This is a genomic window from Bowmanella denitrificans, assembly GCF_002887595.1.
Classification (GTDB): domain Bacteria; phylum Pseudomonadota; class Gammaproteobacteria; order Enterobacterales; family Alteromonadaceae; genus Bowmanella; species Bowmanella denitrificans.
On sequence record NZ_PEBU01000016.1, the window covers coordinates 1 to 81,014 of the forward strand.

The window sequence follows — 81,014 nt, forward strand, 5'->3', positions numbered from 1 at the left end:
TAGCCCTTTTTTATTGCCTCTCGTTTACCCCAACCATCAGACCGCTTTAATCCCTGTCGGAATCAATTCCGACCCACGCCGGCTCAAACCTTAGGCATGGCCCGGGCGATAATTGCTCTGGCATCAATACATTCAGGCAGGGTACTGTACTGGTGGTAGTGTTTATCGCTGAGTCTGGCTTGAATAAATGCTTTGGCAATAAAATCTTAATGAAAATCTCTGGACTTGAGTCTGAGCTTATCCAGTAAGTGGCTTAGATCTTCCAGCTTGCCGGCAATAACATGAATAACGCCACCATCGCCTCTTTCCAATAGCCCTGAAACCTTAAGGATACTGGCCTTCAGGTAGGCTTGCTTTTGTGCTCTGGCCGTCGCCAGCCAGACAATCACATTAATATTGCCGGTGTGGTCCTCCAGGGTAATAAAGGTCACCCCCTTAGATGTGCCTGGGCGCTGCCGCCCAGTGACCATGCCTATCACCGTAACCGGCTTTCTGTGTTCCTTATTGGCAAGCTGCGCAGCTGCTGTATATTTTCCTAACAGCGCGGCTTCATCCAGCAGTTGAATAGGATGCTTGGCAAGGCTGAAACCTGTCGCCGCGTAATCCTCTGAGAGGGTTGCCAGCTCATCAGGCTGAAATAGCCAGCCCTGGTTGGAAGGCTCTGAGTGGTTAAATACTGGCAGACTATGGCTGTTGTCCATAAGAGCCCATCTGGCCTGATAGCGATTGCCCTGAATACAGGCGAGGGCGTCGGCACTGGCTAGCTGTTCCAATGCCTCTTGAGGGACATTACTCCCGCGCAGTTGCTGGATATGCCTAAATCCCTGTTCGGGGCGAGCCGCAACGAGCTTCAACGCTGCTTGCTGGGCCAGTCCTTTAATCTGGCGAAAGCCCACCCGAATCGCCAGTTCATCATCCTGTTTTTCCAATCTATAGTCATAGTCTGAGTGGTTTACACAGACCGGAAGCACCTTAATATGATGACGCCTGGCATCCTGAATGAGTTGGGAGGGGGTGTAGAAGCCCATCGGCCAGCTATTCAGTAACGCAGTATAGAAGGCGGCTGGGTAGTAATGCTTTAACCACGACGAAGCATACGCCAGCACCGCAAAAGAGGCGGAGTGGGCTTCGGGAAAACCGTACTCACCAAAGCCACAAATCTGCTGAAAGATACGTTCGGCGAATTCCCGCTCGTAGCCTCTGACCAGCATACCGTTAACCAGCTTCTCGCCGAATCGTTGTAGCTCGCCGGTTTTCTTCCAACTGCCCATAGCGCGACGCAGTTGATCGGCCTCTCCCCCGCTAAAGCCCGCTGCGACCATAGCCAACTGGATAACCTGCTCCTGAAAAATAGGCACGCCCAGTGTGCGCTCTAATACTTTTTCTACCTCTGATGAGGGGTACTCAACCGGCTCCTGACCATGGCGTCGGCGCAGATAGGGATGCACCATATCGCCTTGAATAGGGCCGGGGCGTACGATGGCAATTTCAATCACAAGATCGTAGTAATCCTTGGGTTTTAGCCTGGGTAACATGCTCATCTGTGCGCGGGATTCAATCTGAAAGACCCCTACGGTATCTGCATTTTGGATCATGGCATAGACAGCTGGGTCATCGCCGCGGTTACTGATTTCAGCAATCGACAGGGCCTGGCCATAATGTTGTTGAATAAGGCTAAAGCACTTGTGAATAGCCGTAAGCATGCCCAGGGCCAGTACATCGACTTTGATCAGGCCCATGGCTTCCAGGTCTTCTTTATCCCATTGAATCACAGTACGCTCTGCCATGGCGGCATTCTCTACTGGCACTACGTGATACAAGGGGCCGGAGGCAATCACAAAACCGCCAACATGCTGGGATAAATGGCGCGGAAAGCCAATCAGTTCGTTGACCAGTTCAATAAAATGCTGACCAAGGTGGGACGATGGGTCCAGGCCTAACTCGCTGAGCTGGGCCTGCCAGTTCAGGCCACTGTCGCGGTGATTGATGTTCTTAATAAAGAAGTCCAGTTGGGTCTCATTAATACCCAGGGCCTTGCCCACCTCACGTATGGCGCTTTTGCGCCTGTAAGTAATTACTGCAGCGGCCAGGGCTGTGCGCTCACGGCCGTACTTCTGATAGATGTATTGAATGACTTCTTCGCGGCGTTCATGTTCAAAGTCCACATCAATATCCGGTGGCTCATCCCGTTCTCTGGAGATAAAACGCTCGAACAGTACCTCGCTTTTTTGCGGGTTTACCGCAGTAATACCCAGGCAATAGCATACCGCCGAGTTGGCAGCCGAACCTCGCCCCTGATAGAGAATGTTTTGCCGACGGGCAAATTCAACAATGTCGTGAATAGTCAGAAAAAAATACTCGTAGCCAAGCTCTGCGATCAGACAGAGTTCTTTATCGAGCAGTGCTTGTACCTTGGCCGATACGCCCTGTGGGTAGCGCCATGCTGTGCCTGCTTTAACTAATGCCCGTAGATGCTCACTGGCGGTCTTACCTTGAGGTACGACTTCCTGGGGATACTGATATTTGACTTCATCCAGTGTAAAGGTGCAGCGCTCAGCGATACTCAGGGCAGTCTGTATCCACTGTTGAGGGTAAAGCTTCATCAGCTTTTCCAGTGGCCGCAGGCAGGCTTCCGCGTTGGCCTGGAGTTGATGACCTAGCTTTTCCACGGGCTTACCCTGGCGAATGGCCGACAAGGTGTGTAGCAGCTTGTGGCGGGCTTCATGGTGCATTAACACCCCGGTGCAACAACAAACCGGCAACTGATACTGTTTACTTAACTGCTGACAATGTGCCAGATACTCCTGTTCATCCGCCTTGAGTAGGCGTCGACAACCAAGCCAGAGACGTTCTCTCTGATGTTTAGCTAACCAGTCAGCCCAATAGTTATCTTGTTGCTGATCCCCTGTGGGCAGCCATAGCAGTAAACAGTGGCGAAGGCTTTTTAGATCCCATTCATGTATCTGGTAGCTACCTTTTTCTGAACGGCGTCTGGCATTAGTAATCAGTCGGCAAAGCTCGGAATAGGCGGATTTGTCCGGGCAAAGCAATACCAGTTCAAGACCCGGTGCAAGCTTAATCAGACTACCGACAATTAACTTGATATCCAGTTGTCGGTCTCTGACTTCTATATAAGCTTTGACAATACCGGCCAGGGAGCACTCGTCAGTGATGGCCAGTGCCTGATAGCCAAGATAGTCGGCTTGCCTGATCAGTTCTTGTGGATGGGATGCCCCGGTCAGGAAGGAAAAGTTGCTCTGGCAGAATAACTCAGCGTAACACATCAACTGAATAACCCTTGGATGTACCACTGGTTATTGCGGGTTCGATAGACCCACAGCCACTGGCCCTGAATATTGCGGGCAATAAAATAGTCCCGGTCAATGGGCTGATGGTCCCACCAACCAGTTTGGATACGCTCCGGTCCCTGCAACAGGCTGACTTTTTCATTTAAGGGACGATGAGGGGCCAATAGCAGGCTGGGTCTGAGGGCGGGAATCGGCCAGTCCTGTTTATCAAGGCGCTCAAAAGGGCGGCAATAGCCACTGCTGTATTCAGGGCGAAAGTCATCGCGCAGTTGTAGTCCCGAGACCGCGTTTGTGCCTAAGCGAGCTTGCAGTAGCGACAGCAACTGGCGGTGATTCATTTGCCCTTGCTTACCGGCGAACAGATCATTTGCCTGCGCTTGTTTGGCTTGCATATGAGTCACGGCCAGCTGAATGCCATACACGGGCTGTGCAAGCACCAGATTTTCCAGTTTAAGGCTGACCAGGGATTGCCATTGCTGGGCCTGATATTCCCCTTGCGCAGAACATACGGTCAATGAAATGGCGTCGCTATCTCGCTGTGAGAAGCGAAATTCGAGCACGGTGGCCAGCTTGTCGCGCAAGCGTAAAAAACGCTCCAAATCGTTCAGCAAGCGCTTGATGGGGTGCAATAGTATTGGGCTGCTGTCTATTTCATACATCAGCTCAAGATACTGACTGAAAGTGGTAGGAGGGTGATAAAAGTCCACTGGGTGATGGAATGTGCCTTGCAGCTTGCCTATATAGGTCACCAGTTGGCTGTCAAAGCGCTTCGCCAGCTCGCCGGGGGGCACATTCATCAGTTCCTTCAGACGGCGGATGCCCACTCTGGTCAGCTTCTGGCACATACTATGGGGAAGGTCGGTTTGTTCCAGTGTACATAAGCTAACCTTCTCTCGCAGTAGCTCAGGGTCCTGACTGATGAGGTTATGTCCGCTTCTGGCCAGCAGTCTTGCACCCAAGGGGCTGGCACCGCAAGCATAACGCATGGTTAGTTTTAGGGGGCTGAGTCTGTCTTTGAGCGCCTGCCAGTAAGACGGCAAGCCACCATACATGGATAGCATGTGCTGGACGCGCAGTAGCAGGCCGTTAGGTGACCAGAAGGCAATATCTGAGGTGACAAAGTACAGCCATTGTGCGATCTCGGCTAGCTTAGCGGTTTCAAGTTCCTGTCGGTATTCAATCACTTGTAGGTCTTTATGCAAAGCGGCCGCACTGCCAAGCCCCATGCCTACTCTGACCCCATGGTGATATGCCTGAGTATTTAGCTGGATGACCTGGTTGCACTCTTTACTCAGGATAATGACAGGGCAGGATGCTTGTTCCTGGTATAAGCTGTCGAGTTGCAGACTGGGAAAGTCCAGATACAGCCAAAGGGGCGTCATATGGAAGCTCAGCTTGCACGATGCAGAGGGATCACATTGGCTGAGGGCTGTGTTGGCTGGGGCAGACACAGTTTCGGCCAGCGCTGGCGCATATTTAAAATAAAGGGCGCAGGCGGCCAACTCCCGCGGCATTTAGTGACTTTGATCTGAAGACCCTCTGCATGGGCTTCAAGCTGCAAGCTTAACGATACCGGCAAGGGTTGGGAGATGCTCTGTCTGGTTCGCAACAGAAACAGTTGCGCCCGGCCTTGCTGACAGGCCTGCTGCAGGCGTTTCGCCTGAGCGACTTCTATATCACCATGCCAGAGTAAAACCGAGTGGCAGGTTCCGCTTTTCAGGCACTGCTCGGCGGCCCACAGGGCCTCTTTGCCATCTCGAGGGTGTAGGATAAGTACGCGGGACAGATCTACCCCTGCCTGGTGCAGGCATTCACCATTGATTTTATGGGGTGGCGCAACCCACACCAACAGTCTGTGGTCTTGCCCATTGGCTGCCAGGCGCGGAAGGAGCAGACGAATTTCACCTATACCAATCTGGCTGTGAATTTCTACCAGGGCATGCTCTTTCAGCCCGCCACGAACATACTTATCCAGATCGTCCGGTACAGGCTGCGTGGTGATGGGCAAAGGTTGGGTAAAATCCGCTTGCCAGATCCAACCTTTGTTTTTTAAATGATCAAGAAGATTGTTCATAGGATAAAATTAACTGTATATAAATACAGTATATTGATGATTAGCCATTGTGCAAGTCTCTGTCCGTGCAGGGGCTGAAAAAGGAGCAAGACAAATGCGTTACTGGTTGTTTAAAACAGAACCCGATGCTTTTGGGATCAATGACTTAATTAAAAGGCCCAAACAGACTGAGCATTGGGATGGGGTGAGAAATTATCAGGCCAGAAACTTCCTGCGGGATCAAATCAAGCTGGGTGATCAGGTGTTTATTTATCACTCCAGTTGTGATCAGGTGGGGATTGCCGGTATTGCCGAGGTGGTAAAAGAGGGCTATGTGGACCACACCCAATTTGATCCTGAATCCAAATACTATGACCCCAAAAGTAGCCCGGATAAACCGCGCTGGTATATGGTGGATGTCAGGTTTGTGCGTAAGTTTGACCGGGTGCTGAGTTTGCAGGCCATTAAGGCCAATGCTGAGCTGGCTGATATGCAACTGGTACAAAAAGGCAATCGCCTTTCTGTGATGCCAGTGGCGGCCCGGGAATGGGCGGTGCTGGTGAAGATGGCAAACGAATAGAAGCCATGGCCCGGTTAATCCGGGCCATCAATATCCTGTCTCTATCAGCTTTGTTGCCTGATATAGTCCTGTACCAGTTCTTCCAGCACGCTAAGGGGCACAGAGCCGTTTTCCAGCAGCATATCGTGAAAAGCGCGTAAGTCGAATTTTGCGCCCAGCGCTTGCTCTGCCTGTTTACGTAAACGCTTGATGGTGATTTCGCCCAACTTATACGACAGCGCCTGTCCTGGCCAGGAGATATAGCGATCGATCTCGGTGGTGACGTTATGTTCCGACAATGCGGTGTTTTCCAGCATATAGTCAATGGCCTGCTGGCGTGTCCAGCCTTTCATATGCATACCAGTGTCGACCACCAGACGACAGGCCCGCCACATTTCGTAGCTCAGGGCGCCAAACTCGTCATAAGGGGTCTGATAAAAGCCGATTTCCTTGCCCAGGTATTCAGAGTACAAGCCCCAGCCCTCACCAAAGGCCGAGATATAGGTGTAACGCCTGACCGGTGGTAGATCGGTCATTTCTCTGGCCAATGAATTTTGCAAGTGATGACCAGGTACGGCCTCATGTAAGGTTAATGCTGGCAACTCATATAAAGGACGCTTGTCCAGTGCATAGGTATTGACCCAGTAATAGCCAGGCTGATCGTCACGGGTAGGGCCAACATAACGACCTGTGGTGTATTTGGGCGCGATGCTGTCTGGTACTGGCGCCACCCCATAAGGGGTGCGAGGCAATTTATAGAAAAGCTGAGGCAGTTTGGCATCAATCTGTTTGGACAAATAGGCAGCCTGTTTTAACAGTTCTTCAGCGCTCTTTGCATAAAACTGCGGATCGGTACGCAGAAAGTGAACAAACTCGTCATGACTGCCTTTAAAACCGGATGCCTGCATCACTGTCTGCATTTCAGCACGGATACGTTTAACTTCGGCCAGACCAAGCTGGTGGATCTGTTCGGCACTGATATCCAGGGTGGTGTAGTAACGGGCACGATTTTCGTAATAGGCCGCGCCATTAGGCCAGTTCTTGGCGGCAATATCCTGCTTGGCACCGGGAATATATTCATTAACCAGGAAGTCATAAACCATCTGGTAAGCCGGAAACACCTGCTGGCTTAAAACCTTGGCAGCTTCGCTTTTGAGCTGCGCCTGCTGGGTGGCATCGATATGGGCGGGCATATTCTCAAAGGGCGCGTAAAACACGCTGTCTTGCGGTTTATCCTGAATAAAGGCCAGGGCTGTCTGCTCGAAGTCCTTCAGTACCACCTGTGGCTGGGTAAAGCCGGTTTTCAGCCCTTCCCGCATCCAATCAATATTTTGTTTAAAGTAAGCTTCAATGGCTGACAGTCTGGCCAGATAATTCTGATAATCTTTGAATGTATCGAACTTGCTGCTGCGTGGCAGAAAGGCCAAGGCACTGTGAAAGCCATACTCGGAGGTGATGGGCATATAGTGGGCGTGAAACGCATAACTATCGACTATTTCCTGCAAACGACGGCGTTGCATCAATAAATTGATGCGGTCGTCCTTATCCAGTTTGGCGTCGGCCAGTACATCCAGTTGTCTGATATAAGCCTGTGCCTGATCGCTGTCGCGTTTCAGACCCTCAGCAGACAAGTCAGCAAGCAGATGATCATAATTATGCACCCCTTGAGAGGTGGCCATGGTAGGGGAACTTTGCAGCTCAAATTGCCAGATCTCGTCCAGCAGTTTGTCCAGTTTTTCGTTAGCCATAACGGCGCTGCTGGTTAGCAGAGCGGTAGCGGTTATCCAATATTTCAACACGGCAATGACCTTATCCCTTGTTATTATGCTCCGAGCTTAAGGTATCTATGCCTGAATGTGTATCGGTCTGAGACCAGTCCGCGTTGTCAGCAGATAAAATTGCGTCAGGAGTCAGCTTTTAGGGGTATAAATGGGTTTGGGGAAGGGGGTGACCTTATCAGACAATTCGGTCACTTTGGCATTGCCCTGTTTCTTGACTTCATCGATACGTAATACATTGTGCATGGGAATATAGGTACGCACGACAGTGTCAAACTCTGTCTTGAGTCGTTCCTGGCTGGGATCCACCAACAATGTGCTGTGGTTATCCCAGACAAAGTCACCAATTTCCACAAAGCCAAACAGGGCACCCTGACTGACTTCGCGCACATACACCTCATAGCGCTCTGCGTTGCTGATAAACTGAACCTTATACAAGGGCTTACTTTTGTTCATAACACCATTTGCCGTTGGATAACCGGGCGGCGATTTTAGCCGCTGTGAAGGTAACTGCCAACCACTTAAGCTTTGGCTGACAGCGGGCCCAGTAAAGCCCGGGTTGCCAGTTTAAGCTCATCGGTTTGGGCGGCCAGAATGCCGTTAACCGCAAAGCCCTGTACATAGCAGGTGAGCTGCAAAGCCGTAGCTTCAAGCTGGATATCTTTGCGTACTTCGCCATGCATCAGAGCGCGCTCCAGGCAACCGATAAAGCCGAGTTGCAGATTATCCAGATAATGGCGGCCCATTTCCCGAATCCGGTCGTCGTCAAACCCCAGCTCGGTGATGCAATTAACCAGCAGACAGCCTCTGCCCTTGATCAGCAGAATGTAATCATCGAAGAAACGCTGAATCGACAGCAGCCCCTGATTTTCAGTGAGATGCGCCGTTATGGGGGTCAGTCTGTGTTGCTGATATCGCTCCAACACCAGATAAAGGAAATTCTGCTTACTACCAAACTCCAGATAAAAGCCACGGCGGTTGAAGTCTGTTCTGGCAATAATCTCATCCATGATCGAGCCGTGAAAACCGTGTTCCAGCAGAACATCCATGGCCTGATCCAGGACCTGATTGACATCATATTGTGCTTTTCTCGGCATGAGGATAAACCAAAGAACAATTGTTCTTTGCAGGTTAGTGCAATGGCCGTACAAGTCAACCTAAATAGCCGACAGTCTTGGAAAAATATGCGAGACTAAGGCCATCAATAGTCAAGAGAGGTAATATGAAATCTTCAATATCCGCGCTACTTTTGCTGCTAAGTTTTGGGGCTCATGCCGCAACTGAGCAAGCGTTGCCCAAGGCCGATGCCAATCGTATTCAGGCACATCTGCGTTTCTTGTCCCATGACTTATTGGAAGGGCGGGATACCGGTTCCAAAGGCCATGAGATTGCGGCCCAGTATATGGCTAGTCAGTTTGCTCAACTGGGCTTACAACCTGCGGGTGACAAGAACGATTATCTGCAGCAAATTGCTTTTCGTCAGGCGCATCTGGTACAGGATTCGGCCAAACTGGAACTCAACGGGCCGGATGGCAAGACCGCTCTGGAGTATCCCCGTCAGTATTTGACCTCGGCCAGTTTAAGCAGCGAAGTATCAGAGTTGCAGGGTAAACTGGTCTTCGCGGGTTACGGCATCGTGGCACCAGAACTTCAGCATAATGACTATGCCAATCTGGATGTAAAAGGCAAAGTGGTCGTGATACTGTCAGGTAAGCCAACTTCCTTCCCCAGTGAAGAGGGGGCGCATTTTGGCTCTGGCAGCGAGAAAAACCGTCATGCCGTGGCCAATGGTGCGATTGGCATGATTACCATCAGTACGCCGTTGGCCGAAAAGGTCAGGCCTTACCAAAATCTGCTTAATTACCTGCATATGCCCAGTGTTAGTTGGTTACAGGCAGATGGGCAGCCAGCTAACCAGTATCCGCAACTGCAAAACTCAGCATATTTTTCCCAGGAAGCGGCCGCGTTACTCTTTGCCGGAGCCGAGCGCAGTCTGGCTGATATCTACGCGGACCTGGAGCAGAATACATCCCCGGCCGGTTTTGCCTTGCCAACCAGCATTCACTTCAGTAAACGTAGTGAGCATAAAACCATCAGCAGTCCTAATGTGGCTGCTATTTTGCCTGGCTCTGATGCACAACTGAAAGATCAGTATGTGGTCTATACGGCGCACCTTGACCATATTGGCCTGGCCAAAACCGTCAAGCAGGACAAGATTAACAACGGTGCCATGGATAATGCCAGTGGCAGTGCCGTGTTGCTCGAAACGGCCAGGTTGTTGAGTAACCTGCCACAGGCACCGGCACGCTCCGTGTTGTTTCTGTCGGTAACCGGAGAAGAAAAGGGCCTGCTGGGGGCCGATTATTTTGCCCATCACCCCACTGTGCCACTGCAGTCTATGGTGGCAAATGTGAATCTGGATATGCCGATTCTTACCTATGAAGCTGCCGATGTGATTGCCTTTGGTGCCAACCACAGCTCGTTACAGGGTGCGGTTGCTGATGCGGTGGCTAAACTGGGGATGAGTTTGAGTCCGGACCCTTGGCCTGAACAGGCGCTGTTTACCCGCTCAGATCATTATATGTTCGTGAAAAAAGGTATTCCGGCCGTGTTTTTGGTACCGGGCCTGACTTCCATGGACCCGAATGTCGACGGTGCTAAGAAATTTGGCGAGTTTCTGCATAGCGACTACCACAAGCCTTCCGATGAGCTGAACGACAAATTCAACTGGCGCGCCGCCCAGCGCTTTACCGAAGCGAATTTGCAGATAGGTCTGACGATCGCCAATGACCCGGTCAGACCAACATGGAATAAAGGCGACTTTTTTGGTACGACCTTCGGGCAATAAAAAAGGGGCACATGCCCCTTTTCAACATCTATACCCAGAAGATCTACAGGCTCTGGTGCTAGACGAAAAAACGCCCTTTCAGCAATTGCCACTGCTCAGCAAAACCCTCGGTGGGGCGACGGGTAAATTCGCTGCGAATAAACTGATTAATACGGCCATCGGCAAAGCAAATCAGAATGTTGGCAATAAGCCCTTCGTCGGCAATCATCGGTTTACCTTCACGCAGCTTGCGTTCCCGCAACACCTGACGTAACTGGGTTTCCAGACGTTCAAACAACTGCGCTATACGGGTGCGCAATCTGTCCTGCTCCCCCATCAGGGCATCACCATTGAGAATCCGGGTAATACCGGGATTACGCTCAGCGAAACCCAGAATCAGATGCAGAATATGCTGACAGCGAAGCGCCGTATCTTTTTCATCTTCGAGTATTTTGTTGATGCGCGAAAATAAGGTTTCTTCGATAAACTCGATCAAGCCCTCGAACATTCGTGCCTTACTGGGAAAGTGCCGGTACAGGGCGGCTTCCGACACCCCCACTTCGGCAGCCAGCTTGGCCGTGGTAATACGCTGGCCGGGGCTGGTTTCCAGCATACTGGCCAGACACTGGAGGATCTGCGCGCGACGATTAGTGCGTTTGCTTGCTGGCATGCTGCTTCCTGTTAGTTGCGGCCGGAGGAACCAAAACCACCCTGGCCCCGGTTGCTGCTGTCGAATTCATCCACAATGCTGAATTTGGCCTGGATAACCGGCAGGATCACCATTTGCGCGACCCGATCACCTGGCTGGATAATAAATTCCTCATCACTGCGGTTCCACACTGACACCATCAGTTGACCCTGATAATCGGAGTCAATTAACCCCACCAGGTTGCCCAGCACAATGCCATGCTTATGGCCAAGGCCAGAACGCGGCAATATGGTGGCGCAAATGCCAGGGTCAGCAATATGAATGGCGATGCCGGTGGGCAGTAGTTCAGTTTGCCCCGGTGCCAGCAGCAGGGGTTCATCCAGGCAAGCACGTAAATCCATACCTGCAGAACCTGGTGTGGCATACTCGGGAAGTGGGAACTCGTTACCGATCCGCGGATCCAGTATCTTTACGTCTATCTTGTGCATCTTGTTTTTCTTTATATTGTTCTGCAATTACCTGAAGTAACTGCAGTGCCAGACTGTGCTTATCGCATAGCGGCAGTTGGGTTTCACCTGAAGGCCAGAAAACAGACAAGGCATTCTGCTCACTGTTGAAGCCGATATTCTGCTTGGATACATCGTTGGCTGCAATCATATCCAGCCTTTTTCTGCTCAGTTTATCGCGCGCATAATGTTCCATATCTTGCGTTTCGGCAGCAAAGCCCACCACAAAAGGGCGATCAGGGCGTGCGGCGACATCACTGAGGATATCCGGATTTTTTACCAGGCTCAGGGTCATCTCATCGCGATTTTTTTTGATTTTTTGCTCTACCTGCTGAGCAGGCCGATAGTCAGCCACCGCCGCACAGCCGATAAAGATATCCATATTGGCCACTTCAGCCATAACCGCCTGATGCATCTGCTGAGCGCTTTGTACATCGATGCGCCGACACCCAAAAGGCGTACTTAATGCTACCGGACCACTGACCAATGTGACCTGCGCACCCAACAGCTGCGCTGCCTTAGCCAGGGCATAGCCCATCTTTCCGGAGCTGTGGTTGGACAGATAACGTACCGGGTCTATTGCTTCCCGGGTGGGACCTGCGGTAATCAGCAGATTAACACCTGCCAGCAGTGGCGTTGTTACCGCACTGGCCATAAGATCGGTCAATTCCTGAGGTTCCAGCATGCGCCCAGGTCCGGTATCTCCACAGGCCTGTTCACCTTCGGCGGGTCCCAGCAACGTTACCCCCCGTGTTTGTAAGGTGTGCAGATTCTGCTGTGTGGCAGCAGCCCGATACATTTGTTGGTTCATGGCCGGGGCTAAATATAAAGGGGCGCTGGTGGCCAGACAAAGCGTGCTGAGCAGGTCATCTGCCATGCCGGCGGCCAGTCTGGCAATAAAATTGGCGCTGGCGGGGGCGACAAGCACTCGGTCTGCCCATTTAGCCAGTTCAATATGCCCCATGGCAGCTTCTGCCGCAGGATCTAACAACTCAAGTGAAACCGGTGTTCCGGAAACCGCCTGTAAGGCCAAAGGGCTGACAAACTCTTTAGCCGACGGCGTTATTACCACTCTGACATTGGCACCTTGGGCTTTTAGTTTGCGCACCAAATCGGGAGTTTTATAGGCCGCGATCCCCCCGGTAATGCCAAGCAAAATATTGGTTCCATTTAACCTTTGCATAAAAACAAATCCGCTGCGGATAAGTGGCTTAGCCTATCATTAATGGGGTAGGTATAGGTAGAGCACTGATGGCATGAAGTGAATCGCGCTGCTTGTAGATAGGCTGAATAAAAAGCAAAGCTGGGGAATTGAATATGAAGCTACAGGATTGGCCGGACCAGGATAGACCCAGGGAAAGGCTACTGGCGCGTGGTGCGCAAAGTTTGTCTGATGCGGAACTGTTGGCGATTTTTCTGCGTACCGGGGTTCAGGGCATTAATGCCGTGGATTTATCCCGGCAGGTACTGCAAAACTTTGGCAGTCTGCGTGGGTTGTTTGCGGCCAGTCGCGAAGACTTTTGTGCAGCCAAAGGCTTGGGCAATGCCAAATATGTGCAATTACAGGCGGTACTGGAGATGGCCCGGCGTTATTTCCAGGAAACCTTGTTGCGCAAGGATGTGTTTACCAGTGCTCAGGATACCCGTCGATTTCTGGTCAGCCAGCTCAGGGATGAACCCAATGAAGTGTTTGCAATGCTGTTACTCGACTCTCAGCATCGTCTAATTGCCTTTAAGCCCATGTTTTTTGGCACCTTGGATGCAGCCTCTGTGTATCCCAGGGTGTTGGTTAAAACGGCGCTGGACGCCAAAGCAGCCGCAGTGATTCTGGCGCACAATCACCCTTCCGGGGTGGCTGAACCCAGTCAGGCTGACCGATTGATTACCCGCCGCATTGTTGATGCGATGGCGCTGTTGGATATTCGTGTACTGGATCACTTTGTGATCGGCGATGGCGAAGCCGTTTCTTTTGCCGAAAGGGGCTTGCTATAAGCGCTGGCGCCGCGTGATTAAATGGAAAAGAGTTGATCTTGGTGGGGCTTTGCTGTATAAAATGCGCCCTCTTGTCACTAGCGTGAACTGGTATAGGTTGTATATTGGCCAGCCAGGATTGATTTAAAGTAATTTGGAGACAAACATGTCCAGAGTATGTCAAGTAACTGGCAAGCGTCCAGCGGTAGGTAACAACCGTTCACACGCAAAGAACGCGACTCGTCGTCGTTTTCTGCCAAACCTGCAAACCCACCGTTTTTGGGTTGAGAGCGAGAACCGTTTCGTTAAATTGCGCCTGACTCCAAAGGGTATGCGCATTATCGATAAGAAAGGCATCGATTCAGTTCTGTCTGATATCCGTGCCCGTGGCGAAAAAATCTAAGGAATAAACCATGCGCGATAAGATCAAGTTGGTTTCTACTGCTAATACTGGGTATTTCTATACCACTGACAAGAACAAGCGCAACATGCCTGGCAAAATGGAGATCAAAAAGTTTGATCCCGTTGTGCGTAAGCACGTGCTGTTCAAGGAAGCCAAAATCAAGTAATTTTGCTTGCTTTTGTCTCCAAAAAAACCCGGCCAGCCCGGGTTTTTTTACGCCTTGATTAAAGTGTAAGTCACCCGTTCCTGAGGATTTCGGGCCATATATTTGATATAAAAGCGGCTCATATCTTTATCGAGCAAAAGCCAATGATTCGTCTGTCGCGCCAGGGCTGGAACAATGTCCTGATTTTTGCCACGTTATTGCTGATCATCCTGTTTAACCAAAGTGGCAAGTTTCTCTCTGACGCACCTGACAGTGAAAGTAACCTGCTCCTACCCGCGGATATTCCAGTGATGAAGATGGAGTTTGGTCATCACCAACTGGAGCGTATTGGCCAGGGCTGGCGCCTGCGACCTGCAACAGACGCAACAGAAGCACAATTGCAACAGTTGGTAAATCAGTGGCAAAGTGCCAGTATGCAGGCCTTGGGGCCAGGGCGACTCGAATCGCCCATCGTGGTAGTGGTCTGGCTGGCGGGTGAAAGTCAGGGCAGGGTATATAGCATTCAGCAAAGCGCCGATGGGCTGCTGGTGGCACAGCAGGGCCAGCTTTATCAGCTACCCGGGGCGGACTTATCCGATTTTATTCCCGCAGGAGTGTATTAATGCCTGAACTACCAGAAGTGGAAGTCAGTCGCCTGGGTATCAGTCCGCATCTGATTGGTCAGCGTATCCAGGCCATAGTCGTACGCCAGACACAATTGCGCTGGCCGGTACCCGGCGAGGTACAGTTTGCAGTGGGTAGAGAGATCCAGGATGTCCGTCGCCGTGCCAAATACCTGCTGGTGGATACTGCCAGCGGCAGCCTGATTCTGCATTTGGGCATGTCCGGCAGTTTAAGGGTTTTGGATACCAACAGCCCGGTGCAAAAGCATGATCATCTGGATATTCAACTGCACAATGGTAAGTGCCTGCGGTTTAATGATCCGCGCCGATTTGGTGCCTGTTTGTGGCAGGGAACGGATACCGAACCACTGGCGCTGCTAAGTCGCTTAGGGCCGGAACCCTTAACCGACGCATTTGACGGGCAAAGATTGTTTGCTCTATCCCGAGGCAAGCAGGTGGCGGTGAAGAATTTTATTATGGACAACCATATTGTGGTAGGCGTCGGCAATATATACGCCAGTGAATCTTTGTTTATGGCGGGTATTGATCCACGCAAGGCGGCAGGCAAGGTTAGCCAGGCTGCTTATCTTAAGCTGGCGGCGGCCATTAAACAGGTATTAGCACTGGCTATTCAACAGGGTGGGACCACCCTGAAAGATTTTACTCAGGCAGACGGCAATCCCGGCTATTTTGCCCAGGAATTGCAAGTATATGGCCGTAGCGGTAAACCTTGCCGGGTGTGCCAGTCACCGCTGCAAGCTGTCACTATCGGACAGCGCAACAGTTTTTTTTGCCACAAATGTCAACGATAGTTAAGTTGGTTTATCTGTCTTTAAATTTGATACGTAATGCTTCTTGTACCACTGGGTGACAAAAACCGCTGACATCACCACGATGCAGTGCCACTTCTTTAACCAGAGTGGAGGATATAAAGGAATTTTCTTCTGAAGGAGTAAGAAACACACTTTCCAGATTAGGGTTCAGGCGTCGGTTCATATTGGCCAGTTGGAATTCGTATTCGAAATCGGATACCGCACGAAGGCCCCGAATAAGAATAGTGGCGTTATGCTTTGAGGCGAAATCCACCAGTAAACCAGTGAAGCCCAGCACTTCCACATTGTTCAGATGAGAAGTCACCTTCTTGGCCAGTTCCACTCGCTCTTCCAGGCTGAATAATGGCTTTTTACTTGGATTGGAAGCAATGCCTACCGTCACATGCGCGAACATATTGGCTGCCCGCTCAATTAAATCGGCATGACCGTTGGTGATAGGATCAAAAGTGCCCGGATAAATGGCCTTGGTATGCATAAAGGTGCCGCTAGCTATAAACCAGCGCCAAGCTTAGCTTAGCTCTTTACAGAATTTAACCCTTTAGTTGGTATTTTTAATGCTAGAATGCGGCCTCTTCCGAGGATGTATAGGGTTAAGTTAATGTCTGAAAAAGGAATGATTTTGCATAAGACGCTGCTTTATTCATCTGTCCTGGCTGCTTTGGCTACCCCAGTGACCACATATTCCTCTCCTTGGATAGGAACTATAGAGCCAGCTTTACACTCCGATCTGACATTGCTGGCCGAAAAAGGCCATATCAGGGTGGCTGTGACCAGTTTTCCTGTGCCATGGAAGGGGGTTGACCGTGAACTTGAGCAACTGGACCCAACCAGTCTGGATGCGGAGGCCTGGATTGCCTATTCACGCTTACGTCATTACCTGCAGCAACAAAAAAACGCCAAAACCCTGAAGGTACTTACGCTGCAGGCCAGCACGGAAGAAAAGCGCTTTAAAAGTTTCGATGATACGTCTGCGGAAAAAGCCTTTGCCCGTATTTCGGCCAGCGGCGATTGGGGTCCAGTAGCCTATCAGATTTCAACCAATTTTGTGTCAGGTGGCGAGCGATATTGGGATCAAAGCTTCATCGCCTACCAATTTGGTAACTGGAATATTAGGGTCGGAGCCTTAGATCAATGGTGGGGCCCTGGCCAGGCCAGTAGTTTAATCTTGAGTAACAACGCAAGACCTGTCCCCGGAATCGCTTTTTCCCGTTCAATGGCAACAGCGTCTGATGGGGTCTTGAGTTTTCTTGGCCCTTGGTATTTCACTGCGCAGATGGGCAAGTTAGAAAGCGACCGAACAGTACCCGATACCCGCTTATGGAAAAGTCGTTTTAACTTCCAGCCGTTAGATGGCTTGGAAGTTGGTCTGTCGTGGGCGGCCATGTGGGGAGGGCAAGGGCGGGGTAACGGCCTGTCAGATTTTTTTAAGATCCTAACTTTCAAAACTGAATGCGCAAATGGTGAGAACGAATGCGATGCCGCTCTTAATACTCAGGCGGGGAATCAGATTGCCGGTTACGACATTCGATACAGCTTCAGGGTTTTTGATCTGGACGTCAGTGTCTATGGGCAACAAGTTGGTGAGGATGCGGTTGACTATTATAAAGTCACAGATAAAGGACACCTTTACGGTGCATCCGCCTACTTGCTTGGTGCTAAATGGTATTTTGAATCAAGCAATACCGAGGTCGCCTGTGGCGGCAAAGGCTCTACCACTTACAATTGCTATTACGAGCATAGTGTCTATAAGAGTGGGTATCGCCATTTTGGGCGAGCAATTGGCAGCACCTTTGATTCAGACGCCAAGTCATTGGTGTTTGGCATGCGTAAGCATTTCGAGGACGGTGAAGCTGTGTCTATCGAGCTTGGACATCTTCGCCTGAATGAGGATAAGTCAAAGCCATCTCCTGTCTTAAAAGGACAGAGCGAGGAGGTATATCATATTAAAGGACAATACCAACACCCTGTTTATAACTGGTTGTTAAAACTCGGATTTAATCTGGAGAAAAGTTATGTTGATGAAGAAAGAAAAAACTGGAATGCATACATCAGTTTTTCTGCTAGTTATAAATTTTGATTTTTGATGAGTCTGACATCATATTCGCTTCTTCATCAAAATAATTTTCATGTATTGAGTAGTTGAAATAAATCCTGACATTTGAAAGATAAACGCTGACAAATAAGAACTCTTCCTTACAGTTTCTTTCTTAAAAGTACAAAAAAATCTCTGTAAGTTATTTTTAATAAGAGGTTGAGTTTTTTTAATATCACTCTATAGTAAAGCGGGAGTTAGCCTCCCTTTATTTTTTAGGCTGTTATAAACAAGTTTTTAAGGGATTAACTCTTTTCTGCTATATCAAATTTTTAAGGAATGAAAATGAAACTTCTAAAAACTTCTCTAGTATCTATTGCTCTCTTAACTTCCTCATACGCTTCCGCCGAATATGCAACCCTATATGTGGACTCTCACTACAAGGGAGGTCTTGTAGCGACTCCACTTGTTGCCGGCTATGGTAGGACTGTTGATCAAAATGATTCAGCGAGCTCTGTTGAAATAGTTGGGAATTTGTGTGTCCTCCTCGCTAGAGACCATACTTACAAAGGCGCATGGACATTTCTATCGAATTCTGCACCGGATCTTCGCCCATTGGGATGGAATGATGTTGTTAGCTCATGGGCGGTATTTGATGATACATGGGGGTGTAATGATGCATCCATTGCGAAGTTGTATTATGACGCAAATGGGGGAGGCGGAAAAGTTCCTGTAATTCCCAACGTGCCTAATAATGATTTAAACTATTTTAATGATAAAGCTTCAAGTGTTTATATCCCTGTTGGCATGTCTGTGACCCTATTCGAACATGGTGGGTTTAGTGGCTCAAGTATAACCTTGCAAGGTACTGGAAGTATAATAAACTTAGGTCCATTGGGATGGAACGACAAAGTGACTTCATTTACTTCTAATAGATAGATTGTGTATGAGCCCATCTTAGTGCTTTTTATATAAGATGGGCTCATGTAATATTGAATTATAGTAGATGTAAAAATGTAGCTTCATAAAAACTCATTAATTATAGTTCTATTAGTTTCAAATAAGATTTTGCTACAGTTGAAGCGTCAACTTGTTTTAATATTTCAACTGATTGTAAGTCTGGATAGGAACAAAGAGCTTTGTCTATCGCTTTTGCTAAACTTTTATGATCTCTGCAAGGCACCAAAAATTCAGAAAGAAAACCTGTCATAATTTCCCTAGGTCCATGTGGACAATCGGTGCTGACAACAGGGGTACCGCATATCAGTGACTCGATCAACACATTCCCCAGACCTTCATGATCTGAGCTAAGTACCATCAGTTTGGCTTGCTTAATCCAAGGATAAGGGTTGCTTTGAAATCCCGGTAATATAACTTTGTCTTCAACACCATATACCTTAGCCATTTTACGGGCCTTTTTAATATTGTTGCAAAGCAGCACAACGGGAAGCGAGGTTTGGCAGTGGCGTAATGCCCGAAACAGAACATCATGGCGTTTTTGCTTGGCAAAACGTCCAACATGAATGATGTAATCCGTTTGCGGTAACCCCGCAACCTGCTGTTCAGATTGTAACTTGATATCGGCGATATCGAAGGGGTTATAAATGGTCTTGACTGAGTTTGGTGAGGCTAGTTTGCAAGATTCCAGTTCCTTGGCGATACCTGCCGACACCGTAATCAGATCTTTTTTATCCAACGCACGTTTGGCCCGATACATCTTGTAATATTTTATCGGCCCCATGCGTTTTTGCTTATTCAATTCTTCCTGAATGGCATTATGCACCACATAAAAACTTGGCGTGACTTGCGCGCGACTCATGAGCAGATTGCTTTTATCGAGATTGGAATAATAAGCATCAAACTGTCCCACCTCTGTCTGAATCCGCTCAATCCAATTGCGGAAGTCCTGGGCCAGTTTTTCCATGCCCAAGATTGGGTCGCAGCTACGGTGCTTGCCTTTTTGCCAATAGTACACGGGCAAAGACGCCGGAACGTGATACAAGCCAAACTCCTGCAAAACCAACAGGTAGGGCTGATGTCCCAGGTTTTGCATAGCCACCGCCAAAGTCAGCATACTACGTTCTGCCCCCCCACCCGCTAGACTATCAATGACTATGGCTATGCGTTTACTCATTTTGTAAATCCTTCAGTAATTGGCGAATATCCTGCATGGCTGTGTCCACGCCATTAAGTCCTTGAAATTTTGATAGATTTCTCTTGATTTTTTCCATACTGCGTGGCTGTTCCATTTGCAGGGCAACCTGAGTAATGCTATCAGTCTGGCATGGACTAATCATAATCAGTCCCTGCTTCAGGCACGCTGAAATTCGTTTGGGTTGATCTTTTGAAACGGCTACGGCTACGGTCGGCACTCCCAGCGCTATCGCCTGCAATAATGTGTCTCCGCCACTTAGCACTGCATAGCGACTTGCTGCCAGTAAGTTAATAAAATCATCATTATCAACAGCATTCAGACATATGATGTTAGCAATATCTGGTATCGGCTTGGGGTAATTGGGACCAAATACCATCACGACTTGGTTTCCGTGGTCTGCGAGGGCTTTAGCGCTCTGGGCAAAGCTGTCTGCAGCCAAGCCATCCGGGCCCTTATGCCCGCCAGAACCAGCGTTTAACAGCAGGAATTGTCTTTTTTGCAGGCCATATTCTGCCAGTAATCTTTGTTGGCGTTCTTCCGCTGGTGGTGTGAAGACCGGGCCGATACAGTATGGTTGCGTAAAACCCAAAAGCCTGAGCTTCTGCCGGTCAAACCAATTGGGGGCGCCAATTACAAATTCCGGTTGTACCACCCAATGACGATCTGTGTATTTGGCCCGACTGATACGCATCCCTCGCCGACGCTTGCTGCGATGCTGGCTGATAAACACCACCTTTGCACCCATATTCTTCGCCTGCGCCAGCTGGGACTGTCGCCCTGAGGCGTCAAATATCACCAGATCCGGCTTAAAGGTGGCAATTTCCTGGCAGACTTCTGCTTCGCATTTGGTCGGGGAAGCGTCCAATAGCAGTGCAGGATAAGGGCAGGACGCAGCGTAAGGAGCATGTTTACTCAGGATAAATCGAATTGTGGCATTGGGCATTTCTGCCATTATCGCCTTGGCCAGGATCAGGCAACGCATATATTCACCGATGCCTTCTGGTGACGATACCGGAACAAGCAAGACTTTAGGGGAGGGAATAGTCATTATATTTCTCAGCCCAATTTGAGAGGGTGTAGATAAAGGTTACAGATAATGCCTCTTGGACATAAACATCTAACAGAAGCAATAACGCTATTTCTGAGACTAGCTTCAATGTGATCTCTCATCGTTGGCGCGCGAGTCCGAACTTGATGCTGCGACGCAATTCGATACGATTTTTAACTGCGAAGCTTAATAAGTTTTTAAATTTAATTAATGACTTGCTTTTGCTTTTTTTTCTTTTATTAAAAATATCAATCTCACTTTCAGCATCATGCGGCTTGATAATATAAGGTGTTAAACCATATATATTAAGCTTATGCTCCCACCAATATTGCAATTCCACATCAACTGGACGGCCAAATTTTTCTGTGCCGACTAAAAGCTTTTTGGCCCCGGATAAACTGACGAGCTGGGCGCATGTCCGGGAAGGGACTTTATCATAACTAGATAACGTGAACTGCTCCACTTTTGTACTGAAGCGTGCTCGTCGTTTAATCGGATACTCGGCTAACTTAATATAATCCCACTCCATATCCATGGCAGAAATGGCTTGGGTTATCTTGTGAAGATCATCTTCAAGGATAAAATCATCTTCGAGTATTAAAGCAAAATCCAAACCTTCAGAAATAACGCGTTGCCAGGCTTGCCGGTGACTAAGAAAACAAGCAATTTCACCCCGGTTCATCCGCTTATGGTATTTTTTGCTGTTCAGTGACACATCATAATGTTGCTGCAACTCCTGTTCAGACAAGTACTGTCCGTCAATGGCCGGAATTCGGTCAAACTGAATGTTGAATTTGGCGAACTGCTGCAGGCAGTGCTGCAATCTGATTGTCGACCTATCCAAATTAATTAGGAAAATCTGATATCGCTTCATAACATTTTGCACCAAGCAGAAATGCCTATCACGCAAGACTGATTAAATTGAGTAAGTTTGGCAATCTGGCATCACTTGATGTGCTCACTATGTTGGTAACCTCGTTGCAATGCATGCCACTCCTGCTCCTGCCAAAAATACCCAGGGCTAGTTTGCCGCTCCTTGCTTAACGAGCGTTTTAGTCTGGCTAAGTTTTGAGCTTTCCAGGCACTTCCTGAGCGACGTTGACAGCGATCAAAGTCGATTAGCCAAATCCTATTTTGGCTATCCATCATTAAATTATGAATATTTAGATCATGGTGATATATCTGCAGATTATGCAGGCTGGCAATGGCACAGCCTACATCAAACCATTGCTGTTCAGACAGACTTTGCTGGCATAACAACTGGTGCAGATCTTGTGCATTCTCAATTTGCTGCTGTATCAAGTCCGCGCGATAGATTAAACCGCAGCGTTGCACGTGAGCGGCTACCGGCCTCGGCACTGGCAAGCCTTGGTTGTGCATCCAGTTCAGCAAGCGAAATTCTTGAAATGGCCGACTATTTTTGAGACCGGTAAAAAAATACTGATCATCCAGCAATTTACCCACCAAGCCGCCGCGGCGGTAATGACGCAGTACCAAGCGATGTTCTTGGTGAGAGACAAAGTAAGTGGTGCCGCGTCCATGCGACTGGCCGGTTATGTTGCCGTGCCAGAAGCCAATGTCAAAATGTGCCGGACCACAATCTGGCAGTATCTCTGTATCCATCAGCCAGTGGTGAGAACCAGCCCGACATTGCTTAACAGACGACATCTTGTTCCTGCTTTGTGGTAAATTCGCCATTTTACACTATCCACCCTGGAAGATTGAGTGAAAAACCTCTGTATTCTGCGCCTGTCCGCCATTGGGGATGTTTGTCATGCCGTTGCTATGGTGCAGCGTATTCGCCGCCAATGGCCAGAAACTGGTATTACCTGGGTCATTGGTAAGGTTGAACATCAGTTGGTCGGCGACCTGCCTGGGGTCACTTTTGTTGTCTTCGATAAAAAGCAGGGCCGTCAAGCCTATACACAGCTAAATCGTCAACTGGCTAATCAGACGTTCGATGCCTTGTTAGTTATGCAAGTGGCTCTGCGCGCTAATCTGGCGGCCCGGCAAATTCGGGCCAGACGTAAAATAGGCTTTGACTGGCAGCGCAGTAAAGAGTTGCACTGGTTGTTTACCAATCAGCGTATTCAACCACAGCAGCATGCACATGTGCTGGATGGCTTTATGGCCTTTGCTGATGCCATTGGTGTACCTGCCGAAACACAAGTGCAATGGGATATTCCCATTGAATTGGCAGACAGGCAATGGGCAGATGAACGGGCTGCATCTCTTGGGAACTTTGTAATTATCAGCCCAACTGCCAGTAAAGCGGAGCGAAACTGGTTACCAGAGCGCTATGCCCAGGTTGCAGAATACTTACATAATCAGGGCAAGAAAGTGGTGCTTTGCGGAGGACCGGCCAAGCTGGACCGACAGGTAGCCGATGCAATTCAGGCCCATACCTCTGTAATTCATACCGATTATGTCGGCAAGACCAGTCTCAAACAAATGTTGGCTCTGATTGCCCAGGCTGAGCTGGTAATTGCACCAGACACCGGCCCTGCGCATATGGCCACCGCTGTGGGTACCACTGTTATCGGCTTATACGCCCATAGTAATCCAAGACGCACAGGCCCCTATTTGGACCAGCACCGGGTGGTATCGGTTTATGATCAACAGGTGGTAAGCCAAAAGGGCAAAAGCTGGCAGCAATTGCCCTGGGGTACCAGAGTAAAAGGTCAGGACTTAATGGCGGCTATCAGTGTTGAAATGGTGCTGGATAAAGTGAATGAGTGGTTATCCGGGGGCTAGAAGTGCTCCAGTACAGTCTTTAAGTCAGCTTAAATAAGCAGGCAAGCGTAGCATCAATCGCCCCTCTATTGGCTTTGAGTACCGCCAGGCCTGCTTCCCCAGCCTGCTGCATGCCAGATGGATTAGTTAGCCAGTTTCTGGCCTGCATAATGATGTGCTGACTATCGGTTACGTTCTTTAATGCCCCGGCTTGCTTAAGTATCTGGCATATCTGAGGATTGTTGTGTTGGGAAGGGCCCATCAATATAGGTACAGCCAGTGCCGCAGGCTCCAGCGCGTTGTGTCCTCCTCTTAAAGCCAGACTGCCACCAACAAAGGCTATGTCTGCAACGGCGTAAAGACGGGCTAGTAAACCCATTTCATCGGCCAGTAAAATGTCGCTGCCAGCATTGCAAGGCTGTTGGGCACTAGTGCGGCAAAGGGTCAGGCGTTGCTTCTGACATAGCTGAGCGACCAGATCAAAGCGATGTGGGTGTCTGGGCACCAGTACAAGCAGCAGATCGGCAAACTCAGTTTTAAGCTTTTTATAAGCGTCCAGCAAAATGGCTTCTTCCGGCTCATGGGTGCTACCAGCAATCAGAATCCTGCGGTTTGCCAGCCCATATTGAGCCAGGGTGTCGGCTCTTAGTAACGTTTTCTCCGGAATCTCCAGGTCAAACTTGATGTTATTTGTAAGGTGCAACTTTTCTGGGTTGATACCCAATTGCAGATAGTTGTCATAATCGCGTTGCCCTTGGGTACATACCTGATGCAGCTTATGCAGCATAGGGGCTGCTAGCATATTCAGACGTTGATAACCTTTTACCGACCTGTCTGTCATGCGGGCGTTAATGACAGATACCGGGATACCCTTCTTCCAGCAGGCATGGATTAGATTCGGCCAAAGCTCGACCTCCATTATTAACACCTGGCTGGGTTTGACCCGGCTTAACATCCCTGCCATGGCCATGTGCAAGTCAAAAGGCAGGTAGAAGTGATGTACGGAATCGCCAAAGGTCTGTTTTACCCTGTCCGAGCCGGTTGGTGTGGTGGTGGTAATCGTAATCTGCAAATCTGGCTGTAAAGTCTGAATTTTTTTTATTAAACCTGTGGCGGCAACCACTTCTCCCACTGACACACAATGCAGCAATATCCCACCTGCTTTCGGCGCGCGGGGAATAAAACCAAAACGTTCAAAACGACGGCGGTTATATGACTTGCTGCGAATGGCTGCTTTGACCAGCAAGCTGGCAAAGGCAAAGGGAATGAGTAACGTCAGTAACAGTGAATAGCTCCAGCGCAACATATCCTGGACCAGGGTTGGGCGATAAGCTGAGGTAAGCAAGGGCATTACATTTCTTGACCGGCTGAAAGGTGGCCACTTTAGCAGAAAATTCATCATTCTGTATTAATGCTCTGTTACCTAATACTGCTTATGGCGGCTGAAATTTCGAAATCTATGCAGAGCCCTCCCTCCAAACTATTGATTGTCAGGCTAAGTGCTATTGGTGATGTGGTGATGACCACAGGGCTGTTGAATCCACTCAGGGCAGCCTACCCGAATTGTCAGATAAGTTGGTTGATTGATGAGTCTATCGCCGATCTATTGTCCGAAAACCCGTCGGTACATTTAATTAAATGGCCAAAGCGTCATTGGCAGCAGTTGTGGCGGGATCGTCATTGGTCACGTCTTTTTAAAGAGGTGAGGGCTTTTCGACGCAGTTTGAAAGATGCAAAGTTTGATTGGGTTATTGATGCGCAGGGATTATTAAAAAGTGCCTTGCTGGCCAGATTTACCTGTGCTAACCGGCGCATTGGTTTTGCTGGCAAGGAAGGCAACGATTATCTGATGACCGAAGTGCTAGAGCGTCAGCAGGGCAAGCAGATTGGTAGTGAATATCGTGGGCTACTAAGCCACCTGGGGTTGAATCCACAGCATTATCGAATGGCGCTGCCATCCGCTGTTGAGACCCAGAGTCATACGGAGGCCTTGCGGGCCAGCTTGTTCGCTGCGTCGAACTATATTTGTCTTGCTCCTTTCACCACTCGAGCGCAAAAGCATTGGCCTCACTCATATTGGCTGCAATTGTTGGCGTGGCTTAGCCAACATAATGGCTGGCCTTGTCTGATTCTGGGCGGACCCGGAGATCGTGACTTGGCTGAGCAGTTAACCCGTCAGCAAGCAAATACTTACCATTTATGTGGCCATACCAATCTATTGCAAAGCAGTGAACTGATCCGTACCTGCCGTTTGTTGGTTGGCGTCGATACCGGCCTGACGCATATGGCGGTTGCTCATGGGGTTCCGCTGGTGGCGCTGTTTGGTTCGACCCGTCCTTATCTTCAAACCTACCAGGACAATGCCAGGATATTGTATGACAACAGGTCTTGTTCTCCTTGCCGGCGACATCCGGTTTGTGATGGAAGATTTGATTGTATGCATGAGCTGACACCTCATAGAGTTTCTGTGGCCATCGAGGAATTGCTAAATGAAAGTTCTGCATCTTGAACTGGGGCGACATCTCTATGGTGGCGCCAAACAGGTCGTGTATTTAATGCGGGGCTTGCTCGAGTTCCAGGTAGAGAATGTCTTGGTTTGTGCCGCGCAGAGTGCAATTGCTGATACCGCCCAGCCCTATGCTCGAGTCGTCCCCATCCAGTATGGCGGAGAATGGGATCTGCGCATTCTGTACCAGCTGTTTAGCATTATTGGTCGGGAAAAGCCTGATCTGGTGCACCTGCATAGTCGTCGCGGTGCAGATACCTGGGGATTACTGACTACCAGACTGGCGGGGGTACCTGTCGTCTGTTCCCGAAGGGTAGATAACAAAGAGCCTGCGTGGTTGGCCAGATTGAAGTACCGCAGTTGCAATAAGGTTATTTGTATCTCTGACGGAATTCGTCGGGTACTGATTGACGAGGGTGTACCGGCCTGTCATCTGCACCGTATTCACAGTGCGGTTGACTTAGCTGAATATCAGCCAGTGCAGGACAAAGCCTGGTTTCTGGACACGTTCAAATTGAGCGGCAAAGAATTGGTTATCGGCTGTTTTGCCCAACTAATTGACAGGAAAGGGCAATCACTGCTGATTCAAGCGATTGCCAACCTTTGGCAGCGACACCCTAACATCCGCCTGTTGCTCTTCGGTCAGGGGCCCAATGAACAGAAACTCCGGGTGTTAATCCAAGATTTAGGTATGCAGGATGTAGTGCATTTAATGGGGTTCAGAAAGGATGTTGCGCGGATTATGCCGAATATTGATTTGGTTGTTCATCCCGCCTTTGCTGAGGGGTTGGGCGTAGCTTTACTGCAAGCAGCTGCTTGTGGCATTGCGGTTATTGCTTCCCGGGTTGGAGGCATTTCAGAAGTTATTGAGGATCAGAAAACCGGACTGTTGGTTGAACCCGGCCAACTTGGACAACTTCAAAGTGCCATAGAACAGCTGCTGGAAACAACGCACTTGAGAAGACAAATGGGCGCCAAAGCGAGAGAAAAAATGCAACATCAGTTCTCACCGCAGATTATGAGCGCGCAAAACTACCACCTTTACCTTGAAGTGCTCGCCAACATTTAACTACATGCCATTTAAGTCCGAGTTAAAAAAACAAAGTAACAGTTTGATTTCAGGTGATAAATACTTTTGAATTGGGAGAGTTGCGCTATGCTTGAAATGTAAACAGCGTGGCAAAGGCACATAAGGCAGGGAAGTGAAAACCAGCAAATACTTGAAACTGATGATTGGCCTGTTGTTGCTCAGCTTGTCTGCCGCTGTATCCGCCAGTGATGCCGAGGTTATTGTCAACGCGGACAGCCAGGTTTTACATCTGTCACCGGCGCAACTTCGGCGCATTTTTACCATGCGTCAACGTCAGTGGCCAAACGGCACGCTGATCAAAGTTTTCGTATTACCCAATCAAAACCCGCTTCACCAGCACTTCTGTAAATCTCAATTGAATATGTTTCCTTATCAGTTGGAACGGCTGTGGAATAAATTAGTGTATTCGGGTTTGAGTGAACGTCCTGTTGAGGTTTATGACCAGCAGCAAATGCTTCAGGTCATTGCACAAACCCCAGGTGCCATAGGCTACATTGGCAAAGGTATGGATATTCAAGACTTCGGGGTGTTACTTATCACTATCAGTGAGGACGACAGTAATGAATAAACATAACAATATTGGGTTACTGTTGAGCTGTTGGTTGGGCTTGAGCGCTGTTGCATCTGATTGTTGGGCAGAAGAGGACATAGTCTGGCATGGCTTTTTATCGCAGGGCTTAATGCAGGCAAGTAAGAGTAACTTTGTTAATGATGATGGGGATATTTCCTACCGACTTACCGAAGCAGGGATAAATCTCTCCTATCAGATTAATCCCAGCCTGCGACTAGCTTCTCAGGTTGTCTATCTGAATGGCGGCAATCGTTATCCTGAGGGTTTACGCCTTGATTACCTGTTTCTGGACTGGAGTGTATACACCAGTGATAACTGGGAGCTCAGGCTCAATTTAGGCAGATTTAAAAATTATCACTGGCTGTATTCATCAACCCGGGATATTCCTCACACGCGTCCTTCAATAGTTTTGCCCCAGTCACTCTACTATGATGCTTTCAGAGACTTTGCTAAAGGCAATGATGGTCTTGCCGCCCTGGCACAGGGCGATAGTCGTTGGGGAAATTGGGAGCTGAATTGGAGTTATGGAACTACCCCCATTGAAAAGGCATTGACCAGAACCTTGCTGGGCGAATTTGCCACCGGAGAGCTTGAGCAAGTGTTCGACCATCAGGCGAGCTTTTATTTTCAGCCCAAAGACAGCTATAGCCAGTTTGGTATTGCCATGGTCAGTTCCGACTTCAGGTATAAAAGTGGCAATGCGGACTTTTTTGTCGATGGCGATGCCGGTACCAGACGCTGGATTGCCAGTTATAAATACAGTGCGGAGCATTGGGATCTGTCAATGGAAGCCGTTCAGGAACAACTTACCTACGACAATATCCTGTTTCCTGGCTATTACTTAAACACTTACTCTCAAGGCATTTATTTGCAAGGTCGGTGGTTCGCCAGTGACGCACTTACATTGCTGGGCCGCATAGACATGGCTGACATGAATAAGGATGATAGAAGTGGCGCCTGGCTGGAGCAATACAGTGAAGGACGAATCCCGAGGTATTTCGGCTACTCCGATAGTTTGACCCTCGGAATGACGTATTTACTATCTGAAAATTTTGCCCTTCAGGCTGAAGTGCATCGGGTCAAAGGAACAGGGCGGCTGTCTCCTGCTGTTGTGCCCAACACCGCTATTAACCGCAGTGAATATTGGAATTTGTGGGCGGTGCAACTGATGTATTGGTTCTGATATGCAGGTATTTATCAGCCTGCCGTGGAAAATCCTTGGCCTGCTCATTGCCGGTTTGCTGCTGGGCAGCGTGCTTCTCACTTACACCTGGCTGGATAAACTGGATGAAGATTTTGCCAAACAACAGGAGTTTCTGCTCAACAAGGACGCCCAGCAGTATAAGCTGTTGACAGATATGCTGTTAAATCGCATGGAGACCAGGCTTGAGTCTTTAGTCCGGTTTCGCAGTCTGGATGGGCAAAGCAAAGAGCAGGTCGCCCAACTGGTGGAAGAGGAAATTGAGCATCTGCAAATGAATTGGCAGGTTGGCGATTTGTGGTTGTTCAAACAAGATGGTGAGTTACTTTACGGCACCACCTCAAAAGCGCCGGCACATATTCTCAGAGATAAGCAAAAGGTGGCTGATCAACAAATGTCGGTGGCCAATATCCGCTGTGATCGCATTTGTGAACTGTATGTCAGTGTGCCTATTCTACTTGGCCAGCAGTCCTGGGCCATTCTGTCTTCAAGCAGCTCTTTATTGGAAACCCTGGCCTACCTGAACCAGGCAACTGGCGCCGATCTGGCACTTTTTAAAGACACCGCAAATCACCAGCGTGGAAGTTTGTTCAGTGACCTCAGGCTGCAAGAACCCCTGGCTATTAGTAAGAAGCATAAATTGCAGTATGTTCTCAGTCAGATGCCGGAAAATTTGTACCTAAAAGATATGCTCGAGAATGGCGCCCGACTGGAACTGGAGGACAGTATGTTGCTGCTCAACCTGTTACCTTTGCAACAGGAGCAGCAGAGCGCTTATTTGCTGTTGATGCACGATATCACTGAGTTTAGTCGTGCACATAAAGCCTATCAACAGCGGGTACTTTGGATCGCAGTCAGCGTATTTTTGTTACTGCTGGGCTTGTTTTTCTGGTTGACGCGGCGTTTTCGCCGACGTTTGGTATCGTTAGCCGGAAGCTTGCCGTTATTAGCACAAAAACGTTATCAGGACTTTCACGAGCGGCAAAGTCAGGCCACAACGTTGTTCCGTGATGAACTGGAAATACTGCAGGATTCAGCCACGTCTCTTGGCGAAGAATTGGAACGATTGGATGGTCAGGTAGAAGCCTATACCCGGGAGCTGGAGAACATCGCCATGTTCGACAAACTGACCGGTCTGCCCAATCGCAATAAACTCAGTTTTTATCTGGGTGACATCTTACCAACGCTAGTTGATAAGCACGGCATCCTGTCGGTGTTGTTCCTTGATTTCGATAATTTCCGCAAAATCAATGATAGTCATGGTCATTCTTTGGGTGATGATTTTCTCGTGACCGTTACCAAGGAACTCTACTTATGTATCGAGAAAGAGGATTTTATTTGCCGTTTTGGCGGAGATGAGTTTGTACTGGTTTTAGCTCCGCGCAAGGATGAGCGGCAAATATTAAAAGTGGCAGAGGCTATTCAGCGTCGTTTCTGCCAGCCTGTGCAGGTGCAAAATCTGAGCTTTCATGTCTCGGTGAGCATTGGCATTTCGGTCACCATGGAACCCACAGCAGAGCCTGAAGAGTTAATTCGCCAGGCAGACATGGCCATGTATCACGCAAAAGATCAGGGTGGCAATCGTCCCTGCCTTTATAATGAGCAAATGTACCGGGCTTTGACGCGTCGAACACAACTGGAAGAAGAGGTTCGGGAAGCCCTGAATTACGACGAACTCAGCTTTGCGTTGCAGCCACAGATAGAGATTCTCACTGGCCGACTGGTTGGCTTTGAAGCTTTGTTGCGCTGGATCCATCCACAGAAAGGTTTTGTGCCACCCGACGAGTTTATCCCCTTACTGGAAAATACCGAAAGCATGTTAAGAATTGGCTATTGGGGGTTAAGAAAAGCCTTTGAAATTCTGCAGCGCTTAAGAGCAATGGGTTTAATGGGATGCAAAATAGCAGTGAACCTGTCTGCTGAACAAATGTTAGACAGTCGGTTAGGTCCTTATTTACAAGAACTTCTGGCAGAGTTTGGTCCTTACGCACAGTGGGTTGAGTTGGAACTGACCGAGCGCACACTGGTGATGGATATCGACCATTGCCTTGGCATTATGCACCAGTTGCGGGAGATGGGATTTAGTTTCTCCATTGATGATTTCGGAACAGGTTACTCCTCATTGAGTTATCTGAAAAAGATGCCGGTTGAGGTGATAAAGATCGATCGTAGTTTTGTTGCGGGTATGTTGGAAAATCATGCTGATTATCAAATCGTATCGTCCACCATTGCCATGGTGCATAACCTGGGCATGCGTGTTGTGGCAGAAGGGGTGGAAAATAAAGATCAGCTTCGCTGCCTGAATGAGCTGGACTGCGAAATCGGCCAGGGATATTACATCTCCCGGCCTATTATGGAGTCTGACTTATTCAGTATTCTTTCGAGCAAAGTCAAGGACGGTATCTGGCAAGGCCTGGGGCATGCTGCCCAGATTCCGAACCTATAAAGTATCACCAGCGCTCGTTTGACCTCTGCAATGGTCTGACCGGGCAATTCCATCGCATCTATATACCTGCACCTGACTAGTCTTTTACAATAAGCCTTTGGCACAGTCCTAATGGAGCAAAACAATGAATAGTGGTTTTACTGCGCACCTGCAACAACAACTGGCAGACGTGCGGGAGCAGGGCCTGTATAAGGCAGAAAGAGTCATCACCTCTCAGCAGCAGGCAGACATCCGGGTTAGCAGCGGCGAGCAAGTACTGAACTTTTGTGCCAACAACTATTTAGGCCTGGCCAACCACCCTGAATTAATTGAAGCTGCCAAGCAAGGACTGGACAGCCATGGATTTGGTATGGCGTCAGTAAGGTTTATTTGTGGCACTCAGGACATCCACAAACAGCTGGAAAACAAACTCAGCGAGTTCCTGCAAATGGAAGATACCATTCTGTATTCTTCCTGTTTTGACGCCAATGCCGGTTTATTCGAAACCTTGCTGGGGCCGGAAGACGCCATTATCTCAGATGCTTTAAACCATGCCAGCATCATTGACGGTGTCCGCCTTTGTAAAGCTAAACGTTACCGCTATGCCAATAACGATATGCAGGAGCTGGAGACGCAACTGCAACAGGCACAGGCAGATGGGGTCAGGTTCAAACTGATCGCCACTGATGGCGTGTTTTCCATGGATGGGGTGATTGCCAACCTGAAAGCGGTCTGTGATTTGGCTGATAAATACGATGCCCTGGTGATGGTGGATGACTCTCACGCGGTGGGATTTGTCGGTGAGCAGGGGCGTGGTAGCCATGAACATTGTGATGTAATGGGGCGGGTAGATATTATTACCGGTACCTTGGGTAAGGCCCTTGGTGGTGCTTCAGGTGGTTTCACTTCTGGCAAGAAGGAAGTGATTGACTGGTTGCGGCAGCGTTCACGTCCATATCTTTTTTCAAATTCTCTTGCGCCAGCTATTGTATCGGCGTCTATCCGGGTGTTGGATATGTTGGCCGAGGGCGGCGAGTTACGCCATCGTCTGCGCGAAAACAGTCAGTATTTCCGTCAGCGCATGACAGAGGCCGGTTTCACATTAGCAGGCGCAGACCATGCCATTATTCCGGTGATGTTGGGCGATGCCAAGCTGGCCGCACAAATGGCGGAAAAAATGCTTGAACGTGGTATTTATGTGGTGGGCTTCTCATTCCCCGTGGTACCTCAGGGGCAAGCCAGAATCCGTACCCAAATGTCCGCCGCGCATACTCGCGAACAGTTGGATTGTGCCATAGACGCCTTTATTGCTGTGGGTAAAGAATTGGGAGTGATAGCATGAAATCCCTGTCAAAACTGCATGCCAAACCAGGCATTTGGCTGACCGAGACAGATAAGCCGGAAGTGGGTCATAACGACCTGCTGATTAAGATTCGCAAGACCGCCATTTGTGGCACTGATATGCATATTTATCATTGGGACGAATGGTCACAAAAAACCATTCCTGTGCCCATGGTGGTAGGGCATGAATATGTCGGTGAAGTCGTCGACATGGGGCAGGAAGTGGCTGGTTTTAAAGTTGGTGACAGGGTATCTGGTGAAGGCCATATTACCTGCGGATATTGCCGTAATTGTCGGGCCGGACGCCGTCATCTGTGCCGCAACACCACGGGTGTTGGGGTTAATCGAGCCGGGGCGTTTGCCGAGTATCTGGTCATTCCTGCCTTTAATGCCTTCAAAATTCCAGACAATATTTCCGATGAACTGGCTTCCATTTTCGACCCATTCGGTAATGCCGTGCATACCGCGTTATCTTTTGATTTGGTGGGTGAAGATGTATTGATTACTGGTGCCGGCCCTATTGGCATTATGGCTGCCGCTGTCGCCCGTCATGTTGGGGCCCGCCATGTAGTGATCACCGATTTAAATGACTATCGTCTGGAACTGGCCAGAAAAATGGGGGCTACCCGGGCAGTGAATGTGGGTAAGGAGAACCTTGCCGATGTTATGAAAGAACTGGGCATGACTGAGGGGTTCGATGTTGGTCTGGAAATGTCCGGCGTACCTGCAGCGTTTAGGGATATGCTGGCCAAGATGAATCACGGCGGTAAAATTGCCATGTTAGGTATTCCTTCCGGTGAGACCGCCATTGACTGGAATCAGGTGATTTTCAAAGGGCTGATTATTAAAGGTATCTACGGACGGGAAATGTTTGAAACCTGGTATAAGATGGCCAGCCTGATCCAAAGTGGTTTGGATCTCAGCCCCATTATTACCCATAGATTCGCCGTTGATGATTTCCAGCAGGGTTTTGATGCGATGGCGTCGGGGCAGTCTGGTAAAGTCGTGTTGAGTTGGTAACGGGAATGGCGCAGTTTTTACACATTCAGGCAGATGCGGCCAGCAAAATGCTGGCCGGGGATCAAGCCACATTAGTGGATATTCGTGATATCCAGTCCTTTAATGCAGCCCATATTCAGGGCGCAATGCATTTGTCCAATGAGTCTCTCAATGGCTTTATGCAGACGACCGCCAAAGACCGTGCGTTGATTGTTTGTTGCTATCATGGCATCAGCAGCCAACAGGCAGCCCAGTTTCTGGTCCAGCAGGGGTTCAATGAAGTGTACAGTCTGGACGGCGGATTTGAAGGCTGGCGTCAGAACTGGCCTTTTGTGAGCGGAGACTGACATTTGCAGTTAGTGGCATTCAGCCAGGAAGCGCCAGCACACTTGCTGGCTAACTACCTGAATCAGCAAGGAATCATAGTAAGCTACCAATTGTTGGAAGGTGAGCATCCTCACGCCGTTCTGCTAAAAGACGATAAGCGCTGGGAAGAAGCCCGACTTATCACCCAGGATTTCCTTCGCGATCCACGTCAGGCCAAATATCAGCAGGCTGCCTGGCAGCAAGGGCAGGTGGTAAACATGCAGCGTAGCCAGCAGGATATGTCGCCACAATTGCAAATTCTGATGCGTAGCCCCTTTACGTTGTTGGTACTGGTTGCTTGTACCTTAGTGTATTTGGGTAGCCTGATGGGGTGGTTCAGCCAGTTACAGCACATGTTGTCTTTTCAGCCCCCGGCATTGCTGGTGGAAACCCAGCAGTGGTGGCGACTGCTGGGGCCTGCATTTCTGCACTTCTCGGCGCTGCACATAGTATTTAACCTATTGTGGTGGGCAATTCTCGCCAGCCAGATAGAACAGAAGTTCGGCACCCTGAATCTGTTACTGGTGTTTGTGGTTACGGCCTTGCTATCCAACTACACACAGTACCTGCATACCGGGCCTAATTTTGGCGGCCTGTCTGGCGTGGTCTATGGCGTGATGGGGTTTGTCTGGTGGTGTGGTTGGCTGCGCCCGCAGTGGGGATTACATCTTTCTAAACCTCTGGTAGGGTTTATTCTGTTCTGGCTGATTTTAGGTTATGCCGATTTACTTTGGGTCAGTGTGGCAAATACCGCACATACGGTAGGCCTGGTAAGTGGCTGCTTACTTGCTCTGATCTACACCAGGCTGGGACGCTGAGCTCAGCCTTGATAAAGGTACTTAGTAAATATCACATCCTTGATCATCTCTGAGCCGGTTTCCTGTTTCATCAATTGCCGCAGCTTTTGCAGGCAATCCCTGCGAATTTCTTCGCGACCAGTAAGAGATTTAACTTTTTCTTCCGGCTGACGGCCAAAAATATCAATAGTCGTGGCCCTGAGCAGCGGTGAGTGATGTTCAGCTGCTTCAAGAAAAGAAGCGTCTTCAAGCATCAGTTCCACCGTGACCCTCACATACCCCAGGTTGCGGCTGCTGGTGCTGACATAGTTAGTGACAATATCGGGTTCCAGACCAAAATAGGCGTAGGCTGCCATCGCCCGGGGTGAAATCAGCATCAGGGGTAGCAAAACCAGTACGACTATCTGTCTGTTGAACATAAGGTATAAGTTCCGGGTTTCTATTCACTATGGGTATTTTATCAACAAAATCATACAGACGGACAGTTCCGCACAGGTATTTTTCCGCCCACCTGATTTGCTGCTATGCGGCACCACGGGTATTATGACCACTATATCGTCTGAGTCACAAACCACCTTGAATTTATCTTTAGACTTTCCCTTTTCCCCTGCCGTCACCTGGCACAGTCCGGAGTTTATTGGCATACCGGATTTCCATCTGAAGAACTGGCTGTTGGATACCAGTTCCCTGACCGAACGCTTGCAGTCCCATTGCAGACACTTTCGTGTCCAGCTTCTTGGTCAGCAGCTTTTGCCCTTGCTGGACAATGAGAAAGCGCCTATGCAAAACCAACCCTGTCAGGTCAGGGAAGTGTTGCTGTGGGGAGAAGAGCATCCCTGGGTTTTTGCCCGCTCGCTGTTACCTGAGTCTTTGGTGCAGGAAGGCATGCGGGAACTGGCCGCACTGGGGGAGCAATCACTGGGTAAGGTATTGTTTAACAACAGTGATTGCCTGCGAGAACCCTTTGAGCTGACCAGACTGGGTACCGAACATGAGCTGATGACCAGGTTGGGGCTGCGTTGCAGTCATGATTTGTGGGGGCGCCGTTCTCGTTTTAGTTACAAGCACTGGCATATGATGGTGGCTGAGATATTTCTGCCGGGTTGCCCGGCCTACAAGCAATTTGGAGCTACGTATGTATAGCCGCGCCAAGCTGGCTGCATTCGCGCGTCTGGCGCGAATGGATAAGCCCATCGGCACATATTTGCTGCTTTGGCCAACATGGTGGGCGCTATGGATGGCGGCTGACGGCATGCCGGATTGGCAGTTGATTGTCATATTTAGCCTGGGGGTGTTTCTGATGCGCTCGGCCGGCTGTGTCATCAATGACTATGCCGACCGCCATGTGGATGGTGAAGTGAAGCGCACTGCGTCGCGCCCTTTGGTTAGCGGTGAAATCACAGAGCGACAAGCGCTGGGCTTTTTCGCCCTGCTGGTACTGATGTCCTTTGGTCTGGTGCTGTTTTTAAACTGGCAGACTATTTTGCTGTCCTTTGGCGCCCTGGCGCTGGCGGCGTGCTACCCTTTTATGAAGCGTTACACACATTTGCCGCAATTCGTGCTTGGTGCTGCGTTCAGTTGGGCGATTCCCATGGCATGTATGGCCAGCCTGAGTTTTTTACCCTGGTGGAGCTGGTGGCTGTTTACTGCCAATATCCTATGGACGGTGGCCTACGACACTATGTACGCGATGGTGGACAGGGACGATGATCTTAGAATTGGTGTTAAGTCCACCGCTATCCTGTTTGGGCGATTTGACAAATTGATCATAGGCTGTTTACAACTGATGTTTCTCGGCATTCTGGCCTGGCTTGGCTTCTACCTGGCCTTTGGGGCGCTATACTTTGTCGGCTGGACTATAGCGGTATTGCTGTCCGGCTATCAGCAGTGGCTGATTGCCGGACGGGAACGGGAACCTTGCTTCAAGGCCTTCCTCAACAATCATTATGTGGGGTTGGCCATTACACTGGGATTGATACTCGATCTAGCTGTGCGGATGGTGTAACTGGTGCAATTTCTGCACGATCCCGGAACTGACCAGAGACAGCACCATTTCTTTTAAGGCGGCACTTTGAGCAGACTGCTGTAACGCCCCGTCTTCGTCTGCTGCTACCAGGCCGTTGTCTTTGAGTGCATTCACAAAGCTTGAAAAGACGTTCTTATCGTAGAACTCTGGCGCATTGATGCCATTTACCGCACTCAGATGTTCTGCCAATTCGCGGCTCTGTTTCTCCAAGGTCGCGCGAGGGATTGATTGCTCCTTTTCCAGCAATGTCAGTACGATGGCGTAACGTTGTAAGGTTTGCTGGATGGTCTCGCTGAGTACTTGCAAAGTCCGGTAGTCCGCATCTGTGCGAGGTGGGGCAAGCAATTTGCCGTCCAGCTCTTTAATCAAGCCAAGTTCCAGCATCTGCTGCACTAACTGCTGACAATAGGTTGTCGCCTCGGTTAAGGTGAAATGCATAAACAGTTCACGCTTTAACAAAGGATAGATTGCCTTGATGTAATCTATCACTGCCGACTTTGGCGGCCCTGTCATTACTGCGGCGGCAATCAGGCTGGGTAATGCCAGCAGGTGCAAAATATTGTTGCGATAGTAAGTTTGAGTAATGGCACTATGTTCATTCAGTGACACTACCCGGCCAAATGCATCATCGCGGATACTGAACTTATTCAGAGCCATGGTTTGTTTCAGTAGCGTATGACCATCAACATCAGGAATACTGCTTAACTGGCTATAGGGCGCCGCACGGAGCAGGGTCAGCAACTGATTAAGACTGCCAGCCAGATCATCTTCTTCCATTGCATGATTTTCTGCTGCTAACAGTACTAAGGAGCACAAGGCCATGCCGTTAATGGCGGCAGTCTGATTAATACGGCACATCACTTGATTGGCCAGATGGTTGACGGTGGGGGTGAGCCAGCTCGGTTTGCGTTCCACAGATAATGCATCGTCACGCCAGTTTGGCACCCGGCTGTCGAGATAACTGTTAAGCTGAATCGGTTCACCAAAACTCAGAAAACCATGACCATAATTCTTTAATTTCTTAATGGCGGAAAATACCTGCCAGAATGATTCTTTCTGTTTACTGCTGCCTTTTAGCTCTTTCAGATAGCTACCTAATTCCATTACGTTCTCGTAGCCAAGATAGACCGGTACCAAACTCACTGGACGTTTTACACCCTTTAACATGGCTTGTAATGTCATCGCCAGCATGCCGGTTTTTGGTGGTAACAACCGACCGGTTCGACTGCGCCCCCCTTCGGGATAGTACTTAACCGGAAAACCGCGATTAAACAGAAACTCCAGGTACTCTTTGAAGACTGCGGTATAAAGTTTGTTACCGGCAAAGCTACGACGCAGGAAAAATGCGCCACCGCGGCGGAAAATTCCGCCCACTGGCCAGAAATTCAAATTGATACCTGCAGCAATATGTGGCGTGGCCAGTCCCTCATGGTAGATAACATAAGTCAAAAGCAGATAATCCATATGACTGCGATGGCAGGGGACATAGATGATTTCATGTCCGTTTTGCGCCAACTCACGGATGCGTGCCGCATTGTGCACCTCTATACCGTTATAAATCTTGTTCCATACCCGGGTCAGTAATCTGTCTGCCAGGCGAATGGTGCCTTCCCGATAATCAGCGGCAATCTCTTTTAAATAGCCCTCAGCCCGTTGTCTGGCTTGTTCGGCACTTAGCCTTTTATCCTGTTGTTCTTCAGTGATGGCATCTTTAACCGCTCTGGCGCCAAGAATGGCATTCTGCAGTTGCAAACGATCAATGCTGCGCGGCCCGGTCATCGCTTGTATGCGGCGATAAAAATGTGTCCTGGCGACCCTGATTAACTTATGTGCAATGCGTTCATCACTGCCATTTTCTTCGAGCATGCGTCTGGAGGAAACGGCGCGGCTGAAATAGACAAAGTTGTCGCGACCTAAAAACAGCACAATAAAAAACTTTCGTAACCAACTTGGCGAGGCGCGGTCAGCCAACAAGTCAGACCAACCCGGTTTGGATTTGCCCGGAGCCCGGCCCCAGAAAATCGCCGTCGGCACTATTTGCATATCTATATCCGGCGTCTGCCGCTGCAACTGCAAAATATGTTGAAAGCTGTTCGCTATATCCGTTGCATGAATACGACGGCTTATTAACCCCTGCGGTTCTTCCAGACTCAGGTTTGCCTGCAGCACCTGGCCGTTTAACTGCAAGGGGCGCAGGGGATCCGGTAAACCCAATTGCTCTGTTGCTTTCTGCAATGCAATCAGGTCGGTGGCAGAGTGGGTGTGCAACAAATAGATTATGGGTTTGTGTTGATCAATGCCCAGTTCCTGATGAATATCGGCAGGAATGCTTTTGGTTTTGACCAGCAAACGGGTTGGGTATTTAATCAGGTTTAGTAGCAGCTTGTGCAACCAGAACATCGCCAATGGACCTCCTGTAAAAGTGCGCGAAGCATAGCATCTTCTTGGTTTAATGTCCTTGTGCAGCATCAGCCCCTAGCATTTCAGACAGAATAAACAACAAGAGTTGCTATCTTGGTATAACTGGATATACTCACAGTAAAACTGTATGGAAAAACAGGCTTATGCGTCCACTTACCCCCCGGCAGGAAGAAGTTCTGCAACTGATTAAAGATACTATGGCTCATACAGGTATGCCGCCTACCCGCGCAGAAATTGCCAAGCAGTTGGGGTTTCGTTCCGCCAATGCCGCCGAGGAACACCTTAAAGCTCTGTCCCGTAAAGGGGTGATAGACATTTTACCGGGCACGTCCAGAGGCATAAAGCTCAACATTCCAATGGACGGACAGGTTGAGGAGGAAGGCCTGCCACTCATCGGCAGAGTTGCTGCCGGTGAACCTATACTGGCACAACAGCACATCGAAACTCACTACAAAGTAGACCCGGATTTGTTTAAACCCAAAGCGGATTTTTTGCTCAGAGTGAATGGGATGAGCATGAAGGATATCGGCATTATGGACGGTGACCTGCTGGCAGTGCATCGTACCCTGGACGTGCATAACGGTCAGGTGGTGGTGGCCAGAGTCGATGATGACGTCACCGTCAAGCGTATTGAGCGGCGTGGTCGAAGCGAAATTCTTTTACATGCGGAAAACGAAGAATTCGCGCCGATTAAAGTAGACTTAGCCACCCAGCCTTTTTCGATTGAAGGTATCGCGGTCGGGATTATCCGTAACAGCGATTGGATGTAATCACCTAACAATTATATCCAGGGACGGATGGTATGCCGATGTAGCAGGAGCACTCATCGGCGATATCCAGGGATGGATGGGCCGAAAACTTGCTCCCCGGCTCGGTCTCCTGATGCGCTCTACCTCCTCCATTCTTGGAGTTGTGCATTTTATGCACTTCCACCGTCCCTGGTGGTCGTATGCCGATGTAGCAGGAGTACTCATCGGCGATATCCAGAGCCTGCTCTACAGGCGCTTCTGCCTGAACCACAGGCCCCCATTTAACAGCCGCTCCTAATGGGCAACTTTCCCTGCACAATAAAACAATCAATAAATTAGCAGCTTAGCGAAAATTCGTGATTCCTGCTCACTTCTGGTTAAAATTTGAGCGCTTGATTGTTATCCTCTCAGAAATCGCTGGACGCGCCCCGTACAGTTGAGTAATTCTTGTACTGCATTTAACAAAAATATAACAAGAAAGTGTCATTTTGTGTCCAACGGTACTTTCGATTTTCCGGGTTTCTGACACCGGAGTCTTTCAGTTCTGACATAGGAGACGTCACGTGGCCAGAAGTGTGTTGACCGCATTATTCGCAACCCTGCTGAGCGCTGCTGCCATGGCGCAGCCTTCCCAGTTGAACTTGCGCAAGGGGGTAACAGACATCAGTGCGCAGGTTTATGATCTGCACATGACCATTTTCTACATTTGCGTGGTGATTGGCATACTGGTCTTCGGCGCGATGTTTTTTGCGATGATCTTCCATCGTAAATCCAGAGGGGTAAAACCAGCCAATTTCCATGAAAGTGTCAAAGTGGAGGTGGCCTGGACGGTAGTGCCGTTTCTCATTCTTATTGGCATGGCAATTCCTGCTGCCAGTACTTTGATTGCCATGGAAGACACCAGCAAAGCGGATGTGACTGTGTTGGTCACGGGATCTCAATGGAAATGGCACTACAAGTATATGGAAAACGAGGTGGAGTATTACTCGGTGTTGGCTACTCAACAGGAGCAGATTCACAACAAATTCAGCAAAGGCGAAAACTACTTACTGGAAGTGGATCGTCCGCTGGTCATCCCCACAGATAAGAAAGTCCGCTTCCTGGTGACCTCTGATGATGTGATTCACTCCTGGTGGGTACCGGATTTTGCCGTGAAAAAAGATGCGAACCCTGGCTTTATTAACGAAGCCTGGGCCCGTGTTAATGAGCCTGGCATTTACCGGGGGCAGTGTGCAGAACTCTGTGGTAAGGACCATGGCTTTATGCCTGTGGTGGTAATCGCCAAGACACCGGCTGAATACGATGCCTGGATTGCCGAGCAGGAAGCGATTCAGCGCAAAGCCAAAGAGGAAGAGCAAAAGCTTCTGGCCATGAATATGGACATGACCGAATTGATGGATTTGGGAAGTAAGGTTTACCAAAGTACCTGTGCTGCCTGCCATATGCCAAACGGTGAAGGTCTGCCAGGCGTGTTTCCTGGTTTGAAAGGTAGTGCCATCGCCACTGGCGATGTGCGCAAGCATATCGATGTGGTGGTCAACGGCGTTTCCGGTACTGCCATGCAGGCTTTTGGCAAACAATTGAGCCTGAAAGAACTGGCCGCTGTGATTACATATGAACGTAATGCCTGGGGTAACAACACGGGTGAAACGGTACAGGCCAAAGATGTCAACGCCGTCCAGACAGGCAAATAGGAGAATTATGATGAGTACCGCAGCAGAGCACCTGCACCACGACGAGCATCATGACCATAAGCCATCCGGTATTAAGCGTTGGTTGTACACCACCAACCACAAAGATATCGGCACCCTGTATTTGTGGTTTGCCTTTATTATGTTCCTGATTGGCGGGGCCATGGCGATGGTGATCCGCGCTGAGTTGTTCCAGCCCGGCCTGCAGCTAGTGGATCCCAACTTTTTCAATCAGATGACCACAGTACATGGGCTGATTATGGTTTTTGGTGCGGTAATGCCGGCCTTTACCGGTTTAGCCAACTGGATGGTGCCACTGATGATTGGCGCGCCGGACATGGCCCTACCGAGGATGAATAACTGGAGTTTCTGGATCCTGCCTTTTGCGTTTTTGATCCTGCTCTCTTCGCTGTTTCTGGAAGGTGGTGGCCCGAATTTTGGCTGGACCTTTTATGCGCCGTTGTCTACCACCTACAGCAATGACAGCACGGCTTTATTTGTGTTTTCTGTGCATATTATGGGGGCATCCTCCATTATGGGTGCCATCAACGTTATTGTGACCATTTTTAATATGCGCGCACCAGGCATGACCTGGATGAAGATGCCGCTGTTTGTATGGACCTGGTTGATCACTGCCTTTCTGCTGATTGCGGTTATGCCGGTGTTAGCCGGGGCGGTGACTATGGTGCTGACAGATAAATTCTTTGGCACCAGCTTCTTTAATGCCGCCGGTGGTGGTGACCCGGTGTTGTTCCAGCATATTTTCTGGTTCTTCGGGCACCCGGAAGTCTACATTATGATTCTGCCGGCGTTCGGCATTATCTCGCAGATTGTGCCAACCTTTTCACGTAAGCCATTGTTTGGTTATGCATCTATGGTGTACGCCACGGCTTCCATCGCATTGTTATCCTTCATTGTGTGGGCCCACCATATGTTTACTACGGGTATGCCGGTGGCAGCAGAGCTGTTCTTTATGTTTGCCACTATGCTGATTTCCGTGCCTACCGGCGTGAAGGTCTTTAACTGGGTGGCGACGATGTGGCGTGGAGCCATCAGTTTTGAAATTCCCATGCTGTTTGCCCTGGCCTTTATCGTGCTGTTCACTATAGGGGGCTTTTCCGGATTGATGCTGGCGATTACACCTGTGGACTTCCAGTACCATGATACTTACTTTGTGGTAGCACATTTCCACTATGTTTTAGTGACCGGGGCAGTGTTCTCCATTATGGCGGCGGTGTATTACTGGCTACCCAAATGGTGCGGTAAGATGTACGACCTGACGTTGGCCAAATGGCACTTCTGGTGTTCGCTGATCTCTGTCAATGTGCTGTTCTTCCCTATGCACTTTGTTGGACTGGCCGGGATGCCCAGGCGTATCCCTGATTATTCGCTGCAGTTTGCTGACTTTAATAAATGGGTCAGCATTGGTGGCTTTGCCTTTGGTCTGTCGCAGCTTATATTCCTGGCCTTGTTGATTAAAGCCTGCCGCAAGCAAGGGGAAGCGGCCACAGATCAGGTTTGGGAAGGCGCGGAAGGACTGGAATGGGAAATCCCTTCACCTGCGCCATACCATACCTTTGAAACACCTCCGGTGGTGAAGTAAGCCATGAATACGCCCGCCCCGAATAATGGCAAGCTGGTGATCAAGTTAGTGGCCGTGGTGCTGGGCATGTTTGGCTTTGGTTTTGCGCTGGTGCCCTTGTATGACGTGTTCTGCGACGTGACGGGCATCAATGGCAAAACCAACCCCTATGCGGCGACCTATCAGGTGCAGGACATTGATACCAGCCGCACTATTACGGTGGAATTTATTACCCGCACCAATACCGGCATGCCATGGGAATTTAAAGCCAGAAGCAGGCAGGTTCAGGTTCATCCGGGGGAACTTAAAACCGTCGAGTTTTATGTGCGTAACCCAACCGGTAAAGATATCGTTGGCCAGGCCATCCCTTCCGTCTCCCCAGGTACGGCAGCGTTGTACCTGAATAAGACAGAATGTTTTTGTTTTAATCAGCAGCCTCTGCCAGCAGGTGAAGAGGCGTTAATGCCTATGCAGTTTTATGTGGATCCACAACTGCCGGAAGATATTGAGATATTTACTCTGTCCTACACTTTTTACGATGTGACTGAAACCGCGTCGACTGTGGCAATGAACCGCGGCTAAATGGAGAGCGACATGTCAGAACAACAATACGAAAAATATTATGTACCGGCCCAAAGCCCATGGCCCTTTGTCGGGGCTGTAGCATTGTTTCTCATTGCCGTCGGGGCTGGCAATTTTGTTATCGAATCCACCAAGGGCAAGGACGGCTACGGAGGTTGGATTTTGGTGGCGGGCCTGGCTGTGCTGCTATTTATGCTGGTTGGCTGGTTTCGCGATCAGATTGAAGAGTCTATGACCGGCATGCACTCCAGCCAGTTGGGGCGTTCGTACCGTCAGGGTATGAGCTGGTTTATTTTTTCTGAAGTGATGTTCTTCGCAGCATTCTTTGGTGCATTATTTTACGCTCGTATGATTGCTGTGCCCTGGTTGGGAGGCTCGTCAAACAATGCCATGACCAACGAGGTGTTGTGGCCGGGTTTCGAAGCTATGTGGCCCTTGGTTAAGACCCCTGATGGCACGACAACTGAGGCCATGGGCTGGTATGGACTGCCGCTGATCAATACCGTGATTCTGCTGATTTCCTCCGTAACAGCGCACTTCGCTCATGTGGCGTTGGAGGAGGGAAAACGCAAACAGCTGACGTTGTTCCTGGGGCTGACCATCTTGCTAGGTGTCGGCTTTTTGATCCTGCAAGTGGAAGAGTACGTGCATGCCTATCGTGAGATGGGGCTGATGCTGACTTCAGGGGTGTATGGTAACACCTTCTTTATGCTGACCGGCTTCCATGGCTTGCATGTTACGCTGGGAACTATTTTACTGATTGTGATGTTCTTCAGGGTACTTAAAGGTCATTTCAATAAAGACAACCAGTTTGCGTTTCAGGCTGCAAGTTGGTACTGGCACTTTGTTGATGTGGTGTGGGTATTGCTGTTTTTCTTTGTTTACATACTTTGACACTAAGGCGAGCCGTTAGTAAGGACGGGGGTTGGGTGTAATCCAACCCATCGCCACGGCAATTATCAACAGTAGTATAATAATGGCTGACGTCAGAACCCGCCGACCAATAAACTTGGTCATTGATGTACCGCCACTGTCCCCTTTTAACATGATTTTCATGGCGCGAAAGAGGTTGAACACCATAAAGATCAACAGACAAACTATCAGAATCTTTAATAACAATGTGCTTCTCCTATGCTCAGTCGTCTGAAAGCCATACCCTGGATGACCGTTGGCATTGCCTTGCTGGCTATATTGCTTATGCTGCGATTGGGATTCTGGCAATTGTCCCGGGCCGAGCAAAAACAACTGCGTGCCCAACAACTTGAACAGCGTGCCGCTAACAATCCACTTTCTTTACAAGATATTAACAGACAGCCAGGGAATGTCGCGGATTTTCCGGTGCAGGTCAGTGGTCACCTTGATATTGGTAAAGTCTTTTTATGGGACAACCGGGTGTTAAAAGGTCAGGTGGGCTATGAAGTGCTCGTGCCAATGACGACCAATGCCGGAGACGTGCTGATTAATTTTGGCTGGATAAAAGCGCCGCCACTGCGAACTCAGCTACCTGACATCGATTTGCCCACAGCCCTGTTAACGCTGCAAGGTGTGGTGGTTATGCCGGGTGATAATCCTGTCAGTCGGGAAGTATCTGAGTCGGGCTGGCCGAGGAGAGTGCAGCAACCTTCGCCTGAGCAATTGGCAAAACAATTAGGACGCGATCTGTTGCCCTATATTGTGCAACTAAATGACAGCCAAGCCTATGGTTTTACTAACAACTGGCATCCACTGGTAATGCCTGCTGAGAAACATCTGGCCTATGCGGTGCAATGGTTCGGCCTGGCTTTAGCCTGCTTTATCATCACCCTTATTGCTTTGCATAAACAAAGGAAAAAACATGGTAATTCAAGGGCATCGTAAAACATTTATATTGGTTGCTGTGATTTTTATCCTGCCGGTACTGTTGGCCAAACTGGCTCTGGAAATGGGCTGGTTCAACCGGGCTTCCACCAATAACGGGCAACTACTGGAGCCCAGTCTCGACTTGTCGATGCTTGACTCCCAGCACAAATGGCGGTTGCTGTATCTGCTGCCGGCAGACTGTGACAGCAGTTGCGAAAATGCGCTGATAGCCATCAATCAGGTATGGGTCGCGCTGGGAAGAGAGCAAGACAGAGCTGAGCCCGTGGTGATTCTGACCGACAACAGTGATAGCCGGCCGCGGCAGCAATTGGACAAATTAACAGGGATGCGACTGCTGAAAGTGGCACCCCAAGATGTTAATGAAGTGTTTAAAGATGTGCCGACTGATGGTATTTTTCTGGTAGACACCCTGGATAATGTGATTTTGCGTTATCCGCTACAAACAGAACAACAACAAGCCGTGCTGCATAGCCGGGAAATACTGGCCGATCTGCGAAAACTGCTGAAGCTTTCCAGAATCGGATAAGGGAATGCGCTGATGAGAAAGTTGGTGTTGGCAGCCTTGCTGCTGGCTTTCGTCGTAGTGATTTTAGGGGCTTATACCCGTCTTACCGATGCCGGTCTGGGCTGCCCGGACTGGCCTGGCTGCTATGGTTTTTTGCATGTCCCCGTGCATGACGAACATGTGCAAATTGCTGAACAGGCTTTCCCTGAGCGACCGGTTGAAGCGCACAAAGCCTGGAACGAAATGATTCACCGTTATTTTGCTGGTGCGTTGGGTTTAGTCATTCTCGCCATATTCGTATTGAGTTTATTGCGCCGCGCCCATCATCGTCCACTGAAGCTGCCGTTCGTGCTGTTATGTCTGGTCTGTTTTCAGGCATTGCTGGGTATGTGGACGGTAACCATGAATTTAATGCCGCTGGTGGTAATGGGGCATCTGCTGGGTGGTTTTACGGTGCTGAGCTGTTTGTTCTTATTGTTGCTGCGACTGACCCCTTACCGTATTCCCGGTGGCGATGCCAACCTGCGCAAATTGGCTGGCTTTGCCATGTTGGGACTGATTATCGTCATCGGGCAAATTGCCCTGGGAGGCTGGGTATCGGCTAACTATGCCGCATTGGCTTGCACTGAGTTACCCATTTGCGAAACCAACTGGCTGGAACGACTGGACTTCAGTGGTGCTTATTCGGTGGTAGCCACTGATAACTATGAATTTGGTACGCATGATTACGATGAACGCATGACTATGCACATTATGCATAGATTTGGAGCCTTGCTGACCTTTATCTACCTATGCTGGCTGGCTATTGGCCTGTATAAAGGGGCCTCGTCCAGCTTGTTCCGACAGTTAGCGGTGGTGCTGGTGCTGGTATTGGGATTACAAGTTGCGCTGGGGATCAGCAATGTTGTTTTCAGTCTGCCGGTGTTTGTAGCAGTGGCGCATAACGCCGTCGGTGCCTGCTTGCTGCTAACCATGGTGATGATCAATTACACCCTGCTAAGAAAAACCTAGGAGGCAATATGGATAAGACAGTCGGTATTAACCACAGTGAAAACCTCCAAAAGGCCGGTTGGCGGGATTACTATGAGATGACCAAACCTAATGTGGTGTTGCTGTTACTGCTGACCGCATTGGTAGGTATGTGTTTGTCCCAGCCTGGGTGGTTACCCTGGCAGCCATTGGTGGCGGGCTTATTTGGTATTGGCGCACTGTCTGCATCGGCTGCAGTGATTAATCATGTGATGGACAGGCGCATTGACGCACAAATGGCCAGAACCTTTAATCGCCCGGTACCCAAGGGTAAGGTCAGTCCCAGACAGGCGCTGACATTCGCTCTGGTGCTGGCTTTACTGGGCTATATGGTACTGGAGATCTGGGTGAATCGCCTGACAGCCCTGCTAACTCTGGCCAGTCTGGTAGGTTACGCAGCCATATATACCCTCTATCTGAAACGGGCGACTCCACAGAATATTGTTATCGGTGGCCTGGCGGGTGCTGCGCCGCCGCTGCTTGGCTGGACAGCCATGACCGGTGAGGTGCATGCTCATGCCATGTTGCTGGTATTGATAATTTACACCTGGACCCCTCCGCACTTCTGGGCGCTGGCAATTCACCGGGAGAAAGACTATGCCAGGGCAAAGGTGCCAATGTTGCCCGTGACCCATGGGGTGGAATACACAAAAGTATCGGTTTTGCTCTATACCGTGCTACTTGGCATTGTATGTTTATTGCCTTATCTGGTGGGCATGACCGGGGTGATTTACCTGGCCGGCTCCAGCCTGCTTAACGCGGTATTTCTCTACTACGCACTGAAGCTAAAATATGCGCCCAAAGAAAATACAGCTATGCAGACATTCAAGTTCTCCATTGTGCATCTGATGCTGTTATTCTTGCTGCTGTTGTTGGATCACTATTTCAAGTTTAGTTTATGAAAAGGACGCTCCTGATAGGCCTGCTGTTGTCATTGGCGCTGGCCGCTGGCATTTATTTGTCGTTAACCATTAAGCCGCCTGCGACACCATCGCATGCCAATATGTACCCTCAGGCCCGTGAGATACCTGCCTTTACCCTGATTGACCAAAAAGGTCTGTCATTTGGTAAAGAACGCTTAATGGGGCATTGGACCCTGGCCTTTACTGGTTATACTTTTTGCCCGGATATTTGTCCCACCACGTTGGCCGAGTTAAAGCGTATTTATCCGCAGCTTAAAGCGATATCAGCGGACATTCAGATACTGTTTTTATCCGTGGACCCTAAGCGGGATACTCCCGAACGCCTGAATGAATATGTCAATTTCTTCGAGCCGGAGTTTATTGCCGCCAGTGCCGAGCATGCCGAGCTGTTTCCCTTTGTTCGTAGTCTGGGCATGATGTATGCCATTGCCGGTAGCACAGAAACCCCTGACTATCTGGTGGACCACAGCGCCTCGGTGAGCCTGATTAATCCACAGGCTCAGGTGATAGGGCGTTTTAAGCCGACTCTGGCACCCGGGGCGATGGCGGTGGTGGATCCCGAGCATATCCTGGCGGATATGCCCTTGCTGATAAACCCTTAGTCCAGCCACAGACCGTCGTTAGTGGGCACAAAAAACGGTTGAGACAGCCAGTAGTAGCGGCTTCTGTCCTGTTTGCTGGGGGCGGTACAGTTGACTCTGGCCCGTCCTGGTCCCAGCGGGGCCGGCAGACTTAGGGCGAATACATCTTCCATTTCCCAGATCACATCCAGCTTGTCGCCCTTGAAATAGCAGGCAAGCTGGGCGGGACGAATATCCGTGGTATCGATTTTCGTCGTCCATTGTGGCTGCAGGTTGTCAGGCCCCAGTTCCGGGTCCAGTGGTGCATATAAGCTGGGCATGGCCAAACTGCTCAGTTTTACCTTCAGGGTATTGAGGTTGGCGTATGTACCAGCCGCAGGAAAACGTGGCAGGGCTGTCATGTCACTGTACGGTGCCACGGCTCCGGATTGCTGACCTAAGCCGATAAACCCAAGCTCTTTAACCAGTGCTTGCAGGTCGCTGTTATATTCACCAAAAGGGTAGGCCAGGTACTTTAAACTGTATCCCAGTTCTTCCTGCAGCTTGCTTTCCGCTGACAGAATTTCTTCCCGCAGACTGGCCAACCATTGATCCTTAGTCATATCGCCACGGGTCAGCAGATGCTGGTGGCGATTGCTGTGGTTGGCAAACCATACACCGTCGGTTTTCATCTGCCGCACCTGCTCCCAGCTGAGTTGCTGGCTTTCTTTGCCAATCAGGGCCGGATTAATAAACACCGTATAGTTGAAGCCGTGCTGCTGCAAAATAGGGTGGGCGTTATGCAGAATATTGGCGTAGCCGTCATCAAAGGTAATTGCCACCGCTTTGTCCGGCAATGCCTGGTGCCGAGCGAGTTTGTAAAGCATGTCCTGCAGGGAAATCACATTGTGATGTTCGGCCAGATACTGCATATGTTCGGCAAACTGTGCAGGGCTGACCGACGTGGAGGCCGGTGTTTCCGTGCTCACATGGTGGTATTGAAGTATAACCCCATGATGTTGAAGACTTATTTCACTTGCTTTCAGCGGCCTGGTAAACATCAGAATTGCCATAAGTGCCAGCAGAGAGAATGCCTGTTTAGCCATAAATATCCATAGGGTGAACCTTTGATGCCAAGAGCTTACCTTGTCTGGGGCTTTTTTTCAGTAAGGCCGGGGACTTTTGCGTAAGTGGCCAGGTGCCAAAGTGCTTCTACGGGGCCTTTAGCATGTGTTTGCAACCACCAGTGTGTGAGCAAGAACTGTAGCAGCCATACTATGACTACCACCAAGGCGGTGAGATAGGGAGGCATGCGGGCAAATCCCCAAACCCCGTAAAAAAAAGCTGTGCACAAAATGCTTTGTAGCAGGTAGTTAGACAACGCGGTGCGGCCAATACCTTGGATGAACCGCGCCAATGGCTGACAGCATCCGCTGGCCTGCCATAACGTGATCAGCGCTATCAGCCCTACAGCCGTGCACACCGCCCCCCAGTAATTAAATAGGGTGTGGCCAAAGAAGTAATGGGGAAACTGCCAGGCGGTTTGCTCATTCAGATAATAGCCATAAAGTGATAACAACATACCGGAAAAAATGCCGGTCCAGGCCGTTCGTTGGTAAAAGAGTATGCTGAATTGCCCGCGCAGAAAGCCACAGCGATACAAGCCAAGCCCTAATAACATCATCCCGCTTACGCGCCATATTCCCCAGTTTGGCAGTACCTCGGTATGAAAATGCCAGGCTGCACTGATTCGGTAGCTGAGCTGTTGTGCCCAACTGCCGTTCAGGGCAGCAATTTCCGTTTCGGATACCTGAATCATTCCAGGCAAGCTTTGCGTAATAATCTGCTGTTGAATGGCTTCTGGCAACGACACCATGCTCAGATACGTCAGGTAGCTTTTAAGCGAGCCAACACCGAGACAGAGCAGACCAAACATTATGCATATGCGCCAGTTCAAGTGGCGAAAAACAAAGGGAATAACCCCGCAAAGTGCATAGAACACCAGAATATCGCCATGCCAGATGAGATAAGCGTGCAACAGGCCGATCAACAACAAGACCAATAAACGTCTTGTATAGATACGCCAGGCGCAAAGCCCTTTGGCATCCAGTCGGTCGCAGATAAGCGCGGTACTGGCACCAAACAACATGGAGAAAATCGCCATAAACTTCTGGTCGGCAATAAAATATTGTAAGGTCCACCAGATCTTGTTTAACTGCAGTTGCTCACCATATACCAGCGGGCTGAAGTAAGCGGCTTCGGGGGCAGAAAACAGGCGTATGTTCATTAGCAATATGCCCAACAGGGCAATGCCGCGGAGCAGATCGAGCAATTGAATGCGTGGTTGGTTCATTGTTGCGGTCTCACTGATTTTTCGCCAACCTTAGCCGCAAAGCCTGATATCGGGCGTCTGTCCCGACCGGAATTTACCTGATGCCGTTTAACTTTTACGTTGCCTGGTGTGTTCAGCCCCAGCCAATGTTAACTATGCTGCTGGTCTGATTGCGCTAAGCCAAGCTCAGGCAATAGCGACAAGAGAAACTGAAAAAAGTCCATGGCCATACAACTGCTTGAAATCATCACCACCTTTGCTTTTACCCTGTGCTTCTCGATGGTAGCGGTATTAGCTTGGCTGCCTGGTATAGACAAGACCGAGCACCGGTACTTACAGCTCTATCTGGCTGCAATTGGTGTCATCTTGCTGATTGACCAATTGACACCGGTGCATCACGCTCTGCATCTGAGTTTGCCTCCCTTGCTCTTTATGCTGGGGCCATTGCTGTTTGCTTATACAAGGCAGCAGTGCCGCTTACCGCTCTCGGGCGCAATCCTTGGTTTTTTGCTGATTCCCAGTCTGGTGCTTAGTCTGTTACTGGTCTTGCAGTGGCTACAGCTGCTGTCCTGGTCCAGCGTAATGCATTTGTCGCTGCTTTACTGGTATGCGGCGTATGAGATGCTGTTTACTCTGCTTAGCCTTGAGTGTCTGCGGCACTTTAGCCAGCAGGATAAAGATAGCCAGGGGGCCAATCTGCGCACCCGCTTGTTATGGCTTAAAGGTTATTGCTGGTTCAACCTGCTGCTATTGTCAGTGGATCTAATCAGCCCTTGGTGGTGGGCGGCCTATGCACCTGGATTACCTGTCAGATCGCTGAGTTTGTGCATATTAACGGTAGCGCTTATCTGGTTTGGCCTGACGTTAGTGCGCAAACCGCACCTTTTGCTACTGGATCATCTGCGTCAGGTGGCAAAGTATCGCCATTCCGGGTTAAGGCCTGATAGTCAGCGCTATTACAAACAAAAACTGGACAGCCTGATGCAAACGCAGAAAATCTTTCTGGATCCGGAGTTGAGCCTGGCTTCTCTGGCCACCCAGGTTGGGTTGAATAGCCACAATCTGTCGCAATTGTTAAACGAAAGTTGTGCACAGTCATTTTATGATTACCTGAATACTTATCGGATAGCACATGCTCAGCAGCAACTGCTATGCAGCGATGCCAGTGTGGTGGATGTGGCAATGGCCTCCGGCTTCAATAACAAGGCTTCCTTTTACAAAGCGTTTCGCAAACAATGTGGTATGACGCCGACCCAGTGGCGCCAACAAGCACTGACAACCAACCACCAGGAAAGCTGAATGTTATCGGTGTTTACAAGCGGCAGCCGCACAGAGCACAAACGTATTCTGGCATTGGCGTTACCAATGATCTTGAGCAATATCACCAACCCCCTGCTGGGTATGGTGGATACGGCTATTGTTGGTCATCTGGGCGCCAGCTATTTTTTGGCCGGTACGGCAGTTGCCAGCATGCTGATCACCCAGATTTACTGGTTGTGCGGATTTTTGCGCATGTCTGCTACAGGGCTCAGTGCACAGGCACTTGGCACTAAAGACAAACGTGCCGCAGCCAGGATTTTTTACCAATTACTTGTGCCAGCCTGCTTGTTAGGCACCCTGGTACTGATCTTTGCGCCTGTGCTGGAAACCCTGGCAATACGTTTTGCTGATGCCGATATACAAACCGCTGGGGTGATCCATCACTACCTGGTGGTAAGGGTATGGGGCGCGCCAGCCGCGTTAGCTAATCTTTTGCTGATGGGCTGGCTAATAGGCCAGCAAGCTACCCGCACGGTGATGATGATTCAGATCGCCGCCAATCTGGCGAATGCTTTGCTTAGCTATGTTCTGGCCATAAAGCTGGGCTTTGCGGTGCAAGGGGTAGCGACAGCCACTGTGCTGGCGGAATATGGCATTTTGGTAGCGTCATTGTGGGCGGTGCTGAAGCGCATTCACTGGATTGGACCCCAATCCACCTGGTTCTCTGCTGCCGGGTATCGAGCCGTGTTGGGCTTAAACCTGGATATTCTGCTGCGTAACCTGGCTTTACAACTGACCATGGCCTTTATGGTGTTCCAGGCTGCCCGGCTGGATAGCCAAATTGTGGCCCTCAACGCCCTGCTAATGCAGTTTTTTGTCCTCACGGCATTGGGCCTGGATGGTATTGCTTACGCGGTTGAGGCTCTGGTTGGTGAGGCCCGGGGCAGGCAGCAATATCAGCTGTTACATCAGCGCGTTGTGCGGGGATTGTGGTGGTCCGGCCTATTGGCGTTATTATACAGTCTGGTGTTCGTTATCTTTGACCGGGCTATCCTGACACTGCTCACTGACCTGCCAGAGCTTATTCATCTTGCCCGCGACTATCTGCATTATATTTGGTTGCTGCCGCTGGTTTCCCATTGGTGCTTCTTAATGGACGGGGTGTTCATTGGCCTGACGCAAGGGCGGGCGATGCGCAACACTATGCTGTTGTCGGCTTTTGGCGTGTTCCTGCCTTTGTGGTGGTTGTGTCAGACAGCCGGCAATCACGCCCTGTGGCTGGCATTTCTGGCGTTTTTGGCGGCCAGGGGAATAGGTTTGGGATGGGTTTATTGGCGACGTTGGCAGGTTTGGCAGCAGGGCTCAGGTGAGCCCGGCTGAAACGGAGTAACGCGGTTTAATAGTAAGAGTGTTCACCAGCCTGGTGTTCAGTGGCATCCAGCACTCCCGTCAATTCCGGGAACTGAGCCAGCATCTGCTTCTCAATGCCTTCTTTCAGTGTCACATCGACCATAGAGCAACCGTTACAACCACCACCAAATTGCAAGACGGCCTTACCGGCCGGTGTGATCTCAATCAGCACTACCTTTCCGCCGTGGTTGGCCAATTGCGGATTAATTTCTGAGTCAATCATATAGTTGACCTTTTCAATCAGCGGCGCATCATCTGCCACTTTGCGCGTTTTGGCATTGGGGGCCTTAAGTGTCAGCTGTGAACCCATCTGATCCGTGACAAAATCAATTTCCGCTTCTTCCAAAAAGGGGGCACTGTCCCGGTCGACTACTGCATCGAATCCGTCGAATTCGAGGCTGATGTCCGTATCTTCAACTGCGTCTGGCGGACAATAAGACACACCACACTCAGCGGTTGGTGTACCAGGGTTGACCACAAAGACCCGGATATTGGTGTCCGGCTCTTGTTTTTCCAGAAGTTTTCTAAAATGCGCCTGTGCGGGATCGGAAATGCGAATCATCATGTTGCCTTAACTGCCAGCTTGGGCGTTATCATAACAAAAATTACCTGAGTAAAACACTCGGGTAATTACTTTCCTGCATATTCTTGTCTTGCTATTGCCGCCAGGCTGATTGTAACAAAATGCGACAAAGCGGCTTATATTTGCTGTTACATCACTGGTCGCAACGTAATGAAGCTGCTAGTTTGGGTCAAAAACAACAAGCAAAGGCCTGAAGATGCACAGACTTCATTATTTCTACCTGCTAATTATGTTGGTACTCGTTACCCCCATTGGGGTTGCGCAAGTCAGCAGTGATCTGGATTACCTGCCCAGCGATATTCAATACGACCCTAAGGTGCCAAAACCTGAAGCCGTTCTGGGCTATCCGGTGGGTACCTGGCATGTGCGGCATGATCAGATAGTGAATTATCTATACAAACTGGCCGACAGTTCAGACCGGGTCAGTATTGAGGAGATAGGCCGTTCCCATGAACAGCGCCCCATACTACTGCTGACCTTTAGCTCGGCCGCCAATCAAAAGAACCTTTCAGCACTACGTCAAACCCATCTGGCCGCATTAGAAGGCAACAAAGCTGCCAATGCGCCCTTAGTGCTGTGGATGGGTTACAGTGTGCATGGCAATGAGCCATCCGGTGCCAATGCTGGCCTGCTGGTGGCTTATTATCTGGCGGCGGCCCAGGGGGAAGAGGTAGAAAAACTACTGGATGAGGCGGTCATATTGCTGGAGCCGGCGCTTAATCCAGATGGTTTATCCAGGTTCGCACAGTGGGCCAATATGCATAAGGGCTTGAATCTGGTATCTGACCCCAACCATAGAGAACACTGGGAAGATTGGCCAAGCGGCAGAACCAACCATTATTGGTTTGACTTGAATCGTGATTGGTTATTACTTACTCACCCTGAATCCCGTGCAAGGATTGCGAAGTTTCATGAGTGGCGGCCGCAAGTGTTGACTGATTTTCATGAAATGGGCACGAACAGCACTTTCTTCTTTCAGCCCGGTATACCTTCACGCAAAAATCCATGGACGCCTGACGCCAATGTGGATCTGACTCATGCTCTGGGGAAATTCCATGCCGCCGCACTGGACAAAAGTGGGCAGCTTTATTTCACCCAGGAAAGTTTTGACGATTTTTACTATGGCAAGGGTTCAACCTACCCGGATGCCATGGGCAGTGTCGGCATACTGTTTGAACAAGCCAGCAGCCGTGGTCACCTGCAGGATTCTATTCATGGACCTCTGAGTTTTCCTGCCACTATCCAAAATCAGGTGACCACCTCATTATCCACTTTCGCCGGTGCACTGGCGAATGCCAAGGCGCTGAAAGACTATCAGCGTGGCTTTGCTGCTGAGACAGCCAGGTTAGCCGACAAAGATGAATTATCCGGGTATCTTTTGAGTGAGAGCCAAGATAAAAGCCGCTTTCAGGCCCTGCTGGATATCCTCAGGCAGCATAAGATTCAACTGCATGGCCTGAGCAAAGATTTGCAACTGGATGGTAAGAAATTTTCCAGTGACAGCACGGTATTCGTGCCGCTGGACCAGCCACAGTATCGCCTGCTGAAATCTATTTTTTCTACCCGTACCAGTTTTCAGGACAATACGTTTTACGATGTGTCTAACTGGAATCTACCGCTGGCATTTAATATTGACTACCTGCCAGTGGCGCGCAGCAACTGGCGCAAGGTGCCAATAAGCGACACACTGCCAACGCTGACAAGTAGCCCGTCATCACTGAAGGAAGGCGCCTACGCTTATGCGTTTTCCTGGCAGGATTCTAAAGCACCCATGTTGCTGCAATCATTGCTGGAAGCTGGTATCAAGGTAAAAGTTGCCGGAGGTGCTTTCACTGCAACAACAACACAGGGCAGCGTGGCTTTTGCCGCCGGCAGTATTGTCGTTCCCCGTGCCTTGCAACAACCGGCTAATTGGGTAGCGAGTATTGAGAAGTTCAGTCAGGCCGCTGATATCAAAGTTTGGTCAATTGAATCCGGCTTAACTGCACAGGGCAGTGACCTGGGAAGCCGCAGTATGATGGTTTTGGAAACACCCAAATTATTGCTGGTGGGCGGCGTCGGCACTTCTCAGTATGAAGTGGGTGAGGTCTGGCATTACCTCGATCAGCATGTCGGCTTGCCAGCCACGATAGTCGATATGGACAGATTGAGCAGAATCACCTTGTCTGACTACAGCCATATTGTGATGGTGGACGGGGATTACCGCCAGTTAGATGACAAGCTGGTGGACAGGATACAAGACTGGATAAAGCAAGGTGGCGTTTTGATTGCCCAAAAAGGTGCGGCAAAGTGGGCCAGCCAGCAAGAGTGGCTGCAGGCCAGCTTCCTGTCTGACAAGGAAATCAGTGCTGCCTTCGACACCAGCCAGCTCAGCTTTGCCGACCAGGAAGCGTTACAAGGCAAACAGCGTATAGCCGGTGCGGTATTAGCCGGTAATGTCGACCTCAGCCACCCTTTGGCTTTTGGCTATGACAACACCGATGTGGCTTTTTTACGCAACAGCAATCTGGTCATGCGTGCGAATGCTAAACCTTTTATTCAGGTATCTGGATATTCGCAAAAACCTCTCAGGGCCGGTTATGTCAGCGATGAAATGCAGAAACTGCTGGCTGGCAGCAGTAACCTGGTGGCAAATAAGTTGGGTAAAGGTAAGGTGATCGGTACCACTGACAACCTGACCTTCCGTGGCTATTGGTATGGCACCAGCCGTTTCCTTAGTAATGCCATATATCTTGCGCCTTTGATGGATAACTAACGGCTGCTTATCTTTCGAGTATGATCTGCAGCACTATTGGTCTCCTTACCAACCTTGTCGGGAGGCCTCTAGTGCTCTATTCAAGGGGCGACTTTAGACTGATAGCGATGCACCAGACTTCAATATGCAAATCGACCCTGGCGCATCGCAGCGTATGACACAGACTGCTGATGGTGGTGCCGGTGGTGATGACATCATCTAATACGGCAATATGTCGGTAGGGAAGGGGTCCATTCAGGCTGAATGCGTCACGTAAATTGTGTCTGCGCTGTGCCCCCGTCAGTTCGGTCTGCGGCAACGTCGCCTTGCTGCGCCGACATAAGTGTTGGTCTACTGGAATATGACTCAGCCTGGACAATTGCCCGGCAATTTCGCCTGCCTGGTTATACCTGCGCCGCATGTAGCGACTGGCATGTAAAGGCATGGGCAATATGGCTTCAGGTAAATCTTGCCTGGCAAACAGTGTCAGGCGGTAAAACTGTTCGGCCAGAGCCTTGGCACAGAGCAACCTCTGGCTGAACTTCAATGACGTGATTAGTCGGTCCCAGGGCCACTGATAAGGGGCGCAGGCCACCAACCTTTGGTAGTTTATGTTTTCCAGGCCCTGTGCAATGTCAGGCCGGTTCAACAGATTGTGTTGGTATTGAGCCAGGTTAAGTATTGGTAGATCTGCCTGGCAATGCTGGCATAACAGCGTGTGGCTGTCCTGCAAACATAGCAGGCAAGCCTGGCGGTGCATTCCCTGCAACAAGCTTCGAATTGAAATTGGCATCCCTGAGATTAAACTATATGGCCCTTATGAATAAGAGTAGATGACTTTGTCTTTAACCTGCGACTCCATAGGCTGCGGCCCCGATATATTGTTACTGCATGGCTGGGGGCTGAATAGTGAAGTCTGGCAGCCGCTACTGGATCGTCTGCAAAGCCATTTCTGTTTTCATTTACTGGACTTACCTGGATTTGGTGTGAATCATCAGCTTGCACCCGACCACTACAATCTGGCCACCGTAACTGAACTGGTTGCCCGGCATTTGACGCGGCCAACTGTGGTACTGGGCTGGTCTTTGGGGGGCCTGGTTGCTCAGCAGTTGGCATTGCAGTATCCACAGCGGGTGCGTGCTTTAGTTTGTATAACCAGTAGCCCCAGGTTTTTAGCCGATGATAACTGGCCTGGTATCAAAGACGATGTGCTCAGAGCCTTTGCCGCCCAATTGCGTTCAGACCCGGCGGCAACAGTGGAAAGATTTTTAGCCATACAGGCGCTGGGTAGTGAAAGAGCCAGGGCGGATATTCAATTGTTGAAACAGCAGATAAGCCGACGCCCAACGGCCAACCCTGTTGCTTTGAAGCAAGGCCTTAATATTCTCAGGGAAGCTGACCTTCGTCATCAGCTTAAGCAGATTGAATGTCCAACTTTACGAATTTACGGTCGCAATGACAGTTTGGTACCAAAGGCGGCGCTGGAGCAGATTGAAGCCTTGCAACCCCAAGCCACGTCCATGTTATTTCCCAAGGCTTCGCACGCGCCTTTTATTTCCCATGCAGATGAATTCGCTGAGGCGCTGCACCATTACCTTGCAAGGTTGAGTTGACAACTGGGTATATAAAATCACACCAAGGTGTATCCGTCAGGCTTCATTTTCTGGCATTTCTGGTTAATAATTAGCCATGAGGTAATAGGGGTAGTCTATGTCGGTGAATTTCGATAGTAATATCAATTCTGCCATTATTTCGGGTACGTTGGGTTTGCAACGTGCCTCTGATGGCATAACTCAACATTCCATCAACCTGGCCCAGCAGCAGGCCCAGTTGCGCGATCCTAAAGAAGTGCTGGCCGAAGCGGCTCAGCAGCAGATTGGCCTTAGCACTAAGTTGCTGCCCAAAGGGGGTGACAATGTGACTAATGATTTGGTCGGCCTGACCCTGAATTTACGCAATGCCCAGGCCAATGCCAAAGTGTTGGATGTTGCTAAAGACACGGTAGGCAGGTTAATAGACGAGATTGCCTGATTATGATGAATATCGTCGCGCCAGCACTCACAGCCATTCCGCTGAACACCGCCAACTTCAATACTGAAGCGGCGCGGCGTGACAATATTGCTCGGGAAACTGTGCCACAGCTGAGCAACACCGAAAATTCAGCAGCAGAATCCGGATTGGGTTCAGAGTCTGATCGGGTAAAAACCCCAGGGCAGGCACCTCAGCCCGTTACATACGAAAAACCCCAGGCTAATCAGCAAGCGCTGGCGCAAGGTCAGAATGGTCAGAACAAAGACAACGGCGAAGATCCCAGTGCTGGTAAACAGGATGCCAAAGATCAGCAGCAACAGAGTGCCGAACAGAAGAAAGTTGAAGAGCTGAAACAACGGGATCAGGAAGTTCGCGCTCATGAGCAAGCGCATGCCGCTACAGGAGGGCAACATGCCGGAGCACCTTCCTATGAATTCGAAACCGGACCGGATGGCAAACGTTATGCGGTAGGTGGCGAAGTGAATATCGACATCTCTGAGGAAAAATCTCCGCAGGATACATTGCGTAAGATGCAACAGGTGAGAGCTGCCGCCCTTGCGCCGGCTGAACCCTCGCCACAAGATTTACGGGTTGCCGCTGAAGCTCAACAAAAAGCCTCGCAAGCCAGACAGGACATTGCCAGCCAATCAGCCGACAAGGCTGATCAGGCATATCAGTCGGCTTTTTCTGCAGAAGATGCTAAGCCCACAACCAATATTGCTTCTGCCCCTGAGCTGGATGAGATTGTCGATGGCAATGTCAGTCCACCTACCCGCAAATTACAGGAAGATGATCCGGTGGCTGAAGCGGCGGGCCTGGAAAGTAGTAGTGCTGAATTTAAACAGTCTCAGGCTAGTTTGGATTTTGACATCACTGCGCGGAGTTTGCGCATTGAGAGTTTTTACCAGCAAATCTCGCAGCCAAGAGAGTATTCATTGCGACACAGTGCCTGAATAAACAACAACGCCCCGGATGGGGCGTTGTTGTTTGTGCTTCAGGATTTTTTAGCTTTGGCAAACGCTTCGGCCAGGGCATTACCCATCGCGCTATTGGCAGGTTGCGCCGCTCTTTGCGGTTTCGCTTGTTGGTGACGCTGGCCACCTTGTGGCTTGGCACCTCTTTCTGGTTTGGTTGCAGATTGTCTTGGTTGCGACTGCTTGGACGTAGGTTCATCATTCAGGCGCATACTGAAAGAGATGCGGTTTCGCGCGACATCCACCTCCATGACCTTCACCTTAACAATATCCCCGGCTTTGACGACTTCCCTTGGGTCTGAAATAAATTTATCTGTCATCGCAGAGATATGCACCAGACCATCCTGATGCACGCCCACATCGACAAATGCGCCAAAGTTGGCCACGTTACTGACCACGCCTTCGAGGATCATGCCGGGTTTCAGGTCGCTAACCTGTTCAACCCCTTCCTTAAAGGTGGCGGTTTTAAACTCTGGACGGGGGTCACGTCCGGGCTTGTCCAATTCCGCCAGAATGTCAGTGATAGTGGGAATACCAAAGGTATCATTGGCAAAGTCCGCCGGTTTTAAGGATTTTAGTAAATCCTTATTGCCCATCAGTGCCACAACCTCAGCGCCGGCACTTTGACTGATATGTTTGACCAGCTCATAGGCTTCGGGGTGCACAGCGGATGCATCCAAGGGATTGTCTCCACCAACCACTCGCAAGAAGCCAGCCGCCTGTTCAAAGGCTTTAGGCCCCAGCCGTTCCACTTTCAAAAGTTGTTTGCGGTCTTTAAAGGCACCATTCTGGTCGCGGTAGCCGACAATATTCTGTGCCAGGGTGCGATTCAAACCGGAGACATAACTAAGCAGGGCAGGGGAAGCCATATTCACATCCACACCCACTGCGTTTACGCAATCCTCAACTACAGTATCCAGTGATTTGCCCAACTGACTTTGACTGACGTCGTGCTGGTACTGGCCAACGCCAATGGCCTTGGGTTCAATTTTTACCAATTCTGCTAAGGGGTCTTGCAGGCGGCGGGCGATGGACACCGCACCTCGCAATGACACATCCATTCCCGGCAACTCGTTTGATGCCAGTTCAGAGGCTGAGTAAACAGATGCGCCAGCTTCGCTGACCATGATTTTATTGATCTTCAAATCAGGCAGGGCTTTGACGACTTCGGCAGCAAGCTTATCGGTTTCCCTGGACGCTGTACCATTGCCGATACTGATCAACTGGACTTTATGCTGCTGGCACATGGACGCCAGGGTACGCACCGATTTATCCCACTGATTCTGTGGAGCATGGGGATAAATAGTGTTAGTTGCCAGTACCTTACCGGTGTTATCTACTACGGCTACTTTTACGCCAGTACGCAGACCGGGGTCCAGTCCCATGGTGACCTTGGCGCCAGCTGGAGCGGCCATCAGCAGGTCCTTCAGGTTGTTGGCAAACACACTGATCGCTTCCAATTCAGCTTTTTCGCGTAAGGTACCAAAGAGTTCATTTTCCATATGTAGCAGGATTTTCACCCGCCAGGTCCATTGCACCACGCTTTGCAGCCATTTGTCTGCGGCCCGGCCACTATCACGTATCTCCAGATGTTGGGCGATAATGTTTTCACACTGAGAACTGCGATCGCCTTCTTCATTCGCTGGATCGGCGTTCATCGATACCTGCAGCAGGCCTTCATTACGTCCACGGAACATCGCCAGGGCACGATGTGAAGGGGTTTTGCCCAGTAATTCACTATGTTCAAAGTAATCAGAGTATTTCGCCGCTTCTTTTTCTTTTCCTGGCGCTACACGGCTTTGAATATGTGCTTCACGGTTCAGGTGCAGACGAATTTTCTGCAGCAGCTCTGCGTCTTCGGCAAAGCGCTCCATAAGGATATAACGGGCGCCTTCCAACGCAGCCTTAGTATCAGCCACTTCGTTACTGAGATACTGGGTCGCCAGTGTTTCTGGATCCTGGTCGGGATTGTCAAACAAGCTGTTCGCCAAAGGTTCCAAGCCAGCTTCAATGGCAATTTGCCCTTTGGTACGACGCTTTGGCTTATAGGGCAGGTATAGGTCTTCCAGCTCAGTCTTGTTATCCACTGCCAGGATTTTTGCTTCCAGCTCAGCCGTCAGCTTCTGCTGTTCACCGATAGATTTGAGAATCACCTGACGGCGGTCCTCCAGTTCACGCAGATAGCCCAATCGTTGTTCCAGGGTTCTTAACTGCGCATCATCCAAGCCGTTGGTGGCTTCCTTTCGATAACGGGCTATAAAGGGCACTGTGGCGCCGTCGTCCAGCAAGGCTACTGCGGCCTGGACCTGGTGAGGAGAAACGGAGAGTTCTGAGGCAATTTTTTCTATGATCATGGGGTGCCTTGCTGGCTTTAGACAAAAATAAACAGGGCCTTTATAAGGGCTATACAGGGAAAATTCCAGTCTGCATGGGATGATTGTGTGGAAAAAACACAATGTGAGGTCGGTATTGGCGTTTCGATCACAACAGTGTCTTATTCAGTACGGTCAGTCCGGGGTGATAACAGTCGGCTAATTTGCTGTTTCGCTTGTATATTGAATAGCCACAACGAACCATTGTTTGCGACCTGTTGGCGTTTCTACCCAGGCTTCGTCGTCTACCTCTTTTTTTAGCAGGGCTCTGGCCATAGGCGAATCTATAGAGATATAGTCTTTACGCGCATAGATTTCATCCGGCCCCACAATGCGAAACTTGAGCAACTCCCCTTGCTCATTTTCCACTTCCACCCAGGCACCAAAGAACACTTTGCCCTGCTGTTGAGGGGAGTAATCTACCACCTTGATAATCTCAAGGCGCTTACGTATATATCTGACGCGTCTGTCTATCTCACGAAGAAGCTTTTTGTTGTACTGGTAATCCGCATTTTCGCTGCGATCACCCAGGCTGGCTGCCCAAGCCACCTTCTTGGTGACTTCGGGGCGCTTCTCTCGCCATAAATGATCCAACTCCTGCTTGAGACTATTGAAGCCTTCTCTGGTGATAAGGTTGGTTTTCATAGGGATGTTAATTTTGGTACCACTGATGGCGCATGTTATAGCCTCTAGTCTGAATAATGTCACTATAACTTAGGCGCAATCTAAGGCGGACTTTTATGACAAAAATGTTTCAAAATCACAAGGCAAAAAAGCCGTGATCTTCTACACTAAAACTGAGGTAACGGCAGAGCGATATGGTGGTCAAGAGCCTTTCAAACTGCTTGAGTTACCGCTGACGCATCTGACCATGCTACTGGGTTTGATGCTTAACATCTTGTCATTGAAACTGAGCTGAGTAGCGAACAAATTGGCAAACGAGTAACCGGCATCAATGCCGGCCCACGTCACCCGTATAACGGGTATTGCAATGAAGGACCCAAGGTTCAGCAAGGAAATAGCTGGGTAGGACAAGAAGCGCCGGGCACATGTGCCCGGCTTTTTCTTTTTACTTGGCGCTATCTTCAATACCTAACAACTCAACTTCAAATACCAGAGTTGAGTTGGGGGTAATCGAGCCTGTTGAACGTTTGCCGTAGGCAAGTTCAGAGGGGATAAAGAACTTGAACTTGGAACCGACGTTCATCAGTTGCACGCCTTCAGTCCAGCCGGCAATAACCCGGTTCAGTGGGAATACGGCTGGCTCGCCACGCTTATAAGACGAGTCAAACTCAGTTCCGTCCAACAGGGTGCCCTGATAATGTACCTGCACGGTATCTTCAGCTTTAGGTTTGGCACCTTCGCCCTGCGTGATCACTTCATATTGCAGGCCGGATTCTGTTACGACCACGCCTTCGCGTTTAGCATTTTCAGCCAGGAAAGCCTTACCTGCTTCAATATTGGCAGCAGCAGCTTCTTCCTGTTTGGCCTGCTGCTTCTCATTGACCTGTGCGTCTAGTGCCGTCAGTACTGCCTGGATGTCTTCCTGTGTCAGTTTAGACTCGGCGGTCAGGGCATCTTTAAAGCCTTTAATCACTAGCTCGCGATCCAGCTTAATATTGACATCGTCCTGCATGTCCAGTTTTTGGTCAATAAACTGCCCCACCGACACCCCAAGACCATATGCCTGCTTTTGTTCCTGGCTTTCCAGCGCAACGTTTGGTTCATTGGGTTTGGCAGTTTCCTGTTGGCAGGCTGTCAGGGTCAGGGCGGATAGCACCAGGGTAGCTAAAGCGGTCTTTTTCATTAAAGTCTCCAGTGAGTATGTGTTATCTAATTTTGTTTGGCATGCATTGAACTGCACCAATCAGCACGCAGTAAAATGACGCCGCAGCGAATTCCGAACTTTGAGGGGCGACAAGCGAGAAAGTTTCCTGTTTGCCGCAAAGAAGGTAGTTCCGCAGTCAGGATATCCCGGTTTCCCCCCACTGTGCTGGACAGTTAACGGGACATTGGGCTTATACTAAACCCATAAAAGTAAAAGCGAAACCTAAAGGACGTTATGCGCCAAAGCCTGTTGTTCGGATTGTTTGTCTTGCTGTTGACTGGTTGTTCGATTCCAGGCAGCACGCCAGTGGCGTCTTATGAACATGCTCCGGGCGGCGCCATGGCGGCGGCTATTGCGGTTAATGCCAACATGGTAGTGGTGTCATCGGTGGAAAACGGTATCAGCGTCTGGGATGTTGAAAAGCAGAACTTACGCTATCAATGGCGTCATCAGGGCGAGGGTAACAATCTGGTGGCCACCACAAGGATTGCGTTTGATGGCAGCTATGTGGTGACGTCCGACCGCGAAGCCTTTGCACTTTGGAGTCTCCAGAGCGGTGAGCCTGTGGGGTTCTGGCGAATTGACGAATCCAGCATTCGCGATATTGCGGTATCGGATCAGGGGCGGGCTATTTTGGTTGGCCGCGGTAATGGCAAGGTGATGTTGTTTGAGCCGCAAACTGGCCGACGTCTGGAATTTCTTGGTCATCAGGAAAAGATCAACAGCGTCGATCTGTCACCCAATGGTTTTTACGCTTTGACCGGTGGCAGTGACTTTATGGCCTATCTGTGGGATACCCGCAGTGGCCAGGTGCTCTACAGTTTTACCCACACCAGTCGTGTTACCAAAGTCGCTCTGGATTATCAGGGACGCTATGCTTTTACGGCGGATAGCAAGAATAATGCAAGAATCTGGGATCTTCGCAGTGGGGACCAGATCAGCAAATTACATTATTTACAAAGGCAGAAAATATTTTCTGCCGCCCGGTTTTCTGCCGACGGCAAGTATCTGCTAACCGGCTCGCCTTCTCGCGGCCTCAGCCTGTGGGATGTTAAAAGTGGTGATGAAGTAAGCAGTTGGATGGTCACACCCAAGCAAGGTAGCCGGCCACAAAGCGCCGTAGTGTATGATGTGGCTTTTATGCCGGACAACAAGGTCATGTCGCATAGCAGCAGCGGCCTGACTGAAGTCTGGTCTTATTAAGCCGGCAAGGGGCAAAGTATGCATAATGAGTTAGTGCAGGATATTGAATTGTTGCAAACCAAGGTGGCCTTTCAGGAAGACACCATTGAAAAACTCAGCCAGGCGCTGGTGGATCAACAAAAACAACTGCATGCATTACAGTTTCAAATGAAGCATGTGATTGACCGGCTGAAGCAACAGCCAGTGTCGAATATTGCCAGTGAATCTGAAGAGACACCACCGCCGCACTACTGAGTTTTTACACAAGCGGCGCAGACCAGATTCAAAACAACAAGGGGTGGGAAGATTGCGATGCAGGAAAACAAACAACTGGTATCTAGTCGTGGTGAACCACTGGGGCGGGAGCAGGATACCGGCCGTGGCAAAGAGCGCCGGCAGGAAAATAGTGAGTTTGTGTCTGTTATAGTTAAACGCACCGACGAAACCTTTCGCCACCCAGACGATATTCTTGAAAAAGCCATTGGCGAAGGTCTGGAGCAAATTTCCCGTCCCACCGTATCCTTGCTGCTTTCGGCGGTGGCGGCGGGCATGATTTTATGTTTTACCGTACTGGCCGTTGCCGTAATGGCTACTCTGGTGGCCGGTGGAGAACATGAATTTCGCCGGGTGATTCTGGCGGCCAGTTATCCTTTAGGTTTTGTACTTTGTATTCTCAGTCGTACACAACTGTTCACCGAACATACCGCCACGGCCGTCTACCCTGTGCTGGACGGCAAGGCCAGGCTGAATAAACTGTTTCGTCTTTGGGGCATTGTGATTCTTGGCAATATGCTCGGAGGGCTGCTGTCCAGTGGCCTGTTAATTGCTGCGGAGCCGGTTATCCATGCCAGCGAAGGGTATCTGGTGCTGGCCAGGCATCTGCTTGACTATCCGGTGCAAACCTTGTTTGTCAGTGCGGTTTTAGCGGGTTGGCTGATGGCGCTGGGCGCCTGGATAGTGTTGTCTACCTATTCCACCTTAAGCCAGATTGTCAGCATCTATATCGTGACTTTCCTGATTGGGCTGGGAGGTTTTCACCATTCCATTGCCGGGTCTATTGAGCTGTTTGTCGGCTATTTTTCTTCTGACAGTATCGCTTTCTGGCAGCTACCTCCGGTTATTCTCACCGCCCTGGCGGGGAATCTGGTGGGAGGCAGTGTATTTGTTGCTATGCTGAATTACGGTCATATCCGCCATTCTCAGCGGGCTGAGAACAAGCCCAAAAAGTAGCCTCAGGGCTTAAACACACCGATAACCGATTCGCTGCTGCGGGTGGCCGCTTTGACCTGATCCTGCGGCTGGCTTTGTTTGTGTCCGCAACTCACACATTCCACATGCTCAATATTGTTTTGCATGTACAGCATCAGGGTATCCATGGCCTGGCATTTGGGGCAGGTCGCACCGGCGATAAAACGTTTTCGGGTTTTTTCTGACATCTGATTACTCTGATCTGTGTGATGGATACCAACACCGCTACTGAACTTGGTATAATATCGCGGTTTTTCACTCAGTTGTAGCCGAGCCCATGATCCAGTTTACCCATCTCAGCCTGATGCGTGGCAGCAAGGAATTGCTGACTGACGCCAATGCCACCATTTATCCAGGCCATAAGGTGGGACTGGTTGGTGCCAACGGCTGCGGTAAATCCAGCCTGTTTGCCATGCTTAAAGGTCAGTTGCAACCTGATCAGGGCGATTGTGAACTGCCCCGCCATTGGCAGATTGCGGCGGTGGCTCAGGAAACCCCCGCATCTGATCGCACCGCTCTGGACTATGTGATTGATGGCGATCACCGATTACGCCGTATTCAAGCTGAGCTGACCGATGCCGAACAGGCTCATGATGGTGAGCGAATTGCTGCATTGCACCTGCAGTTGGAACAGGCCGGTGGCTATCAGGTGGAATCAAGAGCGGCGATTATTCTGGCTGGTCTGGGTTTTTCCCAGCAACAAATTGGCCTGCCGGTACGCACCTTCTCTGGTGGCTGGCGTATGCGTCTGAATCTGGCCCAGGCACTGCTGTGTCATTCAGACTTATTGCTATTGGACGAACCCACTAACCACCTGGATTTGGATGCCGTTATCTGGCTTGAGCGTTTCCTGCAGCGCTACCCCGGCACCTTGATGTTGATTTCTCACGACAAGGCCTTCTTAGACGCCGTGGTGGAGGAAATCATCCATGTCGAGCAGCAACAGCTGAATTGCTACCGGGGCAATTACAGCGCCTTCGAGGGGCAGCGTGCGGAAAAACTTCGTCAGAAGGACTTACAATATCAAAAGCAACAGCTTCAGCGCGCGCATTTACAGTCCTTTATAGACAGATTTAAAGCCAAGGCCAGTAAGGCCAAGCAGGCGCAAAGCCGGGTAAAGCAACTGGAGAAAATGGAACAGCTGGCACCGGCCCACTACCAAAGCGGCTTTTCCTTTGAGTTCCTGCCCCCGCCCAAACTTCCAAATCCATTGGTGAGTATGGATCAGGTGCAAGTGGGTTATGGCGACAAGGTGATTTTGCAGAAGCTGCAACTAAATCTGGTACCGGGCAGCAGAATAGGTTTATTGGGGCGCAATGGTGCCGGGAAGTCCACACTGATCAAGCTGCTGGCAGGTGAAAATCCCCCTTTACACGGGGAATACCTCACGTCTGCGGGGCTGCAAATTGGTTACTTTGCCCAGCACCAGTTGGAATACCTGGATGCAAAGGCATCTGCACTGCTGCATTTACAACGCCTGGACAAACTGGCTACCGAGCAATCTCTGCGTGATTTTCTGGGCGGTTTCGGCTTTCGTGGTGATGAAGCGTTAAGCCCGGTCGCTCCCATGTCTGGTGGTGAAAAAGCCCGCCTGGTTTTGGCGTTACTGGTGTACCAAAAACCCAACCTGCTGCTGCTGGACGAACCCACTAACCATTTGGATCTGGATATGCGTCATGCCCTGAATATGGCAATTCAGGGCTTTGAGGGGGCGATGGTCTTGGTGTCCCACGACAGATTTCTGCTGAATTCGGTATGTGACGAATTTTATCTGGTGGACAGTGGTCAGGTGCAACCCTTTGCCGGTGATCTGGATGACTATAAAAACTGGTTGAGCAACACCGAGACGCCGGGCGGCGAAACGCCCAAAGCCCAGGACAATAAACCTGACCGTAAAGCCGTCAAGCGTTTGGAAGCCGAATTCCGCCAGCGTACCCAACCCTTGCGTAAAGCCATAGAAGCACAGGAAAAACGCATGGATAAGCTCAACGCCAGTCTGGCGGATATTGAGCGTCAAATGTTGGATACCAGTCTGTATGAAGAACAACATAAAGCCCGCTTAAAGGAACTGTTGGAACAGCAGGTAAATAACAAGCAAGAGCTGGAAGAACTGGAAATGCAGTGGTTGGATAATCAGGAGCAACTGGAGAATCTGCAGCTGGAATTTACCGGTAATGTGGCAGGCTGAGGCGTTCTGGCAGTTCAGTCTGGCCTGGTACGAAAAGGTAAAGCCCAGTTGTCTGCTACTGCAGGATAAGCATGGTTTTAATATCAACCTGTTGTTGCTTTGCCTTTATCTGCAACAACAGAACGCAGGATTAAGTGACCAGCAGTTGGAGTCGCTATTACACAGCCTGAGTGACACCGAAATACGCCTGCAGCCACTAAGAGCAGTGCGTCGCTCAGTGAAAGCCCTGGATATGCAGGCGTATCGGTATCTTCTTGATGCAGAGTTACGGCTGGAAAAACGTCAGCAACAAGACCTGATTGCCTGTTTAAATCAACTGGGTCCACTGCAAGCGCCCGCCGATAACCTCATGCATTACGCCCGACTTATCAAACTGGACGACAGACCGGACGTGATGCCATTAATCGCGACGCTTTATCAGAGCGTGGCAGAGTTCGGATTGCCATATTTCGGGAAATAGTTTGACCGGGGTCAAAAACCCATCATGCATAAACTCTTACTCTGAGCTCAATACAAAAGGGCCTGGAGACTATTATGCTAGAGCTTATTTTAAATGACCCTGTTGCCTGGGGCTCCCTGTTAGGGCTGGGCGTGGTGCTGGCCATCTGCTTTTATTATGTCTACCTGTTTATCCGCAACAGCATAGACGGTAAGCCACACTAACTCATCGGCCTTGTACTTGGCGCCATCCTGTTGTCAAATCTGCCAGTCTGATAACAGGAGTGGGTAGTGAGCAGCGCAGAGTACGGGCAGATCGTGGAAAGTGGCTTTCGGCCACCTTGGTGGGCTAAAAATCGCCATGTACAAACCATCTGGCCAAGATGGTTACAAAAGCGTCGTCGTATCGCACTGGATTGGGAAGCGCTTGAGCTGCCCGATGGTGACTTTGTCGAACTGGCCTGGACACCCGAACAAAAACATCAGCACGGCTTAGTGGTATGCTTTCATGGCCTGGAGGGGTCGGCTCGCTCCCACTATGCCAATGACATGCTGGCGGTTTTGCATGAACAAGGCTGGCGTGCGGTGATGATGCATTTTCGTGGCTGCGGTAACCAGCCCAATCGTACCTTACGTGCTTATCATTCCGGCGATACAGAAGATGCGCGTTTTTTGCTGGACACTCTGCAGCAGCGTTTTCCTTTGCTACCCAAAGTTGGTATGGGTTTTTCGTTAGGTGCGAATATGCTGCTCAAACTACTAGGAGAAAGAGTCAGCCAGTCCTGGTTCAGGGCCGCCATTGCTATCTCTCCGCCGTTTCGTTTGGCAGATTGTGCACAGAGCATTAATCAGGGGTTTTCAAGACTGTACCAACGTTACCTGCTGGGCAGCATGTGTAAACGCCTGCTGGATAAAATGCAGCGTCTGGACTTTTCCCAACTGGGTTTGGACGCTGGCAAGGTGAATAGTTTTAAGAGTTTCCGCGACTTCGACCAACATGTGACCGCTCCCCTGCATGGTTTTGCTTGCGCCGATGACTATTATCAGCAATGCAGTGCCGTCTCTTACATGGACAAAATCAATACTCCCACACTGGTTTTGCATGCTCTTGATGATCCCTTTATGAGCCCGCAAGTCGTGCCTAAGACAAATGAAATATCTCCTTACGTCAGGCTGGAGCTAAGTCGTCAGGGGGGGCATGTGGGGTTTATGCAGGGCACGCCCTGGCGCCCACTAATCTGGACGCACAACAGAGTGGTAGAGTTTATCCGTCCACATTTTCAAGGTAACAAATGATTATCCCTATCGAGCAACTGGAAGCCGCCACCTTGCACAATATTATCGAAGCTTTTGTACTTCGTGAAGGCACCGACTATGGCGAACAGGAAGCCAGTCTGGAAGATAAAATCCAGCAGGTACATCAACAGCTTAAACGCGGTGATGTGCTGCTGGTTTATTCAGAATTACATGAGTCAGTGAATATCCTGCCTAAAGATCAGTTTGGCGAAGCGATTCAGCAGCAGCTCTAATTTGCAGCATTAAATACCACATTAAAAGTGACAGGCACGGTCTGATCAATACTGGCAAGCCCCGCTAATTCCTGCAGTTTCTTTATGCCATCGGTCAGGCCAAACTGGACAGAGTTGACCAATACAGGCTGAACGGTAGTGGCCAGTAATTGCTCGTTGGCCAGACGGGTAACCTGAAGCTGCATGGTCAGAATCTGTGTCTTACTGTTTAGCTCCAGTTGACCTTTGACTTCCAATGGCATGCTTTCGCCCACATCCAGGCCCATTACCTCATTAGGTAACTGTGCTGTCAGGTTGGCGGTAGGGAAGAGTTTAAACAAATGTTCACGCATGCGCTCATTACGAATGGCAATATTGGTTTCAACCGAGTTCAGCTCAATTTTCACCGCCAGACTGCCGTCTTCCGCCAGTGTGCCGTTAAAATCAGTGAAATGATGAGTTTCTGTTACCAGATTATTTTTGGTCGACAGAAAAGACAGGCTGGATACTTGTTGATCCATTTGCCAGTCGGCCAATGCGGCTTGAGAACACAGCAGTAACGCTGCCAAACTAACACGTTTCATGATCTTCCTTTTATTTGATGTTTGACTACATCCTGCCAGTTGACACCGGGGTCGCCCAGCACGACAAAGTCGGGGTTCGTCAGACTGTTACGTCTGTTGTAAGTCAGGGGTTCAAAATTGGCCGCCAGCACTTTGCCACCTGCTTCGGTAACAATACATTGGGAGGCGCCGGTGTCCCACTCGCCGGTGTCGCCCACACGTAAAAACACATCGGCCTTACCTTCGGCAATAAAGCAGGCTTTTAACGAACAGCTACCCAAAGGCAAAGGCTGATAGACCCGGCTGCTGTTTAAGCTGGACATCACCTTCTCCCTGGATTGCCGGCGGCTGATGGCAATCACCACCACCCCGTTAGCTGGATCATCCAGCTTGCGCACGCTGATACGCTTATCTTCCTTAGGGGTTTCTTTGAATGCCCCCTGATTTTTACTGGCGTAATAAAGTGAATCACCGGCTGGCCAGTAGATTACCCCTACTACCGGTTCATTGTCTTCCACCAGGGCAATATTTACCGCAAAGTCACCGCTACGGGCGACGAATTCCTGTGTGCCATCGATGGGGTCTATCAGCCAATAACGTTTCCAATGCTGGCGCTGGGCAAGATTACCGTTATTTTGCTCTTCCGACATAATGGGAATGTCCGGAGTCTGTTCCTTAAGCATGGCCTGGATAATGTCATTGGCCTGGTAATCTGCACTGGTGACCGGGGACTCGTCAGCCTTACTGAAGCTCTGATAATCGCCGCTGTCATACACTTTTAGTATTACCCGCCCTGCTTCGCGAGCGGCTTGTTTGGCTATGGCCAAATATCTGCTTAAATCCCCGTTCGACATTATCGGTTCCTTAACCACCTCTCTGTCAGTAACAAGGCGGCAATACTGCGCGCCTCGGTAAAATCCTCGCGATCCAACAGGCCGTCCAAATCCTGAACCGACCATGGCACCACTTCCAGTGGCTCGGGCTCATCTCCTTCCAGGCGATGGGGGTAAAGATCTTCTGCAATCAGTACTTCCATACTGGCATTGAAGAACGCCGGGGCCATGCTGACCCTGTGCAGACGATGCAGGGTTTTGGCCCCGTAACCCACTTCTTCCATCAATTCCCGGTTACCTGCCTGCAGGCTGTCTTCACCTGGGTCTATCAAACCTTTGGGAAAGCCCAACTGGTAGGAATGGGTACCAGCAGCATATTCGCGCACCAGTAGCAGCGTGTTGGCATCTAAAAAGGGCACCAGCATCACGGCGCCACGGCCTGAGCCTTTCATGCGCTCAAACTCGCGCCGCGCACCGTTTGAAAACTCCAGATCCAGTTTTTCTATATGAAAGAGGCGACTGCGGGCCACCACTTGTGCATCATGGATAAGAGGAAGGGCTTTGTCTGACGTGACTTTACTCATCTACCTGTCGCGTTAGAATATCTCGCCCTAACTATAACTCAATAAGTGGCGGATAAAACAGCGTATTGCTGTGTGAATGCCAATTAATTGCCTTTATGGAGCGACTGCCGATGCTGTCCTGGAATCAAATTGACACTGTACTGCTGGATATGGACGGCACCCTGCTGGACCTGCACTTTGACAATCATTTTTGGTTGGAACTGATCCCGGCCAAACTGGCGGAGCGGGACGGTATCAGTCTGGAGCAGGCCAAAGCCCGCATGCAGAAGGACTATGATGCGGTAACCGGCACTATTGCCTGGTATTGCCTGGACTACTGGGCCGAGCGTTTGCAAATGGATATTGTCAGCGCCAAACGTGAGGTGCAGCATCTGATCAGTTTACGGGAGGACAGCCTGCCGTTTCTGGATGCTCTGCATGCCAGTGGTCGCCAGGTAGTGTTGGTAACCAATGCCCATCCTGGCAGCTTGTCGCTAAAGGTGGAACGGACCCAACTGGACCAGCACATTGACTTGCTGATCTCCACCCATGAATTCGGTGTCACTAAGGAATCCCAGTCCCTATGGCAACAACTTCAGGCCCGATTAGGCTTTGACCCGGCCCGCACGCTGTTTGTGGATGACAGTCTGGTGATTCTGGAAGCAGCCCGTCAGTTTGGCATCGCGCATCTGTTGGCGGTCAGCAACCCTGACTCGAAAATACCCGCCAGACAGATTGATGACTTCCCTGCCGTGCAGGATTTTCGTTATCTACTTGAGGATATTCGCCGCTACCCTGTTCAACCAGACCGCTAAGTAAAGCGCGCCTTTGTGCATATTTTGTCATCCTGCTGTCTTGACCTCTGACCGACTATCGCTTTAACTGCCGCTTCCGGCGCTGGGTACTCATCCCATTTGTAGGTGTCCGACGTCAGGAACAGGACGCAGGTGCTGACTTGCTATGGAATGAAGTCAGTATCTGAACATTATAAAAAAGCCTAGAACGGCAGGAAATTTATGCAAATCACAACACAAAAAGTGAAACTCGGCCTTGCGCTTGGTATGGCTTTGACTCTGATTGCCTGTGGAGGCGGTGGCGGGTCTTCTGGCACGACAAAACCCGTTAATAATGGCACATCGCCCACCGCGCAGTGGCAGGCCGGCGTGTATGCCAGCTCTGCCAGTCTGAAAGATCAATGTGCAACTCCCCGAACTGGTGTCGACCCTGTCACCAATAACGCCTATCCGGATAAAAAAGGCAGCGAGACCTTGGAAAAGCTGTGGCTACGCTCCTGGAGCCACGAAAGTTATCTTTGGTACGATGAACTGGATGATGTTAATCCAGCTGGTTATGGTGTGCTGGAGTATTTTGAGCGTTTGAAGACGGATTTACGCACTGCATCTGGCAGCTACAAAGATAACTTCCACTACGCGCAAGATACCGCTGAACTCAATAAACGCACCCAGTCGGGAGTGACAAGTGGTTATGGTTTTGAATGGGTTTGGGGCAGTCCCTACCCTCCCCGCAGTTTGCATGTGGTATACATTGAGCCCGGTTCTCCTGCCGACCTGGCGGGCATCGAACGTGGGATGCAACTGGTTAACATAAATGGCCGCGATTTGATCTACGACGAAACTGATGCGGGTGTGGATGCCATTAATAACGGCCTGTTCCCTGAGTCGGTTGGCCAGCGAACGCCAATGACGTTCAAAACCCTGAGCGGCAACATGCTTGATGTATCGTTAACCTCGGCTGACTATGAAATTCATGCAGTAGCGAAAACAACGGTATTAAATACAACTCAGGGACGGGTCGGCTATCTGCTGTTTAACACTTTTAATATCTTTAAATCCCAGCAACCACTGAAAGCGGCAATACAGCAACTCAAGGACGCCAATATCAGCGAGCTGGTGCTGGATCTGCGCTACAACGGCGGTGGGTTGCTGGCCCAGTCATCGCAGCTTGGCTATATGATCACCGGCCCGGATATTGTCCCGGCAGATGCGTTCTTTGAAAGAATAGTATTCAACGGCAAGTTTGAAGAAGATGATGAATTAGTGTTCATTAACCAATTACTGGATGAAGAATTCTATGGAACAGGCGTGGCGCTACCCACCCTGGATTTGACTCGTGTGTATGTATTGTCTACCGGCAATACCTGTTCAGCCAGTGAATCGTTGATCAATGCACTCAGGGGCATTGATGTTGAGGTGGTGCTGATGGGCGACACCACCTGTGGTAAACCCTATGGTTTTTATCCTACAGATAACTGCGGTACTACCTATTCCACCATCCAGTTTAAAGGAGAAAACTACGCGGGCTTTGGTGAATATGCCGATGGACTTAAACCCAAACAGCGACCTAACCTGAACTTTCTGGACGAAGTGCCAGGGTGCAGGGTGGACGACGACTTAAACCACGCTTTGGGTGATACTCAGGAAGCCCTGCTCGCCGCTGCACTGCAACATATGCAGGATGCTAGCTGTCCCCCAGAGCCACCCAGAACCAATAAGACTAAAACGCTACAGAGAAGTGGCCCAGCTGTGCAAACCGCAAGTTCGCATAACCCGCTGTGGAACAACAAGATCTACCCGAATAAGGTGGTACTACAGAGGTTAAGTCAATGAGAGGAAATGCCATTTTATTCTGCTCAGTACTACTAAGTGCCTGTCAGGGCACCGCCATGCAGATGGTGCCAGCGGTGATTACCAACCCATCCGCTGAGGTCAAAGCGGAGTTGCAACAGGTTATTCAACAGGCCATTGGTGTGGCCGCTACCCCCATGCTGGAAACGGCTTTAACCGACAGCCATAAACTGCTGCTGGAACGCCAGGCCCTGCGTGATACACAAGGACGGCTGCTAAATGGCCGGCACAACGAGCCGCCACTGGTGTTTGAGTTATATCTGTCGTCAGGTATTTGCCAGTTAGTTCAAGTAGGCAGCGAGCAAAGTTTTGCACTTAAGCAGGCCAAATGCCGCCCGTTAGCAACATCTGACAAGGAGTAGGTTCAGCGGCAAAAAATCGGCTATCACCAGGAAAACGCGCCCTTGTCGGCGCGTTTTTTTACCTCTGTCAGAACCGAATCTGGTAGTAGCCCTGATTATCAGCCTGGCCAAATAACCTGGCAGCCTGGTGAACCTCCTCCGGCAACTCGGCGGACGGTTTAAATCTGCCTGTCACTTTGACTTTAAAGTCAGCCGGTATCCTGGCCTGAGCATTAAGGCCAAAGCTATTAGGTTCTTTGATGTCCAGCAACAGTTGCTTGTCCTGGCAGCTTAGATCCGCGCTGAAATTCCCAAGCGGAATAAAACCGCGGGTACCAGACACCTGGGCGTTTAACCACTGTCCCCGCCCGATAGCACTGTGGCAGCCGCTCTGATCGTATTCCAGTTCATCCAGATTGACCTTAAACCTGCCCTTGGCATTGACCGGCAAAGGTAATGGTAACTGGGCAATCACCAGATCGGTGGGCAAAAAGATCTCCAACCCCTCAGAGGCAATGCTGTTATTGCCGAGACGGAGATGACCTTGTAGCGAGATTTGTTCGACGTCTCTGCTATTACCGGCGTTCAGTGCCAGTGATAACTTGCCGGTTAACAATGCCCATGGATTGACCTGCCAGTGAAGCTGGCGAACAGGTAAGCCCTGATATTGCACTATGGCGGCACGACCATTCCAGATACTACCCTGCAATCCCTGAATCTGCAGTTGTGGCGGCAACGGCAGTCGTGGCACAACCTGCGCGGCCGGCAGGCTGGCTATTAACAACAGCAGGTAGGCCAATAATGACAGGCCCAGAATCTTGACAAACTTCATGCTTATCCTTTGCTTAACTGCAATCTGCGGATGCGAATCTGACCGGTATTGGCGGTCTCAGCAAAATCGGCATCCATAATCACTATGCCCATTTGTTCCAGGCCCTGTAACCAGGCCACTACCTGGTTGAAGGGGGCTTCGTCCACCCAAACCTGTAATTCTTCACCTTGTGGCTGCATACGGGCGATACTGATATTGACCCGGCTGGCTGACTGATTCACCGCCTGGGTTAGCGAACCGTTAAATTTACTGCTTTTGCTGGCACTGCCTTTTAGTTGCTGGACGCGATTGGCATTTTTTTGTACCCAGGTCAGCAATTCCTGCTGACTGGCTATCGCCGCCTGATTGCGTGCAATAGACTGGTTCAGCGGTGACCAGACCAGAAAGTAAAACAACAGCACTGCTAATACGGCTGCGGCCGCCAGCACCAAACGCTGTTCACGTTCTGACAGGGCTTTGAATTTTTCCATGATTTGCTTCACATCAGCTCCTTATGGACAGTGAACCGACCACTTTATTATCGGTGTTATTTATCGCGCCCTGATCAACGCTGAACCCCTGACCTTCGGCCAGGCGACGAAACTGTTCCAGCGCTTCGAAACTATCGGCAGCAGCTTGCATACGTAACTCGGCGCGCTTGCTGTCAAATTTCAGGGTCTGCGGACGTACCTGACTTTGGGCAAAGGCCGGGCTGAGTTGCGACAGCATTACCAGCAAGGACGTGCCACCACCGCCCTGCTGAAGTTCACTGAGTTTCTGATTCATTTGCGAGCGAACGTTGACGATTCGGGTCACTTCGGGAAATGCGCGCTTAAACTCGGCCTGAATCTGGGCGTCCAACTCTGCCTTGTGGCTGGCCAACTGGCTGGCCTGCAGGCCTTTATCCACCAGGCTGGTGGTCAGGGCTACCACGGCAAGAACCGCGGCCAGGCGCCATTTCTGCCACTGGCCGTTATGTTGGCGCTTGGGCTTAAATTCCCCCTGCAGCAAATTGAAGCTTTGCGCCAGCGCACCCTGGGCCAACACTTTCATTGGCATTTCCAGCGGTTCGGCCTGTTGCACCAGATTGGGTGAGTCCGGCAAGGCCAGATCGGAATAATTGGCGATCTGCAGTGGCTCGCTCAGCTGTTTGGCAAAATGCAGTAAGGCATCCAGCATCCAGGTGCTTTCCCCTTGCATGCCTTTCCATTGGTCCTGACGAATCAATAACTGCTCACCAAGCTGTAGCATGGACCAGCCAGTGCTGTTTACCGGCAGGGCCAGCACATCGGGCAGTAACTTATGGCAAACAAGACCGGCATCGGCCAGCATCGCCTGCCACAGGCGCAGACGTTGTTTATCTACCACTGCTACAGCCTGGCTGTTGGCCTGGCGTGGTCCGATGGCAAAAAACTGGCTGTCAATGTCGCTGCACAGCTCATCTTCCAACATAAAGGGAATGGCCGCCAGGGCTTTACGCCCGGATTTGGCTGGCATATTCACCCAATGCAATAAGATATCGCTGGCCGGTACCAGAGCGGTGACAGGCCTTGAACCGGCTCTGTCTCGTAAGCTGGCAAGCTGAGCGGCATCCGGCAATTCCCCGGATGCAATAATATCCTGTTCGGTAGCGGACCAAACCAGCCACTGCACCGGGTCCAGTGCATCGCTGCCCAGCCTGACAATCAGCTGTTCTGTCATTGAAAACCTCCAAATTCCCTGCGTATTACGCTGGCCTGATGATCATTGCCCACCTTCAGCAGGGAGGACATGGCGAAGCTGGCATTATTGTAACGACTTCGGGTCTGCAATAAAAAATATCCTGTGGTGACGTCAAACCAGGCTTTCTGGTCATCATCCAGGTTTAAATTAGTGATCTCCGGCATATTCAGAAAATCTTCTTTACTCTCGAATCCTTCCGGACGCCGGGAAGAGAGAATATCTTTAACATTCTGCAGGCTGATACTGCTACCCAAGAGCGCATGTAACAACGGCGCGGCACTTTCGTCCAGGGTATTGATATTGATTTTCAGCTCAGTATGCCCGGGAATCACACAAAGCAGCGGTAATACCTTGCTTAGCCACTTGGGATTGGCACCATTGACCATACGCAGTTCGCTGATACTGCTCATCAGGCCATTGGCTGGCAGATAAGGGGGCTGCATGGCTTCGTAGTCACTGTCTTCTGCACCATAGGGGCTGAGGTTGTCATCTTCATCCAGCCAGTCCAGTACCGAATCTCTGAACACATCCACTTCATAGGAAGGAATCTCAAATTCCTCGCTTTGCAGCAAGCGCTTAAAAGCATCGGCCAGCGGTCTGCTATTACTGCTGGTTTGCAGGGCGTTGACGTTAAAGCAGCTTTGCATGTCGGTGAGCTTGGCTTCGATTCCGCCGTTTTCCAATGGAAACTGAATATCACTGGCTGCCCAGGGCTGATTGAGGTTAATCACGCCGTTGGCATTTTTCATCTGTTCGGCCAGGGCTTTTTGCGCATATTGCTCGGCGCTCATGGCGTACCAATAAGCCTGGTTGCTGTCTTTGAGATTGCCAGCGCGTTTGGCCTGCAATTGCAATCTGGAGCCCATCTGCGTGGCGATGACGCTGACCAGTGCCACTATCATCAACACCAGCACCAGGGCCACACCACGCTGTCCTTTAGTTGACTGCATTGGGGTCGCCTCCCTCTGAGGCCAGCAGAAACTCGCGGCGTATGCGGCCAAAATCGACACTGTCGAATTCAATGGCAATAGCTCTTGGCAGTACCGCACCAACGTAGTCATCCTGCCATTTCAGTTCCCTTTCAAAGCCGGCGTTGGGCAAAAACTGTACGCGAAAATCTTCAATATCCTGCAACAGCACTTTTACTTTGGGTTCACTACCAATCACGCTGTCCGGATGGTTGCTGTACAGGCGCTGCAGGGTGCCATCCTGCAGCCGATAGCCAACGGCTTGCAGAGTACTTCTGGGTAACATCAACTGCGGATTCTGCCAGCCGGCGCGTACCAGCGCCAGGCCGTCGGCCTCGCTTTGCAGTTGATCCTGACCGCCACTGATAACCTTGCCGTTGGCATCGCCGTTAATGCGTACGGCACGGGGAACGGCCTGCAGAATATCCCTTTCTAAATACAGCATAGCCCGCTGCAGGGCTTCCAGTTTAGCCACCCGTTGACTGGATATGGCATCTGAGTCTGTGGTGGTGGTGAGCACGGAGTAAGCCGCCATGCCAATCATGGTGAAAATGGCCATGGCAATCAGGATTTCCAGCAAGGTAAAGCCACGGGCGTTCATTATGGGTTCCTGGCTGGTTTGGCAATATAGGTGCTGACCATGGTAATGGCCTGCGGGGCATTTTCTTCCAGCCGTACTTCCACTTCCACCTGGCGCAGTTCCTTATCGGCGGTTTCCTTGACCAATTGCTTCCAGTACCAGGTGCGGTGTGCCATTTCCACACTGCCTTTTTGATTGTTTTGTGGTGGCCAGCGGCCTTCCAGATGGATTTGTGTCAGGCGGTTATCGGCCACCCAGGTGGCCATAGTCACTTCTTCAATCATGCCGACATTATGCAGGTGTTCCCCGGCCGCTTTCATTACTGCGGTGCCGGCAATAGCGAAAATCAGCAAGGCGACCATGACTTCCAGTAAGGTCATGCCCCGCTGTTTGGTTGCATTCAGCCTGGTCAGACACAACATCATGGGTTATCCAGTGCCTCGCTGACAGAAAGTGGTGGCATATCCTGCGCATCTACCCTAAAACCCACGGGCCTCTGGTTGCCGAAGGAAGGTTCGAACTTAAAGGTCAAACTAAAGGGGGTAATTTCGCCACTGGATAACAGTAATACTTGTGGTGGTGGCAGTTTTTCCTCGTCCTCACCGATTTCGACGCCTTCCTCACTGACAGACAACTGCTCGTCAAACAGCGCCTGGTCAAACAAACTCTCCTCGTCCTGCCAGGGCAGATCCTCCAGCTCCAGCGCCAGGCTCATGTCTTCGTCCAGATCGCGCTGCTCGAAGAGTTTATCCTGTTCAATCTTTTGCCACTGCTGCTTGTCGTCAAGCTGCATAAAATAGTAGTGATCTTCTTCTATTCGCAGGCCCAGTTCCAATTGGTTTAGCACCGCATAGTCCGACGCCATATTCATGACCACGGCAAACCGCTGCGCCTGTTCTTTCAATATATCTTCAGGGCTTTTGCCCAGCGCGGTAAAGGTCACAGTGCTGACGATCAGGCCCATCAGCAACAATACCAGCATCACTTCAAGCAACGTGAAGCCGCGGCTGGGTATTGAATGTAACGGGTACTTGGCTGGCATGGCGTGTCCGG

General features: G+C 50.2%; 84 protein-coding genes. 48 read left to right on the forward strand and 36 right to left on the reverse strand.

Translation table 11 applies throughout. From position 1 onward, the window contains the following. Nucleotides 1-206 precede the first annotated feature (206 nt). The 3 genes from CSR04_RS22135 to imuA are packed head-to-tail and all read right to left on the reverse strand — an operon-like array spanning nucleotide 207 to nucleotide 5,382. Complete coding sequence (locus CSR04_RS22135) at nucleotides 207-3,284, reverse strand: error-prone DNA polymerase (protein ID WP_102798527.1); 3,078 nt, start codon at nucleotides 3,282-3,284, stop codon at nucleotides 207-209. Then, on the reverse strand, nucleotides 3,284-4,690 hold the full coding sequence (locus CSR04_RS22140; RefSeq protein WP_172449460.1) for a Y-family DNA polymerase: 1,407 nt from the start codon (nucleotides 4,688-4,690) through the stop codon (nucleotides 3,284-3,286). Before CSR04_RS22140 ends, CSR04_RS22135 begins: the two co-directional genes overlap by 1 nt. An 8-nt stretch (nucleotides 4,691-4,698) precedes the next feature. Further along, nucleotides 4,699-5,382, reverse strand: a complete 684-nt coding sequence (gene imuA / locus CSR04_RS22145) for a translesion DNA synthesis-associated protein ImuA (protein ID WP_102798529.1) — start codon at nucleotides 5,380-5,382, stop codon at nucleotides 4,699-4,701. A 94-nt stretch (nucleotides 5,383-5,476) separates the two neighbouring features. Here imuA and CSR04_RS22150 point away from each other — a divergent pair, with 94 nt between their 5' ends. Beyond that, nucleotides 5,477-5,941 (forward strand): EVE domain-containing protein, encoded by a 465-nt coding sequence (locus tag CSR04_RS22150; RefSeq protein WP_102798530.1) that lies wholly within the window; start codon nucleotides 5,477-5,479, stop codon nucleotides 5,939-5,941. A 44-nt stretch (nucleotides 5,942-5,985) separates the two neighbouring features. On the opposite strand, the gene CSR04_RS22155 is transcribed toward CSR04_RS22150, so the two are convergent. The 3 genes from CSR04_RS22155 to CSR04_RS22165 form a co-directional block, all read right to left on the reverse strand. Further along, a complete protein-coding gene (locus CSR04_RS22155; protein WP_102798531.1) occupies nucleotides 5,986-7,668 on the reverse strand; it encodes a DUF885 domain-containing protein in 1,683 nt (560 codons plus the stop codon). Between the two features lie 162 nt (nucleotides 7,669-7,830). Further along, nucleotides 7,831-8,154 carry a DUF1820 family protein gene (locus CSR04_RS22160; RefSeq protein ID WP_102798532.1) on the reverse strand — a complete coding sequence of 108 codons (324 nt, stop codon included), beginning with the start codon at nucleotides 8,152-8,154 and terminating at the stop codon, nucleotides 7,831-7,833. Nucleotides 8,155-8,219: 65 nt separating this feature from the next. After that, nucleotides 8,220-8,795: a TetR/AcrR family transcriptional regulator gene (locus tag CSR04_RS22165; protein ID WP_102798533.1), complete on the reverse strand. Its 576-nt coding sequence runs from the start codon at nucleotides 8,793-8,795 to the stop codon at nucleotides 8,220-8,222. 125 nt (nucleotides 8,796-8,920) lie between these two features. On the opposite strand from CSR04_RS22165, the gene CSR04_RS22170 reads away from it, so the two are divergent. Next, nucleotides 8,921-10,546 carry a M28 family metallopeptidase gene (locus tag CSR04_RS22170; RefSeq protein ID WP_102798534.1) on the forward strand — a complete coding sequence of 542 codons (1,626 nt, stop codon included), beginning with the start codon at nucleotides 8,921-8,923 and terminating at the stop codon, nucleotides 10,544-10,546. Nucleotides 10,547-10,604: 58 nt separating this feature from the next. Here CSR04_RS22170 and slmA read toward each other — a convergent pair whose 3' ends face one another. Genes slmA through coaBC form a run of 3 tightly spaced genes read right to left on the reverse strand, consistent with a single transcriptional unit; the run spans nucleotide 10,605 to nucleotide 12,863 of the window. Then, nucleotides 10,605-11,195 (reverse strand): nucleoid occlusion factor SlmA, encoded by a 591-nt coding sequence (gene slmA, locus CSR04_RS22175; protein ID WP_102798535.1) that lies wholly within the window; start codon nucleotides 11,193-11,195, stop codon nucleotides 10,605-10,607. 11 nt (nucleotides 11,196-11,206) lie between these two features. After that, a complete protein-coding gene (gene dut, locus CSR04_RS22180) occupies nucleotides 11,207-11,662 on the reverse strand; it encodes a dUTP diphosphatase (protein WP_102798536.1) in 456 nt (151 codons plus the stop codon). After that, a complete protein-coding gene (coaBC, locus tag CSR04_RS22185; protein WP_102798537.1) occupies nucleotides 11,619-12,863 on the reverse strand; it encodes a bifunctional phosphopantothenoylcysteine decarboxylase/phosphopantothenate--cysteine ligase CoaBC in 1,245 nt (414 codons plus the stop codon). Before coaBC ends, dut begins: the two co-directional genes overlap by 44 nt. Nucleotides 12,864-12,997: 134 nt before the next feature. Here coaBC and radC point away from each other — a divergent pair, with 134 nt between their 5' ends. From radC to mutM, 5 genes are all read left to right on the forward strand, one after another. After that, the gene (gene radC / locus CSR04_RS22190) at nucleotides 12,998-13,672 is read left to right on the forward strand and encodes a RadC family protein (RefSeq protein WP_102798538.1); all 675 of its coding nucleotides are present in this window, start codon (nucleotides 12,998-13,000) and stop codon (nucleotides 13,670-13,672) included. 145 nt (nucleotides 13,673-13,817) lie between these two features. Beyond that, nucleotides 13,818-14,054 carry a 50S ribosomal protein L28 gene (gene rpmB, locus CSR04_RS22195; protein WP_102798539.1) on the forward strand — a complete coding sequence of 79 codons (237 nt, stop codon included), beginning with the start codon at nucleotides 13,818-13,820 and terminating at the stop codon, nucleotides 14,052-14,054. A 10-nt stretch (nucleotides 14,055-14,064) separates the two neighbouring features. After that, the gene (gene rpmG / locus CSR04_RS22200; protein ID WP_102798540.1) at nucleotides 14,065-14,220 is read left to right on the forward strand and encodes a 50S ribosomal protein L33; all 156 of its coding nucleotides are present in this window, start codon (nucleotides 14,065-14,067) and stop codon (nucleotides 14,218-14,220) included. 143 nt (nucleotides 14,221-14,363) lie between these two features. Further along, on the forward strand, nucleotides 14,364-14,822 hold the full coding sequence (locus CSR04_RS22205) for a hypothetical protein (RefSeq protein WP_102798541.1): 459 nt from the start codon (nucleotides 14,364-14,366) through the stop codon (nucleotides 14,820-14,822). After that, entirely contained in the window at nucleotides 14,822-15,634 is an 813-nt protein-coding gene (gene mutM, locus CSR04_RS22210; RefSeq protein ID WP_102798542.1) for a bifunctional DNA-formamidopyrimidine glycosylase/DNA-(apurinic or apyrimidinic site) lyase, read from the forward strand. The genes CSR04_RS22205 and mutM overlap by 1 nt, the downstream gene beginning before the upstream one ends. 10 nt (nucleotides 15,635-15,644) lie before the next feature. On the opposite strand, the gene coaD is transcribed toward mutM, so the two are convergent. Continuing rightward, nucleotides 15,645-16,130: a pantetheine-phosphate adenylyltransferase gene (gene coaD, locus CSR04_RS22215; RefSeq protein ID WP_102798543.1), complete on the reverse strand. Its 486-nt coding sequence runs from the start codon at nucleotides 16,128-16,130 to the stop codon at nucleotides 15,645-15,647. A 123-nt stretch (nucleotides 16,131-16,253) separates the two neighbouring features. On the opposite strand from coaD, the gene CSR04_RS22220 reads away from it, so the two are divergent. Together CSR04_RS22220 and CSR04_RS22225 are read left to right on the forward strand one after the other, a co-directional pair. Continuing rightward, entirely contained in the window at nucleotides 16,254-17,732 is a 1,479-nt protein-coding gene (locus tag CSR04_RS22220; protein ID WP_245921830.1) for a capsule assembly Wzi family protein, read from the forward strand. Nucleotides 17,733-18,032: 300 nt separating this feature from the next. Then, nucleotides 18,033-18,626: a hypothetical protein gene (locus tag CSR04_RS22225; RefSeq protein ID WP_102798544.1), complete on the forward strand. Its 594-nt coding sequence runs from the start codon at nucleotides 18,033-18,035 to the stop codon at nucleotides 18,624-18,626. Nucleotides 18,627-18,726: 100 nt separating this feature from the next. On the opposite strand, the gene CSR04_RS22230 is transcribed toward CSR04_RS22225, so the two are convergent. The 4 genes from CSR04_RS22230 to CSR04_RS22245 all read right to left on the reverse strand — a co-directional run bounded on the left by CSR04_RS22230 (nucleotide 18,727) and on the right by CSR04_RS22245 (nucleotide 22,558). After that, nucleotides 18,727-19,821 carry a glycosyltransferase gene (locus CSR04_RS22230; RefSeq protein ID WP_102798545.1) on the reverse strand — a complete coding sequence of 365 codons (1,095 nt, stop codon included), beginning with the start codon at nucleotides 19,819-19,821 and terminating at the stop codon, nucleotides 18,727-18,729. Next, nucleotides 19,814-20,890, reverse strand: a complete 1,077-nt coding sequence (locus tag CSR04_RS22235) for a glycosyltransferase family 9 protein (RefSeq protein ID WP_102798546.1) — start codon at nucleotides 20,888-20,890, stop codon at nucleotides 19,814-19,816. The genes CSR04_RS22230 and CSR04_RS22235 overlap by 8 nt, the downstream gene beginning before the upstream one ends. Before the next feature lie 118 nt (nucleotides 20,891-21,008). Further along, entirely contained in the window at nucleotides 21,009-21,764 is a 756-nt protein-coding gene (locus CSR04_RS22240) for a glycosyltransferase family 25 protein (RefSeq protein ID WP_146027230.1), read from the reverse strand. A gap of 71 nt (nucleotides 21,765-21,835) precedes the next feature. Continuing rightward, nucleotides 21,836-22,558 carry a 3-deoxy-D-manno-octulosonic acid kinase gene (locus CSR04_RS22245; RefSeq protein WP_172449461.1) on the reverse strand — a complete coding sequence of 241 codons (723 nt, stop codon included), beginning with the start codon at nucleotides 22,556-22,558 and terminating at the stop codon, nucleotides 21,836-21,838. Between the two features lie 57 nt (nucleotides 22,559-22,615). Here CSR04_RS22245 and CSR04_RS22250 point away from each other — a divergent pair, with 57 nt between their 5' ends. Then, complete coding sequence (locus tag CSR04_RS22250; protein WP_342751430.1) at nucleotides 22,616-23,644, forward strand: glycosyltransferase family 9 protein; 1,029 nt, start codon at nucleotides 22,616-22,618, stop codon at nucleotides 23,642-23,644. Nucleotides 23,645-23,663: 19 nt separating this feature from the next. Here CSR04_RS22250 and waaA read toward each other — a convergent pair whose 3' ends face one another. Further along, the gene (waaA, locus tag CSR04_RS22255) at nucleotides 23,664-24,974 is read right to left on the reverse strand and encodes a lipid IV(A) 3-deoxy-D-manno-octulosonic acid transferase (RefSeq protein WP_102798549.1); all 1,311 of its coding nucleotides are present in this window, start codon (nucleotides 24,972-24,974) and stop codon (nucleotides 23,664-23,666) included. A 108-nt stretch (nucleotides 24,975-25,082) separates the two neighbouring features. Here waaA and CSR04_RS22260 point away from each other — a divergent pair, with 108 nt between their 5' ends. The 9 genes from CSR04_RS22260 (at nucleotide 25,083) to glpG (ending at nucleotide 34,940) form a co-directional block, all read left to right on the forward strand. Next, on the forward strand, nucleotides 25,083-26,132 hold the full coding sequence (locus CSR04_RS22260; protein ID WP_172449462.1) for a glycosyltransferase family 9 protein: 1,050 nt from the start codon (nucleotides 25,083-25,085) through the stop codon (nucleotides 26,130-26,132). Next, nucleotides 26,113-27,198 (forward strand): glycosyltransferase, encoded by a 1,086-nt coding sequence (locus tag CSR04_RS22265; protein WP_102798551.1) that lies wholly within the window; start codon nucleotides 26,113-26,115, stop codon nucleotides 27,196-27,198. The genes CSR04_RS22260 and CSR04_RS22265 overlap by 20 nt, the downstream gene beginning before the upstream one ends. Nucleotides 27,199-27,331: 133 nt before the next feature. After that, nucleotides 27,332-27,787 (forward strand): hypothetical protein, encoded by a 456-nt coding sequence (locus tag CSR04_RS22270; RefSeq protein WP_102798552.1) that lies wholly within the window; start codon nucleotides 27,332-27,334, stop codon nucleotides 27,785-27,787. Beyond that, on the forward strand, nucleotides 27,780-28,973 hold the full coding sequence (locus tag CSR04_RS22275) for a hypothetical protein (RefSeq protein ID WP_102798553.1): 1,194 nt from the start codon (nucleotides 27,780-27,782) through the stop codon (nucleotides 28,971-28,973). Before CSR04_RS22270 ends, CSR04_RS22275 begins: the two co-directional genes overlap by 8 nt. Nucleotide 28,974: 1 nt before the next feature. Next, entirely contained in the window at nucleotides 28,975-31,437 is a 2,463-nt protein-coding gene (locus CSR04_RS22280) for a putative bifunctional diguanylate cyclase/phosphodiesterase (RefSeq protein WP_102798554.1), read from the forward strand. A gap of 124 nt (nucleotides 31,438-31,561) precedes the next feature. Continuing rightward, nucleotides 31,562-32,758, forward strand: coding sequence for a glycine C-acetyltransferase (locus tag CSR04_RS22285; RefSeq protein ID WP_102798555.1), 1,197 nt, complete (start codon nucleotides 31,562-31,564; stop codon nucleotides 32,756-32,758). Next, nucleotides 32,755-33,777 carry an L-threonine 3-dehydrogenase gene (gene tdh, locus CSR04_RS22290; protein WP_102798556.1) on the forward strand — a complete coding sequence of 341 codons (1,023 nt, stop codon included), beginning with the start codon at nucleotides 32,755-32,757 and terminating at the stop codon, nucleotides 33,775-33,777. Before CSR04_RS22285 ends, tdh begins: the two co-directional genes overlap by 4 nt. A 5-nt stretch (nucleotides 33,778-33,782) precedes the next feature. Continuing rightward, nucleotides 33,783-34,103 carry a thiosulfate sulfurtransferase GlpE gene (gene glpE, locus CSR04_RS22295; RefSeq protein WP_102798557.1) on the forward strand — a complete coding sequence of 107 codons (321 nt, stop codon included), beginning with the start codon at nucleotides 33,783-33,785 and terminating at the stop codon, nucleotides 34,101-34,103. Between the two features lie 12 nt (nucleotides 34,104-34,115). Further along, nucleotides 34,116-34,940 (forward strand): rhomboid family intramembrane serine protease GlpG, encoded by an 825-nt coding sequence (gene glpG / locus CSR04_RS22300; protein ID WP_342751432.1) that lies wholly within the window; start codon nucleotides 34,116-34,118, stop codon nucleotides 34,938-34,940. Between the two features lie 2 nt (nucleotides 34,941-34,942). Here glpG and CSR04_RS22305 read toward each other — a convergent pair whose 3' ends face one another. Continuing rightward, on the reverse strand, nucleotides 34,943-35,296 hold the full coding sequence (locus CSR04_RS22305) for a flagellar basal body-associated protein FliL (RefSeq protein ID WP_102798602.1): 354 nt from the start codon (nucleotides 35,294-35,296) through the stop codon (nucleotides 34,943-34,945). A gap of 166 nt (nucleotides 35,297-35,462) precedes the next feature. Here CSR04_RS22305 and CSR04_RS22310 point away from each other — a divergent pair, with 166 nt between their 5' ends. After that, nucleotides 35,463-36,062 (forward strand): chorismate--pyruvate lyase family protein, encoded by a 600-nt coding sequence (locus tag CSR04_RS22310; protein WP_146027231.1) that lies wholly within the window; start codon nucleotides 35,463-35,465, stop codon nucleotides 36,060-36,062. Continuing rightward, complete coding sequence (gene ubiA / locus CSR04_RS22315; protein WP_102798560.1) at nucleotides 36,055-36,924, forward strand: 4-hydroxybenzoate octaprenyltransferase; 870 nt, start codon at nucleotides 36,055-36,057, stop codon at nucleotides 36,922-36,924. The genes CSR04_RS22310 and ubiA overlap by 8 nt, the downstream gene beginning before the upstream one ends. Here ubiA and plsB read toward each other — a convergent pair. Beyond that, nucleotides 36,904-39,345: a glycerol-3-phosphate 1-O-acyltransferase PlsB gene (gene plsB, locus CSR04_RS22320; protein ID WP_102798561.1), complete on the reverse strand. Its 2,442-nt coding sequence runs from the start codon at nucleotides 39,343-39,345 to the stop codon at nucleotides 36,904-36,906. The genes ubiA and plsB overlap by 21 nt on opposite strands. A gap of 164 nt (nucleotides 39,346-39,509) precedes the next feature. Here plsB and lexA point away from each other — a divergent pair, with 164 nt between their 5' ends. The 5 genes from lexA to CSR04_RS22345 all read left to right on the forward strand — a co-directional run bounded on the left by lexA (nucleotide 39,510) and on the right by CSR04_RS22345 (nucleotide 44,864). Beyond that, complete coding sequence (gene lexA, locus CSR04_RS22325; protein ID WP_102798562.1) at nucleotides 39,510-40,136, forward strand: transcriptional repressor LexA; 627 nt, start codon at nucleotides 39,510-39,512, stop codon at nucleotides 40,134-40,136. A gap of 596 nt (nucleotides 40,137-40,732) precedes the next feature. Next, nucleotides 40,733-41,809, forward strand: a complete 1,077-nt coding sequence (gene coxB, locus CSR04_RS22330; protein WP_102798603.1) for a cytochrome c oxidase subunit II — start codon at nucleotides 40,733-40,735, stop codon at nucleotides 41,807-41,809. A gap of 10 nt (nucleotides 41,810-41,819) precedes the next feature. Beyond that, entirely contained in the window at nucleotides 41,820-43,409 is a 1,590-nt protein-coding gene (ctaD, locus tag CSR04_RS22335; RefSeq protein WP_102798563.1) for a cytochrome c oxidase subunit I, read from the forward strand. A 3-nt stretch (nucleotides 43,410-43,412) separates the two neighbouring features. Continuing rightward, the gene (locus CSR04_RS22340; protein ID WP_102798564.1) at nucleotides 43,413-43,970 is read left to right on the forward strand and encodes a cytochrome c oxidase assembly protein; all 558 of its coding nucleotides are present in this window, start codon (nucleotides 43,413-43,415) and stop codon (nucleotides 43,968-43,970) included. Nucleotides 43,971-43,982: 12 nt separating this feature from the next. After that, nucleotides 43,983-44,864, forward strand: coding sequence for a cytochrome c oxidase subunit 3 (locus CSR04_RS22345; RefSeq protein ID WP_102798565.1), 882 nt, complete (start codon nucleotides 43,983-43,985; stop codon nucleotides 44,862-44,864). A 15-nt stretch (nucleotides 44,865-44,879) separates the two neighbouring features. Here CSR04_RS22345 and CSR04_RS22350 read toward each other — a convergent pair whose 3' ends face one another. Next, complete coding sequence (locus CSR04_RS22350) at nucleotides 44,880-45,089, reverse strand: DUF2909 domain-containing protein (RefSeq protein ID WP_102798566.1); 210 nt, start codon at nucleotides 45,087-45,089, stop codon at nucleotides 44,880-44,882. 12 nt (nucleotides 45,090-45,101) lie between these two features. Between CSR04_RS22350 and CSR04_RS22355 the strand changes: the two genes are divergently transcribed. From CSR04_RS22355 to CSR04_RS22375, 5 genes are read left to right on the forward strand one after another with little or no spacing between them, the layout of a single operon-like run. Continuing rightward, nucleotides 45,102-45,827, forward strand: coding sequence for an SURF1 family protein (locus CSR04_RS22355; RefSeq protein ID WP_102798567.1), 726 nt, complete (start codon nucleotides 45,102-45,104; stop codon nucleotides 45,825-45,827). After that, nucleotides 45,805-46,356, forward strand: a complete 552-nt coding sequence (locus CSR04_RS22360; RefSeq protein WP_102798568.1) for a hypothetical protein — start codon at nucleotides 45,805-45,807, stop codon at nucleotides 46,354-46,356. Before CSR04_RS22355 ends, CSR04_RS22360 begins: the two co-directional genes overlap by 23 nt. A 12-nt stretch (nucleotides 46,357-46,368) precedes the next feature. Continuing rightward, complete coding sequence (locus tag CSR04_RS22365; RefSeq protein ID WP_102798569.1) at nucleotides 46,369-47,346, forward strand: COX15/CtaA family protein; 978 nt, start codon at nucleotides 46,369-46,371, stop codon at nucleotides 47,344-47,346. Between the two features lie 8 nt (nucleotides 47,347-47,354). Further along, nucleotides 47,355-48,266, forward strand: coding sequence for a heme o synthase (cyoE, locus tag CSR04_RS22370; RefSeq protein ID WP_102798570.1), 912 nt, complete (start codon nucleotides 47,355-47,357; stop codon nucleotides 48,264-48,266). Then, nucleotides 48,263-48,889, forward strand: a complete 627-nt coding sequence (locus CSR04_RS22375; protein WP_102798571.1) for an SCO family protein — start codon at nucleotides 48,263-48,265, stop codon at nucleotides 48,887-48,889. The genes cyoE and CSR04_RS22375 overlap by 4 nt, the downstream gene beginning before the upstream one ends. On the opposite strand, the gene CSR04_RS22380 is transcribed toward CSR04_RS22375, so the two are convergent. Beyond that, a complete protein-coding gene (locus CSR04_RS22380; protein ID WP_245921834.1) occupies nucleotides 48,886-49,953 on the reverse strand; it encodes a polysaccharide deacetylase family protein in 1,068 nt (355 codons plus the stop codon). The genes CSR04_RS22375 and CSR04_RS22380 overlap by 4 nt on opposite strands. A 35-nt stretch (nucleotides 49,954-49,988) precedes the next feature. Further along, nucleotides 49,989-51,200, reverse strand: coding sequence for a DUF418 domain-containing protein (locus tag CSR04_RS22385; protein WP_102798572.1), 1,212 nt, complete (start codon nucleotides 51,198-51,200; stop codon nucleotides 49,989-49,991). 201 nt (nucleotides 51,201-51,401) lie between these two features. Between CSR04_RS22385 and CSR04_RS22390 the strand changes: the two genes are divergently transcribed. Together CSR04_RS22390 and CSR04_RS22395 are read left to right on the forward strand one after the other, a co-directional pair. Further along, on the forward strand, nucleotides 51,402-52,478 hold the full coding sequence (locus tag CSR04_RS22390; protein WP_102798573.1) for a helix-turn-helix domain-containing protein: 1,077 nt from the start codon (nucleotides 51,402-51,404) through the stop codon (nucleotides 52,476-52,478). Beyond that, nucleotides 52,479-53,819, forward strand: a complete 1,341-nt coding sequence (locus CSR04_RS22395) for an MATE family efflux transporter (RefSeq protein ID WP_245921836.1) — start codon at nucleotides 52,479-52,481, stop codon at nucleotides 53,817-53,819. A 16-nt stretch (nucleotides 53,820-53,835) separates the two neighbouring features. Here the strand turns inward: CSR04_RS22395 and nfuA are convergent, their stop codons facing one another. Next, complete coding sequence (gene nfuA, locus CSR04_RS22400) at nucleotides 53,836-54,411, reverse strand: Fe-S biogenesis protein NfuA (protein ID WP_102798574.1); 576 nt, start codon at nucleotides 54,409-54,411, stop codon at nucleotides 53,836-53,838. A gap of 250 nt (nucleotides 54,412-54,661) precedes the next feature. Here nfuA and CSR04_RS22405 point away from each other — a divergent pair, with 250 nt between their 5' ends. Then, nucleotides 54,662-57,187, forward strand: coding sequence for a M14 family metallopeptidase (locus CSR04_RS22405; protein WP_245921842.1), 2,526 nt, complete (start codon nucleotides 54,662-54,664; stop codon nucleotides 57,185-57,187). A 76-nt stretch (nucleotides 57,188-57,263) separates the two neighbouring features. On the opposite strand, the gene CSR04_RS22410 is transcribed toward CSR04_RS22405, so the two are convergent. Next, complete coding sequence (locus CSR04_RS22410) at nucleotides 57,264-57,959, reverse strand: ComF family protein (RefSeq protein WP_146027232.1); 696 nt, start codon at nucleotides 57,957-57,959, stop codon at nucleotides 57,264-57,266. A gap of 40 nt (nucleotides 57,960-57,999) precedes the next feature. Between CSR04_RS22410 and bioH the strand changes: the two genes are divergently transcribed. The 3 genes from bioH (at nucleotide 58,000) to CSR04_RS22425 (ending at nucleotide 60,150) form a co-directional block, all read left to right on the forward strand. Continuing rightward, entirely contained in the window at nucleotides 58,000-58,779 is a 780-nt protein-coding gene (bioH, locus tag CSR04_RS22415) for a pimeloyl-ACP methyl ester esterase BioH (RefSeq protein ID WP_216362620.1), read from the forward strand. 97 nt (nucleotides 58,780-58,876) lie between these two features. Further along, a complete protein-coding gene (locus tag CSR04_RS22420) occupies nucleotides 58,877-59,197 on the forward strand; it encodes a hypothetical protein (protein ID WP_102798577.1) in 321 nt (106 codons plus the stop codon). Between the two features lie 5 nt (nucleotides 59,198-59,202). Continuing rightward, nucleotides 59,203-60,150, forward strand: a complete 948-nt coding sequence (locus CSR04_RS22425) for a putative metalloprotease CJM1_0395 family protein (RefSeq protein ID WP_102798607.1) — start codon at nucleotides 59,203-59,205, stop codon at nucleotides 60,148-60,150. Nucleotides 60,151-60,191: 41 nt separating this feature from the next. On the opposite strand, the gene CSR04_RS22430 is transcribed toward CSR04_RS22425, so the two are convergent. From CSR04_RS22430 to fkpA, 3 genes are all read right to left on the reverse strand, one after another. Beyond that, complete coding sequence (locus CSR04_RS22430; RefSeq protein WP_102798578.1) at nucleotides 60,192-62,525, reverse strand: Tex family protein; 2,334 nt, start codon at nucleotides 62,523-62,525, stop codon at nucleotides 60,192-60,194. A 177-nt stretch (nucleotides 62,526-62,702) separates the two neighbouring features. Next, nucleotides 62,703-63,188: a transcription elongation factor GreB gene (greB, locus tag CSR04_RS22435; protein ID WP_102798579.1), complete on the reverse strand. Its 486-nt coding sequence runs from the start codon at nucleotides 63,186-63,188 to the stop codon at nucleotides 62,703-62,705. A 424-nt stretch (nucleotides 63,189-63,612) separates the two neighbouring features. Next, a complete protein-coding gene (fkpA, locus tag CSR04_RS22440; RefSeq protein ID WP_102798580.1) occupies nucleotides 63,613-64,350 on the reverse strand; it encodes an FKBP-type peptidyl-prolyl cis-trans isomerase in 738 nt (245 codons plus the stop codon). Nucleotides 64,351-64,605: 255 nt separating this feature from the next. Here fkpA and CSR04_RS22445 point away from each other — a divergent pair, with 255 nt between their 5' ends. The 3 genes from CSR04_RS22445 to CSR04_RS22455 are packed head-to-tail and all read left to right on the forward strand — an operon-like array spanning nucleotide 64,606 to nucleotide 66,783. After that, the gene (locus CSR04_RS22445; protein ID WP_102798581.1) at nucleotides 64,606-65,574 is read left to right on the forward strand and encodes a WD40 repeat domain-containing protein; all 969 of its coding nucleotides are present in this window, start codon (nucleotides 64,606-64,608) and stop codon (nucleotides 65,572-65,574) included. Nucleotides 65,575-65,592: 18 nt separating this feature from the next. Beyond that, the gene (locus CSR04_RS22450) at nucleotides 65,593-65,808 is read left to right on the forward strand and encodes a SlyX family protein (protein ID WP_102798582.1); all 216 of its coding nucleotides are present in this window, start codon (nucleotides 65,593-65,595) and stop codon (nucleotides 65,806-65,808) included. 57 nt (nucleotides 65,809-65,865) lie between these two features. Further along, complete coding sequence (locus tag CSR04_RS22455; protein WP_102798583.1) at nucleotides 65,866-66,783, forward strand: formate/nitrite transporter family protein; 918 nt, start codon at nucleotides 65,866-65,868, stop codon at nucleotides 66,781-66,783. Nucleotides 66,784-66,785: 2 nt separating this feature from the next. Here the strand turns inward: CSR04_RS22455 and CSR04_RS22460 are convergent, their stop codons facing one another. Next, nucleotides 66,786-66,989 carry a YheV family putative zinc ribbon protein gene (locus CSR04_RS22460; RefSeq protein ID WP_102798584.1) on the reverse strand — a complete coding sequence of 68 codons (204 nt, stop codon included), beginning with the start codon at nucleotides 66,987-66,989 and terminating at the stop codon, nucleotides 66,786-66,788. A gap of 89 nt (nucleotides 66,990-67,078) precedes the next feature. Between CSR04_RS22460 and CSR04_RS22465 the strand changes: the two genes are divergently transcribed. From CSR04_RS22465 to CSR04_RS22480, 5 genes are all read left to right on the forward strand, one after another. After that, the gene (locus tag CSR04_RS22465) at nucleotides 67,079-68,989 is read left to right on the forward strand and encodes an ATP-binding cassette domain-containing protein (protein WP_102798585.1); all 1,911 of its coding nucleotides are present in this window, start codon (nucleotides 67,079-67,081) and stop codon (nucleotides 68,987-68,989) included. After that, nucleotides 68,976-69,449 carry a TIGR02444 family protein gene (locus CSR04_RS22470; RefSeq protein ID WP_102798586.1) on the forward strand — a complete coding sequence of 158 codons (474 nt, stop codon included), beginning with the start codon at nucleotides 68,976-68,978 and terminating at the stop codon, nucleotides 69,447-69,449. Before CSR04_RS22465 ends, CSR04_RS22470 begins: the two co-directional genes overlap by 14 nt. 74 nt (nucleotides 69,450-69,523) lie before the next feature. Continuing rightward, nucleotides 69,524-69,652, forward strand: coding sequence for a hypothetical protein (locus CSR04_RS25460; RefSeq protein ID WP_281259808.1), 129 nt, complete (start codon nucleotides 69,524-69,526; stop codon nucleotides 69,650-69,652). Between the two features lie 66 nt (nucleotides 69,653-69,718). Next, the gene (locus tag CSR04_RS22475) at nucleotides 69,719-70,723 is read left to right on the forward strand and encodes a hydrolase (protein ID WP_102798587.1); all 1,005 of its coding nucleotides are present in this window, start codon (nucleotides 69,719-69,721) and stop codon (nucleotides 70,721-70,723) included. After that, nucleotides 70,720-70,956, forward strand: coding sequence for a YheU family protein (locus CSR04_RS22480; protein ID WP_102798588.1), 237 nt, complete (start codon nucleotides 70,720-70,722; stop codon nucleotides 70,954-70,956). The genes CSR04_RS22475 and CSR04_RS22480 overlap by 4 nt, the downstream gene beginning before the upstream one ends. Here the strand turns inward: CSR04_RS22480 and CSR04_RS22485 are convergent. From CSR04_RS22485 to nudE, 3 genes are read right to left on the reverse strand one after another with little or no spacing between them, the layout of a single operon-like run. Next, nucleotides 70,953-71,519 carry a YceI family protein gene (locus CSR04_RS22485; protein WP_102798589.1) on the reverse strand — a complete coding sequence of 189 codons (567 nt, stop codon included), beginning with the start codon at nucleotides 71,517-71,519 and terminating at the stop codon, nucleotides 70,953-70,955. The genes CSR04_RS22480 and CSR04_RS22485 overlap by 4 nt on opposite strands. Beyond that, complete coding sequence (cysQ, locus tag CSR04_RS22490; RefSeq protein WP_102798590.1) at nucleotides 71,516-72,352, reverse strand: 3'(2'),5'-bisphosphate nucleotidase CysQ; 837 nt, start codon at nucleotides 72,350-72,352, stop codon at nucleotides 71,516-71,518. The genes CSR04_RS22485 and cysQ overlap by 4 nt, the downstream gene beginning before the upstream one ends. After that, nucleotides 72,352-72,915, reverse strand: a complete 564-nt coding sequence (gene nudE / locus CSR04_RS22495) for an ADP compounds hydrolase NudE (protein WP_102798591.1) — start codon at nucleotides 72,913-72,915, stop codon at nucleotides 72,352-72,354. Before nudE ends, cysQ begins: the two co-directional genes overlap by 1 nt. A 104-nt stretch (nucleotides 72,916-73,019) precedes the next feature. Here nudE and yrfG point away from each other — a divergent pair, with 104 nt between their 5' ends. The 3 genes from yrfG (at nucleotide 73,020) to CSR04_RS22510 (ending at nucleotide 75,901) form a co-directional block, all read left to right on the forward strand. Further along, nucleotides 73,020-73,709 carry a GMP/IMP nucleotidase gene (yrfG, locus tag CSR04_RS22500; RefSeq protein WP_102798608.1) on the forward strand — a complete coding sequence of 230 codons (690 nt, stop codon included), beginning with the start codon at nucleotides 73,020-73,022 and terminating at the stop codon, nucleotides 73,707-73,709. A 201-nt stretch (nucleotides 73,710-73,910) separates the two neighbouring features. Next, on the forward strand, nucleotides 73,911-75,521 hold the full coding sequence (locus tag CSR04_RS22505; protein WP_102798592.1) for a S41 family peptidase: 1,611 nt from the start codon (nucleotides 73,911-73,913) through the stop codon (nucleotides 75,519-75,521). Beyond that, complete coding sequence (locus CSR04_RS22510; RefSeq protein WP_102798593.1) at nucleotides 75,518-75,901, forward strand: hypothetical protein; 384 nt, start codon at nucleotides 75,518-75,520, stop codon at nucleotides 75,899-75,901. Before CSR04_RS22505 ends, CSR04_RS22510 begins: the two co-directional genes overlap by 4 nt. A 67-nt stretch (nucleotides 75,902-75,968) precedes the next feature. Here the strand turns inward: CSR04_RS22510 and CSR04_RS22515 are convergent, their stop codons facing one another. From CSR04_RS22515 to gspH, 7 genes are read right to left on the reverse strand one after another with little or no spacing between them, the layout of a single operon-like run. Beyond that, complete coding sequence (locus CSR04_RS22515) at nucleotides 75,969-76,712, reverse strand: type II secretion system protein N (protein ID WP_102798594.1); 744 nt, start codon at nucleotides 76,710-76,712, stop codon at nucleotides 75,969-75,971. Between the two features lie 2 nt (nucleotides 76,713-76,714). Beyond that, nucleotides 76,715-77,194 carry a type II secretion system protein GspM gene (gene gspM / locus CSR04_RS22520; RefSeq protein WP_102798595.1) on the reverse strand — a complete coding sequence of 160 codons (480 nt, stop codon included), beginning with the start codon at nucleotides 77,192-77,194 and terminating at the stop codon, nucleotides 76,715-76,717. Nucleotide 77,195: 1 nt separating this feature from the next. Next, nucleotides 77,196-78,392, reverse strand: coding sequence for a type II secretion system protein GspL (gene gspL / locus CSR04_RS22525; protein ID WP_102798596.1), 1,197 nt, complete (start codon nucleotides 78,390-78,392; stop codon nucleotides 77,196-77,198). Beyond that, entirely contained in the window at nucleotides 78,389-79,363 is a 975-nt protein-coding gene (gene gspK, locus CSR04_RS22530) for a type II secretion system minor pseudopilin GspK (RefSeq protein WP_102798597.1), read from the reverse strand. Before gspK ends, gspL begins: the two co-directional genes overlap by 4 nt. Then, entirely contained in the window at nucleotides 79,350-79,982 is a 633-nt protein-coding gene (gspJ, locus tag CSR04_RS22535) for a type II secretion system minor pseudopilin GspJ (protein ID WP_102798598.1), read from the reverse strand. The genes gspK and gspJ overlap by 14 nt, the downstream gene beginning before the upstream one ends. Beyond that, nucleotides 79,982-80,386 carry a type II secretion system minor pseudopilin GspI gene (gspI, locus tag CSR04_RS22540; RefSeq protein WP_245921840.1) on the reverse strand — a complete coding sequence of 135 codons (405 nt, stop codon included), beginning with the start codon at nucleotides 80,384-80,386 and terminating at the stop codon, nucleotides 79,982-79,984. Before gspI ends, gspJ begins: the two co-directional genes overlap by 1 nt. Beyond that, nucleotides 80,383-81,003: a type II secretion system minor pseudopilin GspH gene (gene gspH, locus CSR04_RS22545; RefSeq protein WP_102798599.1), complete on the reverse strand. Its 621-nt coding sequence runs from the start codon at nucleotides 81,001-81,003 to the stop codon at nucleotides 80,383-80,385. Before gspH ends, gspI begins: the two co-directional genes overlap by 4 nt. Nucleotides 81,004-81,014: the final 11 nt, after the last annotated feature.

Coding starts and splice junctions, on each gene's coding strand:
- CSR04_RS22135 (WP_102798527.1), bottom strand. CDS start 3,284: ATGTGTTACGCTGAGTTATTCTGCCAGAGCAACTTTTCCTTCCTGACC.
- CSR04_RS22140 (WP_172449460.1), bottom strand. CDS start 4,690: ATGACGCCCCTTTGGCTGTATCTGGACTTTCCCAGTCTGCAACTCGAC.
- imuA (WP_102798529.1), bottom strand. CDS start 5,382: ATGAACAATCTTCTTGATCATTTAAAAAACAAAGGTTGGATCTGGCAA.
- CSR04_RS22150 (WP_102798530.1), top strand. CDS start 5,477: ATGCGTTACTGGTTGTTTAAAACAGAACCCGATGCTTTTGGGATCAAT.
- CSR04_RS22155 (WP_102798531.1), bottom strand. CDS start 7,668: ATGGCTAACGAAAAACTGGACAAACTGCTGGACGAGATCTGGCAATTT.
- CSR04_RS22160 (WP_102798532.1), bottom strand. CDS start 8,154: ATGAACAAAAGTAAGCCCTTGTATAAGGTTCAGTTTATCAGCAACGCA.
- CSR04_RS22165 (WP_102798533.1), bottom strand. CDS start 8,795: ATGCCGAGAAAAGCACAATATGATGTCAATCAGGTCCTGGATCAGGCC.
- CSR04_RS22170 (WP_102798534.1), top strand. CDS start 8,921: ATGAAATCTTCAATATCCGCGCTACTTTTGCTGCTAAGTTTTGGGGCT.
- slmA (WP_102798535.1), bottom strand. CDS start 11,195: ATGCCAGCAAGCAAACGCACTAATCGTCGCGCGCAGATCCTCCAGTGT.
- dut (WP_102798536.1), bottom strand. CDS start 11,662: ATGCACAAGATAGACGTAAAGATACTGGATCCGCGGATCGGTAACGAG.
- coaBC (WP_102798537.1), bottom strand. CDS start 12,863: ATGCAAAGGTTAAATGGAACCAATATTTTGCTTGGCATTACCGGGGGG.
- radC (WP_102798538.1), top strand. CDS start 12,998: ATGAAGCTACAGGATTGGCCGGACCAGGATAGACCCAGGGAAAGGCTA.
- rpmB (WP_102798539.1), top strand. CDS start 13,818: ATGTCCAGAGTATGTCAAGTAACTGGCAAGCGTCCAGCGGTAGGTAAC.
- rpmG (WP_102798540.1), top strand. CDS start 14,065: ATGCGCGATAAGATCAAGTTGGTTTCTACTGCTAATACTGGGTATTTC.
- CSR04_RS22205 (WP_102798541.1), top strand. CDS start 14,364: ATGATTCGTCTGTCGCGCCAGGGCTGGAACAATGTCCTGATTTTTGCC.
- mutM (WP_102798542.1), top strand. CDS start 14,822: ATGCCTGAACTACCAGAAGTGGAAGTCAGTCGCCTGGGTATCAGTCCG.
- coaD (WP_102798543.1), bottom strand. CDS start 16,130: ATGCATACCAAGGCCATTTATCCGGGCACTTTTGATCCTATCACCAAC.
- CSR04_RS22220 (WP_245921830.1), top strand. CDS start 16,254: ATGTCTGAAAAAGGAATGATTTTGCATAAGACGCTGCTTTATTCATCT.
- CSR04_RS22225 (WP_102798544.1), top strand. CDS start 18,033: ATGAAACTTCTAAAAACTTCTCTAGTATCTATTGCTCTCTTAACTTCC.
- CSR04_RS22230 (WP_102798545.1), bottom strand. CDS start 19,821: ATGAGTAAACGCATAGCCATAGTCATTGATAGTCTAGCGGGTGGGGGG.
- CSR04_RS22235 (WP_102798546.1), bottom strand. CDS start 20,890: ATGACTATTCCCTCCCCTAAAGTCTTGCTTGTTCCGGTATCGTCACCA.
- CSR04_RS22240 (WP_146027230.1), bottom strand. CDS start 21,764: ATGAAGCGATATCAGATTTTCCTAATTAATTTGGATAGGTCGACAATC.
- CSR04_RS22245 (WP_172449461.1), bottom strand. CDS start 22,558: ATGTCGTCTGTTAAGCAATGTCGGGCTGGTTCTCACCACTGGCTGATG.
- waaA (WP_102798549.1), bottom strand. CDS start 24,974: ATGCCCTTGCTTACCTCAGCTTATCGCCCAACCCTGGTCCAGGATATG.
- CSR04_RS22260 (WP_172449462.1), top strand. CDS start 25,083: ATGCAGAGCCCTCCCTCCAAACTATTGATTGTCAGGCTAAGTGCTATT.
- CSR04_RS22265 (WP_102798551.1), top strand. CDS start 26,113: ATGAAAGTTCTGCATCTTGAACTGGGGCGACATCTCTATGGTGGCGCC.
- CSR04_RS22275 (WP_102798553.1), top strand. CDS start 27,780: ATGAATAAACATAACAATATTGGGTTACTGTTGAGCTGTTGGTTGGGC.
- CSR04_RS22280 (WP_102798554.1), top strand. CDS start 28,975: ATGCAGGTATTTATCAGCCTGCCGTGGAAAATCCTTGGCCTGCTCATT.
- CSR04_RS22285 (WP_102798555.1), top strand. CDS start 31,562: ATGAATAGTGGTTTTACTGCGCACCTGCAACAACAACTGGCAGACGTG.
- tdh (WP_102798556.1), top strand. CDS start 32,755: ATGAAATCCCTGTCAAAACTGCATGCCAAACCAGGCATTTGGCTGACC.
- glpE (WP_102798557.1), top strand. CDS start 33,783: ATGGCGCAGTTTTTACACATTCAGGCAGATGCGGCCAGCAAAATGCTG.
- CSR04_RS22305 (WP_102798602.1), bottom strand. CDS start 35,296: ATGCTGATTTCACCCCGGGCGATGGCAGCCTACGCCTATTTTGGTCTG.
- CSR04_RS22310 (WP_146027231.1), top strand. CDS start 35,463: ATGACCACTATATCGTCTGAGTCACAAACCACCTTGAATTTATCTTTA.
- ubiA (WP_102798560.1), top strand. CDS start 36,055: ATGTATAGCCGCGCCAAGCTGGCTGCATTCGCGCGTCTGGCGCGAATG.
- plsB (WP_102798561.1), bottom strand. CDS start 39,345: ATGTTCTGGTTGCACAAGCTGCTACTAAACCTGATTAAATACCCAACC.
- lexA (WP_102798562.1), top strand. CDS start 39,510: ATGCGTCCACTTACCCCCCGGCAGGAAGAAGTTCTGCAACTGATTAAA.
- coxB (WP_102798603.1), top strand. CDS start 40,733: ATGGCGCAGCCTTCCCAGTTGAACTTGCGCAAGGGGGTAACAGACATC.
- ctaD (WP_102798563.1), top strand. CDS start 41,820: ATGAGTACCGCAGCAGAGCACCTGCACCACGACGAGCATCATGACCAT.
- CSR04_RS22340 (WP_102798564.1), top strand. CDS start 43,413: ATGAATACGCCCGCCCCGAATAATGGCAAGCTGGTGATCAAGTTAGTG.
- CSR04_RS22345 (WP_102798565.1), top strand. CDS start 43,983: ATGTCAGAACAACAATACGAAAAATATTATGTACCGGCCCAAAGCCCA.
- CSR04_RS22355 (WP_102798567.1), top strand. CDS start 45,102: ATGCTCAGTCGTCTGAAAGCCATACCCTGGATGACCGTTGGCATTGCC.
- CSR04_RS22360 (WP_102798568.1), top strand. CDS start 45,805: ATGGTAATTCAAGGGCATCGTAAAACATTTATATTGGTTGCTGTGATT.
- CSR04_RS22365 (WP_102798569.1), top strand. CDS start 46,369: ATGAGAAAGTTGGTGTTGGCAGCCTTGCTGCTGGCTTTCGTCGTAGTG.
- cyoE (WP_102798570.1), top strand. CDS start 47,355: ATGGATAAGACAGTCGGTATTAACCACAGTGAAAACCTCCAAAAGGCC.
- CSR04_RS22375 (WP_102798571.1), top strand. CDS start 48,263: ATGAAAAGGACGCTCCTGATAGGCCTGCTGTTGTCATTGGCGCTGGCC.
- CSR04_RS22380 (WP_245921834.1), bottom strand. CDS start 49,953: ATGGCTAAACAGGCATTCTCTCTGCTGGCACTTATGGCAATTCTGATG.
- CSR04_RS22385 (WP_102798572.1), bottom strand. CDS start 51,200: ATGAACCAACCACGCATTCAATTGCTCGATCTGCTCCGCGGCATTGCC.
- CSR04_RS22390 (WP_102798573.1), top strand. CDS start 51,402: ATGGCCATACAACTGCTTGAAATCATCACCACCTTTGCTTTTACCCTG.
- CSR04_RS22395 (WP_245921836.1), top strand. CDS start 52,479: ATGTTATCGGTGTTTACAAGCGGCAGCCGCACAGAGCACAAACGTATT.
- nfuA (WP_102798574.1), bottom strand. CDS start 54,411: ATGATTCGCATTTCCGATCCCGCACAGGCGCATTTTAGAAAACTTCTG.
- CSR04_RS22405 (WP_245921842.1), top strand. CDS start 54,662: ATGTTGGTACTCGTTACCCCCATTGGGGTTGCGCAAGTCAGCAGTGAT.
- CSR04_RS22410 (WP_146027232.1), bottom strand. CDS start 57,959: ATGCCAATTTCAATTCGAAGCTTGTTGCAGGGAATGCACCGCCAGGCT.
- bioH (WP_216362620.1), top strand. CDS start 58,000: ATGACTTTGTCTTTAACCTGCGACTCCATAGGCTGCGGCCCCGATATA.
- CSR04_RS22420 (WP_102798577.1), top strand. CDS start 58,877: ATGTCGGTGAATTTCGATAGTAATATCAATTCTGCCATTATTTCGGGT.
- CSR04_RS22425 (WP_102798607.1), top strand. CDS start 59,203: ATGAATATCGTCGCGCCAGCACTCACAGCCATTCCGCTGAACACCGCC.
- CSR04_RS22430 (WP_102798578.1), bottom strand. CDS start 62,525: ATGATCATAGAAAAAATTGCCTCAGAACTCTCCGTTTCTCCTCACCAG.
- greB (WP_102798579.1), bottom strand. CDS start 63,188: ATGAAAACCAACCTTATCACCAGAGAAGGCTTCAATAGTCTCAAGCAG.
- fkpA (WP_102798580.1), bottom strand. CDS start 64,350: ATGAAAAAGACCGCTTTAGCTACCCTGGTGCTATCCGCCCTGACCCTG.
- CSR04_RS22445 (WP_102798581.1), top strand. CDS start 64,606: ATGCGCCAAAGCCTGTTGTTCGGATTGTTTGTCTTGCTGTTGACTGGT.
- CSR04_RS22450 (WP_102798582.1), top strand. CDS start 65,593: ATGCATAATGAGTTAGTGCAGGATATTGAATTGTTGCAAACCAAGGTG.
- CSR04_RS22455 (WP_102798583.1), top strand. CDS start 65,866: ATGCAGGAAAACAAACAACTGGTATCTAGTCGTGGTGAACCACTGGGG.
- CSR04_RS22460 (WP_102798584.1), bottom strand. CDS start 66,989: ATGTCAGAAAAAACCCGAAAACGTTTTATCGCCGGTGCGACCTGCCCC.
- CSR04_RS22465 (WP_102798585.1), top strand. CDS start 67,079: ATGATCCAGTTTACCCATCTCAGCCTGATGCGTGGCAGCAAGGAATTG.
- CSR04_RS22470 (WP_102798586.1), top strand. CDS start 68,976: ATGTGGCAGGCTGAGGCGTTCTGGCAGTTCAGTCTGGCCTGGTACGAA.
- CSR04_RS25460 (WP_281259808.1), top strand. CDS start 69,524: ATGCTAGAGCTTATTTTAAATGACCCTGTTGCCTGGGGCTCCCTGTTA.
- CSR04_RS22480 (WP_102798588.1), top strand. CDS start 70,720: ATGATTATCCCTATCGAGCAACTGGAAGCCGCCACCTTGCACAATATT.
- CSR04_RS22485 (WP_102798589.1), bottom strand. CDS start 71,519: ATGAAACGTGTTAGTTTGGCAGCGTTACTGCTGTGTTCTCAAGCCGCA.
- cysQ (WP_102798590.1), bottom strand. CDS start 72,352: ATGTCGAACGGGGATTTAAGCAGATATTTGGCCATAGCCAAACAAGCC.
- nudE (WP_102798591.1), bottom strand. CDS start 72,915: ATGAGTAAAGTCACGTCAGACAAAGCCCTTCCTCTTATCCATGATGCA.
- CSR04_RS22505 (WP_102798592.1), top strand. CDS start 73,911: ATGCAAATCACAACACAAAAAGTGAAACTCGGCCTTGCGCTTGGTATG.
- CSR04_RS22510 (WP_102798593.1), top strand. CDS start 75,518: ATGAGAGGAAATGCCATTTTATTCTGCTCAGTACTACTAAGTGCCTGT.
- CSR04_RS22515 (WP_102798594.1), bottom strand. CDS start 76,712: ATGAAGTTTGTCAAGATTCTGGGCCTGTCATTATTGGCCTACCTGCTG.
- gspL (WP_102798596.1), bottom strand. CDS start 78,392: ATGACAGAACAGCTGATTGTCAGGCTGGGCAGCGATGCACTGGACCCG.
- gspK (WP_102798597.1), bottom strand. CDS start 79,363: ATGCAGTCAACTAAAGGACAGCGTGGTGTGGCCCTGGTGCTGGTGTTG.
- gspJ (WP_102798598.1), bottom strand. CDS start 79,982: ATGAACGCCCGTGGCTTTACCTTGCTGGAAATCCTGATTGCCATGGCC.
- gspI (WP_245921840.1), bottom strand. CDS start 80,386: ATGATGTTGTGTCTGACCAGGCTGAATGCAACCAAACAGCGGGGCATG.
- gspH (WP_102798599.1), bottom strand. CDS start 81,003: ATGCCAGCCAAGTACCCGTTACATTCAATACCCAGCCGCGGCTTCACG.